Here is a 113,269-nt window from a genome sequence, read left to right as displayed (position 1 = left end):
TCGCGCTGGGCCAGGATCTGGGCCCGGCGCGCATCCACCCCGGCCCGGTCGTGCACGCCCTGGATGTCGTAGACGCTGAGCTTGGCGAACTCCTCCCGGGTGTAGCCGAGACACTCGCATGCGGCATCGTTGAACTCGGCGAAGGTCATGGTTTCGGCGTCGATCAGCACGATGCCGATGGCGGCCTGGTTGGTGATGGAGCGGAAGATCTTCTCCCGCTGCTTGAGGGTCTCCGAGGCGTCCTTGATGGCGGTGATGTCCTGCACCATGCCGATGCCGCGCAGGGGCTTGCCCGCCTCGTCGAATTCCAGTTCGGCCCGCTGCCGCACCCACTTAACCGTACCGTCCACCACCATGCGGTGCTCGATGTCGAACTCGGCCCCCTCCAGGGCTGCCAGCCAGGCGGAGCGCACCCAGGCCCGGTCGTCCCCATGCACCTGGGCGAGGAATTCATCGAAGCCGACGCCGTGGTCCCAGGGCACGCCCAGCAGGTGGTGGGCCTCTTCGGACCAGTGCAGCAGGTTGGCGGGAATGTCGATTTTCCAGCTGCCGATGCGGGCCACCGTCTGGGTCCGCTTCAGGGCCGCCTCGCTCTGCCGCAGGGTTTCCTGGGACTGGTGCAGGGGAGTGATGTCCCGGGCCACCCCGAGCACCCCCAGCACCACCCCGTCCCGGTCATAGATGGGCGTCTTGATGGTTTCCACCAGCTCCCGGTGGCCGTCGGCGGCGAACACCAGCCATTCCTCGTTGCGGCTGGCATGGCCGAGGGCCATGGCGCGGCGGTCGTTGTCGCGGAAGAAGTCCGCCAGCTCCCGGCCGACGAAGTCATAGTCGGTGCGGCCGACGATTTCCGCCTCCCGGTGCCCGAAGAGGCTCTCGAAACGGGAGTTGCAGGCCAGATAGATGCCGGCGGGGTCCTTCAGCCAGACCAGGTCGGGCATGCCCTGGATGAGGGACTTGAGATGCTGGCGCTCGGCCTCCAGGGCGGCCTGCATGTGGCCCCGGGCCACCACCGCCTCGCGGAAGGCCAGCACGGCCTTGGCCATGTCGGTCAACAGGCCGCCGCCGGGCATCCGGCTCAGGTGCTCCACCTCCCGCAGGCTGAGCCCCCCGTCCTCGCTCAGGCTCAGCTGTTGCAGGGAATCGACGATCAGGGACAACTGACGGGTGACGAAATAGGTGACGAAGAACCACAGCAGCCCCATCACCGTGATGCCGAGCACGCCGATGAGCAGGGTGCGCTGGACGTAGTCGTCCATATTGCGCTCGGCGGCGTCGATGCGGGCGTGGGTGCGCTGGGTCAGCAGGGCCGATACGTTCTGCGCATGTTCGGCAAAGGCCAGGTAGCGGGCCGTGGCCTGGGCCACGTGGCTGTCCGCCACCCGCAGGTCCACGGCGATGATGTCCGTGGCCATGATGCTGTAGTGCTGGTAGTCCTTGAAATCCACCAGGATCTGCTTCAGTTCCCCATCCACCTCCGGCCCCAGGCCGGGGACGTTGGACAGCCGCTGCAGCAGGGATTCCATGTCCTTCAGGCGGTCCACCACCTGCACGTGCACCTGGTAGGCGGCAGCCTCCTCCACGGTGCCGGCCTTGGCCTGGCGCAGAGTGGCGTTGATCAGCTGCTGCACCGCCAGCATGTCGTGCCCCAGGCGGGAGGCATCCGCCACCATCTGCAGGTCGTTGACCTGCTGCAGGTTGGACAGCTGCTGCTCGTCCCGCAGGGAGGAAAGGGACCAGTAACTGTAGGCCGCCGCCATGACCACCACCAGGATCACTGGCAGGAAGAAGATGAGGAAGAAGGTGAAACGACGTTTCATGGCTTGTGCAGCAGTTCAGGCCAGCGCCGGGGGGGGATGCTGGCAACGTAGATGAAACCCTTGTCTCCCAGGGGCCGGATGATGACTGCCGTGCCTTCCGGCTTGACGAAATAGCCCATGAGGTCCGCCAGGTTCGGCGCATGGGCCAGCACCACCCGGTTGGTGCCGGCCGGCACCGGCAGGGAGAGCAGGCGGCGGGTGTTTTCCAGGATCGGCCGCTTTTCCTCCGTCGTCAGGTTGGCGGTGTACATGAGCAGGGGATCCACCGTGTAGTGCCTGCCGAAGGCCGCCTCGGCCGACTCCTTGGCCCGGCACAGGGGGCTGACGAAAATGTCGCCCAGCGGAATGCGGGCCTCCCGCAAGGCCTGCCCCACCTCCGTCATCAGCTGGCGTCCGGCCTCGGTCAGGGGCCGCTGGGTGGCGCAGTCGTTGAGGTCCACGGCCGGCACCCGGTCGGGCCGGGTGCTGTCGGTGATGCCATGGCGCAGGTAGATGACGTAGCCGCCCTCGCGCAGTTGCTGCAACTGCTCCCGGGTGGCCAGCTTCTCGACAAAGGCCGGCAGGGGCTCGGCCAGGGCACGGCCCCAGGGCACGAGCGCAGCCGCCAGGCAGAGCAGCAGGCGCAGCCGGGCAGCCAGGGCGGAATGGGATGAACGGCGCGTCATGAGGCGCCGTCCGCGTAGCGCTGGGCGATGTCGGCAAAGCGGTCCTGGATGGCCAGGAAGGCATCGACCACATCCGGATCGAAATGGGTGCCCCGCCCTTCCACCAGCAGGGCCACGGCCTGTTCCAGGGGAAAGGCCTTCTTGTAGTGGCGCTTGCAGGTGAGGGCGTCGAAGACATCGGCCAGGGCCATGAGGCGGGCCGGGATGGGGATGGCATCGCCCCGCAGACCCTGGGGGTAACCGGAGCCGTCCCACTTCTCGTGATGGCCCAGGGCGATGTGGCGGGCCACCACGAGAAAGTCCAGGGGCGTATTGCCCTGCAGCTCGTCCAGGCGCGCCCGGTCGCCCCCCACCACCCGTTCGATGGCCGCCTCGATGGCTTCGGCGCCGATCAGGCTGTGGGTCTTCATGATCTCGAATTCCTCCGGCGTCAGCCGGGCCGGCTTGAGCAGGATCTGGTCGGGAATGCCCACCTTGCCGATATCGTGCAGGGGGGCCGCCTTGGCGATGAGCTGGCGCTGGGCGGCGGAAAGGGCGTGGCGGAAGCGGGGATGATCCTGCAGCTGCTGCATCAGGGCCTCCACATAGGCCTGGGTGCGGTAGAGGTGGTTGCCGGTCTCGTTGTCCCGCTTTTCCGCCAGCAGGGCCAGGGCATTCAGGCTGACGTCCTTGATCAGGTCGTTCTCCCGCATGCGGCGGCTGACCTCGCCCTCCAGGTAGCCGTTCTGGTCCCGCAGCCAGTCCCGGGCGTCCTTCAGTTCCAGGTGGGTGCGCACCCGGGCCAGGAGGATGGCGGGGCGGATCGGCTTGGTGATGTAATCCACGGCCCCCAGGGAAAGGCGGTATTCCTCGTCCTGGTCGCCGTCCATGGCGGTGACGAACATCACCGGAATGTCCCGGGTATAAGGGTCCTGGCGCAGTTCGGCGAGCACGGCGTAGCCGTCCATCTCCGGCATCATCACATCCAGCAGGATCAGGTCCGGACGGGGATCGCTGCGCGCCACCTTGAGGGCCCGCATGCCGGAATTGGCGACCCGCACGCGGAAAAAGGGCTGCAGCAGGCCGCCGATGACCGTCAGGTTCTCCCCGGTATCGTCCACCACCAGGATGGTCTTGTCGCTGCGCCCGGCGGCGCCGTTTTCCCCCATGTCCCTATCCTTGTTCTGGTCTTTTTCGTGACGCCTGCAGCATCTGCCCAGTATGCCGCCAAAACGGCGGGAAGAAACCCGGGGCGATGCCTAGGCCGGCAAAAAAAATGCCAGGGCCATGGCGAACATAGCAAACAAAAACGCCGGGCCACAAGGCACCGGCGTTTCCAGGCGGGGTTCGGGGGGCGGCGACGGTCGTCAGACCACATGTAAGTGACGTCGATCTCCTGGACAGGATACAGGGGCTACCGTTGTTCTACCATCACTGCAAAAGAATCCCACATTGAACATCCGGATTGAATTAGCATATGACATGGATATTTTGGACAGTCTCAAATGCCAGTCCGGAAAATCAAGAAGAACTATCGCAACGTCACCGGGGTTTCCTCAGCGACCAAGGCCATCGGCGACGCACAGTTCGAATCGACCCTAGAGCGGGACTTCATCCGGCTAGCAGAGTTCTCGCCGGATATCGCGAAGTTCGAAGTTCAGCCCGTCAAGATCAGCTGGGTGGATGCAACCGGTGCTGAGCGTACCTACACCCCTGATGTCCTGGTTACCTTCAGTAACCCAGAAATATCCAAGCCATGGCTCTGTGAAGTTAAATATAGAGCAGATTTGAAAAAGTACTGGCCTGATCTGCACCCTAAATTCATTCGGGGGATTAGGTATGCAAAGCAACGTGGTTGGCGATTCCGCCTCATCACGGAAGTTGAGATTCGTGGCCCAGAACTAGAAGCGGCCAAGTTTCTTCTCCCATTCCGTCACAAGAACATTCCCCCTCGCCAAGTCCATCAGGTCCTCAACCTAGTTGAAGAACTGAAAGTCACCACCCCCGCCGCTCTTCTGGCCAACATTTCGTCAGACCCATATACCCAGGCGGAGTGGATTCCGGCCCTTTGGCTCCTTGTCGCTCAGTTTCGAGTCGGAATCAATTTGCAGGAGCCTCTTTCCATGACATCCAGAATCTGGAGTCTCGAATGAAAGACCTCTCCCCTCGATTGATTTTGGAGTACGGATCCGACGTGGCATATCGGGGGCGTCGATATGTCATCTGCCAACAACCTTCTGACTTCAGCGCCATATCGATCAAGGACCCCGAGTCAGGAGCTATCTTTCAGGCGGCAGTAGCAGAGCTGTCTCCCTATGTCGAAAAGTCCAAAGCATCCCCTGGGGACTTAGCCACAATCCCGGAAAAGCGAGCAGCTGAGGCCAACTATAAGTACGAGGTGATAAAGCCACTACTCAATATGGCCAAGCGCACCTCTGCCGACGTTGTTGCTCAAGCCACCAAGTACGGTCTAAGCCGATCAGCGGTGTACCAGTGGCTCCAGGAATTTGACCGGATTGGGAAGGTCTCCGTCTTTGTGCGCAAAACCCGGAAGGATGCCGGCAAGAAGAAAATTCCCAAGCAGCTCGAAGAGATCATCTCCGACGCAATCAAGACCCAATACCTGACCAAACAGAAGAAGAAACCTTCTGCCGTCATTATTGAGATAGAGCGCATCTGCAAGAAGCTTGAGATTGATCCCCCTCATCCAAATACGGTCAGAAGCCGCATCCGGCAAATCAATGCCTACGAGAAGAAGAAAAGCCGCGAGGGAAACAAGGCAGCACGCGATGCCTATGCGCCGCATAAAAGTGAATTTCCGGGAGCCGACTTCCCTCTTTCGGTTGTGCAAGTCGATCACACTCCCCTCGACATCATCTTGGTCGATGATGCCCACCGACAGCCGATAGGCCGACCGTGGCTCACGCTATTGATCGATGTCTATTCCAGGATGATCCTCGGCTTCTATATCTCATTTGACCCTCCTGGAAACCTCTCCCTTGGCCTGTGCCTCACACACGCGTTCCTTCCCAAGGAAAACTGGCTGGCCAAACACAATATCGATACACCATGGCCTTGCTGGGGTACCCCTCGAACGATCCATGCCGACAATGCCAAGGAGTTCCGCGGCAACATGCTCCAACAGGCCTGCAAGGAATATGGAATCGACCTGGAATGGCGTCCGGTGGCCACTCCCCACTACGGGGCTCATATCGAACGCCTTCTAGGCACGCTGAACCGCGAGATTCACAACGCCCCTGGGACCACCTTTTCAAATCTCAAGGAGAGAGGCGAATACGATTCCGACAAAGAATCAGCAATGACTCTGACGGAGTTTGAACGGTGGTTCGCCATCCTATGTGTTGAGGTGTACCACCAACGGCCTCACTCCCAACTCGGGATGCCACCTATCGCCAAGTGGCAAGAAGGAATCCTGGGGACTAAAACCTCACCAGGAACCGGTCTTCCTCCGCGGATTACCGATGAGCTTCGGCTCAAGCTTGATCTGATGCCGTTCGACACGAGGACCGTACAACATTACGGAATAGTCTGGGACCATATTCAATATCAACACGATGTTCTCAGACGTTGGGTGAACGCAACGGACCCCAATAGTCCCAAGAACAAGCGGCAGTTTCTTTGCCGTCGGGATCCTCGAGACATCAGTGTTATCTGGTTCTACGACCCGGAACTTGAAGACTATTTTGCGATTCCATATCGCAATACCTCGCGCCCAGCAATCAGCCTATGGGAGTTAAGAGCAGCCGAAAGTCGGGCAAAGCAGGAACGTCCTGACTTTCCAATCGAAGAGGACCTGATCTTCCAGGCCTACGACAAATTGCGAGAAATCGAGGACAACGCCAAAACGATGACCAAGAAGGTCCGTAGAAGCCGGGAGCGTTCGCGTGTCGGTATTAACAACGCCCGCGCTCACATTCCGCCAATCTCTCCTAAGGCAAAACCCCATCCTTCCCAAAGCAAGGCACCGCCGGCCAGAGTCATCAAGCCCTTCGAGGACATGGACGACATGCAAGGGGATGATGATGACTGAGCCTCGCTCCCATCTTCTGAAGAAGGCGGCTGCGTATCTGGATCGCCCCGATGAAGAGCGCATTGCCTACATTCGTTCCCCACGGTGGATTGGCTACCCCAGAGCCCAGGAGGCCCTGAGCAAGCTGGAAGAGCTACTGAATTACCCGCAATCCCACCGGATGCCCAATCTGCTGATTATTGGCGACACCAATAACGGCAAGACCATGTTGGTCCAGCGCTTCTGCAAACAGCACAAGCCAGCGGACAACCCGGAGGGTGAGGCTGCCATCGTTCCTGTCCTCTATGTACAGGCTCCGCCAGTTCCCGATGAAGGCCGGTTCTATAACGCCATCCTGGAACTCCTTTTCGCGCCCTATAAGCCTGGGGATCGGGCCGACCGGAAGCAGTTTCAGGCCATCAAGGTAATGAAGGCGGTGGGCCTCAAGATGCTGCTCATTGATGAAATCCACCACATCCTGGCGGGATCAATGACCAAGCAGAAGGCTTTCCTCAACGTGATCAAGTATCTCGGCAATGAGCTGGAGATACCGATTGTGGGAATCGGCACCAAGGATGCCTTTCGGGCGATTCAGACCGACCTACAGTTATCCAACCGATTCGATCACATCAACATTCCCCGATGGCACAACGACGATGACTTTCTGCGGTTGTTGGCGTCATTTGAGCAAGCCATCCCTCTCCGGAATCCGTCCGACCTGGTAAATGGCCCCCTGGCAGACAAAATCTACTCCATGACCGAGGGCTACCTGGGAGAGCTATCCCGTCTCCTGGTTAAAGCAGCTGTTCAAGCCGTCGCAAGTGGGAGGGAGCTTATAGACAAACGGATTCTGGACGGACTGGGATGGACGCCTCCCTCAGAGCGACGCAAGGAACCGAGGGGTTGAGATGGCCTACGGCAAGGTGTGGCCAGCCCATCCCAAGCCGCTTCCGGATGAGTTGCTGTCGTCTTGGATTATCCGTGTTGCCCAGGCCAATGCGATCAAGCTGCAAACACTGTCCTGGATGCTTTTTGGGAATGAGCGCTCTCCCTGGAATCGGGACATAGACCGTTCCGCTCCACCATGGCTTCTCAAAGAACTGGCTCTCCACACCGGAACCAACTACTGGGATGTGTTCCACACCACGCTCGTCACCTACCGTCAGCGCCTTTATTCCAGACGGCGTCTCTCCGGCCAGTTGCCTTGGATCTCAACAATACATACGTATGGGATGCAACGACGGGGACATGGCCAGCTGCTATGCCCTCAATGCCTGGCGACAGACCAGATTCCCTACTTCCGGAAACAGTGGAGACTGGCCCTATTCACCTACTGTCCTAACCACCAGGTCAAGATGGTGGATTCGTGCCCGAATTGCGGAGCTTCAGTGATGCACTACCGGGGAGATTTTGGGCGGACGATTCAGGAGGCTAAGCCTATGCATCTCTGCCATAGGTGTGGCTATGACTATGCGGGAATGGCGGCTGAAAAGGCAGAGTTCTGTTCGGAAGGGATTCACCAACTCTTTGACGACATGGTGATCTCACTGTCAGGTCCGATGGGTCAGGCGGAGAAGTTCGATATAGGTTTTTTCTCAGTACTGCATCAGCTGTGCTCAATCCTGGTCAGTCTGAGTAATAGAGGGCGACTTGAGCAATTCATCTGCCGTCGCCTGGGGACACAGTTCGAGCCTAGGCCGCGAGTACGACTGCCAATTGAGGGATATGCCCTCGATGACCGTCATCACCTTATCCAGTATGGGCTCTGGTTGATGGGAAGCCTCGCTGCCCGCCTAGGTGAGGCTTGGACCAGCAAGGCGGTCCGGTACAACTACCTGCTTAAGGACTTCGAAGAGGCACCTGCTGACTATCGGCACCTAGTGACGAGGTTTTCCAACTGGCGAAACCTTGATCCCATGAACTGATGGATTAATTTGTTTCGACCCATTGCAGCCCATCGGTACTCTGTCCGAGCGCCATTAAGTTCTTGACTTTTAAAATCCATATCGCATAATGATGGGACGAGGGGTATCAGGCATCTTGTATGGGTGGCAAACACCTATCCCGGCAACCATTACGTCCAACAGCAACACGTTCCGAGCCATTCGGTCCGACAGATTCAGAGCACAGACCAGAAGGCGGTTAGCGCCTACATCAAGCTGAATCTCAACACAGGAGCCGATATGAATATAGACCGTAAGCCGAAGACCTCGCCGTGGAAAGCACTCATCAAGCTGAGTGCAGCTGCCTGATACTCTTCAAGCCCGCTAAATGCGGGCTTTTTGTTTCATAGTCATGCTTTCCACTGCCTTCTCGGCATACTTCATTTCATTGCTCATTTAAGATTTGGGATTGGCTAGTAGCACTCAGGATATTAAGTGCCACAACCATATCAATCTTTTCGACCTGATAAATATCAGGGTACGCAAAGCTACCAACAGGCTCGACAACTAGGAACTTCTCTAAAAGTTGGTCGCATCGGTAGATCCCGATAAAAAAAATTTTAAGCGTACGTTTTTGCCCATCTAGCATGTCATGAAGTTGATTTTCATCAACCACACCATCTTCATCAACCACTATCGGTAGTTGGACGATCAGGCTATTTTCCCCGGGGGGTTTCAGTAACCTATGGATTACGCTCTCATCTGCCTTGCTTGCTCTGGCATAAGCTAGATCAATCCCGGCTCTTACCCATCGGGGAAGTTGATTATGCGTATTGAAACCCTCGCTCGACTTTGACCTTGCCTCAACATTCCCGCCCCTAGCACCTACCGAATCTTGAGCCTCTCCCAAGGCCACTTGTTCGAGCTCACCGTCCTTGTGACGGACAAAAATTCCGGAGGATTTACAGGAGACAATCCGTTCTCGCCATACCTGCTTCCTTTTCAAGTCCGGAAACCGGGTAGGGGCATCAAAAACCGATGACCTGGATGATTTCGTTTTTCCGGCGTCAGAATTTGACAGGGTCGCCTGCTTACCCCGATCAACAGTTCTCCTACCGCCGTCAGCGCCGGTTGCAGCACCGCGCTGAGGCGACCTGACTTTCCTGTCATCAGCCTCATAAGTCAGGGACCGAAATGGAAATGGGTGGGAGCAGCTATCGATATGGAATGCTAGAAAGGTGGCTTTCTCCTGGCCCTTGAACGATAGCCAAATTCCTGAAGCAGTCAGAGTTGTTGATCCATGGAATGGGAATCCCATGTACGGAAAGGCAGGCAGTCGTTGAGCCAAGGCAGATGCGCAATGGTGATAGACATAGCTTGCGGCCTTGTACGCCGTATCACACAGAGCAATTCGTCCAATATCCGGCGCCGAAACACCATAGAGTCGCTCTGCAAGCTTCAGGTGAAGATGGCCCGTCTCCTGGTTGTAGTGCTTGGCCTGCCATAGGCGCTCTGGCGACATGGCTCCAGTGAATAGGCGCAAAACAAGCTGGCTAGTTGACCCATAGTAGAAGCGGATCATCTCTGCACCTGGTACGACGAGGCTCACATCACCCGCATCAATCAGAACACAGTAGGAGTGGGTATGGCGGTGATGCCATGGATGCTCACCGAACGGGAGCAGGAAATGCTCATCCACTGACACTCCGGCCTTGAGATAGGTAACGGTCTGAGGATGAATATGGAGCTCTTCAAAGGTGTAACTCTCATACAGCGGTTTTACCGAGACAGCCCCTCCTTTCCAAATATCCCCAATCCTCAATAGAGGAAGCGAACCAACTGGCATCCAAACATCTCTCTGCTGCTCCACATCAGTTTCAATCCGGGAGAACAGATTTATGGGCTGCCCAGGATCCTTCAAAGGGGATATCGCCACCTTAATACTTGGCTGGCGAAAGCGCTGAACTACGACTGGATAGGCGACCTCTCCGAACCAGTCAATCCGCCACGGCCTTTCATCTGGCGTCAGTTGGGGAATGAGTGGCGGCTGGTACATCGAGACTATCGTGTATGGGCCCTGGCGGCTAACCAATCTGCCCGAAGCTCCCGGGCATCATGAAGGGCATGGTGCGCATCAGGAGACTCCATCAGCCCTACCCTGGCCCAACTGATGGAATTGACCTCTTCAGCCACATTGGTGCCTTCTATCCAGACTGGCATCTGATCTAACAGCGCCTGGCGAAATAAGTCGAAGTCTGTGTCGAAGTCGTACAGAACAAGAACAGGTCCTTGGCTGTCGAGGCTATGCACGTTCTCAAGCCAGGCTCTCAAGGCGGTGGCCAAGTTAGCGCGATCCACGCCACTCGGTCCCTGTCCAAGCTTGGGCAGGACCCTTGATTGGACAAAATCACTGCACCGAGCCAAATCGAAGTCATTTCGCTCTGCGTAAAACTCTTGGCGACCGCACTCACTCACCAACCCAAGAGATATCAGGTCAGGTTCGTTAAAGTCAGTGAATTCGGTGTCCAGAAATAGGATCATGAGATTTCAAATCTCAACGTTATTCTCTGGCATAGCCATTACCGCATAAGACCAACCACTATCTTGCAGCCCCTGAAAGCAGAAGTCCTTCGTGTAGAGGGAATGGCAAGATTGTTTTCTCGTCGGTCGCAATATGACACTGCATCATGGCTCGCGTCAGAGTAACAAGCTCCAACATGTCGTCATGCTCACTCTTCACAACTACCGTTACCTCGCTTAGCGAAGGAAAGCGGCGGTGTTTGTATTGCCTTGCGCCTTGTTCGTGTCTCGATTGCTTATTCGCCATCCCGGCGCTAAGTTGCAGCGGTGTGGGCAAGCCGCGGCTAACCCAATAGGTTCGGGTTGCGTTTGGTTCCTTGAAGATTCCTGCTGTCGTACCCTGAACGCTCTGCTCGACCCAGTAACATGGTGCCTTCACTGGTTCATCTGTAATTCGTACGATGGACAGGCCATCAGACGGAAAAATTTCGCGCACCGGAGCTGCACCACCAACATTGCCTAGCTGCAGCCGATCGAATGCAAAATGACCGCTGTTCCTGAACCCCGGAACTGCCGTCCTGATGTTTGTGGCCTCAACGAAAAGCACCGTTCGCTTCCCATCGCGCGGCGTCGCTTGCGCAAGAAACTGCGCAATCCTGGTCGATTGCTCGTCTGCTTTCTTGAACTTCAAATTGGCCACTTCACCCGTTGCGATTAATCGAACCGCTTCCGGATATGAGCAACGGATTGGATCGTCGTTATGTCCCATCAGGCACACTGAGATCGCTCCTTGGTCGCATTCGATGTATATGGGTGTGCAGAATCCTCCCTTGGCTCCGGCCTGCTGCTCCCCAGATTTGCCGTTCAGATTGATTACCCACCATGCCGCAAGCCGCAAGTCCTGATTCTTAACAGGACTTACTCCAGCCGACCGGAATAGATCGAGGATGGCGTTTTGGTAGGCAAACGAATCTGTGTCGGAGGTTGGATGCTCGAAACTAGCAGAATCCAAATTCTGGTCACCTTCTGGATCGTAAAGTCTTACCTGAGCTACCCCCTTGCCTCTGGCAATGGTCTGGTAGGTGAGTAGATAAGGATCACGCTCAGCATCTTCAGCCAATGCCTCATTCATTTCTACCAAACCCATCCAGCCTGGGGGTAGCGATTGGAAGGTACGATCCAAATAAGCGGCCATGCCCTCTCGTGCCACCTTATCCCTTTCGCCACGGAGTGAGTCTCGTATTTTGTACTGTAGGTGTTTCGGAACACCAGTTACCTTACTCTCATCGATGGGATCGAGGATCTGTGCGAATGGTCCAGCCGGACGGTGTTGGACTTTGAGTGATAGTCCATCACCGAATGTCCATACATCATCAATTATGCTGTGAGGCTCTCCTAGGACGGCGCGTATCGCATCATCGAATACCTCAGCACCTGTAGGCCTTGACTGCAACAATGCGAGCGTTGCATCGTTGCTGCCGAAGCGACGTGACAAGGCAGTTTTCAGATCTGACGGCTTGTTGTCCAATACCGTGACAAGCTTTTCTTTCGGCCCACGTTTTGCGATTCGCTCCATTCGCACGCGCGTGAAGCCGGCAGTGCTTAGGTGTTTGTCTAGAAAAGCGAGGTATTCCTCGCGTTCAGGGTGGGGCACCCCGGTCCCGCCAGGGGCCCATTGGTCGCCGTGGACTGTACCAAACCGTGGATATAAGCCAACTGACCCGCCAAGTAACGGTGTCAGTCCCAACGTAGCTTCGTCGAATTCAAGTCCTGACATACCCAAAATCGTCTTTAAGACACGCCGGTCTGCACTTTCTTTCTCTGTTTGGCCGCGTCCGGCATTCCACCAATCGCGCCTAGTCGTGGCGAGTTCAATACAGCGAATTCGTCCAGATCTCGGGGCTAATGCAGAATCAGCTGGTAAAAAGACATCCATATACCTAGCACGATTACGACCTAACCGCGCTTCGTGGATTTCACCGAAATTCCTGATCCCAACATTTATTGCGACCCGGAGATTGCGGCTTTCTGGGGTCGAAACAGCGGCGACATTGAACACCTCCGTCCACCAGCCTGTACTCCGTTTTCTATCGACACGGGATGGCTCGTGGCGCAGCAATGCTTTCCCGAAGTACAGACTCTGCTGCGCTCCGGACAAGACCAACTTTCCTTCGTCAGGGGTATCGCGATTCAATACTCGGCCCTCAAGTGCCCTAGCTGCGATGAGGGAGATTAAATCGAACAATGCAAAATCGGCTGGAGATGCGCACGCGCCATTCCATGAAAGGGCTGAACGTATTGGCTGTACGCTGCATGGGGTGCCTCTCGCGCTTCTGCCATCATTCAGCATAGCCGTGATTTCTGCAGCCTTTTCAGGGAGCACGATACCGAGCCATATGGATATCGCGACCTCGATCTCCCGCCGCATCTCGTCAGCTGATTGTGCGGGATCGATCGCTGTCATCGTCAATGTCTTCTGGGCGCCAGGCGAAGATGCTGCTATGCCGATTAAGTCGACACTGGGTGCAGCCCAGCCGAGGACCGCCTGTAGGCCTGAGAATGCCATTGCATGATCGGCCGACATGCCTTGTGCCTCCTTGATGGCGTTGTAGATGCCGGAAGGCATTGAGTACCGAACAATGGTGCGATTTTCGAGCAGAGATGCGTCGATCTCGTAAAGGTACGGGTGGATTATTCCGCTCATATTTCTGCTCCCTGTTCGTCACCAAATAGTCGATCGAGCGCGTCAAGAAAAGGTCGATATAGCCGTTCGGCTATCACCTTATTAACATCGTCATTTATCGCCAACTGAAGAGTCTCCTGGCATTGCTTCAGGCAGCTTGAATTTGCGGTGTCTCTTTTTGGTGGATTCCCAAAGATTCCTGGCGCAAACTTCTTGTCGATGAATCCAACATATATCGGAACACCACCACGAATTCCTCGGCCTATTGTTTGCCAGAGAGAGGTCATTAGGTCCCAGGAGTACTGAGTTCTCGCTTCGTCAGACATGACGCTATACGCGACACGCATTGCAAAACCCTCGTTCAGCGCTCGATGCGCCAGGGAAACGAACCGCCTGTTGACAGAATCAAGTGACCTGCCGGACTTAGGAAATACACCGTCTTCTTGCAACACGCTCATTGCAAGGCGGTTAAGCATCCCGATAACGCTTGAATGGTCGTCCGGCCTCGGATGTGGCCGATGTAGAAAGTAGATTGTGCTGATGGCTGCATAACCGGAATCCGTAACAATATTGTGTCCTCGCGAAATCGGCTTTAGCGGCGCCACAAGGATTGAGAAGGGAGGCGACTGCCCAAAGTCTTCGACTCGTGACCTAGGCAGCGGAACAATGTTCCGATGGAATTCCTCCCCACTGCGTGTCGCATCTTGCTCTAACTCACCAGCTCTAGCTAATTGATCGCTTACTAGGCAATAAACGCTATGGGCTTGCCCAGCAACGCGTGCTAGCTCGTTCGCAACGATCTTAGCGTCCCCATAGTTGTTAGTAACCAAAAGGGCACGACGACGGTGCATCGTGCGCTCGCGCTCTTCCGGCCAAAGCGTATCGAGGTCGTGCCACTTGTTCATTAACCGTGTTCCCGTCGCGGACGAGCGTCCAAGTAAGTGCGCCACGCGCCTCAAATTTTCTCTTCGCTCATCGGGTGCGGATCCCGATACAACGATTGATTCAGGGCCCAGCGATACGAACTCGTAACGACTATGCGAGAGGGCAGCTAGCTCCCCAGGTGGCTGAGTGAGAATGGCACTTACTGGCTGTTGCACATCGAATGTCGGAGAGGCAGTCGTAGAACATCCTCCAGCCCAGCTAGTTCCGGACATCAACATTACGTGGGGGCCGGCCTGCCCTTCATGGGCCAAGAGCCTATGGAATTGGGTAAGTAAGTACCGTCCGACTCCCAGATGATTCACAAGCTTTAACGTTCCGCCCTGTGCAGATTGCCCTGCTGGGCTGAACATCAAGCCGAACACTGTCCCAAAAAGCGGACGTGGAATTAGATTGCCGTAGTGTCGCAGTAGTCGGCGTGCCTCCCGGAAGGCATCTTCATCGGAGATTCCGAAGTCGTCTTCAACAGCCGCTTGGTTTCTTACCAAGTAAGCGAAGCTTGAAAGGCAGATGTTTGTGAGCAATGCGAGCGCTATCGCGTATGCACGAGATAGCGAGTCGGTGGGCAGTATCGGGGGGGCGAAGGGACTGTCCGATCGACGTTGCTTGCTGAGTGCGGGGCCTCGATATGCGAACACACTTAGCGGACCAGAATCGATGGCCTCGGCGATTTGGTGTATGACTCCCTCCGGATCGTCTTCGATGACAGCGTCGATGATGGCCGGTAGCAGCCTATTGAGGAACGCATGAGCTGCTTGCATGTTTACCGACAGAGTGCCAGTTGTTAAGTCGTCGCCCGCCTCTTTGTCATCGCTTGCCGCCGCTTTGCCATACAACATGCCCGCGATGATTGCGATCTGCTCAAGTGTCTTGCTCCGCTCTCGCGCAGAGGATTCGCGATCTTTGCCCGTTGATTCCCCGCTTGGAACAAGATCGGCCAGGATGCTCGCAGCCGTGAAGGTTTTGCAGTTGGTAAACCAACTGAGATTCTCTCCTCGCTTTAAAAGCAGATGGTAAATGGCCGAGATGCTGTCCTGTAGCCGATTGAGTTCGCGATGCCACCGAACATTCGACGCAGCAAGGTACTGTCGTCCTGTCTTGTCGCTTAGCGATTTTGCAACGGTTCGCATGTTGGAAATCATGAAAGCTGACTCGTTGGGAGAAAGCAGGTCCTTTTCTTGCGTACATTCGCTATCAAAAGTAGCTTGAACGCTGTCTGCCTCATCGATCAGCACGACGTCAGCAATGAACTGAAATAGCTCCGGAAATGACATTTCCTCGGCGACGAATGCTTTGTCTGCCGTCATATGAAGCAATGCCTGTGGCGTCATGGCGATGACCTTCGCAGTGCCTAGCTTGCTTTGTTGTTCGTGCAGTGGGCATTCGCCTATAAGGGGGCATGACCTGTCGACTTCAGTTCGATTTTTTCCCAGTTGCTTGAGCCGATGACACGGCTTCTCAGATAACCTCAAAACGGTCCGCGATGACGTCCCATCGGAGAATTGGGGCGGAGCCTGGAACCCCTCCAATGGACAGGCTACCCCAAGGCTTCGGGTCATCGCTGCAGTAGCCTCTAGCATGGCGTCCGATGGGTAGCCTTGAGCATTCCAGTGCGCCATGCTTAGGTGTTCATCCCTATTTCGTGGGGAGCTGATCACTGTAGCCTGTTCATAGCCATGCGCGTGCAGCCGGGCTACTAGTTGGGAGGCAGAGGCAGTATCGGGAAACAACACCACCACTCTCTTGCCATAATCTGGACTAGCCAGCGCGAAAATCAATGCCTGCAGCAAGGTGCTCTTACCGCTGGAGAGCATCCCCACAACATGGCTAGTTCCATCGAGGATAATTGTGCCGTTCTGGAAAAAGTCAGATGAGAGGCTTTCGATCTGAACTTTTGAGAGACGAGAATGCAAGTTGAGTCGAGACATCCATTCGGGAAAGCCGGGGGCAGCCTCCCGGGCGTCGACCTCCCGTGCAATCGATAATAGACGCTCCCATTTGATGGAAATTGGGGGATTAACAGATCGCTTGGGTAAAGAGTTTCGGTTTGGCGGCGGAACTTGGAAATGGGGAATTTTGAATGTCCGAACCTCTTGTCCCTGACGCAATTCGACTTTGGCGTGACCAGGCTCCGCAAACCGTAGTTCCCGTTGGGAATATGGAAGGGGACTCTTAAGGCTATCTCTCAGGAGCGTAACCAAATCAGGGGCTACTGCTTCTCTTTGCTGAACCTCATCGTCAGCGAAAACGATGTAGGCGGTTCTGCTTCTTGCTTCGGCGTGCGATGAGAGCGCCTTTCGCCAAGCTAAACGACTACAAAGATTTCCGGCGTACTGCCGTAGGACAAACAATGCGCGGGACATCTCGTCCGGCAGTGTCGCGGCCAGGTGCCCCTGCAATAGTGAGGGGATCACATGGATCCTTTCGGAGGGCGCATAGCTAAAAAGAAAATGAAGGCAGAGGTCCGTAAGCGCGATGTCCCTAAGGTCGAATCTGTTCACAGCGCTGGCGCCAGGAAGCACCAGATCCCTGTAACGGTCTAGAAATCCTGAAATATCCCTCACGCTTTATCCCCCAACAGCTCAAGGAATTCAGATGCGGTCATAATCTGCTCGGGCTCCTTCAGTGCTGAGAGCGCCGCCTTGCAGAACAGTGTCTTATATTGAGGGAGGCGATCCTCCAGATAGTCGGGAATCACGATGACGCGTTTGTAGCGTCGGCGACGATTGTGCTGTCCACTGGTTCTCGATAGCGAGATGGGAGAAATATGATCTTTGACATCTACCGCAAACCGTCTTCCTGAGGGCTGCGACACCAGAAGATCCACACTGTCAAAGTCGGGCCACAAGATGGACGTGCAGCCACGGGCCTGCACCTCCCTGTGGAGCTGTAGCTCATGCCAACCCGGCAATGTCCAAAAGACCCTGACGGGCCGCTTGAGTTCTATGGTCGCCGACGTGTGTTCGATCCAACGGGGACCGTAGTCTCGAAGGTGCTGTGCAGCGACTGGATCACGCATCTCCGTGGCCCACTGGTTAGCATGTTTCTTGAGGCGCGTCCCGGTGAGCGGACACAGGGCCAGCTTTCCGTCTACAGCGTGAACCTCAGGGATGCGTTCATAGAAAAAGTCGACAAGCTTCTTCGTCAGGATCGTGTTAGATCTCAATACGTCGTATTTCGCAATAAAGATTGCATGTGATTCCGCTACGGGATTCTCGATGACAGCACGTCGCCACTCGCTGTAGAAGCGCTGGCCGAGATCTTCGTCGAGTTCGGCGCATGCTGACATCAGCATTTGATAAAAGGCTTGTTCGGCATCTGTTTCAGTGAGGCCTGCCATCGAAATGCAATCCGGAGTGATTTCCCCATCATCGATTAGGCGCGACGCAAAGAAAGCTTCACCATGTTCGCACTCACCGTATGCACTACACCATTCGAATATTGGGCGGGCTGCGGCTCGAATCAGTGAGGCAAGATCGACTGGATAAGATGTTCTGCGCTCAATATTGAAGGCGGCAGCTAGGTTGAACGCTCTAGAGAGAGGTTCAGGGTAGGGAGCTTGAATATGCCCTTGATGATCTATGTCTTCCTGCAGCCTGCGTAGGCCTGCCGCAAACAAATTGACCATGTCGAATTCGCTGCTGCCGACCTCAGACTCGGGAATGCCTGGCATCCTGGCCGTCGGACTTGACTCGTCCACCCCGACGGCCTTCAGGATCAGTCCGGGAATCTTATCCAGCTGCCCTTCAGCTGCTAATCGCAGATATCGGTCGAGCGTTGGACGGGATACCCCAAGAAACTTAGCTGCAGAGCCCTTCCATCCTCTCTCGGTGGATCCGACAAGTTTTTGCAGGTTTGCCAAGAACATACTTGCCTCTACTTCTTAGTATTTGATTTACACCCCAACTCTCAAATGTAAAGTGTAAAGTCAATTTTACAAAATTGCCATTTACATATCTCTGCTAGCAACAATGGTAAGCATTAATTTGACGCCTTGTGTTACTTGCGAAAACACGGGGAAAACCCAGTCCATGGCCGCGAATGCGGTTGAACGATTAATACCCCAGCCTTAGTCTCGAGAACCAGCGCATGTCAGCACTGGCGCTATCCATAAAAACCTGCGACCGATTCTGATAGGATATGACGAAGTCACGTTTTAAGGCGGTGAGCGAACGGCTGCTTATTGCGGAATACCGCGTATTTACTTCTTTCAGGGGAGAAAAATGAAGCGAAAAGCGATACTAATTGGCAACACGCATAACCTTCAGGGTGTAAAAACTGACCTAGTACGTACGGGTAATTTTTTGTGTAGTTCTGTTGGTGGGGGGTGGTATTCGAACGAGATTGAGGTTTTTGAAGACCCAAGCAAAGATCAGCTTCTTCGTAGGCTCGACAGTATCAGACGAGAATCCAATGACTATGTCTTCGTCCTTTTCAGCGGACATGGCGGGCAAGCGCGTCAGACCATTCTTGAACTGAATGGTCGTGGAGAAACAATTTCTGAATCACAACTTCACGATATCGGCTCTCGGCAGCTATCAATTTTTGATTGTTGCCGGGCCATAGTTGAACCAGTACGCAAATCGATTGCGCTTGATTCACTAAGTGCATCATTTTCCGAATCTGTATCGGTTCGACGCAGGTATGAAGATCGCATCATGGAGGCGATCCATCAGCAAGTACGACTTTATTCATGTGCTATCGGCGAAAAGTCCTACGACACCCCCCAAGGTGCCATGTATTTGGGGAACCTCCTTAAAGCAGCGCACTCGATTGATTCATATAGTCTTTTTAAGACGGTTGGAAGTGCTCATTCCGAAGCCCGTATCGCCACTATTCGGGACTCTAAGGAGAGGCAATCTCCCGAAGCAGACCTTCCGAAATGCTTGACCGCGCAGCAGCTCGTCATTGCGATACGCCCGTGAGCGAAGATACTAACGAGGCAGCCGTACCCAGCAAGCAGTTGCCTGAAGGGCATCACTTTCATCTAAAGAACGGTGACCACCACGCAGAGCTAAACAAGACCATTCAGGATTTGGTCCTGAGCACCGACTCGTATTTTGTCTACGTTGCTTCCGACCACTCAATCCAATGGAGCACCACTGACGAACATCAAGCCCCAGAGTATTTTGGCGAAATCCTAAGCAGGGTAGCAATTCTTGAAGCGAGATCTGGATTTATTGAGGATCCGAATACGCTGGGAAATATCCGCCGACAGATCGCCGAAGGCTTAGCGCGCTGCCTTGGCAACCATCGGAAATCAGATTGTTTTGCGCTATTAGATGAAGTAGACCGCCTACTTGCTGCTCGCAACAAGGAAACAGCCTGGAAGTGGTACTTCACTGCTGCATATAAGGTCACGGGAGCATGCGCTGTTGGCTTAGTTCTGCTATGGCTGGCGCGTGCCTATGCTGTTTCTTTTATAGGTCGGGCAGCCTTTGAGGTTTCTCTAGGCATCCTATGCGGTGCTATAGGTGCGCTACTATCTGTAACCACAAGAGCAAGCCGTATCGTAATGGATGCAAATGCGGGCCAACAGATACATCAGCTTGAAGGTCTGTCGAGAATCGGAGCGGGTCTCATCGGAGCTCTCTTCGTAGCCTTGTCTTTTCAAGGCGGACTCATTATGGGAGGTGTCCAATTTCCAGGCAGTCGGCTCGCAATGATGCTCGCCTTTTGTATTGCTGCGGGTGCAAGTGAGCGCTTGGTGCCGTCCTTAGTCGACAAAATCGAACGGTCCGCACTCAGTGCAGACCGCCACTAAAGGGATACCGAGGGCACTCGAGGAGGAAGTTGGCTTGAAAACTTTTCACAATCCTGACCGTTTTATGTCGGATCTCCGACAGGTACTGTCGCAAGGACGCAAACGTATTGGCCTGTTGGTCGGGGCAGGTGCACCAATGGCTCTTCGGGTAAATGGAGCCGGGGAGCTAGTCGCCGAAGGTGGTCATTCCCTAATGCCCGGCGTAGAAGCGTTGACAAGTCAAGCCATCAACGCTCTAACAGGTCAGCAGAAAGTTGCCGCCGAGGCAATCCGATCAGAACTCGGAGTCGAGGCAAATATTGAAACTATCCTTACTCGCATCCGACTCCTGCAGCAAGCATTAGGGCCAGCCCAGGTTCACGGCCTTGACTCCGACGGCTATCGAATGCTGGGGGCCGAGATATGCAAGAGGATCGGTGAAGTAGTTGGGGCTAAGTTGCCCAACGAGCGGAATCCGTACACAGAACTGGTCTCATGGGTCAGCGGTACTTTGCGAACCCACCCGGTTGAGATCTTCACCACAAACTACGACTTGCTATTCGAAGAGGCGTTTGAACGATCTCGTGCTTCGTACTTCGATGGTTTCACTGGCGGACATATGCCCTTCTTTGACCCCGTTAGTGTTGCCAGTGATGATCTACCGCCTAGGTGGTCGCGCTTATGGAAACTGCACGGATCATTAGGTTGGGCACTCGAGGGAGACTCCGTGGTACGCGGCAGAGGACGTGATGCGGCGCAGCTCGTTTATCCAGATCACTTGAAATATGAGCTGACACAGAAACAACCGTACTCGGCGCTGTTCGAACGTCTACGTCAGTTTCTTCTGACACCCGATAGCCTGCTACTTACTACAGGATTTTCATTTAGGGACGCACATATCTGTGCCGTTCTGGATGAGGCACTTGCGATGAACGCAAATGCCGCCGTCCTTGCATTTCAATACTCGACTCTTGCCTCCGAGGAGCCAGCCTGCAAGCTCGCGTATGATCGGCCAAATTTATCTGTATATGCGGAGGATGGCGCGGTTGTTGGCGGAGTAAAGGGAGCTTGGCGCCTAGGGGATCCACCGAAGAATTGGGAAGAGATCCGCGCGACGTTCTGGGGATCTAGGTCACCTGGGCAACAAAGTGCCTTTCTGCTTGGTGACTTTGCCTTCTTCACTCGCTTCTGCGCTCTTGCACAAGCGACAGACATGAGCGCCCAAAATGCACAGGAGTCCACCGCAACAGTCCTGAGTCCAGAAAGCTATGCGGCGGCGGCAACCGAGAATACAGGAGAGGCAAAAGCGTGAGCGCTCAGGATCCGACATTTTTGGGTCTAGTTACTTCTGTTTCCGGGCCTACCGTCACTGTTTCCCTTGCTGAGTCACTTGCGTCGGGTATCGCTCTGATTGAAGGACACATGTACCGTGTTGCGCAGGTTGGTGGTTTCGTTCGCATTCCTCAGGGCTATCAGGATCTCTTCGGCATCGTTAGCGAAGTAGGTGCATCGGCCGACGCGAAGGCGGCTAATGGCGGGCGTTGGATGAGAGTGGAGTTGGCTGGAGAGGCCCTCGGTCTGAGCTTTGAGCGCGGTCTGAGCCAACTGCCGTCAATCAACGATGCGGTGCATATCGTCACAGAGGCAGACCTAAAACGCATCTATGGCCGCGAAGGACCAGATCAAATTTCTATTGGCACGCTGTCCAGCTCCGAAAGCATCGCCGTCAAACTGTCTCTGGACGCATTGGTTACGCGGCATTCTGCAGTACTGGGTTCAACAGGCTCAGGCAAGTCGACAACTGTGGCAAGCTTGTTGCGCTCCATCGTTCACCCGAACCAAGCTGGAGGAGCGCCTGCATCTCGCATTCTCCTGCTAGATCTTCACGGCGAGTACACACACGCACTAGCGGATTTCGCGAGAGTCTATAGTGCTACCCCTCAACCAGGTGAGCGTCCTCTGTTCGTTCCTTACTGGGCTCTCCAATCAAAAGATCTTTTGGACTTTGTGGCAGGCGGTCTAACTGAGAACCAAGAGATTGCGTTCTCCGACAAGATTCAGGAAATGAAGGCGGAGGTGTTGGCCACGAAAGCCTTGCCTGGTTTGGATCCCCAATCGCTCACAGTGGATAGTCCCGTACCATTCAGCCTCAAGCAATGTTGGTATGACTTGATTGATTTCGAGACTAGAACACTAAACGGACCTCAGCGAGATCAACCTGCATTGGAGCAGGCCGGCAATGCTGAAACGCTTACCCCGCCAAAGTACACACCAGCTGCGATGGGGGCAGCTGGACCGTTCCTTAACCAACAAGCGAAAGGCATTCGACGCCAGTTAAACCTGATGCGGTCACGCCTACTGGATCATCGCTTCGATTTCATTCTGCATCCTGGTTCGTGGGAGCCCTCGCTGGATGGAACTGTTCAGCATGATCTTGATAAGTTGTTGGATGACTGGTTGGGGCACGAAAAACCCGTAACGATCCTCGACCTTTCAGGCGTTCCAAGTTCGGTTCTCACAACGCTCGTTGGCTCAATCCTCAAAATTGTCTATGAAGCGCTTTATTGGAGCCGCGAAAAGACTGAGGGAGGGATACACCGGCCCCTTCTCGTCGTAATGGAAGAAGCCCATCGTTATCTTTCTGGTGCGAGGGACGATGGCCCTGCCGCCGATGTAGTCAAAAGGATTGCTAAGGAAGGTCGCAAGTACGGCGTTGGTGCGATGGTCGTCTCCCAACGTCCAGCCGAAGTAGATGAAACGATCCTTTCCCAGTGCGGGACGATCTTCGCTTTGCGACTATCGAATCCGGAGGACCGCGCCCGTGTTAGGGGAGCGCTGCCTGACAACCTTGGCGGTCTTGTCGACCTTTTGCCTGTACTTCGTACGGGGGAAGCAATCGTGGCGGGTGAAGCAGCCAAACTGCCGGTTCGATGCCGGGTCACGCTTCCAAATCCTGAGCACCGTCCCAAGAGCTCCGATCCAAAGGTTTCCGAGGCGTGGGCAAATAAGCGTGTTGCTGAGGGTTATGACAGAGTAGTGGCATCTTGGCGAGCACAGAGAACTTTTGCGGTAGCAAAGGAAGTTGGAATCGTCCGAATTCCAGTGATTGACGAGGTAGAAACAGAGGGGGGTGAATAATGAACAGAGAACCTGTTGCGTCTTCCACAATTGTAACAATTGGCTACGACGAACCATCTCAGACGCTCGAAGTAGAGTTCAAATCTGGGGGAATCTATCAGTATTACAACGTGCCGCAAGGGCTTGTGGATGGGCTCATGCAGGCCAGTTCGAAGGGACAGTTCTTGCATTACCAGATCAAGAACGCCTACCCATACTCGCGCATTGGATAAGGAGGTCAGGGTCAGGCTTGTATTGCAGCAATCTGGCTCATCGCCCCGTGTTCTGAAAGGCCGCTTTCTAAGAGCCCGGCAGTCGGCGTTGGATGGAATGCAGCCGTTAGCGATTCACGCACCTACGGACCACTTTGGCTGAGATATTGCCCGTGAATAGCCCCACCGGACGACTACTCTGCTCTGTTACCTGCTTTTGAGCCAATTACGCATCGACCAGCTACTTGGGATAAGGCAAAACGCAAGCGTGAGTGATTAGTCAATCACTTGACCATTCAATGTGAAGCAGGAAGTTACCAAGGAATAACGATGCCACGGAAACTTGAGCACGAGGAGGCGTTCTATTTTGCCAATGGACAACGCCATTGCATCCAAGCAAAAGATTTGAGAGATAAGAATACGCTTGAACTCGCCAAAACAGTGTTTCTTACGGACCAAGAAGAGCAAGAGAGATTAAGGCCGCGTGTTCCAAAGGATATCAACAAGCGCTCACACTTTTATGCTCCTGATCCTGCCCCTAAGCGTGGAGTCTCTATTAGAGAGACCAACCCTTTGCATGATACGTGGGTCGACAATTTGCTTAAGATGCTGGCCGGGAAAAATACTTGGACTGTTGTGATTGGGAGATTTGTAGATGGCGTATTGGAAAGAGAGCCACGCTTTATATTAGAGAAGTATCTTTGGGGTAAAGAGGTTCATCGAATTTGTTCGCCTGATCTTATTGTTCGACATGACCTATTTAGCCAGTCACCAATCTTGGCAATGTCAATATTTCGGCCTTGGGTGGCAATTGAGGTAATCAATACACACTTCCCTGATGAACCTTCCTTTAACGCCATGAGGGACCTCAGTCAGCGAACTCCGTTGATAGTTTTTTTTGACGTCCTGCGCAATGGCATTAATAGCTATTTTCTAAAAGTGAACGATAAAACCGGGGAGATCATTCCCCTGTACTATATCTACGAAGGTAGCGTATGGAAGGGCGGTACCGAACGCAAAGACATTACTACCGCTATGCGCCTACAGATTGAGATTGACGCAGATGTGGAACGGCTGAGGTCGAAGAAAGCGCCGCAAGCATCTCAAGACCCCTTAGCCACGGATTCTCGCCACAGCACAGACGATCTTTAATCTGGAAATTGGCGGGGTCAGTCAGCATGGCTACTGCGACCGATAGAGGAAGGTCACTGAAAAGAGCTATGCAGTGAGCTATCCAAGTGGCCTCAACTTCACGGGCCCCGGCGCTTTCACGGAGGCGTCGCCGGCGTTCCGGATCGATTTCGCTGTCGGCAACACAATATAGCTCTTCAGACTCTACCAGTTTTTGAGCGTATATGTCTGAGAGCTTCAAAGAAGCAATTTCTGTCATTTATAACTCCTAATAATTGGCAATAAAAAAGCCACTCCTTTCGGAGTGGCTAAACTTAGAAATAACCTCTATAGCGGTAGTATTAAACTGCGTAGTCCAAAATACCGCTATAAGTTCCAAATCATCAATGTTCAGTCCAAAATATTGATGGAATTTACACCACACCGGCAGTATGGGCCTGCTGGTCCGCCCAGTAGGAGCTGCGCACCATGGCGCCGCAGGCGGCCCCGGAAAAGCCCATTTCCTTGGCTTTTTCCTCGTACATCTTGAACACGTCGGGATGGACGTAGCGCTGCACCGGCAGGTGGTGGTTGGAGGGGGCCAGATACTGGCCGATGGTCAGCAGTTCCACGTCGTGGGCCCGCAGGTCGCGCATGACTTCGAGGATTTCCTCATCGGTCTCGCCCAGGCCCACCATCAGGCCGGACTTGGTGGGCACCTGGGGATAGCGGGCCTTGAACTGCTTGAGGAACTGCAGGGAGTGTTCGTAATCGGCGCCGGGACGGGCCTGCTTGTAGAGGCGGGGCACGGTTTCCAGGTTGTGGTTGAGCACGTCGGGCAGGCCCTGACCGAGCACGTCCACCGCCACTTCCAGGCGGCCGCGGAAGTCGGGCACCAGGGTCTCGATGGTGGTCTTGGGGGAGGATTCGCGCACCGCCTTGATGACATCCACGAAGTGCTGGGCGCCGCCGTCCCGCAGGTCGTCCCGGTCCACGCTGGTGATGACCACGTACTTGAGCTTGAGCTTGGAGACGGATTCGGCCAAGTGGGCCGGCTCCAGGGGATCGGGGGGCAGGGGCTTGCCGTGGCCCACGTCGCAGAAGGGGCAGCGGCGGGTGCAGATGTCGCCCAGGATCATGAAGGTGGCGGTGCCCCGGCCGAAGCATTCGCCGATGTTGGGGCAGGCGGCCTCTTCGCACACGGTGTGCAGCTTCTGTTCCCGCAGCAGCTGCTTGATCTCGCCGAAGCGGCCGGCGTCGTTGCCGGCCTTGACGCGAATCCAGCTGGGCTTTTTCAGCGTCTCTTCGACCGGCACGATCTTGATGGGAATCCGGGCGGTCTTCAGTTCGCCTTTTTGCTTGACGCCGCGTTCGCTGCTCATTGAGTCTTCTCCAGTTGTGCCACGAGATGCCGGGTAAGGTCCGCCGTTGCTTGTGACAGGGTCCGGGCCACGCCCAGGTCCTTCAGTTGGGTCACCGGCATGCCGGCATACCCGCAAGGGTTGATGGCCTGGAAGGGCGACAGGTCCATGTCCACATTGAGGCTGACGCCGTGGTAGCTGCGGCCGTTGCGGATGCGCAGGCCCAGGGCAGCCACCTTGGCCGGGCCCACGTACACGCCGGGGGCGCCGTCGTGGCGCTCGGCATTGACGCCGTATTCGGCCAGCAGGTCGATCACCGCCTGCTCGATGCGGTTCACCAGTTCCCGCACCTTGAGGTTGCGCCGGGGCAGGTCCAGCAGCAGGTACACCACCGCCTGGCCGGGGCCGTGGTAGGTGACCTGGCCGCCCCGGTCGATCTTCACCAGGGGAATGCCGATGTCCCGCAGCACGTGTTCCGGCTTGCCCGCCTGGCCCAGGGTGTAGACCGGCGGGTGCTCCACCTGCCACAGCTCGTCCGGGGTTTCCGGGGTGCGGGCGGCGGTGAAGGCCTGCATCGCCTCCCAGGTGGGCACGTAGTCTGCCCGACCCAGTTCGCGGATGACCAGCGGGGAAATCACTTAGGTCCGTCCGCCGCCGCTTACAGCACCACCTTCACCAGGGGGTGGCCGGACAGTTCCCGATACAGGTTGTCCAGCTGCTCCTTGGAGGTGGCGGTGACGGTGCAGGTCAGGGAGATGTAGGTGCCCTTGCTGGAGGGACGCATTTCCATGGAGGCGCCGTCGAATTCCGGATCGTGCTTCTGCACCACGGTGAGGATGGTCTGGGCGAAATCCACTTCCATCTTGCCCATGATCTTGAGGGGGAAGGCGCAGGGGAATTCGAGCAGGGTTTCCTGCCGGCTTTGGGGATTGTCGGGATTGGCTGGGGTCTGGCTCATGGTGTTCTCTTGCTCGATTCGGCTCAGGCGTCGGCGCGGCGCATCACCTGATTCTTGAAGTCCTGGTACAGCGCATTCATGCGGGCGGCCAGGGGGCCGGGCCTGCCGTCGGCCACGGGGGCGTCGTCGATGCGGGTGATGGGCAGCACTTCCTTGGTGGAGGATGTGACCCAGACCTCGTCGGCGCTGCGGAGTTCCGCTTCTGCCACCGGACGTACCTGGGTTGGAATGCCGTTGGCCGCCGCCAGTTCCAGCACCACGTCATAGGTGACGCCGGGCAGGATCAGATTGCTCTTGGGCGGCGCCAGGATCACCCCGTCCTGCACCACCAGCACGTTGGAGGCGGAGCCTTCCATGACCAGGCCGTCCCGCAGCAGGATGGTCTCCGTACAGCCGGCGGCGGCGGAAAGCTGGCGCAGCAGCACGTTGGCCACCAGGGAGACGGTCTTCAGGTCGCAGCGCAGCCAGCGGAAGTCCTCGGCGGTGAGGGCGGTGCCCCCCGTGGCCAGCAGTTCGGCGGATGGCGTCGGCAGGCGGTCGGCGTAGGCGAAGACGGTGGGGGCCACGGCCGGCCTGGGGAAGGCCTGGTCCCGCACCGGGGCGGCACCCCGGGTCACCTGCAGGTAGACGCCCAGGTCCTCGCTGCCGTGGTCATCGACCAGACGCTGCACCACCTCCGCCCACTGCTCCTTGGAGAGGGGATTGGCCAGCTGCAGGGCGGCCAGGGTGCGCTCCAGGCGCTCCAGGTGCTGCTGCAGGCGGAAAGGGCGACGGGAATAGACCGGGATCACCTCGTAGGCGCCGTCGCCGAAGAGGAAGCCCCGGTCCATGGGGGAAATGCGGGCCTCGTCCAGAGGCAGGTAGTTACCGTTGAGGTAGGCCAGCATGTTCCCTCCGTCAGCTAGGGGAGCGGTTTATTTGAACCACAGCTTGATGCTGTCGATGCCGCGCCCCAGGATGCCGGCCACGGGCACGGCGTCCAGGGCCACCACCGGGTATTCGCCGTAGGGCTTGCCGTCCAGGCTGACCTTCATGGTGCCGATGACCTGGCCCTGGCTCACCGGAGCCACCAGGGGCTGCTTCGATTCCAGCTGGGCCTGGATCCGGCTCGAGTAGCCCTTGGGCACGGCCAGGATGAAGTCGTTCTGGAAGCCGGCGCGGACGGTGTTGTCCTTGCCCTTGAACACCTTCAGCTCGGACACGGTCTGGTTCTTGGTGTACAGGGAGACGGCGTCGTAATACTGGAATCCGTGGTTGAGCAGCTTGAGGGATTCCTGGGCGCGCATGCCGTCGCTCTCGGCGCCGAGCAGGACGGAGAGCAGGCGCCGGGGCCCGCGCTTGGAGGAGGAGATGAGGCAGTAGCCGGCGGATTCGGTGTGGCCGGTCTTCACCCCGTCCACTGTGGGATCGGCCCACAGCAGGCGGTTGCGGTTGGGCTGGGTGATGTTGTTGTAGCGGAATTCCTTCATGGAGTAGTACTTGGCGTACTCCGTGGGGAAGTCGCGGATGATGGCGGTGGTCAGGGTGGCCAGGTCCCGGGCGGTGGCGTAGTGCTCCGGGTCGGGCAGGCCGGTGGCGTTCATGTAGTGGGTGTTCTTCATCCCCAGGCGGGCCGCCTCCTGGTTCATCATCTGGGCGAAGCGCTCCTCGGAGCCGGCGATGGCCTCGGCCAGGGCGACGCAGGCGTCGTTGCCGGACTGCACGATCATGCCCTTGATCAGGTCTTCCACCGGCACCTGGGTGCCCACCTTGATGAACATCTTGGAGCCGCCGGTGCGCCAGGCCTTCTCGGTGACGGGCACGCCCTGGTCCAGCTTCAGCACGCCCTGCTTGAGGGCGGAGAAGGTCAGGTAGGCCGTCATCAGCTTGGTCAGGGAGGCGGGATCGACGCGCTGGTCGGCGTTTTCGGCCACCAGGGTCTGGCCGGAGCCGAATTCCACCAGCAGCCAGGCCTTGGCGGCGATGCCGGGAGCCGGGGGCATCTGCTGGGCGCCGGCGGGGCCGGCCAGCAGCAGGGAAGCGCAGCCGGCGAGGACGGATGCACGGAAAACGGAAGAGAAGCGGCGGGAAATTCGGTCAGACATGCCGGTCAGGCTCCAGCGGGAGAAAAGCGCTTGATTATAGCGCAGCCGGGCAGGCCCTTCCGGCCGGGACCGGCCGTAACCTGCCGATCTTAGGGACTTGCCGCAGTAAGTGAACTCACTGACACGATGCACCTGGGCGGTGCGTTATACTCGCCCGTGTCAGTTTTCGGTCAGGTTTCTGACCCTGGCGTGACACCCCGGCGGATTCGCCCCCCATCGCCGCATCCTGACGGCATTCCCTGAGAAGTCCTGGATCGGTTACGCTCCTACGGAGCGCGCCCGGGGCATGGTTGTGCCCTGTGGCATGGCCTTTGCTGAGACAACCCCATGAAAACCAAGATCGCTCTCCTCTCCCTGCTGGGACTGCTGCTGTGCGGCAGCGCCCTGGCCGACGTCTATTCCCTCGACCAGTTGCTGGAACTGGCCCGCTCCGGCAACCGGGGCCTGCAGGCCTCCCGCGACGCGGTGGAGGCGGCCCGCTCCGGCATCACCACCGCCGGCGCCTTCCCCAACCCGGAGATCGAATACCAGAGCGGCGACGCCAAGGCCCGGGTAGCGGGTGCCAATCCCGGCAACGTCAAGACCATGACCTTCACCCAGCGCCTGGACCTGCCCTGGGTGCGTTCGGCCCGCATCGACGCCGCCAGCGCCAACCTGGAAGCCACCAGCGCCGCCGGCCGGGGCTACGAGCATGAGGTGCTGGCCAGCGTGAAGCTGGGCTACTACGAGGTGCTGCGGCGCCAGGCCGAGCTGAAGGCGGCCCAGGAAGACCAGGCCCTCATGGAAGCCATCCGCACCCGGGTCAGCGTGCGAGTCGGCGTCGGCGAGGCGCCCCGCTACGAACTGATCAAGGCCGATGCGGAACTGCTCAATGCCCAGAAAGTGACCCAGAGCACCCTGCTGCGCCTGACCCAGGCCAAGGCCGCCCTGCGCCGCAACGTGGGCACCGGCCTGCCGGCGGACTTCGAAGTGCCGGCCACCACCCAGCTGCCCCTCAACGTGGGCAGCCTGCCCGAACTGCGCCAGACCCTGCTGCAGCGCAGCCCGGACCTGGCCCAGGCCCGGGCCCAGTTGACCCAGGCCGAACACCAGCTGGACCTGCAGCGCCGCATGCGCACCCCGGAAGTGGCGCTCAAGGCCAGCAGCGACGAAGAGCCGGACCTGAAAACCTCCCGCGTCGGCATCGCCGTCACCATTCCCCTGTGGGACCGCCGCTCCGGCCCCGTGGGCGAGGCCAGCGCCAATCTTTCCCGGGCCCGCAACCTGCTCGAGCAGATGGAATTCGGTCTCGGCCAGGCCCTGGAAAACGCCTACCAGCAGCACCAGATCGCCGCCGCCCAGGTCAATGCCCTGGAGCAGGGCATCGTGCGCCAGGCCGAAGCCGCCCTCAAGGTGGCCGAATCGGCCTACCGCTTCGGCGAGCGCGGCATTCTCGACTACCTGGACGCCCAGCGGGTGTACCGGGCCGCCCGTAACGAACTGATCGCCGCCCGCTATGAACTGCGGGCCGCCGCCGTGGACATCGAACGTCTCACCGGCGCCCTGACCGCTCCCGCCCAAGAGGAAAAGCACTGATGTCCGCCCCCGCCCCCCAATCCCCGCATAGCGCGCGCCGCCTCGCCCCCGCCTTCACCGCCCTGCTCCTGGCCGCCGGCGTCAGCCTGCTGACGGCCTGCGGCAAGGAGCCGGCCCCGGTCGCCGCCGCCCCCACCGACCCCAATCTGGTGACCGCGCCGGAAGCCCTGCAGGCCCAGCTGAAGCTGGCGCCGGTGGGCAGCGTGCCGGTCAGCGAGACTCTGCGCGTGGCCGGCCGCCTGGACTTCGACGAGCAGCGCATCGCCCGCATCGGCGCCACCGTCACCGGCCGCGTCACCCAGATCAGCGGCCAGCTCGGCCATGAGGTGAAGGCCGGCGAACCCCTGGCCATCATCAACTCCACCGTCCTCGGCGAAGCCCAGCTGACCTTCCTCAAGGCCAACGCCCGGGCCAGCCTGGAACGGAACAACGTGGAGCGGGCCCAGCACCTCTTCGCCGCCGACGTCATCGGCAAGGCCGAACTGCAGCGCCGGGAAAGCGAAGCCGCCGTGACCCAGGCCGAACGCCAGGCGGCGGAAGACCAGCTGCGGGTGCTGGGCATGGCGCCCCGGGACATCGCCTCCCTCGCCAGCCGCGGCACCATCAACTCCCTCACCCCGGTGGTGGCCAGCATTCCCGGCACCCTGGTGGAACGCAAGGTGACCCAGGGCCAGGTGGTGGAACCGGCCGACGCCCTGTTCACCGTGGCCGACCTTTCCCGCCTGTGGGCCGTGGCCGACGTGCCGGAACAGCAGGCCGCCCTGGTGCGCACCGGCCAGTCGGTGGAACTGGACATTCCCTCCCTGGCCGGCGAAAAGCTCACCGGCCGGCTGATCTACATCAGCGACACCCTCAACCCGGAAACCCGCACCGTTCTGGTGCGCACCGAAGTGGAAAACCCGGACCGCCGCCTCAAGCCGGCCATGCTGGCCACCATGCTCATCGCCGGCAAGGCCATGCCCAAGCTGGCCGTGCCCGCCGCCGCCGTGGTGCGGGAGGACAACAACGAGCACGTCTTCGTCCAGGTCGCTCCCGGCCAGTACCGCCTGACCCCGGTCATCCTCGGCGCCGAAGCCGGCGGCGTGCGGCCGGTGCAGTCCGGCCTCAAGGAAGGCGAAGTGGTGGTGGTGGAAGGCGCCTTCCACCTCAACAACGAACGCAAGCGCAAGGAGCTGGAGGGCAGCTGAGCCCCGGCTCCGGTTTTCACAGGCAGCATCGCCACAACGCAGTAAAGACGCCACTCTTCACATACATATGCTGGAGAGTGGCTTGCTGATTGCCTTTCCGGGCATCGAAGGAATGTCATGATCGAATCCCTGATTCGCGCCGCCCTCAAACAACGCCTGATCGTCGTCGTCATCGCCGTCGCCCTGCTGGTGTTCGGCCTCAACGCCGCGCGCAAGCTGTCGGTGGATGCCTTCCCCGACGTCACCAACATCCAGGTGCAGATCGCCACCGAGGCCCCCGGCCGCTCGCCGGAGGAGGTGGAGCGCTTCGCCACGGTGCCCCTGGAAATCGCCATGACCGGCCTGCCCGGCCTGACGGAGATGCGTTCCCTGAACAAGCCGGGCCTCTCCCTCATCACCCTGGTGTTCACCGACAGCACCAACGTCTACTTCGCCCGCCAGCTGGTCATGGAACGCCTGCTGGAAGTGGGTTCGCGCCTGCCCGAGGGCATCACCCCGGTACTCGGCCCCGTTTCCACCGGCCTCGGCGAGATCTACCAGTACACCTTGGAGCGGCCCGACGACGGCGAGCGGGCCCTGACCCCGGAGGAGCTGACCCAGCGCCGCGTCGCCCAGGACTGGGTGGTGCGCCCCCTGCTGCGCTCCATTTCCGGCGTCGCCGAAATCAACTCCCAGGGTGGCTTCGTCAAGCAGTACCAGGTGCTGGTGAACCCGGACAAGCTGCGCCACTTCAAGCTCACCGTGGCCGACGTGTACCAGGCCGTGGGCCGCAACAACGCCAACTCCGGCGGCGGCGTGCTGCCCCACTACGCCGAGCAGTACCTGATCCGCGGCGTGGGCCTGGTGCGGGACCTGGACGACATCCGCTCCATCGTGCTGAAGGAGCGGGACGGGGTGCCGGTGTACATCCGCGACGTGGCCACGGTGGACCTGGGCCACGCGGTGCGCGAGGGCGCCCTGGTGAAGAACGGCGTCACCGAATCCGTGGGCGGCGTGGTGATGATGCTGGCCGGCGGCAACGCCAAGCAGATCGTCGGCCGCATCCAGGAGCGGGTGAAGGAGATCAACGACAAGGACATGCTGCCCGGCGGCCTCAAGATCGTGCCCTACTACGACCGCTCCGAGCTGGTGGATGCGGCCCTGTGGACCGTGACCAAGGTGCTGATCGAAGGTGTCTTCCTGGTGGTGGTGGTGCTACTGCTGTTCCTCGGCGACCTGCGCTCCTCCATCATCGTCGTCGCCACCCTGGTGCTGACGCCCCTGCTCACCTTCATGGCCATGAACCAGATCAACCTCTCGGCCAACCTGATGTCCCTGGGGGGCCTGGCCATCGCCATCGGCCTCATGGTGGACGGCTCGGTGGTGGTGGTGGAGAACGCCTTCGCCTACCTGGGACGCAAGGCGGAGACGGGGGAATCGCGCATCCGCATCATCTTCAACGCGGTCAAGGAAGTGGCGACGCCGGTGATCTTCGGCGTCGGCATCATCATCCTGGTGTTCCTGCCCCTGATGACCCTGCAGGGCATGGAGGGCAAGATGTTCGCCCCCCTCGCCTACACCATCGCCATCGCCCTGGCTGTCTCCCTGGTGCTGTCCCTGACCCTGTCGCCGGTGCTCTGCTCTTACCTGCTGAAGGTGCCGCCGGGCCAGGGCGACCACGACACCCGGGCCATCGCCGCCATGAAGAAGCCCTACCTGAAGATGCTCAACTGGTCCCTGGCCAACGGCAGGAAGACGGTGACCCTGTGCGTCGGCGTCTTCGTCGCCACCCTGGCCATCCTGCCTTTCCTCGGCACCGCCTTCATCCCGGAGATGAAGGAAGGTTCCGTGGTGCCGGGCATCAACCGGGTGCCCAACATTTCCCTGGATGAATCCATCAAGATGGAAATGCAGGCCATGAAGCTGGTGATGGAAGTGCCGGGGGTCAAATCCGCCGTCTCCGGCGTCGGCCGCGGCGAATCCCCGGCCGACCCCCAGGGCCCCAACGAATCCACCCCCATCGTCAGCCTCAAGCCGCGCAGCGAGTGGCCCTCCGGCTGGAACCAGGACGACATCGCCGAGGCCATGCGCGACAAGCTGAAGGCCCTGCCCGGGGTGCAGATCGTCATGGCCCAGCCCATCTCCGACCGGGTGGACGAAATGGTCACCGGGGTCCGTTCCGATATCGCCGTGAAGGTTTTCGGCGACGATCTGGACACCCTGAAGAAAAAGGCCGAGGAAATCGCCAAGGTGGCCCAGTCCATCCAGGGCGCCCAGGACATGCGGGTGGAGCGCATCTCCGGCCAGCAGTACCTGATCATCGAGATCGACCGCCAGGCCATCGCCCGTCTCGGCCTCAACGCCGCCGACGTGCACGACGTGATCGAGACCGCCATCGGCGGCAAGGTGGCCACCGACGTCTATGAAGGCGAACGCCGCTTCTCCGCCACCGTGCGCCTGCCCAAGGAATTCCGCAACGACGTGGAGGCCATCCGCCACATCCTGGTCAGCGCCCCCGGCGGCGCCCAGGTGCCCCTGGAAGCCCTGGCGGAGATCCGCCTGGCCGACGGTCCGGCCCAGATCAGCCGGGAGACGGCCAAGCGCCGCATCGTGGTCGGCGTGAACGTGAAGGACCGGGACCTGGGCAGCTTCGTCGCCGAACTGCAGCAGAAGGTGGCAGAGAAGATCAAGCTGCCGGAAGGCTACTACCTGGAGTGGGGCGGCCAGTTCCAGAACATGGAGCGGGCCCTGGGGCACCTCACCATCATCATCCCCATCACCATCGGCGCCATCTTCTTCCTGCTGTTCCTGCTCTTCAATTCGCTGCGCATGGCCAGCCTCATCATCCTGGTGCTGCCCTTCGCCTCCATCGGCGGCATCATCGGCCTGGCGGTGACCGGCGAGTACCTCTCGGTGCCGGCCTCGGTGGGCTTCATCGCCCTGTGGGGCATCGCCGTGCTCAACGGGGTGGTGCTGGTATCCTATATCCGCAGCCTGCGCCAGGAAGGCGCCAGCCTTGACGAAGCGGTGACCAAGGGCGCCATCCTGCGCTTCCGCCCGGTGATGATGACGGCGACGGTGGCCATGCTCGGCCTCATTCCCTTCCTCTTCGCCACCGGCCCCGGTTCCGAAGTGCAGCGCCCCCTGGCCATCGTGGTCATCGGCGGCCTCATCACCTGCACCCTGCTGACCCTGGTGGTGTTGCCCACCCTCTACCGCTGGTTCGACGAAGAACCGGTGGAAGCCTAACTGTAAGGAGACGCACCGATGAAGGAAATCAAGGCCGTAGTGCGCCCCAACAAGCTGCCCGCCCTGCGCGAGGCCCTGCGGGACATCCCGGGCTTTCCCGGCATGACGGTGAGCAAGGCGGAGGGCTGCAGCGCGCCCTCCCGCCACGTGCCGCACAACATCAAGGAAGAGCTGACCGACTACACCCCCAAGGTGCGCATCGAGATCATCGCCGACGACGACCTGGCCACGGTGATCGTGGACCGCATCATCGCCGTCTCCCAGACCGGCCAGATCGGCGACGGCCTGGTGTGGGTGACGCCGGTGGACCGGGCCGCCTTCATCTTCAAGACCATGCCGGGCAAGGATTCCATCTGAACCCGGCGCCGGGTTGATTTGATCCAGCGCAAGGCAGATTTCACGATGCGGCAGGCATCATGGGGCGATGGAGGTAGTCGCCGATGCCGTTTCCCCCCCATCCCCCCTGGCCAGCTTTTCCCGAGACAGAGCAGTGCGCCGCCGGCCCCCGGCCCGGTGCACCGTCCCGGGCTGCCTGGCTGGAGCGCCTGAGCCGGGCCGAGTTTCTGGCCCAGGCCGGGCTGGAGGAGATTTACCCCTACCTCACCGAAACCGCCGCCCGGCTGCTCGGCGTGGACCGGGTCGGCATCTGGCTGTTCGACGACAGCCAGTGCACCATCCGCTGCGCCGATCTCTTTGAACGGGCCGGCGGCAGCCACAGCAGCGGCCAGCGCCTACAGGAAGCCGACTGCCCGGCCTACTTCGCCGCCCTGGAAAGCGGCGAGCCCATCGTCGCCGACGACGCCCTGCACCACCCGGCCACCCGGGACCTCAACGACGCCTACCTGACGCCCCATGGCATCGGCGCCCTGCTCGACTACCCGGTGCGCCAGCAAGGGCGCCTGGCCGGCGTTCTCTGCCACGAGCAGGCGGGGCCGGCCCGGCCCTGGAACGAGGAACAGCGCCTGCTGGGCGTGGCCCTGGCCAACCTGGTGAGCCTGGCCCTGGAGCACGCGGCCCTGCGCCAGAGCCAGGCCCAGTTGCACTCCCTGGAGGAGCGCTACCTGCGCCTGCTGGAGTTCTGTCCCACGGGCATCATCCATTACGACACCGAGCTGCACATCACCTACAGCAACCAGCAGTTCGCCAACATCATCGGCGTCCCCCTGGAGCGGCTGCAGGACCTGGACATGGCCAAGCTGCAGGACCAGCGCCCCCTGCCGGCCCTGGCGGCAGTGCTGGAGGGCCGCACCGGGCGCTTCGAGGGCGAATACCGCGCCAGCCTCAGCGGGCGCCAGCTGTGGGTTTCCCTGGTGGCGGCGCCGGTGCTGGACCAAGGTGGCCAGCTGCTGGGGGGCATCGCCATCGTCGAGGACGCCACCGAGCGCAAGCGCGCCGAACTGCAACTGCGCCAGCTCTCCCGGGCGGTGGAGCAGAGCCCGGCCACCATCGTCATCACCGACACCAACGGCGTCATCGAGTACGTCAATCCCAAGTTCACCCGCACCACCGGCTACAGCGCCGAGGAGGCGGTGGGCCTCAAGCCCAGCGTGCTCAAATCCGGCGAGACGCCCCTGGAGGTGTACCAGGAGCTGTGGTCCACCATCGCCAGCGGCGGCCAGTGGGAAGGGGTGTTCCACAACCGGCGGCGCAACGGCGAGCTGTACTGGGAACACGCCACCATCTCTCCCATCACCGACGACAACCAGCGCATCACCCATTTCGTCGCGGTGAAGGAGGACATCACGGAAAAGCGCCGGCAGGAGGACCGCATCCACCAGCTGGCCTATTTCGACGAACTCACCGGCCTGCCCAACCGCACCCTGCTGCACGACCGGGTCAGCCAGTGCCTGGCCGCCGCCGAGCGGGAACAGGAGACCCTGGCCCTGCTTTTCATCGACCTGGACAATTTCAAGACGGTGAACGATTCCCTCGGCCACTTCACCGGCGACCGCCTGCTGCAGTCCGTGGCCCAGCGCCTCAAGGGCTGCGTGAGGGATTCGGACACGGTATCGCGCCTGGGCGGCGACGAATTCGTGGTGGTGCTGGCCGACGCCCAGCTGGACGGGGCCTCCCAGGTGGCGCGCAAAATCATCGACCGGGTGGGCCAGCCCTTCGTCATCGACGGCCACCAGCTCACCGTCACCCCCTCCATCGGCATCAGCCTCTTTCCCCACGACGCCCGGGACTTCCAGAGCCTGCTGAAGAACGCCGACACGGCCATGTACCAGGCCAAGGAATCGGGGCGCAACGCCTACCAGTTCTTCACCGCCGAAATGAACGTGCTGGCCTTCGAGCGCCTGGTGCTGGAGAACGCCCTGCGCCAGGCGGTGGAGCGGCAGGAATTCGTGCTGCACTACCAGCCCCAGGTGGACATGGGCAGCGGCCGGGTCATCGGCGCCGAGGCCCTGGTGCGCTGGCTGCACCCGGAGCTGGGCATGGTACCGCCGGCCCGTTTCATTCCCGTGGCCGAGGATTCGGGCCTCATCGGCGCCATCGGCGACTGGGTGCTGTACGAGGCCTGCCGTCAGAACCGGGCCTGGCAGGAGGCCGGCCTGCCGGCCATCCCCGTGGCGGTGAACCTCTCGGCGGTGCAGCTGCGCCAGAGCGAGCTGCACGAGAGCGTGGCCGAGCTGCTGCGCCGCACCGGCCTGGAATCGCGCTATCTGGAGCTGGAACTGACGGAACGCACGGTGATGGAGGATGCGGAAGCCACGGTGCGCTGCCTGCGCCGCTTGGACGAAATGGGGGTGATGCTGTCCATCGACGACTTCGGCACCGGCTATTCCAGCCTCTCCTACCTGAAGCGTTTTCCCATTGACAAGCTGAAGATCGACCAGAGTTTCGTCCGCGACATCGTTGCCGATGCGGACGACCAGGCCATCGCCGTGGCCATCATCAGCATGGGCCACAGCCTGCGCCTGCGGGTCATCGCCGAGGGAGTGGAAACCGCGGAGCAGCTGGAGATCCTGCACCGCCACGGCTGCGACGAGGCCCAGGGCTTTCACTTCGGCCGCCCCATGCCGGCGGACGAGTTCGCCGCCTACCTGGCCAGGCGCAACGCCTGATCAGCGAGTGACGAAAGTGGGCTTGAAGCCCAGGGCCAGTCGGATGCGCTCGGCCACCTTGTCCGCCTCCATGCGGTCCCGGTAGGGGCCGACGTGGATGCGGTGCATGCCGCCCTTGCTCTGTATCTGGATGGCGTCGGTGAGCCAGTCCAGTTCCCGGGCCAGCTTGGCCTTCAGGCTTTCCGCATTGTCCTGGCTGGAGAAGGCGCCAAGCTGCAGGAAGACATTGCCGACGCCGGCGGCGGCAGCCGGGGCGGGTGCCGCCGCCAGCACGGCGGCCGGCTCGTCCTGGGCCTGGGCCGCCATGGCCATTTCGGCGATGGGGTCCCGCTCCTCCCGCGCCGGCGCCGGGCGGGCTTCCTGGCGTGCCGTCTGGCGCTTGATGGCGGCCACTTCCAGGGCCGGCGCAGCGGCATAGGTGGCGCCGGGTTCGAGGACGATGGATTCCACTTCCACCGCGGTGCTGCCGTTGGCCACGTAGCCGAGGCGGTAGGCGGCGGTGAAGGAGAGGTCGATCACCCGGTCGGCATGGAAGGGGCCCCGGTCGGTGATGCGCACGATGACCGACTTGCCGGTGGCCACGTTGGTGACCCGGGCATAGGAGGGAATGGCCAGGGTCGGGTGGGCCGCCGTCATGGCGAACATGTCGTAGGGCTCGCCGATGGAGGTCTTCTGGCCGTGGAATTTCTTGCCATACCAGCTGCCGATGCCGCGCACCTTGTAGGGCTGGAGCCGGGTCATGGGCACGTATTCCTTGCCCAGCACCACGTAGGGCCTGTTGGCGAAGCGGTGCAAGGGCTCCCAGCGGGGCTCGGCATCGGGAATGTCGTCGATGTTCTCGGGAATTTCCTCGGGCAGGCCGTCGTCCTTGTAGAAGCCGCCGCCCCGGCGGGCCAGGGGATTGGGCTTCATGCCGCTCTTGGCCGGCGGCCGGGCACCGGCCTCCGGCGCCCGCTCGAGGCGCGGCGCTGGGCCGCCGCAGGCCGCCAGCAGGGTCAGCAGGAAGGCGCCGCACAGGCCCGGCAGGAGAGAACGCTTCATTTCTTCACCAGCATGCGATGGGTGTGGATGCTCATCAGGATACCGAGGCCGAGGAACAGGGTCACCAGGGCCGTGCCGCCGTAGCTGACGAAGGGCAGGGGCACCCCCACCACCGGCAGGATGCCGCTCACCATGCCCATGTTGACGAAGGCGTAGGTGAAGAAATTGAGGGAGATGGCGCCGGCCAGGAGACGCGACGACAGGGTCGGGGCGTTGGCGGCGATCATCATGCAGCGGCCGATGAGCAGCAGGTAGAGGAGCAGCAGTACCAGGTTGCCGATCAGGCCCCATTCCTCGGAGAAGACCGCGAAAATGAAGTCGGTGTGCTTTTCCGGGATGAACTCCAGGTGGGTCTGGGTGCCGTTGAGCCAGCCCTTGCCGATGATGCCGCCGGAGCCGATGGCGATGGTGGACTGGATGATGTGGTAGCCCGTGCCCAAAGGATCGGAGGTGGGGTCGATGAGGGTCAGGATGCGCTTGCGCTGGTAGTCGTGCAGCATGGTCCAGGCGAAGGGCGCAGCGGCGGCGCCGGCGGCGATGAGGCCGACGATGACCTTCCACGACAGGCCGGCGAAGAAGATGACGTAGAAGCCGGCGGCCAGCACCAGGATGGCAGTGCCCAGGTCCGGCTGCTTGATGATGAAGGCCACCGGCACCAGCAGCAGCATGGAGGCCGTGGCGTAGTGGCGCCAGCGCAGGGCCGCCTCGTGCTTGTGGAAGTACCAGGCCAGCATCAGGGGCATGGCGATCTTCATGATCTCGGAGGGCTGGATGCGGGTGACGCCGACATGCAGCCAGCGTCGGGCCCCGTTCACCTTGATGCCGAACAGCCACACCGCCAGCAGCAGGATCACCCCCAGCACGTAGAGGGGCACGGCGAAGCGCAGCAGCTTCTGGGGCGGCACCTGGGCCACCATCCACATCACGGAAAAGGCGATCAGCAGGTTCACCGCCTGGGGCCCCATGCGGCTCAGGCCGATGTAGGTGGCGGAATAGACGGTGGCGGTGCCGATGCCCAGGATCACCAGGGCAATGGTCAGCAGGGGGCCGTCCAGGTGCTCGATGGCCTTGTACCAGTAGCGCCTAATGGCCTCCATCGTCGCCCTCCTCGTCCTCGTTGGCCGGGCCCTTGGGCACCTTGCCGAGGATGTAGTAGTCCAGCACCATGCGCGCGATGGGGGCGGCAGCGGCGGCGCCGAAACCGCCGTTCTCCACGATCACCGCCAGGGCGATCTTGGGCTGCTCCGCCGGGGCGTAGGCTATGAACAGGGAGTGGTCGCGCAGGTGGTGCTTGGTGGCGCCCTCCACGTACTTCTCGCCCTTCAGGCTGAACACCTGGGCGGTACCGGTCTTGCCGGCGGATTCGTAGCCGGCGCCGGCGAAGGCCCGGGCCCCGGTACCGGCCTTGTTCACGCCGACCATGGCGTTCTTGATCACCGCCAGGTGTTCCGGCTTGAGCTTGAGGTCGCGGATGGGCTGGGGCTCCACCATGGTCTTCTCGCCGCTGCGGCTGTTGGTGATGTACTTCACCAGATGGGGCCGGTACATGACCCCGTCGTTGGCGATGGTGGCCACCGCCTGGGCCAGCTGGATCGGCGTGTAGGCGTTGTAGCCCTGGCCGATGCCGATGGAGATGGTTTCGCCGGCATACCACTTCTGGTGCTCCGGCTTCTTGAAGCGGCGCTTCTTCCAGGCCTGGGAGGGCAGCACACCCTCGCTCTCGCCCTGGATGTCCACCCCGGTGCGCTGGCCCAGGCCCAGCTGGCCCATGAAGGCGGCGATGTTGTCGATGCCCATGTCGTTGGCCAGGATGTAGTAGTACGTATCGCAGGACTCGACGATGGACTTGTACATGTCCACCATGCCGTGGCCGCCCTTCTTGTCGTCCCGGAACTGGTGGCCGCCGAAGTTGAAATAGCCCGGATCGGCGATGGCCTGGGAGGGGGTGCGCTTGCCCTGGACCAGGGCCGCCAGGGCCATGAAGGGCTTGAAGGTGGAGCCGGGCGGATAGGCCGAGTAGATGGCCCGGTTGAGCAGGGGCTTGTCCGGGTCGGTGTTGAGGCCGTCCCAGTCGTCGCCGCGGATGCCGTCCACGAACAGGTTGGGGTCGTAGGTGGGCTTGGAGACCAGGGCCAGGATGCCGCCGGTGGACGGTTCGATGGCCACCAGGGCACCGCGGCGGCTGCCGAAGGCCTGCTCGGTGATCTCCTGCAGCTTGGAGTCCAGGGTCAAGGACAGGTTGTTGCCGGACACCGGCGCCGTGCGCGACAGCACCCGCACCGCCCGGCCACCCGCATCCACTTCCACTTCCTCGTAGCCCGTCTCGCCATGCAGCTGGAACTCGTAGTTCTGCTCCAGGCCGGCCTTGCCGATGTGCTCGGTGCCCTTGTAGTTGGGCGTCTGCTCGGCGTTGTCGATGGTCTCCAGATCCTTGTCGTTGATCCGGCCCATGTAGCCCAGAGCATGGGAAGCCACGTCCCCCAGGGGATACTGGCGGAACAGCCGGGCCTTCACCTCGACGCCGGGGAAACGGTAACGGTTGGCGGCAAAGCGGGCCACCTCGTCGTCGGAAAGGCGGGTGCGGATGGGGATGGACTCGAAGTTCTTCGACTCCTCCATCAGTTTCTTGAAGCGCTTCCTGTCCTTGGGCGTGATAGGGATCAGGGTGCCGATCTGCTCGATCACCGTCTCCAGGTCTTCCTGCAGGCGGGAGGGGGTGATTTCCAGGGTGAAGGCGGAATAGTTGCGGGCCATCACCACCCCGTTGCGGTCCACGATCAGGCCCCGGTTGGGGATGATGGGCACCAGGGAAATGCGGTTCTCTTCGGCCCGGGTGGAGTAGTAGTCGTGCTTCACCACCTGCAGCCAGAAGAAACGGGCGAAGAGGATGACGAAGCACAGCAGCACCATGCCGGCGGCGAAGCCGAGGCGGAAGCGGAACTGCTCCTGTTCCCGGTCCGAACTGCTGAGGTCGGTATAGCGCATGGCCTGCTGCTTAGATGGGGCGGTTCTCGTCCCGCTCCACGGGCTGGTACTGGGGCAGGAGCAGGACGTAGGTGGCGGGAACCCAGAGCAGGGCCGCCACCAGGGGGCCGATCAGGTAGCCGAAGCCGGGGAAGGCAGCGCCGGTGGCCATGCGGGCGGCAAGCTGCAGGACCTGCACCATGAACAACAGGGGAAAGACCTGCAGCGCCTGCTGCAGCAGGGGAAACCACAGGATGCGGCGGGACAGGCTGGAGGCGATGTAGCTCATCAGCACGTAGGCCAGGGCGTGCTGGCCCATGAGGCTGCCGTCCGCCACGTCCATGGCCAGGCCCAGGATGAAGGACCAGCCCATGCTCACCTTGCGGAATTCGCGCACGCTCCAGAAGCACAACACCAGGGCCACCCAGTCGGGCACCCCGGGCCAGTGGGCGGTGGGCATCAGATTGAGCAGCAGGGCGAGCACCAGGGTCAGGGTGATGAACCAGGGACGGACCGGCAGCAGGATGCGGGAGGAGGTAAAGGTCGGCTGCATGGCTTAGTTCCCGACGCTGCGCTTGATGCGGCGCACCTTGGAGGAGGCAGGCTTGTCACCTTCGGCCGGGGTGGCGGAGGCCTCGGCCGGCCGGGGCGGCAGGGCCTCCCGCGGGTTGAGGATCATCACTTCGCCGAAATGCTCGACCCCGGCCACCGGGACGCAGATGATGCGGGCGAAGGAGTAGGTGGTGTCCCGCTCCATGTGCACCACCTTGGCCACCGGGAAGCCGGCGGGGAAGATGCCGTCCAGGCCCGAGGTCACCAGCACGTCGCCGTTCTGCACGTCGGCGTTGGCCGGCATGTAGCGCAGCTCCAGCTGGCCGTTGCCGAGGCCGAAGACGACGGAGCGCAGGCCGCTGCGCACCACCTGCACGGGCACGGCCTGGTCCTTGTCGGTGATCAGGGTGATTTCGGAAAGCAGGGGATAGACCCGGGTCACCTGGCCGATGACGCCCAGGTGGTCCACCACCGGCTGGCCGGCCAGCACGTTGTCCTGCATGCCCTTGTCCACGATGACGCGGCGGGAGAAGGGGTCCCGGGCGGCATAGAGGATCTGGGCCAGCTGGCCGCCGGTGGGCAGGCGTTCCTTGACCCCCAGCAGTTCGCGCAGGTGGCGGTTTTCCGCCTCCAGGTGCTGGTGCCGCTGCAGGATGGTGGCCGCCTCCAGCTGGGTGTGCTTGAGCTGGTCGTTTTCCTTCTGCAGGGAAATCAGGCTGGCGAAGTATTCGTCCACCTGGGAGAAGCCCTTGGAGGGCGCATGGGCCAGCATCTGCAGGGGGGTGGTGAACACCGCCACGCCCTGGCGCACCCATTCCAGGTAATGGAACTTGTGGTCCAGCACCATCAGGGAGATGGAGAGGCCCAGATAGAGGGAGAGCAGGGCCAGGGGAGCCGGGCCGCGCTTGAAGAATGGCGGTGGAGAGTGGTCGATGCCGGCCACGTCAGACTTTCCGGGGAGTTACATGACCGCGCCGCGAAGGCTGCGGAAAAAACCAAGCCCCGGCACTGGCCGGGGCGGTGGTGGGAAGGGAGGAGAGCGGGGTGTCGGGGATCGGCTGGCGTTCCCGTTCCATGCTCATCCTCACCCGGTACGGCCTTACTCGGAGGCGAAGATGCTGCCGAGCTTGTCCATCTTTTCCAGCGCCATGCCGGAGCCGCGCACCACGCAGGTCAGCGGGTCCTCGGCGACGATCACGGGCAGGCCGGTCTCTTCCATCAGCAGACGGTCCAGGTCCCGCAGCAGAGCGCCGCCGCCGGTCAGGACCATGCCCTTCTCGGCGATGTCCGCGCCCAGTTCGGGCGGGGTCTGTTCCAGGGCGCTCTTCACGGCGGAGACGATCTGGTTCAGGGGATCGGTCAGGGCTTCCAGGATTTCGTTGGAGGAAATGGTGAAGCTGCGGGGAATGCCCTCGGCCAGGTTGCGGCCCTTCACTTCCATTTCCTTCACTTCGGAACCGGGGAAGGCGGAGCCGATTTCCTTCTTGATGTTCTCGGCGGTGGTCTCGCCGATCAGCATGCCGTAGTTGCGGCGGATGTAGTTGATGATGGCTTCGTCGAACTTGTCGCCGCCCACCCGCACGGAACCGGCATAGACCATGCCGCCCAGGGAGATGACGCCCACTTCGGTGGTGCCGCCGCCGATGTCCACCACCATGGAGCCGGTGGCGTCGGCCACGGGCAGGCCGGCACCGATGGCCGCGGCCATGGGCTCCTCGATCAGGTACACCTGGGAGGCGCCGGCGCCGATGGCGGATTCGCGGATGGCGCGACGTTCCACCTGGGTGGAGCCGCAGGGCACGCAGATGATGATGCGCGGCGAGGGGGAGAACATGCGGGAATCGTGGACCTTCTTGATGAACTGCTTGAGCATCTGCTCGGTCACGGTAAAGTCCGCGATCACGCCGTCCTTCATGGGGCGGATGGCGGTGATGGAGCCGGGGGTCTTGCCGAGCATCTGCTTGGCTTCCTTGCCGACTGCCTGAATGGTTTTCTTGGCGTTGGGTCCGCCTTCGAGGCGGATGGCGACCACAGAGGGTTCGTCGAGAACGATGCCCTGACCGCGCACGTAGATCAGCGTGTTGGCGGTGCCCAGGTCGATGGCCAGGTCGTTGGAGAAGTAGCTGCGGAGAAAGCCGAACATGGGGTATTGAATCCGTAAAACAGCGGGGAGAAGGGGATTTATGATACCTTATATCGCTTTGCAGCATAAGTTTTTGCCTAGAATTTAATCACCCGGCGCTTCGCCGGCTTTCACCCCCAGCCAGCCCATGTCCCTTACTCCCGATCAGGTCCGGCGCATCGCCCATCTTGCCCGCATCGAAACCTCCGAAGCGGAAGTCCAGACCACCCTCGAGCACCTCAACGGCATTTTCTCCCTGATCGAGGAAATGCAGGCCGTGAACACCCAGGGGGTCGAGCCCATGGCCCACGCCCAGGACCTGGCCCAGCGCCTGCGGGACGATGTGGTCAGCGAAAGCGACCGTCGCGCCGCCTTCCAGGCCGTGGCGCCGGAAACCGAAGCCGGGCTCTACCTGGTGCCCAAGGTCATCGAATAGGCGGGAGCGCTGCCGCGCCCTTGCTTCGCGCCCTCCCCTGCCCCCGACTCGCTCCCTACCGACCATGCTCAATTCCAGCCTTAAAGAACTCGCCCAGGCCCTGGCCGGCAAGAAGATCTCCAGCGTCGAGCTGACCCAGCTGTATCTGGACCGCATCAACCGGCTCAACCCGGCCATCAACGCCTACGTCTCCACCCAGCCGGAGCGCTCCCTGGCCCAGGCCAAGGCGGCCGACGCCCGCCTCGCCGCCGGCGACGCCGGCCCCCTGACCGGCATCCCCCTGGCCCAGAAGGACATCTTCTGCGCCGAGGGCTGGCTCACCACCTGCGGCTCCAAGATGCTGGCCAACTTCGTCAGCCCCTACGACGCCACGGTGATCCAGAAATTCGACGCCGCCGGCGCCGTGAATCTGGGCAAGACCAATATGGACGAGTTCGCCATGGGCTCCTCCAACGAAACCTCCTTCTTCGGCCCGGTGAAGAACCCCTGGGACCAGAGCCGCGTTCCCGGCGGCTCCTCCGGCGGTTCCGCCGCTGCCGTGGCGGCCCGCCTGGCCCCCGCCGCCACCGGCACCGATACCGGCGGCTCCATCCGCCAGCCCGCCGCCCTGTGCAACCTCACCGGCCTGAAACCCACCTACGGCGTGGTTTCCCGCTGGGGCATGATCGCTTTCGCCTCCTCCCTCGACCAGGCCGGCCCCATGGCCCGCTCCGCCGAGGACTGCGGCCTGCTGCTCAACGCCATGGCAGGCTTCGACCCCAAGGATTCCACCAGCCTGGAACGTCCGGTGGAGGACTACACCCGGGAGCTGAACGCCCCCGCCTCCGCCAAGCCCCTGGCCGGCCTCAAGGTCGGCCTGCCCAAGGAATTCTTCGGCGAAGGCTGCGACGCCGCCGTGATGGCCGCCATCCAGGCCGCCATCGAGCAGTACAAGGCCCTCGGCGCCGAGATGGTGGAAGTGAGCCTGCCCAACATGAAGCTGTCGGTGCCGGCCTACTACGTCATCGCCCCGGCCGAAGCCAGCTCCAACCTGTCCCGCTTCGACGGCGTGCGCTACGGCTATCGCGCCTCCGAGTACGACAGCCTGGACGACATGTACGCCAAGAGCCGGGCCCAGGGTTTCGGCGCCGAGGTGAAACGCCGCATCCTGATCGGCACCTACGTGCTCTCCCACGGCTACTACGACGCCTACTACCTGCAGGCCCAGCGCATCCGCCGGCTCATTGCCGAGGATTTCGTCGCCGCCTTCAAGCAGTGCGATGTGATCCTGGGGCCCACCAGCCCCTCCACCGCCTTCAAGCTCGGCGACAAGGCCGGCGACCCGGTGCAGATGTACCTTTCCGACATTTACACCATCGCCGTGAACCTGGCCGGCCTGCCCGGCATGTCCCTGCCCTGCGGCTTTGCCGAGGGCCTGCCGGTGGGTCTGCAGCTGATCGGCAACTACTTCGACGAAGCCCGCCTGCTCAACGTCGCCCACCGCTACCAGCAGGTCACCGACTGGCACGGGCGCGCGCCCGCCGGCCTGGAGTAAGGCGGATGGGGCTGCCTGGTCGCCGCGGCGCATGGGTACTGGTTCTTGGCGGCATCATCGCCACGATCCTTGCCGGATGCGCCACGCCGCCCCCCCCTGCCGAGCCTCTGCCGGACAACGTGGCCAGCGAACCGCCGCCGGCGGACAAGTACGATTTCAGCCGGCCCCTTAAGCACCTCAACGGCCGCAACCTGAAGCCCATTCCCACCCGGCCCCTCAACGTCGCCGGCAACTGCGCCTTCCGCGATCCCACCGGCTACCGGGGCAACATCCAGCTGCAGGTGAAGGAAGCCGAAGTGAAACGCTTCACCGCCAAGGTGGATGTGCCGAAGAAGGGCTCCTGCCAGTTCGCCCTGAAGGACTTCCGCCAGGTGGAAACCCTGCCCCAGGTGCGCCTGGCCGCCGCCGACGGCTGCTCGGTGCGCATGTGGGAGCAGGACAAGAAAGTGACGGTGGCCTTCAACGGCTGCCAGGCCCAATGCAGCGGTGAGGCCGTGGATTACCTGTGGCCCATCCAGCTGGAACGCCGCAGCTGTTTTTAACGCTTGAATTTTTGCTTTCGAGAACGACATGAGCGCACGCAACTGGGAAGTGGTCATCGGCATCGAGACCCACGCACAGCTCTCCACCCAATCCAAGATTTTCTCAGGCTCCTCCACCGCCTTCGGCGCCCAGCCCAACGTCCAGGCCAGCGCCGTGGACCTGGCCCTGCCCGGCGTGCTGCCGGTGCTGAACCGGGGCGCCGTGGAATGCGCCATCAAGTTCGGCCTCTCCATCGGCGCCGAGGTGGCGGCAAAGTCCGTCTTCGCCCGCAAGAACTACTTCTACCCGGACCTGCCCAAGGGCTACCAGATCAGCCAGTTCGAGCTGCCGGTGGTGGTGGGCGGCGGTGTGCGCATCCAGGTCGGCCAGGGTGACAAGGCTTACGAGAAGGTGGTGCGCCTGACCCGGGCCCACCTGGAAGAGGATGCCGGCAAGTCCCTGCACGAGGACTTCCACGGCAAGTCCGGCATCGACCTCAACCGGGCCGGCACCCCCCTGCTGGAGATCGTCACCGAGCCCGACATGTGCTCCTCCGCCGAGGCCGTGGCCTACGCCAAGGCCCTGCACGCCCTGGTGCGCTGGATCGGCATCTGCGACGGCAACATGCAGGAAGGCTCCTTCCGCTGCGACGCCAACGTCTCCGTGCGCCGCCCCGGCGAGCCCCTGGGCACCCGTCGCGAAATCAAGAACCTCAACTCCTTCCGCTTCCTGCAGCAGGCCATCGACTACGAAATCCAGTGGCAGATCGACACCCTGGAAGACGGCGGCAAGATCCAGCAGGCCACCGTGCTGTTCGACCCGGATTCCGGCGAGACCCGGGTCATGCGCACCAAGGAAGACGCCCACGACTACCGCTACTTCCCCGATCCCGACCTGCTGCCCCTGGTCATCTCCCGGGAGTGGGTGGAGCGCACCAAGGCCACCCTGCCGGAGCTGCCCGAGGCCAAGCGCCAGCGCTTCATGGAGCAGCTGGGCCTCTCCGCCTACGACGCCACCGCCCTCACCGCTTCCCTCGAAGTGGCCGACTACTTCGACGCCGTGGTGACCGCCGCCGGTGCGGCCAACGCCAAGAGCGCCGCCAACTGGGTCATGGGCGAACTGTCCGCCCGCCTCAACAAGGAGGACAAGGACATCGCCGCCTCCCCGGTGAGCGCCGCCCAGCTGGCCGGCCTCATCGCCCGCATCGCCGACAACACCATCTCCAACAACATCGCCAAGAAGGTGTTCGAGGCCCTGTGGAACGGCGACGGCGCCAGCGCCGACGAAGTGATCGAGAAGCAGGGCCTGAAGCAGATCACCGACACGGGCGCCATCGAGAAACTGGTGGACGAGGTGCTGGCTGCCAACGCCGCCAACGTGGCCGAGTACAAGGCCGGCAAGGAAAAGGCCTTCAACGCCCTGGTGGGCCAGGTGATGAAGGCGGCCAAGGGCAAGGCCAATCCCCAGCAGGTGAACGACCTGCTCAAGGCCAAGCTGGGCGGCTGATTGCCAAACCTTGGCCAGACTCCTGAAAAGGGCAGCAGCAGCTGCCCTTTTTCTTTGCCGGCCCCGCTTTTTCCCGGATTTGATTCACCTCTTTCCGGAACGGGGGGCGCTTCATTACCATGGCCGCCATGAGCCGCTACCAGACCCTCGCCCTGCAAACGGAAAAGCTGATCAGCGACGGCCTGCTGCGGGCTGGCGACCGGCTGCCCTCGGTGCGCCAGGCCTGCCGCATCCACGACGTCAGTCCGGTGACGGTGTTGCAGGCCTACTATCTGCTCGAAGGCCGGGGGCTGATCGAGGCCCGGCCCAAGTCCGGCTACTTCGTCCGGGCCCGGCTGGGCCAGGCCCTGCCCGAGCCGGAAATGACCCGGCCCCAGGGCCAATCCACCGCCCTCGATGTCAGCGACTTCATTTTCGAGATTCTGGAAAGCGTCAAGAATCCGGCGGTGGTGCCCTTCGGCTCCAGCTTCGCCAGCCCGGAGCTGTACCCCCTGGACAAGCTGGGCCGCTGCCTCGCCGCCGCGGCCCGCCACCTGGACCCGCGGGCCACGGTCACCGACCTGCCGCCGGGCAACGAGGAACTGCGCCGCCAGATCGCCCTGCGCTACCTCTCCCGGGGCGCCAACGTCTCGCCCCAGGAAATCGTCGTCACCTCCGGCGCCATGGAAGGCCTCAACCTCTGCCTGCAGGCAGTGACCCGGCCCGGGGACCTGGTGGCCATCGAATCCCCCACCTTCTACGCCAATCTCCAGGCCATCGAGCGCCTCGGCCTGAAGGTCATCGAAATCCCCACCCACCCCCGGGAAGGCATCAGCCTGGCAGCCCTGGAGGATGCCCTGCGGCAGCATCCGATCAAGGCCTGCCTGTGCATGCTGAACTTCTCCAACCCCATCACCGGCAGCCTCAGCGACGCCCGCAAAGCCGAGCTGGTGGCCCTGCTGGCCCGCTACCAGGTGCCCCTGATCGAGGACGACGTCTACGCCGAACTGTACTTCGGCGACCAGGCGCCGGCCCACGCCAAGGCCGAGGACCGGCACGGCCTGGTGCTGCACGTCTCCTCCTTCTCCAAGTCCCTGGCGCCGGGTTACCGCATCGGCTGGGTGGCCGGCGGACGCTTCACCCAGAAGATCCAGCGCCTCAAGCTGACCACCAGCCTGGCCACCACGGTGCCGGTACAGATCGCCCTGGCCGAATACCTCAAGCACGGCGGCTACGACAACCACCTGCGCCGCCTGCGCCGCACTTTCTCCCTGCAGGAGATCGCCATGGTCGGCGCGGTGGAGCGGCACTTCCCCGCCGGCACCCGGCTGGCCCGGCCCAGCGGCGGCTACTTCCTCTGGGTGGAGTTGCCCCCGGGCGTGGACACCCTGGCGCTGCACCGGCTGGCCCTGGACCAGGGCATCAGCATCGCCCCCGGCCCCATCTTCTCCGCCAAGCGGGAATACGGCCACTGCCTGCGCCTCAACTACGGCCACCCGTGGACGCCGGCGACGGAAAAGGCCATCGCCGTCCTTGGCCAGATCATCGACAGCCTGCTGCCTCGCTAAGGGCACAGAAGCGGGGCGCGGCCCCGCCGCACTTTTCCCCCTCCCGATTTTCCCCTCCCGCCGAATCCTCATAAAGGACGCTTGCCGGGTCCAAGACGGGGCGTTCGTCGCGACGGCACGGGCAGCTGCCGCTGCCCCACCTCAAAAAAAAGGGGAACGACCCGAAGGCCGTTCCCCGCAGTGCTGCTGCCGTGTAACTCTTTGGCGGGTGCCGCCTACTTGCCTTTGCGGGCGCCGTTCTGTTCCAGATAGGTCTTGGCGCGCAGGCCGAGGTCAGCTGCCTTCACCTGGTACTGCCAGACTTGCTCGGCCCACAGGGTGGCCTGGTTCCAGTCCTTCTTCCTGGCGGCGTCTTCATGCTTGGCCTTGGCGTCCTTGATCTTGTTCAGTTGATCGACGGCGTCGTCCATCATGTTCACCACATCCGGGAAGTCCTTGTAATTCACGGAGGTGATGTAGCCGACCACCTGATCGATGACGGCCTGGGTATCGGCCACCTTCTTCAGCTGCTTCTTGTAGTCGTCTTCGCTGTAGATCGCCTTCTCGGCACCAGCGGTCTTGGTCGCCTTCCAGCCCTTCGGCTTGACCAGGAGGTAGCCCTGCATTTCCAGGTGCAGCGCGGAGCAGAACTCGGTGCAGTAGTAGGGATAGACGCCTTCCTTGTCGGCCTTCAGTTTCACCGTGACGGTCTTGCCCGGCTCGACGGAAGCGTGGACGTTGTAGGTGGAGACGGTGAAGCCGTGGGTCTCGTCCTGGGCCCGTTCCAGGTTGGTCAGGTGGATGGTGATTTCGTCGCCCACCTCGGCCTCGATGGTTTCCGGGGTGATGTGGGAGCGGATCAGGGTGCCGAAGACCTCGATCTTGTTGCCCTTTCTCACCGTCTTCTCTTCACCGGCCCGCACGGCACCGGCACTGGGCGCATCGGTGCGGCTGTTGGTGCCCACCTTGTAGCGCACGCCGGGCTTCAGCTTGGCGGCATCGATGGCGACGACGTAGTGGGGCTCACCCAGGGGGATGGGCATGTCGTACAGGAGCTGCATCTTGTCGTTGCTGATGTCGATCAGCTGGTGATTCTGCGGATGCAGGGGGCCCACCGGGGTGAAGCGGTCGATGGAGAGCTTGTTCATGGCCACCAGATAGCGGCCCTTGGGGTCCATGGAATCGCCTTCCATGGTCATCAGGTGGCCCACGTTGTAATGCACCGCGATCTTGTCCAGCACCCGGCCCTCGCAGTAGTCCCACTTGGCGATCTGGCTGTCCACATAGAGGGAGGTATAGGCGACGCACGACTTGGAGTCGTACTGGGTATGCAACGGGCCCAGGCCCACCTGCACGGTCTTGTGCAAGGTCTCTTTCATGCCCAGCACCGGGATGCCGTAGGCATCCTTGGCCTCGAAGTTGCCGGCCTTGATGGCGGCCTGGATCTTCTCCCAGGAATAGACGATGACGTGGGTGTCCAGCTTGCCGGAGACGGTGATGAATTTGCCATCCGGCGAAACCATGACGCCGTGGGGCGACTTGGGTTCGGGAATGAGGAAGAGGATGCCTTCCTTCACCGCCGTCTCGATGGAGAGCACGTTGTGGCCGTTGATCTTCTTGGCCATGCCCTTGGCCACCAGTTCGGCGGCCTTCTTCCAGTTCACCACGTGCATGTAGTCGGTGTCCTTGGCGGAACAGCCGGCTTCATAGGGCGGGCGGCCCTTCTCGATGCCGCCGACGTAGCGCTCGGAACAGAAGGAGTTGGTGAAGGACCAGCCGTCGGACGGCCCCTTGCCGGCGTCGGAGAGATCCTGGCTGTAGGGCGGCAGTTCGACGGAGAAGGAATCCTTGGTCTGGATGCGGCCTTCCTTGCGGTCGAACTTCCAGTAGGTGACGCCGCCCCGGTACTTCTCGTTGAACTCTTCCAGGGGCACGAACTTCTTGTTGTCCAGGGGGGCCGCGTACTGGGCCGCCTCGATGATGTACTCGGTATTGGGGGTGACGAAGGCGCCGCCGTGCTCGGAACGGAAAATGGGGTTGGCGACGATCTGCTTGGTCTCGAAGTCCCGCAGGTCGATCACCGCCAGGCGCGGATTGGCCTTGTCGTTGATGAAGAGGAACTGGCCGTCGTACTTGCCCTGGGTCTCGGACATGGCCGGGTGGTGGGTGTCGCCCCAGGTGATGTCGCGACCGTCGATCCTGCCCTGGGCCAGCACCGCCTTGGATTCCTCGTCGTAGCCGTAGCCCTGCCAGGGCTCGGGGGTGAACACGCCGATGTACTTGAGGATGCGCATGGAGGGAATGCCATACACGATCACCTGGCCGGACTGGCCGCCGGAGGAGAAGGCGACGAACTCGTCGCGCTTGCCCGTCGGCACATAGGTCTTGGCCGCCGCCAGCAGGTCCTGCTGGGACAGGTTGCGGCGCTTCATCACGTCCTGCAAGGACTCGGCCCCGGCGGCAGAGCCGGCCCACAGGGCGCCGATGCCCAGGGCTGCGGCGAGAAAGGCCGCAATGGGTTTTTGAGGTTTCATTGAACGCTCCCCTTTTGAAATATGGACCCGCCTCCCTGACGGAGGCGGACGCCACGGCAGCAAACGGGCTGCCATGACTGCCGCGTCAGTAAACCACCGGGACTCTCCGGGGAACGGGGGCAGAACACCGGATTTCCGATAGCTACAGATCGGCACCGATATCAAAACCGTAGCCGACCGCGGGGCACTTCAGGCCGAGCGACGCAGGGCATGGCGCAGCTCGCCGCCTTCCGGCACGACGCTGCAGGGACAGGGCGAGAAGTTTTCCATGCGGTCGATGCGGGGCAGGTGATTGACCCGCTGCACCACGCCCTGCTGGGCCAGCTTGCGCACGGCCCGGGAAAGATAGGCCGGGCTGCAGCCGATGCGTCGCGCCAGGATGGCCATGGGCAGGGGGCCCGCCGGCTCCGGCGGTGCCGGCGACAAATGGGCGCAGGTCTCGCCGCAACGCAGGTAGCAGACCAGCCGCTCGGCCACGGAGAAGGCCACGGTCTTTTCCCGCTCCTGTTCCAGGCGGGCGATGTCGGCGGCGATGCGGGCCGCCAGCCGGTGCCGGAACTCGGGCACGGTGGCCAGCCACAGGTCCAGCAGTTCCACATCCACGTGGACCACGGAGGAATAGGTGATGGCCCGCACCTGGTAGCCCGGCACTGTGGCCCCGGCATGGAGGCATTCCAGGCCGAACAGGTCGGATTCGGCGAGGATGCGCATGCAGCGCTCGTTGCCGTCCGCCGTGGTGATCAGCAGCTCCATGCGGCCATGCTGGATGTAGAACAGGCCCGGCCGGTCGTAGCCTTCCAGCACCAGGCGGCCGGGACCGTAGCGCCGCAGGCAGACATGACGGTCGGCCAGTCCCTGCTCCGTGTTGGCAATCAGACCTGGCAGCAGGTTGCGCATCGGCTCGCCTCCAATTCGTGACTAGGAGCCGCGGGCCAGTTTGCGCTGCAGGGTGCGGCGGTGCATCTTCAGGGACTTGGCCGCCGCGCTCTTGTTGCCCTTGTATTCCGCCAGGACCCGCTCCAGGAACTCCCGCTCCAGCTCCCTCAGGCTCTTGCCCGGCCCCCCCGGAGCAGCGGCCGGCAATGGGGCCCAGCTGAGGGACAGGGCATCCGGGACTTGCCCCGGGGCAACGGACTGCAGGGGAATCAGGCCCGGCAGGCGGGCTGCCATTTCCGCCATGTCCGCCATATCCCACTCCACACCGCTGGGCTGAACCAACAGGGCAACGACTTTCATCACCGGCTCCAAGAACTGTATGGGAGCCGAGTAGACCATTCCCCTGTCGGCAATAACAGCGTCAGAACTTCGCTAATTCGCTAGGAACAGTTGCCCCGGACGACAAAAAAGCCCCGGTGCCTGGGACAGGCGGACCGGGGCTGGCGGGAGTACGCGATTACAGGGAGAAAAAGCGGGCCACCGGCCGGCCGAAAAAGGCGGTGAGCAACAGCAGCAGGGGCGTCAGCAGGATGAAGGCCCGCAACAGCCAGGCGATGAAGGGGTGGGCCCGGTGGGATTCGATGAAGTGGCGGGCCACCAGGGTGCCCTTGCCCCACAAGATGGCGGCCACCAGCAGGGGCAGCCAGGCCGCCCCGTGGAACCATTCCCCCAGGAACAGGCTGAGGAAGGTCAGGACCACCAGGGCCAGCCAGGGCAGAACCGGCGCGCCGGGGGGCAGCAGGGAAGATGGGGAGGACGGATGCATGGCGTCGGTCTCCTTCAGGCCAGGACGTAGAACAGGGGATAGAGGATCAGCCAGATGATGTCCGTGGCGTGCCAGTAACTGGCCAGGGCCTCCAGGCCGCTGTGGTCCTCCCGGGAATAGCCGCCCAGGACCAGCCGCACCAGCACCCAGAGCATGCCCAGGATGCCCCAGGAGGCGTGCACCAGATGGTTGAAGGTCAGGTAGTAATAGACCGTGTAGAAAATGCCGGCGCTGCCGTCGATGCCCTGGGCCAGGTTGCCGGTGATCTCGTAGACCTTCACCACCGGGTAGCCGAGGGCCACCACCAGGGCCGCCACCAGCCACAGCACCGCCTGCCGCCGGGGCCGGCCGGCGCGCAGGGCCGCCACGGCGCAGGCGACGAAGAAGCTGCTGGTGACCATGAGCACGGTGATGGTGGTGCCCGCCGTCTTGTTGAGCAGTTCCGAACCGTTGGCAAAGGCCTCGGGGTAATGGGCCCGGGCGATGAAATAGACGGCGAACATCAGGGCGAACTCGACGAATTCGCAGGTGATGCCGACCCAGATGCCCTTGTTGCCGGGAATCCAGCCCCTGCCCTGGGCAAGGCTATGCCCCGGCCCGGACTGCCCCAGGCCGCCGATGTCGATTTCCGGCTTGATGACCGCCTCCATCCTGCTTCTCCTCATGACCCCACGGTCCGGACTGTCCGGACATGGGCCCCATTGTTCCCCCTCCCGCCGCCCGGCGGCGGGTACAGCCGGTGAGCTTTTCCATGGGAACAGCCGGGACTCCCAGTCTGGCACTTCGGATCGGGGCAATAATTTGATGGGAATCAAGGCCATGTACAGGTCTGGGAGTGCCCTGGATGAAGGTCGGCCGGCAATCTGTTCCTATCGAAAACACGACTTACTGAATCTGTGTCCAAATCCTGGCCGGTGTTCTACTCGCAGCAACGGAAATCCCCCTATTCCCATTGCCAGCGAAAGACCGAGCATGAGCCACAAGACCGTCAACAAGGTACAGAGCGCCCGCATCGCCCTGTACCGCAACAAGCGCCAGATCCACCCCCGGGCCGTCAGCGGCCGCTTCAACAGTCTGCGCTGGCTCATGGTGTGGGCCACCCAGATCGTCTTCTACGGCGCCTGCTGGCTGGAGTGGGACGGCCGCCAGGCCCTGCTGTTCGACATCGTGCACGAGAAGCTGTACCTCTTCGGCCTGGTGCTGTGGCCCCAGGATGCCCTGCTGCTGGCCCTGGTGCTGATCCTCTCGGCCACCGGCCTGTTCCTCGTCACCGCCGTGGCCGGCCGCCTCTTCTGCGGCTTCGCCTGTCCCCAGACGGTGTACACCAGCATCTTCATGTGGGTGGAGGCCAAGGTGGAAGGGGACCACCTGGCCCGCCTGAAGCTGGCCGAGCGGCCCCTGGACGCTGACAAGCTGCTGCGCAAGGGCGCCAAGCACGGCCTGTGGCTGGCCATCGCCCTGTGGACCGGCATCACCTTCGTCGGCTACTTCACCCCCATCCGGCAGCTGCTGCCCCACCTGGCCGCCTTCACCCTGGGCCCCTGGGAAGCCTTCTGGCTGATCTTCTACACCCTGTTCACCTATGTGCAGGCCGGCTTCACCCGGGAGATGGTGTGCCAGCACATGTGCCCCTATTCCCGCTTCCAGGGTGTCATGTTCGATCCGGAAACCCGCAACGTGGCCTATGACGCGGCCCGGGGCGAGCCCCGCGGCGCCAGGCGGCAGAGCGGCCTGGGCGACTGCATCGACTGCGGCATCTGCGTCCAGGTCTGTCCCACCGGCATCGACATCCGGGACGGTCTGCAGTACCAGTGCATCAACTGCGGCCTGTGCATCGACGCCTGCGATACGGTCATGGACAAGGTGGGCAGCCCCCGGGGCCTGATCCGCTTCGCCTCGGAAACCGAACTGGCCAGCGGCCGGCAGAGTTCCCGCCACTGGAAGCGGCCCCGCCTGGCCGTCTACGCCACGGTGCTGGGCTGCTTCACCCTGCTCGGCGCCTGGACCCTGTCCGAGCGCTCCCTGCTGCTGGTGGACGTGCTGCGGGACCGGGGCTCCCTGGTGCGGGAAACGGCGGAGGGCGACTTCGAGAACGCCTACACCCTGAAGCTGATGAACCTGGCGGAGCAGGAGCGAGAATTCGAAGTGCGGGCGGAAGGCCTGCCGGGCATCCGGATTCAGGGAGCGCAGCGCTTCGCTGCCCCCGCCGGCGCCACGGCCCCGGTCCATGTCACCGTGGCCGTCCCGGGGCCGGCGGAGCGGCAAGGCATCCAGCCCATCCGCTTCCACATTGTCGCCGTGGACGATCCGCGTACCCGGCGGGAGGAACGCAGCACCTTCGTCCTGCCCTGAGGGCTCAGGAGAACAGCCACAGGGCCAGGAAGCCGCTGCCGATGGTGAGCAGGGTATTGCGCTGCCAGGCCGCCACCGCGATGGCCACCAGGCCGGCCCAGAAGCGGGGCCCCAGGCGCAATTCCCCGGCCGCCAGGAACAGTTCCGGCGCCACCAGGGCGCTAAGGGCGGCGATGGGCACGAACGGCAGGGCGGCAACGAACCAGGCGGGCGCCCGGTAACGCCCCTCGGCGGCAATGAAGGAGAGGCGGATGAGGAAGGTCAGCAGCCCCGCCGCCCCGAACAACAGCCACAGTTCGCCGTTCATGGCCGCGGCTCCCCTATGCCCCGCCGGGGCAGGAGCAGGACGCCGGCCACCAGACCGGCCAGGGCGGCGCAGAACAGGCCCAGCTTGTAGGGCAGCGCCGCGGCAACCACGGCCACGGCCGCCGCCACCAGGGCCGCCGCCAGCCGGCTGCGGCTGTTGATGAGGGGCACCACGATGGCGATGAAGGTCAGGGGCAGGGCGAAGTCCAGGGGCAGATCCGCCGGCAGCCCCCGCCCCAGCAGCACCCCGGCCAGGGTGGCCAGCTGCCAGCTGCTCCACAGGGCCAGGCCGCTGCCCAGCAGCAGCCAGTGGCGCATCGCCTTGTGGGCCGGGTCGAGCAGGTAGGGAATGGCGGCGGCGTAGGCCTCGTCGGTCAGCAGATAGGCCAGGGCCAGCTTCCAGCGCCAGGGCAGATGTCCCAGCAGGGGCGCCACCGAGGCGCTGTACAGGGCATGGCGCAGGTTGAGCACCGCGGCGGCGCCGACCATGAGCAGAAGGGGAGCGCCCACGCCGATCAGCTGGGCCAGGAGGAACTGGGCCGAACCGGCGAAGACCACGGAAGACATGAGTACCGCCGCCAGGGGCGGGATGCCCGACTGCAGCGCCACCACGCCATAGATGACGCCAAAGGGCGCCACCCCCACCAGCAGGGGCAGCAGCGCCCGTAATCCCAGGAGGAAAGCCCCCCGGGGCGTCAGCCCGGCCCCAGTCGGGCCGGAAGTCTCAGCGGGGGCGTTCAACAGCCGGTGGCGGTGCGGGGTGTACCAGGGCGGGATGCAGGCCGGCAGGATTGGCGGCCCGGGCCCGGGTCAGTTCGATGTAGCGGCGCTTGTCCTGGTCGTACTTGCTGCGGATCTGCTGCAACTCCTGATTCTTGCGCTCCAGCAGCTCCTTTTGCAGACGCAGGTCGTATTCCGCATCCCGGATGTTCTTGCCCAGTTCGGAGGGCGCCGGGCGGTGCTTGTAGAACTCCATTTCGTCCTGCAGCCGCTTCAGGTGTTTCTGGGCATCGGCCACCTTGTTTTCGGACTGCTTGATCTGGCCCTGCATTTCCTGCTCATTGCGGCTCCGGATCAGGTCGATGTCCTTCTCGCTGCTATAGGTGTTGAGCAGGGCCGTATCCTTGCGCGCCTGTTCCTTCTGGGCGGCCTCTTCCTCCTTGCGCCGCTGCTCGTCCCTGACCTTCTGCGCCTGCTGTTCCGGCGTCAGGGGAGGCCCCACTTCCCGGGCCACGCCCAGGGAATTGAGTTCCTTGTAGGCGCGCTTCTGGCACTGGGGCGGCAGGGTGTCGCCGCAGGTCTTCTGGCCGTCCACCTCGCAGCAATAAAGCTTGACCAGGCGATTCGGGTCTTCGCCGGACCTGGGGGGGGCCGCCCAAGCCGGCAGCGCCACGCCCCCGGCCAGGACCAGGGAAAGCAGCTTAGACGCGGGATACCCCATATTGGCTCCTGTAGGCGGCAACCGCCGCCTGATGCGCGGCCAGCTCACCATGGCTGGCCAGGAAGGTCATCAAATCTTCCAGCGTGGCCACGGCCACCACCGGAATGCCGTAGTCCCGCTCCACTTCCTGCACTGCGGAAAGTTCGCCGGTGCCCCGCTCCATGCGGTCCAGGGCGATGACGACGCCCGCCGGGGTGGCCCCGGCGGCACGGATCAGTTCCACCGATTCGCGCACGGAAGTGCCGGCGGAAATCACGTCGTCCACGATCAGCACCCGACCCTGCAGGGGGGCGCCGACGATGGTGCCGCCTTCGCCGTGGTCCTTGGCTTCCTTGCGGTTGAAGGAATAGGGCAGATTGCGGCCCTGGCCGGCGAGGGCCACGGCCACCGCGGCCACCAGGGGAATGCCCTTGTAGGCCGGGCCGAAGAGCAGGTCGAACTCAAGGCCGGAGGCGGCGATGGCTTTCGCGTAGAATTGGGACAGCCGCAGGAGAGAGTCCCCGTCGTTGAACAGGCCGGAGTTGAAGAAATAGGGCGAAAGCCGCCCGGCCTTGGTCTTGAACTCGCCGAAACGCAGCACCTGGCGGGCCACGGCGAACTCGATGAACTCCTGACGAAAATCCATAACGATCCTGTTTCCTAATTATTCCGATCGCCGCCTGGCGCGGCGCAACAAGGCAATGTTACGCATCATCTCCCTCAATCTCAACGGCATCCGCTCCGCCTTCAACAAGGGCCTGGCCGAATGGCTGGCCGCCCAGGACGCCGACATCGTCTGCCTGCAGGAACTGAAGGCCCAGGCCCCGGACCTGACCCCGGAAATGTCCAATCCGCCCGGCTTCACCGGCTATTTCCACTATGCCGAAAAAAAGGGTTACAGCGGCGTCGGCCTGTGGTGCCGGCAGCAGCCGGACCGGGTCAGCGAAGGCATCGGCCATGCCGGCTTCGACGCCGAAGGCCGCTACATCCGCGCCGATTTCGGCAATCTCTCGGTCATTTCCGTGTATGTGCCCTCCGGCTCCAGCTCGCCGGAGCGGCAGGAAGCGAAGTTCCAGTTCATGGACGAATTCGCGCCCGTGCTCGCCGCGCTCCAGGCCGAAGGCCGGGAAGTGGTGCTGTGCGGCGACTGGAACATCGCCCACCGGGAAATCGACCTGAAGAACTGGAAGGGCAACCTGAAGAATTCCGGCTTCCTGCCCGAAGAGCGGGCCTGGATCGGCGACCTGTTCGAGCACAAGGGCTGGGTCGACGTGTACCGCCGCCTGCATCCGGAAGCCACCGGCGAGGCCTACACCTGGTGGTCCAACCGGGGCCAGGCCCGGGCCAAGAACGTGGGCTGGCGCATCGATTACCATATTGCCACCCCCGGCATCGCCGCCACCGCCCGGGAGGCCTTTGTCTACAAGGAGCAGCGCTTCTCCGACCACGCTCCCCTGATCGTGGACTACGACTTCGCCCCCGCCTAGGCCCCTGTCATTTGCCGCCTGCATGGGCGCGTTGATTTTGGGGCGGACTCCCGTTACTCTGGTCAACTCGCACTGACGGCCCTGCTGTGAGCCCCGCTGCAAGATTTCCGCAACATACTCCGAGAAGAGGAATCGCCATGAATGCCAATACCGATCTGTCCGCCGTCTCCAAGGAAAAGCTGGTCACCGACCTGAAGGTGGTGGTTGCCGACGCCGAAGAACTGCTGCGCGCCACCGCCAGCTCCGCCGGCGAAAAGGTTTCCGAACTGCGCGAGAAAATCCAGGACCGCCTGCGGGACGCCAAGATCCGCCTGGCCGACGCCGAAGCCGCCCTGGTGGACAAGACCAAGGCCGCCGCCCGCGCCACCGACGACTTCGTCCATGAAAACCCCTGGAAGGCCGTCGGCATCGCCGCCGGCGTGGGCCTGCTGCTCGGCGTCATCATCGGCCGCCGCTAAGCCGCAGCCGTAACGCCTCCCGGAAGGACGGCGCGTGCTCCGGCACGCGTGGCGCGCCTTCCGGGTTTGTTTTTCCGTTCCATCCCGTTCCACTTCCACTCCGGTAAACCCATGGCCGATCAAAGCGCGGGCTTCTTTGCTTCCCTGAAACGTCTGCTCGCCACCCTGGTGGCGACGGGCAAGACGCGCCTGGAACTGCTCGGTGCCGAGCTGGAAGAGGAAAAGATCCGTCTCACCCAGCTGCTGGTGTTCAGCGTCGCCGCCCTGGTCTTCCTGTGCATCGGCATGGTGCTGCTGGTGGCCCTGGTGGCTGCCGCCTTCTGGGAAAGCCGCATCGTCATCTTTGCCGTTTTCTCCCTGATCTTCATCGGTGGCGGCCTGGCCCTCACCGCCACGGCCCTGCGCCTCTCCCGCCGCCGCTCCGGCCTCTTCGCCAGCAGCATCAGTGAGCTGCAGGCCGATCTGGAAGCCCTGCGCGCCGCCCAGGCCGAGGCCGACGGGGAACAGCCCCGGCCATGAACGAGCGCCTGCTCGAGCTGGCCCACAAGCGGGGCCGCCTCTCCGCCAAGATCCAGGCCCAGCGCGAAGCCCTGGCCCGGGACAGCTGGCCCCTGGCCACCACCCTGGGAGCCGCCGACACGGGGGCCCAGGGACTGCGCTGGCTCAGGGAACATCCGGGAACCGTGGGCGCCGGCCTGGCCTTCAGCTTCATCCTGCGGCCGAAGCGGGTCTTCCGCTGGCTGCGGCGCGGCTATTTCGGCTGGAAGACCTACGTTGCCCTGCGGCAGCGCCTGAACGACCTCAGCCAACGCAGCCGGGGCTGAGCCATGGCCCCGCCCGAGAACACGGCGGCCACCGCCGCCGCCGACCCTGCCCCTGTCCCTGAAGAAACGCTGCTGCGGCAGATTCTCGCCGCCCAGAAGCGGCAGTCGCGCCAGGTCATCACGGAAGTGCTGCAGATGCGGGGACTGATGCCCCTGCTGATGAAGACCCGCAATGGCGGCCACTGGACCACCGAGGAAAAGGCCGAACTGCTGCGCCACCTGCGGCGCCTCTCCCGCCTCTCGCCCTACCTGCTGTTCCTGCTGCTGCCGGGCTCAGCCCTGATCCTGCCCTTCTACGCCTGGTGGCTGGACCGCCGCCGGCTGCGCCGCAACGCCCTCAGATAATCCCCACGCCGGAAATTTCCCGGGCCAGGGTCGCCGCCGCGTTGTCGGTCATGGCGCCGACGTAATCCAGCACTTCCATGTAGGCGGCGTAAAGCCCGGCCTCGCGCCGCACCGGCACCTCCAGCAGGGAGAGGGCCGTCTTCTGCCGGTTGTCCACCTCGCCGCTGCCCGTCACCTGGGCATGCACCGCCGGCACCAGCACATCCAGGATGGAAGCCAGGCAGGGATAGGCCGCCAGTTCGGTCATGACCTTGCTCTTGTGGCGGTAGACCCGGCGCCGGGCCAGGTCCTTGGCCTCGGAGAGGACCCGGTCCACATCCTCCGGACAGGCCGCCAGCAGGTCCTTGGCGCCGGTGCTTTCGCTGAAGGTGCCGTCGGTGAGGGAGCGCAGGTTCTTGATGAAGGCTTCGCTGATGGCATTGACGCAACGCCCCACGGCGACGCCGCGCAGCATGGCGCAGCGCTGGCGGGCGCCGGGGCTCTCCCACACCCGGCCGCTCTCGGCGGCGGCCAGGGGATTGATCAGGCGCTCGAACTCCTCCACCTCCAGGATGCCCATTTCCACCGCATCCTCCAGGTCCAGGATGGCGTAGCAGACGTCGTCCGCCGCCTCCATCAGGTAGGACAGGGGATGGCGCCCCCAGCGGTCGCCGCTCCGGGGCAGTCCCAGGGCCTCGGCCACGGCCTCGAAATAGGCCAGTTCGGACTGGTAGAAATTGAACTTGCCCGGCTTGGGGCTGGCGGCCACGGTCCACGGATACTTGATCATGGCCCCCAGGGCGGCGGCGGTGAGGCGCATGCCGCCTTCGTTGGCGTACATCTCCAGGCGGGAGACCATGCGAAAGCCGTGGGCGTTGCCCTCGAAGGTCTGCACATCGAGGCGCTCGGCCTCGGACAGGCCGGTCAGGAAGGAAGCGTTGCGGGCATCGCGGAACCAGGCCCGCAGGGCATCCTCGCCGGTGTGGCCGAAGGGGGGATTGCCGATGTCGTGGGCCAGGCAGGCCACCTGCACCACCATGCCCAGGTCGAAGGGGGTGATGCCCTCCGGCAGATAGCCCTGCTCGGCCATCATGGCCCCCACCCGGTTGCCCAGGCTGCGGCCGACGCAGGCCACTTCGACGCTGTGGGTGAGGCGGTTGTGGGTGTGGTCGTGGGTGGCCAGGGGATGGACCTGGGTCTTGCGCCCCAGGCGCCGGAAGGCGGTGGAGAAGACCACCCGGTCGTGGTCGATGTGATATTCGGTGCGCAGCCCCGCCGCCCCTTCCGCCGCCGTGGATGCCCGGGCCTCGATGATCTCGCCGGCCTTGACCTTGAAGCGGCGGGTGGAAAGACGTTGCTGCCAGAGGCTGGCCAGTTGACGGTCATTCATGGAATGGGTGAGCCGGGGATGGGGAGCAGGGATTCCGATTATACGGTGGCGCCTTGGCGTTTCGGGGCCCGGCAGGCACAATGGCTGCCCATAAGACCGGCCTCGCCCCCGTTTCCGGCTGAATTCTCATCTAAGCTTAAAGAACAAAAAAGCTACGTCACCTCCGGAGGTGCGTCATGATGAAACCCGCTACCCTCACCGCCGCCCAGCCCCTGGAATTGCGCAGCGGTGCCGATGCTGCCGCCTTCCTCGGCCGCCTGCCCATGGCCGATCCGGTGCGCACCCATGAAGCCCTGACCCGCTTCTTCACCACCCTGGCCCGGCATCCCCTGCCGCCCCTGGAGCAGGCTCCCGTCCTGGCCCAGGCGGAAAAGGCCCTGGCCTTCGTCCAGGACGAAGCCACCCGCCGCTACCTGTCCCGCCCCCTGCCCTACGCGGGCCAGGAACTGGCCCTGTTCCAGCGCACCGTGCAGCTGTGGCAGGACGCCGCCGACGCCTGGCTGGCCGCCGAGCCCCCGGCCGGCAGCGACGCCGACACGGCGGCGGTCCTGGAACGGGCCCTGTTCTGCCGCGGCATGGCCCTGGCCGAACACCTGGAGGCCCGCTTCCAGATTCCCGACGGCCTCTGGCAGTCCTTCCACGCCATCTACGCCGAGAGCGAACGGCGCCAGGTGGCCGACCTGGTGTTCCAGGACCCCAAGGGGCGCAGCCTCAGTTGCGCCCGCAGCTACGCGGCGGTGCTGCTGTTCGACCTCTCCAAGCCCTATTCCCTGCGTTCCCGCGACATTCCGGTGGTGTGGCGCTGGTCCCGGGCCCTGGCCCAGCTGGTGCAGATCGCCAGCATCGACGCCGGCGAGCCGGCCCCCTTCGTCATCGACCTGGAAAGCGACCGGCCGGTGGCCAAGCCCCTGCCCTCCGCCATCCTCGGCCCCCAGGTGCGCCGACTCGTCACCGCCGACCTGGCCAGCCACATGCGCAAGCTGCGGCGGCGCCTGGCCGAGGCGGTGTCGCCGGCGGACCTGCAGCTGGGCGACGAGGTAAGCCCCGGCGACGCCCAGCGCCTGCTGGCCCACCTCAAGTACCCCTGGTCCCAGGAAGCCATCGCCCGGGCCTTCGACCTGCGCCAGCCCATCGGCACGGCGGAGGTGGTGCTCGGCTACGAGGCCATCCACTACCGCCTCACCGGCCGCGAGATGCACCGACCCAAGGCGGCGGCCGCCGCCTACCAGTATTCCCGCCAGGACGCGGAGCGGCTGGCCGTGTTCGGCACCGCCCGGGACGACGCCAGCAGCGTCAGGGAAGAAGCCAGCCAGCGCTACAGCGGCGAAACCTGGACCCTGCTGGAGCAAAGCGCCCACGCCTTCCGCCTGTACCGCCCCGAAGGCGGCGCCCGGGTCGCAGTGGGCCAGCTGGCGGCCATTGCCGGGGAGGACGGGCAGCTGGTGCTGACCCGCCTCAGCAGCCTGATGCAGACCGGCAGCGGCGGCGTCGTGGCCAAGGCCAAGCGCCTGCCGGGCCTGGCCCTGGGGGTGGCGGTGACGGCCCTGGGCGCCAACCTGCCGCTCCAGGCCAGCGTCGGCGGCTTCATCATCCAGCCCGTCGGTGCCGATCCGGGCGCCCTGCCCGACCTGGTGCTGCCCCGGGGCTGGTACCTGAAGAACCGCCCGGTGGAGCTGGAACAGGGCCAGTCCCGCCGCTACCGTCTGGACAAGGTGGTCTTCAGCGGCCACGACTTCGACCTGGTGAGCTGCGGCAGCAACGAGGCGGCGTGACTTAGTTCCTTGGGCGGCGCCCCGCCGGGGCCCAAGAATCAAGCCATTCCCGGGCAGTTGCCGGACCCGGGACCATCGCCAGGAAGAGCGCCGCCATGCCAGCCCCCACCAGTGCATCACGCACCGCCCCCGCATGTCCCCGCCGGTCCACGCTGCGACCTCCGGGTCCCGTCCCCTCCTGCCACAACGCCGCCGGCAGCGCCCGCTCCCCGGGTCTCACGAGCCCCCCAGCCGGCATCGTCGGCCGGTCCGGGCGGGAGGGCTAGGTCATGGGCAACCCAAACGCTGCCGGCGTCGCCCTGGCCTTCCCCGATCTGCCAAGCGGGGCGGCCTTCCTGGCGCGGCTGCCCCTGGCAGACCCGCCCCTCCTGCATGACGGCCTGGTCCGCTTCCAGCACAGCCTGCTGACTGCCCCGCCGGCGCCCCTGGCCGCCCTGCAGCTCCTGGAGCAGGCCCGCACGCCCCTCGCCTTCGCCCAGGAGGAGCTGGCCAGACGCTACCTCAACCGCCCCCTGCCCCTGGCGGACCAGGAAGAAACGACCTTCGTCGCGGTCACGGCCGCCTGGCGACGCATGGCCCAGGCCTACGCCCGGGTCGCCCAGGGGCTGGAGCCAGGCCAGGACACGCCGGAGCGGCTGGCCCTGATCCTGCACCGCTGCCTGCACTACACCGCCCTGGTCATGGTCGAGCACTACCGGGCCCGGCGCGAACTGGACGCAGGCCTGTGGCTCGAGCTCCATGGCTATTTCGGCAGCGCCGAGGAATGGGGCGTGGCCACCCTGCCAGTAGCCGATCCCGAGATGCCGGAACACGGCCAGGGCCATTGCGCCGCCATCTACAACGCCGCCCTGCTGCTGGAACTGGCCGGCCCCTACAGCCTTTCCCAGCGCCAGCTGGAACTGGCCTGGCGCTGGGCCCGGCTATGGGCGCCCCTGGTGGGGATCGACGCCCTGGCAGCGGGCGATGGCGCGCCCCGCTTCGTCGTTGATCTGCTTCGGGACGGCGGCCTCCAGCCCCATGACGCGACGGCGGACGCACCGACCCTGCGCCGCCTCGACACTTCGCGCCTGACCCTGCGCCTGCGCCAGGCCCACCAGGGCCTCAAGGCCCGGCTCTCACCGGTGGACGCCGGCCTGGGCGAAGGCTGCAGCGCCAGCCAGTGCGTCCACCTGCTCGCCCTGCTTTTTCGCCCATGGTCCCAGACCCCCGCCCTGCGCCGCTTCCGGCGCCACCCGGGCAAGGGCCGGCTGCGTCTTTGCGTCGGCTGGGAAGCCCTGCACTACTTTGTCGCCGGCCGGGAGTTCGTGCAGCCCGACAATGTGCGGGTCTATTCCCGCCAGGAGTTCGACAGCCTCTTCATCTTCCGCCACCAGGTGGACCCGAGCCAGCCCCTGGCGGTCGCCTCGGCCCGCCTGGCTTTCGCTGCCGATACCTGGAGCGTGGCCAACGAGTCGGCCGCCGGCTACCGCCTGCGCCGGGACGGCGCCGGCCAGCGGCTACAGCAGGGGCAGTTGGTGGGGGTGGCCGGTGAGGCGGCGGAGCAGTTCATGCTCGGCCAGGCCAATTGGGTCATGCAGGAGCGGGACGGCGCCGAGGCCGGCGGACTGGTGGCCGGCATCAGCCTGGTGGCGGGCCGGCCCCAGGCAGTGGCGGTGCGCCACCATGGCGCCGACCATTCGCCCTCGGAGCCCTATGTGCGGGCCTTTCTGCTGCCGCCGGTCCCAAGCCTGGAACAAGGGGCTTCCCTGATCCTGCCCCTGGGCTGGTACGGAGCCCGGCGCCAGGTGGAAATCCACAGTGACGGCACCTGGCTGGTGCAGCTGGAAGAGCTGCTGCAAGGCGGCGCCGATTTCGAGCGGGTCAGCTTCAGCGTCTGCGGCTAGGGCGATTGCCGGCGCCTCAGTCGGGAATGCGCAGGGCCGGGAAGCAGGCGGAGAAGCGGCTGCCCTTGCCGGCCTCGCTCTCCACTTCGAGACGGCCCTGGTGCCGTGTCAGCACGTGCTTGACGATGGCCAGACCGAGGCCGGTGCCGCCGGTCTCCCGGGAGCGGCTGCGGTCCACCCGGTAGAAGCGCTCGGTGAGCCGGGGAATGTGCTGGGGCGCGATGCCGATGCCGCTGTCGGCCACGGTGAAGGCGGCGCCGTCGGCGGTGCGCTGCCAGATCAGTTCCACCCGGCCGCCATCCGGCGTGTAGCGCACGGCGTTGGACGCCAGGTTGCCGAAGGCGCTGCGCAGTTCGTTGGCACAGCCCAGCAGCACCGGAGGGCCGTCGCACACCAGGCTGATCTGGTGCCGCCCGGCGGAGAGAGCCTGGGCTTCCTGCTGAATGGAGGCCAGCAGGGCCGGCACTTCCACCCGTTCGTCCAGGGGGGTCAGGCTGCCGGTCTCCAGGGCGGAGAGGGTCAGCAGGTCGTCGATCAGGTGCTGCATGCGTCCCGACTGCTCCTGCACCAGGCGCAGGTAGTGCAGGGCGTCTTCCCGGGGATAGGCGTCGAAATCATCCACCAGCATCTCGACGAAGCCGCTGACCACGGTCAGGGGCGTCTTCAGTTCGTGGGAGACGTTGGCGACGAAATCCCGGCGCATGTTTTCCAGGCGCTCCAGCTGGCTGATGTCCCGGCTGATGAGCAGGTTCTGGTCGTCGCCATAGGGGATCACCTGGATCTGCAAGGTCTGGCCCTTGTGCAGGTCGTTCTGCAGCAGCAGGGGCTCGTCGAACTGGCCGGCGCTGAGGTAGCTCACCATCTCCGGCTGGCGGATCAGGTTGGTGACCGGCTGGCCCCGGTCGGTGGCCGGGTTGAGATTGAAGTGGGCGGCGGCCTGGGCATTGAGGCCGTCGATCTGGCGGTGCCGGTTGAAGACCACCACCCCGTCGGGCAGGGCCTCGCCGGCCAGGCGGAAGCGCTCCAGGGCCCGGGCCAGGGAGTGCTGCTGCTCCAGGCGGATGCGCACCCGGCGGTGCAGGCCGGCGAAGGCCACTTCCCAGATGCCCCAGCCGGCGGGCACCCGGGCGTCCAGGGGCCCGCGCAGCCAGCGCATGAGCTTGGAAAGGAACCACAGGTGGTACAGCAGGTAGAGCAGCAGGCCGCCGCAGAAGGTTTCCCAGGCCTGCTGGCGGCCGACGAAGATCCAGACGGGACCGGTGACGGCACAAAGCAGGAAGAGGAAGAAGAAGGCGCGCAGCCAGACGGCTTTGACCATGAGGACAGACCGATCAGGAAGAAGTGGTCAGGGCGGCAGTTTAACCGGCCTGGGTGGAGAAACGGTATCCGCTGCCGCGCACGGTCTGGATCAGGCGTTCGTGGCCGGTGGGCTCCAGGGCGGAGCGCAGGCGGCGGATGTGCACATCCACGGTGCGCTCCTCGACGAACACATGATCGCCCCACACCTGGTCCAGCAGCTGGGCCCGGCTGTGGACCCGCTCCGGGTGGGTCATGAAGAAGTGCAGCAGGCGGAACTCCGTCGGCCCCAGGTCCACCGGGCTGCCGTTGCCCAGCACCCGGTGGGTGATGGGATCCAGGCGCAGGCCTTCGATATCCACCGGGTCCTCGGTCATCTGGGGCGCCCGCCGGCGCAGCACTGCCTTGATGCGGGCCTGCAGCTCCCGGGGGGAGAAGGGTTTGGTGACGTAGTCGTCGGCCCCGGCTTCGAGGCCGGCGATCTTGTCGTGCTCCTCGCCCCGGGCGGTGAGCATGATGATGGGCACGTCCTTGGTCCGCTCGTCGGCCCGCAGCTTGCGGGCGAACTGCACACCGGACATGCCGGGCAGCATCCAATCCAGCAGGACCACGTCGGGCAGCACCTCGCGCACCTTGCGCTCCGCCTCTTCGGCATCGTAGGCCCGCAGCACCTGGTGCCCGGCATGCTGCAGATTGGCGGCGATCAGTTCCTGGATCGAGGGTTCGTCTTCGACGACAAGGATGTTGGCTGGCATTGGGTTGGTTGTCCGTTAAGCTTTGCAGAAAAGTCTATTGCAGCCAGGTGACAAATTGATGACAGCCGGAACGGATCGTCCGGCACGGGCCCGACGTCCCGGCCAGGCCCCATCTGCGCTATGATAGCGCGTCTTTTTTGCAGGATTTGCGGCCATGGCCGGGCTCAATCGGGAAACTCCCATTCCCACCGAAATCAAGCTGCACCAGAAATCCCAACTGCTGGAAATCAGCTTCGCCGACGGACAGCGCTTTGAACTCGCCTACGAGTTCCTGCGAGTGCTCTCCCCCTCCGCCGAGGTGCGGGGCCACGGCCCCGGCCAGGAACGGCTGCAGGCCGGCAAGCAGGCGGTGGAGATCGAGCGCGTGGAGCCGGTCGGCAACTACGCCATCAAGCTGGTCTTTTCCGACGGCCACGACAGCGGCCTCTACTCCTGGGACTACCTCTACGAACTGGGCCTCAACCGGGACGCCCTGTGGCAGGAGTACCTGGCAAAGCTCGCCGCCGCCGGCCTCTCCCGGGACCCGGCCGACCTGCCCCCGCCGCCGCCCCGCCCCCAGGGCGGTTGCGGCAAGCACTGACCTTTCCCCATTTCAACGCTTAGCTAAACGGATTCCCATCATGGGCGACAAAACTCATTTCGGCTATCAACAGGTCGACGAGGCCGAAAAGGCCCAGAAGGTGGCCGACGTCTTCTCTTCCGTGGCCCAGCGCTACGACCTGATGAACGACCTCATGTCCGGCGGCCTGCACCGCCTGTGGAAGGCCTTCACCATCGCCCAGAGCGGCGTGCGCGAAGGCAGCCGGGTGCTGGACGTGGCCGGAGGCACCGGCGACCTGTCCCTGGCCTTTGCCAAGAAGGCCGGCAAGAGCGGCCAGGTGTGGCTCACCGACATCAACAACGCCATGCTGACCCGGGGCCGGGACCGCCTCTGCGACAAGGGCTTCGTCGTCCCCGTGGCCCAGTGCGATGCGGAGAAGCTGCCCTTCCCCGACGACTATTTCGACGTGGTCACGGTGGCCTTCGGCCTGCGCAACATGACCCACAAGGACAAGGCCCTGGCCGAGATGCGCCGGGTCCTGAAGCCGGGCGGCCGCCTGCTGGTGCTGGAGTTCTCCCAGGTGTGGAAGCCCCTGGCGCCCTTCTACGACTTCTACTCCTTCCAGGTCATCCCCCGCCTGGGCCAGCTGATCGTCAAGGACCCGGACAGCTATCGCTACCTGTCCGAATCCATCCGCGTGCATCCGGATCAGGAAACCCTCAAGGGCATCATGGAACAGGTGGGCCTGGAAAAGGTCGAATACTTCAACCTGACCATGGGCGTGGTCGCCCTGCACCGCGGTTACAAGTACTAAGCGTACCCATACCAACAACGAGGAGAGACATCAGTGAAGAAGCCCTTGATCGCCCTGTGCACCCTGGTTCTGGGCCTGGCCCTGGTCGCCCCCGATGCCGATGCCGCCCGCCTCGGCGGCGGCCGCAGCAGCGGCATGCAGCGCAGCGTCACGCCCCAGCACAACACCGCCCCCAGCGGCACCACGGCCCCCAAGCAGAACGCCGCTCCGGCCCAGCAGGCCCAGCCTGCCACCGCCGGTGCGCCGGCACCCCAGGCTGCGCCCAAGCGCAGCTGGCTCGGTCCCATCGCCGGCCTGGCCGCCGGCATCGGCCTGGCCGCCCTGGCTTCCCACTTCGGCTTCGGCGAAGGCATGGCCAACTTCCTCATGATCGCCCTGCTGGCCATGGCTGCCGTGTTCGTTTTCCGCCTCATTTTCCGCCGCCCGGCTGCAGCGGCGCCGCGCTCCGAACCCCTGCAGTATGCCGGGGTCGGCGGTCCCTCCATGGCTCCCCTGCCGGAAGTGACGCCCGTGGGTGGCGGCAACGCTGCCGTCCCGGCCGCTGAGGCTGCGCCGGCCGCCGCAGTCAACATTCCTGCCGATTTCGACAGCGAAGGTTTCCTGCGGGTGGCCAAGCTCAACTTCGTCCGCCTCCAGGCCGCCAACGACCAGGGCAACCTGGACGACATGCGGGAGTTCCTGGCCCCCGAGATGTTCGCCGAAGTGCAGCTGCAACTGAGCGAGCGGGGCGGCAAGGCCCAGCAGACCGATGTGGTGCAGCTCAACGCCAGCCTGCTGGAGGTGGTCAGCGAGACCGGCCGCCACATCGCCAGTGTCCGTTTCAACGGCCTGCTGCGGGAAGAGAAGGACGCGGCACCGGCGCCCTTCGACGAAGTCTGGCACCTGGTCAAGCCCACCGACGGCAGCCGGGGCTGGATGGTCGCCGGCATTCAGCAACTGTCCTGAACCCCATGCTGGACCGTCCCTTCCTCGCCGGGCTCAATCACCTGCTGGGCCGGGAGCCGTGGGCGCGCCAGCGCCTGCGGCCCTTCGCCGGCCGCGGCGCCAGGATTTCCCTGCCGCCCTGGTTCAGCCTGGACCTGACCGTGGCCGAGGACGGCACCCTGCATGGCGGCCCCCTGGCCGCTCCCGACGTCCTCATCAGCCTGCCGGAACACGCCCCACTTCGCTTCTTCGGCCACCCCCAGGAAGCCTTGGCAGCTGCCCGTCTGGAAGGCACGGCCGATTTCGCCGAAGCCCTGGGCTTTGTCTTCCGCAACCTGCGCTGGGATGCGGAAGAAGACCTGGCGCGCCTGCTGGGCGACATTCCGGCCCGGCGCCTGGCGGGCCTGGGTGCCAGCCTCTTCAATTGGCAAAAGGAGGCCTGGAGCCGCCTCAACGCCAACTTTGCCGAATATTTCAGACACGAGCAGGGCGCCGGCGGCCCCATCCGGCGCCGCGAATGGCAGGGCCATCAGCAGGCCGTTTCCGCCGCTGCAACGGAGGCCGATGCCCTGGCCGCCCGCCTGGAGCGTCTGCAGGGCTGACTCAATCCAGCCAGAACTTCCCAAACACACAAAAGAAAAGGCAGCCCGGAGGCTGCCTTTTTTGTGCTGCGACGATCAGCTGCTTAGTGCTTGCGCTTCTTCAGCTGCTCGATGGTTGCCAGCTGGGCCACGGCTTCAGCCAGTTCGGCTTCGGCCTTGGCGTAGTCCATTTCGGCAGAGCGGTTCTGCAGGGCTTCTTCCGCTGCCTTCTTGGCTTCCAGCGCCTTCGCCTCGTCCAGGTCGCCACCGCGGATAGCGGTATCGGCCAGCACGGTCACGATGGTGGGCTGAACTTCCAGCATGCCGCCGGAGACGTAGATCATCTCGAACTCGGCATCCGGCACCTTGATACGCACGGTACCGGGCTTGATACGGGTCAGCAGCGGGGTGTGCCGCGGGTAGATGCCGAGTTCGCCGGCTTCGCCCGGGAGCACCACGTATTCAGCTTCGCCGGAGAAGATGGACTCTTCGGCGCTGACCACGTCTACATGTACTCTCAATGCCATGATAGGGGTTCCCCTCAGGATGGCCGCACCCCGGACGGGATGCGGCTTACCGGTTGATTACTGGAGGGTCTTCGCCTTTTCGAAGGCCTCTTCGATGGAGCCGACCATGTAGAAGGCCTGTTCCGGCAGGTTGTCGCACTCGCCGGCCACGATCATCTTGAAGCCCTTGATCGTTTCCTTCAGCGGCACGTACTTGCCGGGAGAGCCGGTGAACACTTCGGCCACGTGGAAGGGCTGGGACAGGAAGCGCTGGATCTTACGAGCGCGGGCCACGGCCAGCTTGTCTTCGGGAGCCAGTTCGTCCATACCCAGAATGGCGATGATGTCGCGCAGTTCCTTGTAGCGCTGCAGGGTCATCTGCACGCCGCGGGCCACGTTGTAGTGCTCTTCGCCCACGATCTGGGGATCCAGCTGGCGGGAGGTGGAGTCCAGGGGATCCACGGCGGGGTAGATACCCAGCGCAGCGATGTCCCGGGACAGCACGACGGTGGAGTCCAGGTGGAGGAAGGTGGTGGCGGGGGACGGGTCGGTCAAGTCATCGGCAGGCACATACACGGCCTGGATGGAGGTGATGGAACCCACCTTGGTGGAGGTGATCCGTTCCTGCAGGCGGCCCATTTCGTCGGCCAGGGTGGGCTGGTAGCCCACGGCGGACGGCATACGGCCCAGCAGAGCGGACACTTCGGTACCGGCCAGGGTGTAGCGGTAGATGTTGTCCACGAAGAACAGGATGTCACGGCCTTCGTCACGGAAACGCTCGGCCATGGTCAGGCCGGTCAGCGCCACGCGCAGACGGTTGCCGGGGGGCTCGTTCATCTGACCGAACACCATGGCCACCTTGTCCAGCACGTTGGAGTCCTTCATCTCGTGGTAGAAGTCGTTACCTTCACGGGTACGCTCACCCACGCCAGCAAACACGGACAGACCGGAGTGCTGTTTGGCGATGTTGTTGATCAGCTCCATCATGTTCACGGTCTTGCCCACGCCGGCGCCACCGAACAGACCCACCTTGCCGCCCTTGGCGAACGGGCAGATCAGGTCGATCACCTTGATGCCGGTTTCGAGCAGTTCCACGGAGGGGGACAGCTCGTCGAAAGCGGGAGCCTTCTGGTGAATGGCGCGCGTTTCGTCGGAAGCGATGGGGCCGGCTTCGTCGATGGGGCGACCCAGCACGTCCATGATGCGACCCAGGGTACCGTGGCCCACGGGCACGGAAATGGGCTTGCCGGTGTTGTTCACTTTCATACCGCGGCGCAGGCCGTCGGAAGAACCCAGGGCGATGGTACGGACAATGCCGTCACCCAGCTGTTGCTGAACTTCGAAGGTCAGACCCTTTTCGATGTTGGCGTGCTCTTCGGCCACATCGAGCATCAGGGCGTCATAGACCTTGGGCATGGCTTCGCGGGGGAACTGGATGTCCACCACAGCGCCGATGCACTGAACGATCATACCTTGACTCATTTTGAATCCCTCAAACTATAGAAACCAGTTAGACCGCCGCTGCGCCGCTGACGATTTCGGACAATTCCTTGGTAATCGCTGCCTGACGGGTCTTGTTGTAGACCAGTTTCAGTTCGCCGATCACATTCTTGGCGTTGTCGGAAGCCGACTTCATGGCCACCATCCGGGCGCTCTGCTCGGAAGCCATGCTTTCAGCCACTGACTGATAGATCAGCGCTTCGACATAGCGGACCAGCAGGTCGTCGATCACGGACTTGGCGTCGGGCTCGTAGACGTAGTCCCAACGGGCGGACTCGGAGCCCACGACCTCACCGGACAGGGGCAGCAGCTGCTCGATAACCGGCTCCTGCTTCATGGTGTTCACGAAGCGGGTGTAGGCGATGAACAACTGGTCGATCTCACCGTTGATGTAGGCATCGAGCTGAACCTTGACGGGCCCGATCAGGCGTTCCAGGTGGGGCGTATCGCCCAGGCCGGTGACCTGGGAAACGACGCTGGCGCCGGAACGCTGCAGGAAGCCCAGACCCTTGTTGCCGATGGCGGTCGCCTGGATGGCGATGCCCTGGCTTTCCAGGTCCTTCATCTGGTTCAGGACGTTGCGCAGCACGTTGGAGTTCAACGCGCCGCACAGGCCCTTGTCGGAGGTCACGACGATGATGCCGGCCTTCTTGATCGGATCACGCTTCACCAGGAACGGATGCTTGTACTCGGTCAGCGCATGAGAGAGGTGGGCGGCCACGCGGCGGATCTTCTCGCCATAAGGACGCGCCTGACGCATACGTTCCTGCGCCTTGCGCATCTTCGACGCGGCCACCATCTCCATGGCCTTGGTGATCTTGCGCGTGTTTTCCACGCTCTTGATCTTGTTGCGGATTTCCTTGCCGCTAGCCATTACGCTCTCCTGGACGGATTAAACCCAAGCGGCCTTGAATTCCTTGATCGCTTCGACGAGTTGCTTTTCGCCGTCAGCATCCAGGTCCTTGGACGTTTCCATCTTGGTCACCAGATCGGCGTACTTTTGACGAACGTAGCCGTGCAGGCCCTTCTCGAATTCGAGAACGCGCTTCACGTCGATGTCATCAGCGTAGCCCTTGGTGATGGCGTACAGAGTCACGGCCTGGTCGGCAATGCTCAGCGGGGTGTATTGGCCCTGCTTCAGCACTTCCACGGTACGGCGGCCACGCTCCAGCTGCTTGCGGGTAGCTTCGTCCAGATCGGAAGCAAACTGGGCGAAAGCGGCCAGTTCGCGATACTGGGCCAGGTCGGTACGGATACCGCCGGACAGCTTCTTGATCAGCTTGGTCTGGGCAGCACCACCGACGCGGGACACGGAGATACCGGCGTTGATAGCGGGACGGACACCGGCGTTGAACAGGTCGGTTTCCAGGAAGATCTGACCGTCGGTAATGGAGATCACGTTGGTCGGCACGAAGGCGGACACGTCACCAGCCTGGGTTTCGATCACGGGGAGAGCGGTCAGAGAACCGGTCTTGCCCTTGACTTCGCCGTTGGTCAGCTTTTCCACCCATTCTTCGGAAACACGGGCTGCGCGTTCCAGCAGACGGGAGTGCAGGTAGAACACGTCACCGGGGTAAGCTTCACGGCCGGGAGGACGACGCAGCAGCAGGGAGATCTGGCGATAGGCCCAGGCTTGCTTGGTCAGATCGTCATAAATGATCAGGGCGTCTTCACCGCGGTCGCGGAAGTATTCGCCCATGGTGCAGCCGGCGTAGGGAGCGATGAACTGCAGCGCAGCGGAGTCAGAAGCGGAAGCGGCCACCACGATGGTGTATTCCATGGCACCGTGTTCTTCCAGCTTGCGTACCACGTTGGCGATGGTGGAAGCCTTCTGGCCCACCGCCACGTAGATACACTTCATGTTCTGACCCTTCTGGGCGATGATCGCATCAACGGCCACAGCGGTCTTACCGGTCTGACGGTCACCGATGATCAGTTCGCGCTGGCCGCGGCCGACGGGAACCATGGAATCGATAGCCTTGATACCGGACTGCACGGGCTGGGACACGGACTTCCGCCAGATCACGCCGGGGGCGACCTTCTCGATCTTGTCGGTCAGCTTGTTGCCCAGGGGGCCCTTGCCGTCGATAGGCTGGCCCAGGGCGTTAACCACGCGGCCGATCAGTTCGGGACCAACGGGCACTTCCAGAATGCGACCGGTGCACTTGACGGTGTCACCTTCGGAAATGTGCTCGTATTCACCCAGCACCACGGCGCCCACGGAGTCACGCTCCAGGTTCAGGGCCATACCGAAGGTGTTGCCGGGGAATTCCAGCATTTCGCCTTGCATTACATCCTGCAGGCCGTGAACGCGGCAGATGCCGTCGGTCACCGAGACAACGGTACCCTGCGTGCGGGTCTCGGCGCCCACCTGCAGGTTTTGAATCTTGCTCTTGATCAGTTCGCTGATCTCGGACGGATTCAACTGCATGAATTTCTCCTAGTTCTTGAGCGCCGTAGCCATCGCTTCGAGCTTGCCGCGTACGGAAGCGTCGAGGACCTGGTCACCCACCGCCACTTTGATACCACCGATCAGCGCTGCATCCACCACCACGCGGGGCTGGAGCTTGGAGCTGAAATGGGTTTCAAGTTGGCCCAACAGATTTTTCACTTGCGCGTCATCGAGGGGGAAGGCGCTGTAAACAACGGCTTCCTTGATGCCCTCTTCGGCACTCTTGAGCTGCTCGTAGATTTCCTGGACTTGCGGCAGCAGGGAGAGGCGCTCGTTTGCCGCGAGAACCCGGATAAAACCGGTCACGTCGGCATTCTTGGCAGCCTCGCCGCTGAGCGAGACGAAAAGCTGGGTCAGCTGATCGGCCGAAAGCTTCGGGTTGCCAATGCACTGGACCATTTCGGGGTCCTGTGCAATGACAGCCAGCAGCTTCAGGGTGTCCGACCACTGAGCCAGGGCCTTTCCGTCGCGCGCCAGGCGGAAAACTGCTTCCGCGTAGGGACGAGCGATGGTGACGGATTCAGCCATAAGCGTTACAGATCCTGTTTGATCGTGCTCAGGATGTCAGCGTGGGCCTTGGCGTCGATTTCGCGGCGCAGGATCTTCTCTGCACCGACAACGGCCAGCTCAGCCACGCGCTCACGCAAACCTTCCTTGGCACGCACCACTTCCTGTTCGATCTCGGCCTTGGCAGCGGCGACGATACGGTCAGCTTCAACCTTCGCCTGGGACTTGGCTTCGTCGATGATCTGGGCGGCGCGCTTGTCAGCGCCGGCGATCAGTTCGGAGGCCTTTTCCTTGCCTTCGCGCAGGGCTTCCGCCGAGCGCTTGGTCGCGAGCTCGAGGTCGTGCTTGCCACGATCGGCGGCAGCAAGACCGTCAGAGATTTTTTTCGCTCGCTCGTCGAGCGCCTTCACGATGGGCGGCCACACGAATTTCATCGTGAACCACGCCAAAATGAAGAACACAACGAGCTGGGCGACCAGAGTTGCGTTCAGATTCACGGCTCTAACCCTTTAAAAAAAGTTGTTCGAGGCGCGAATTACTTGAGAACGAACGGGTTGGCGAAGGCGAACATCATGGCGATACCAACGCCAATCAGGAAGGCGGCGTCGATCAGACCAGCCAGCAGGAACATCTTGGTTTGCAGTTCGTTCATCAGTTCGGGCTGGCGAGCGGAGGCTTCCAGGTACTTGGAGCCCATGATGCCGATACCGATACAGGCGCCAATAGCACCCAGACCGATGATCAGACCGGCGGCCAGTGCGACGAAACCGAGGATGTGTTCCATGTTTGCTCCTTGCAAAAGTAGAGGTAGTAAGTTGAAAAGGTAAAACGGGAAACCGTTACGAGATTAGTGGCTCTCGTGGGCCTGACCGATGTACACCAGGGTCAGCATCATGAAGATGAAGGCCTGCAGGGCAACGATCAGGATATGGAAGATGGCCCACACGGAACCGGCGATGACGCCGCCGACCCAGAGGAACGCACCGGTGGCGGTACCGGCCCAGGCAGCACCCATCAGGGCGATCAGCATGAACACCAGTTCGCCGGCGTACATGTTGCCGAACAACCGCATGCCGTGGGACACGGTCTTGGCCAGGAACTCGATCATCTGCATGGCGAAGTTGATCGGGTAGAGCAGGGGATGGCTGCCGAAGGGAGCAGTGAAGAGCTCGTGCACCCAGCCACCCAGACCCTTGATCTTGATGTTGTACCAGATGCAGACCAGCAGCACGCCGATGGACATGCCCAGGGTGCCGTTCAGGTCGGCGGTGGGAACCACGCGCAGGAAGGCGTGGTGGTCGCCGGAAGCGGCTTGCCAGAGGCTGGGCAGCAGATCGACGGGCAGGAAGTCCATGGAGTTCATCAGGAAGATCCAGATGAACACGGTCAGAGCCAGGGGAGCCACGAACTTGCGGGACTCTTCGCTATGCACGATGCCCTTGGCCTGGTTGTTCACCATTTCCAGGACGATTTCCACGGCGGCCTGCATGCGACCGGGAACGCCGGAGGTAACGCTCTTGGCGACACGCCACATGACGAACAGACCGAGGATCCCCATAAGGATGGAGAAAACCACGGTGTCGACGTTGATGACGGAGAAGTCAATAACGGCGGACTGGGCGTGACCGGTGGAATTGAAGTGGGTCAGGTGGTGGACGATGTACTCGCCAGCGGTGGGGGCGTTGGCGGCGTGTTCCGCGACTGCCTCGTGAGCGTTTTCCATTTCAGGATTTCTTCCAAAAAGCCAAAAAACTCGCCTGCAGCGTCACTACCAGGCCGAGCAGCATGGAGGGCCAATGCATCTCGGGATAAACCTTGGCAGCAACAGCCAGAATTCCGATGGTGGCGGCAACCTTGACGAATTCGCCGAGGAAGAAGCCCGCTACGCCGGGACCACCCGGGCGCCGCGCCGCTACAGCCAGGCGCAGGGCGAACAGGGCGTTGGGGAGCAGGCAAGCGCCACCACCCACCGCCGCAGAGGCCGCACCGTGCCCTCCGACGAACATGCCAAGCAGGCCAGCCGTGATTACTACCGCCCAGATTTGGAAAATGATTGCCCGGAACATGATTGATTTTCCGCGGTTTTTCCAAACTGGAGGGAGCGGTTCAAAACCCGAACCAACGTCGCCAGCCGCCGCACACAAAGATAAATAATATAAGAGTTATCCCTTATTTAGTCAATGGAAACGCCGGAACAAAATAAGGGGTTTGCCAGTCTCAGGGCGCCATCCGCGTCGTTGGGATGACATGGCCATGGCAGGACAAATGGTTTCAGGCCTTGTCAGCCCTGACTCCTACGGGTTTACCGCAGTCCTCGTCCGCCACAGTCGCCGTTTGCAGCCGGACTCAGCGGAAACGGGCCAGCAGTTCGTCGAGCTGGTCCAGGCTGGAGAATTCGATGGCCATCTTGCCGGCGCCCTTCCTGTTGGCCGCCACCGTCACCTTGGCTCCCAGCAGGTCCGACAGTTCTTCCTCCAGCCGCAGCAGATCCCGGTCCTTGGCCTTCTCGACCTTTTTCGGCGGATTCAGCAGGGCCTGCACCAGGCGCTCCGTTTCCCGCACGGAAAGGCCCTTGTGGGCCACCCGGTTGCCCACCTGTATCTGCTCCGCCCCTTCCAGGGAGAGCAGGGCCCGGGCGTGGCCCATGTCCAGCTTGCCTTCCAGCAGCAGTTCCTGGACCGGCGCCGCCAGCTGCAGCAGACGCAGCAGGTTGGAAGCGGCGGGACGGGAGCGGCCAACCGCATCGGCGGCCTGCTGGTGGGTCATCTCGAACTCGTCCACCAGGCGCTGCAGGCCCATGGCTTCTTCCAGGGGATTGAGGTTTTCCCGCTGGATGTTCTCGATGAGGGACATGGCGGCCGCGGCTTCATCGGGGATTTCCCGCACCAGGGTCGGCACTTCGGTCATGCCCGCCATGCGGCAGGCACGCCAGCGGCGTTCGCCGGCGATGATTTCGTAGCCGCCGTTGATCGGCCGCACCAGGATGGGCTGCATGATGCCCTGGGCCTGGATGGAGGCCGCCAGCTCCTTGAGGGAACCTTCGTCCATGCGGGTCCGCGGCTGGTACTTGCCCGGCTTCAGGGCATCGATGGGCAGCGTCCGCTGCTGGTCCTTCTTGGCGTCAGCGGCGTCGCCGGCCAGCAGGGCGTCCAGGCCCCGGCCCAGTCCCTTCATCTTCATGCCGCCACCTCTTGCTGCCGCGGAGCGCCACCGATGCGCTCCAGCATCTCCTCGGCCAGGGCCAGGTAGGACAGGGCGCCCTTGGAGGTCTTGTCGAAGGCGATCACCGGCTTGCCGTAGGACGGGGCCTCGGCCAGACGCACGTTGCGCGGGATGACGGTGCGGTACACCTTGCCGGAGAAGTGGCTCTCCAGTTCGGCGGAAACCTGTTGATTGAGGGTGGACTGGGAGTTGTACATGGTGCGCAGCAGGCCTTCGATTTCCAGGGCGGGATTGAGATTGGCCCGCACCTTGCGCAGGGTGGTGACCAGATCGGTGAGGCCTTCCAGGGCGTAGTACTCGCACTGCATGGGGATCATCACCGCCTGGGCCGCCGCCAGGGCATTCACCGTCAGCAGGTTGAGGGCGGGCGGGCAGTCGATCAGGACGAAGTCGTAGGCCTGGCCGTCCAGGGCCTCCTTGAGGCGGCGCTCCCGCTGGCCCACGTCGATCAGTTCCACTTCGGCCCCGGCCAGTTCCCGGTTGGCGGGAATGACGTCGAAGCCGAATTCGGTCTTGATGGTGGCCTGCTCCAGGGTCGCCGCCCCCAGCAGGATCTGATAGACGGAAGGCAGGGCTTCCTTCTTGAAGATGCCGCAGCCGGTAGTGGCATTGCCCTGGGGGTCCAGGTCAATGAGCAGGACGCGCTGCCCCAAGGTCGCTAGGCAGGCGGCCAGGTTGACGCTGGTGGTGGTCTTGCCGACCCCCCCCTTCTGGTTGGTAATGGCCAGGATCTTCACGCCTTCATTCCTCTCTCAGAACCACCAGATGGCGCGCCCCCTCGACTCCGGGCACGGCCAGCGGGTGTACCGCCTCGACGACAATCCCCGCCGGCAGGCGGGAGAGCTCTTCCTGGGGATAGATCCCCTTCATCGCCAGCCAGCGCCCACCGGGCGCCAGCAGGTGACGGGTGAGACTGACGAAATCGGCCACCTCGGCAAAGGCCCGGGAGGTGATGGCCGCAAACTTCTGTTCCGGTTGCCAGGCCTCCACCCGCAGGCACTGGGCGGAGAGCCCCGGCAGGGGCAGTTCCATGGCGGCCTGCTTCAAGAAGGCCACCTTCTTGGAATTGCTGTCCAGCAGGGTCACCGCCAGGCTTGGCCGGGCGATGGCCAGGGGAATGCCGGGCTGGCCGCCGCCGCTGCCCACGTCCAGCACATTGGCGGGCGCCAGGGCGTCCACAAAGGGCAGGATGGCCAGGGAATCCAGCAGGTGGTGGCTCACCGCCTTGTCCTGGTCGCGCAGGGCGGTCAGGGCATAGACCTTGTTCCACTTGGCGAGCAGGGCCAGGTAGGCGAGCAGTTTACCCTGTGCGGCGCCGTCCAGGGGTATTCCGAGGGCATCCAGGCCCTGGGCCAGTTGCTGGGCCTGACTGAAGCCGCTCATCGGGCGCTCCGCTTCAAGTGGATCAGCAGCAGGGAGATGGCCGCCGGGGTGATGCCCTGCAGCCGGGAAGCCTGGCCGATGGTCTCGGGCCGCTGCCGCGCCAGGCGCTGGCGCACCTCGTTGGAGAGGCCGTGCACCTGGGCGTAATCCAGGTCGGCGGGAATCGCCAGGTTCTCGTAGTCGGCGGCCTTGGCCACCTCTTCCCGCTGGCGGTCGATGTAGCCCTGGTACTTGGCCTGGATTTCCAGCTGCTCCACCGCCTGGGCATCGGCCAGGGACTCGCCGGCCCCTGGCAGGGTCAGCAGGTCGGCGTAGCTCACATCCGGCCGGCGCAGCAGCTCGAAGAGGTTGTATTCGTGGTCGATGGCCTTGCCCAGCACGCGCACCGCATCGGCTTCCGGCAGGGTCTGGGGGCGCACCCAGGTGGCCTTGAGGCGTTCGGCTTCGGCGGCGATGGCGTCCCGCTTGCGGCAGAAGGCATCCCAGCGCGCATCGTCCACCAGGCCCAGTTCCCGGCCCTTTTCGGTGAGGCGCAGGTCGGCGTTGTCTTCCCGCAGCTGCAGGCGGTATTCGGCCCGGCTGGTGAACATGCGGTAGGGTTCGGAGACGCCCCGGGTGATCAGGTCGTCCACCAGCACGCCCAGGTAGGCCTCGTCCCGGCGCGGGCACCAGGCTTCCTTCTCCTGCACCTGCAGGGCGGCGTTGACGCCCGCCAGCAGGCCCTGGGCTGCCGCCTCCTCGTAGCCGGTGGTGCCGTTGATCTGGCCGGCGAAGAAAAGGCCGTTGATGGCCTTGCTCTCCAGGGAGGACTTCAGCCCCCGGGGATCGTAGTAGTCGTACTCGATGGCGTAGCCGGGGCGCAGGATGTGGCAGTTCTCCATGCCGCGGATGGAACGCACGATCTGCAGCTGCACGTCGAAGGGCAGGCTGGTGGAAATGCCGTTGGGGTAGATCTCGTGGGTATCCAGACCCTCCGGCTCAAGGAAGACGTGGTGGCTGTCCTTGTCGGCAAAGCGGTGGATCTTGTCCTCGATGGAAGGACAGTAGCGGGGACCGACGCCCTCGATCACCCCGGTGTACATGGGGGAGCGGTCCAGGTTGGCGCGGATGATGTCGTGGGTGCGGCTGTTGGTGTCGGTGATCCAGCAGGGCAGCTGCTTCGGGTGCTGGGCCGCGTTGCCGAGGAAGGAGAACACCGGCAGGGGATCATCCGAGTACTGGGGCTCCATCACCGAGAAGTCGATGCTCTTGCCGTCCAGGCGCGGAGGCGTGCCGGTCTTCAGGCGCCCCTGGGGCAGGGCCAGTTCCTTCAGGCGGGCCGCCAGGGAGACGCTGGGAGGGTCGCCCATGCGGCCCCCGGTGTAGTTCTGCAGGCCGACGTGGATCAGGCCGTTCAAGAAGGTGCCGGCGGTCAGCACCACCGCCCGGGCTTCGAAGCGCACCCCCAGCTGGGTCACGGCCCCCACTACCCGGTCGCCTTCGACGATCAGGTCGTCGCAGGCCTGGGCGAAGAGGGTCAGGTTGGGCTGGTTTTCCAGGCGGGTGCGGATGGCCTGCTTGTACAGCACCCGGTCGGCCTGGGCGCGGGTGGCGCGCACCGCCGGGCCCTTGGAGGCGTTGAGGATGCGGAACTGGATGCCGCCCTCGTCGGTGGCCGCCGCCATGGCGCCGCCCAGGGCATCCACCTCCTTCACCAGGTGGCCCTTGCCGATGCCGCCGATGGAGGGATTGCAGCTCATGGCCCCCAGGGTTTCCAGGTTGTGGGTCAGGAGCAGGGTGCGCGCTCCGGCCCGGGCCGCCGCCAGGGCAGCCTCGGTGCCGGCGTGACCGCCGCCGACGACAATGACATCGAACCGGGTGGGAAACAGCATGGGGACTCGTTTACGCAAAAGGCCCGCAGGCAAATCCCACGGGCACTCGGGTAGGGCAAAGGGGCTCGAATGATACGCCAGTTCCATGAAACTTAACAGTTTTCGCCCGAACCGGCGGAGCCCGCCGGCACGTTTCCGGCATTGCTTCGGCAGCCTGCCGGCACGGCTCCCGGAGCGCCACCGGCAGACTGGCCCGGGGCCTTGTCAGGAATTCCCTTGCCGCGGAGTCGGGAATTGACGTAACTTCCGCCAAAATCAATGCCAAGCGCAACCATGGACGCCAACGAACTCGCCGCCCAACAACTCTACAAGCTCCAGGGCGAACTGAAGAACAAGAAGGTGCTGGTGGTGGACCGCCACCCGGACGCCCGCAACGCCATGCGCATGATGCTGTCCACCATCGGCATCACCAGCGTCCAGGGGGTCGGCTCGGCCACCGAGGTGCTGCGCCTGGTGAAGAGCAGCAGCTACGACATCATCCTCTCCGACTACCAGCTGGAGGACGGCCGCGACGGCCAGCAGCTGCTGGAAGAGCTGCGCTACAAGCGCCTCATTTCCCTGTCCACCCTGTTCATGGTGGTGACCGGGGAGCGGGCCTACAAGAACGTGGTGTCGGTGGCCGAACTGGCGCCGGACGACTACCTGATCAAGCCCTTCACCGGCGAGCAGCTGCAGCAGCGCCTGGCCCGGGCCCTGTACAAGAAGTTCGTCTTCCACCAGGCCTACCGCAACGTGGAACGCAGCCGCTACGAGGACGCCGTCACCGCCTGTGACGACATCATCCAGCAATACCCCCAGTACCAGCACGACGCCCGCCACCTGCAGGCCGACCTGCTCAACAGCCTGGGCCGTTATGTCGAGGCGGAGGCAGCCTACCGCCAGATGCTGGAACAGAAGGACCTGGCCTGGGCCCGCATGGGCGTGGCCGTGGCGGTGCACGGCCAGGGGCGGGTGGACGAGGCCGTGACCCAGCTCGAGGCCCTGGTGCAGGATTTCCCCGAATACCTGGCCGCCTTCGACTTCCTGGCCAGGCTGCGGGAGGAAAAGGGCGACTCCACCGGTGCCCAGCAGGCCCTGCAGGCCGCCGCCGCCATTTCCCCCAACAACACCATGCGCCAGCGGGCGGTGGGCGACATGGCGGTGCGCAACAACGACCTGGAAGCGGCCGAGCGGGCCTACAACACGGTGCTCAGCCGGGCCCGGGGCTCCTCCCTGCGCAGCATCGACGACTACGCCAACCTGTCCCGGGTCATGCTGGAGAAGGGCAATGTGGCCGGCGCCAAGCTGGTGGCCCAGGACCTGCGCCGGGACTGGCGCGGCGACAAGCAGGGAGAGCTGGCCTCCCTGGTCATCGACAGCCTGGTGCAGACCAAGGAAGGGGCGCCGGACAAGGCGGCCCGCAGCATTGCCGCCGCCATGGAGCTGCACAAGGTCCTGGTGGCCGAGGGCAAGATGGAGGAGAAGCGCCCCCTGTCGCAGAAGGTGGCGGTGGACCTGGCCCACGCCTGCATGGCCAACGGCAAGGAGGCGGACGCCCAGAGCCTGCTGCGCCAGGTGGCGGCGGAGAACAACGAGGACCGGGGCGTGCTGGCCCACATCCAGGGCGTCTTCGAGAAGACCGGCAACGCCGAGGCGGGCAAGGCCCTGCTCGAGGACGTCTCCCGGGAGATCATCCAGATCAACAACCAGGGCGTGCTGGCCGCCCGCAGCGGCGATTTCGACGGCTCGGTGCAGCTGCTGATCGAGGCGGCGGAGCGGGTGCCCAACCTGCAGTTCCTGGTCAATGCGGCCAAGTCCATCTACACCCTGATGGACCAGAAGGGCTGGCAGCCGGAACTGGCGGAGCGGGCCCACCGCTATCTGGAAAAGGCCCGCAGCCGCTCCCCGGACGACCCCCGCATCATATCCGGGCGCGACATGTACCAGCGGGTGGCCCGCAAATACGGGGTTCAGGTCGATACGGACAGCTGATCCGGCGTCGCCGGCCCGGCCCGGCGCCGTACGGGACGACTTGGGGAAAACCCGCTCAGGCCCCTGATCCCAGGGGCTTTTTGGTATCATTTGCGGCTTTTCTCAACCCCGGAAGGACCCACGATGTCCCGCAAAACCCTGATCGCCGCCCTGCTTCCCCTGGCCACCGGTTTGGCCGCCGTTCCTGCCTGGGCCGACATCAATGTGGGCGTCTCCCTGGCCGCCACCGGCCCCGCCGCCTCCCTCGGCATTCCGGAAAAGAACTCCATCGCCCTGCTGCCCACCACCGTGGCCGGCCAGAAGGTGAACTACATCGTCCTCGACGACGCCACCGACTCCACCACCGCGGTGAAGAACATCAAGAAGCTGATCAGCGAAAGCAAGGTGGACCTGGTCATCGGCTCCTCCACCACGCCCAGCTCCCTGGCCATGATGGACGTGGCCGTGGAAAATGAGACCCCCATGATCTCCATGGCCGGCTCCGCCATCGTCGTCGAGCCCATGGACGCCAAGCGCCACTGGGTCTTCAAGTCCGCCCAGAACGACGCCCACATGGCCACCGCCATCGTCGAGCACATGACCAACAACAATGTGCATAGCGTCGCCTTCATCGGCTTCGCCGACGCCTACGGCCAGGGCTGGTTCAAGGAATTCGCCAAGATCGCCGAGGCCCGCAAGATCAAGATCGTGGCCAACGAAAGCTACCAGCGCAACGACACCTCGGTCACCGGCCAGACCCTGAAGATTCTCGCCGCCAAGCCCGATGCCGTGCTGGTGGGCGCCGCCGGCACCCCGGCCGTGCTGCCGCAGAAGACCCTGAAGGAGAAGGGCTACAAGGGCGCCATCTACCAGACCCACGGCGTCGCCAATGCGGACTTCCTGCGGGTCGGCGGCAAGGACGTGGAAGGCGCCCTGCTGCCCGTGGGCCCCATGATGGTGGCCGAGCAGCTGCCCAACGACAACCCGGTGAAGAAGTCCGCCCTGGAATACGTGAAGAAGTACGAGGGCGTGCACGGCAAGGGCAGCATCAGCTCCTTCGGCGGCCATGCCTGGGATGCGGGCGTGCTGCTGAGCAACGCCATTCCCGCCGCCCTGAAGAAGGCCCAGCCCGGCACCAAGGAGTTCCGCAAGGCCCTGCGCGACGCCATCGAAGGCAGCAAGAACCTGCCCGCCGCCCACGGCATCTTCAACATGACGCCCCAGGATCACCAGGGCTTCGACCAGCGCGCCCGGGTCATGGTGAAGGTCGAGAACGGCACCTGGAAGCTGATCAAGTAAACCGCTGAACGCCTAACCGTATTACCCAGCCAAACGCCGGCCCCGGGCTTCCCCCGGGGCCGCGGCGTTGAAAGCACTCATGGATCTGCAAATTCTTCTGCTCCTGGGCCAGGACGGCCTCACCAACGGCGCCATCTACGCCCTGCTGGCCCTGGCCCTGGTACTGGTGTTCGCCGTCACCCGGGTGATCTTTCTGCCCCAGGGCGAATTCGTCGCCTACGGCGCCCTCACCCTGGCCGCCATCCAGGCCGGCAAGCTGCCGGGCACGGTATGGCTGGCCGTCATCCTCGGCATCGCCGTGGTCCTGATCGACGGCGGCCTGGCCCTCAAGAGCGGCAACCTGAAGCGCCTGCCCCGCATCGTCCTCGGCAACCTGGGCCTGCCCCTGGTGCTGCTGGGCCTGATCTCCGGCCTGGAGGCGGAGGCCCTGGCGGCCCTCGCCCTGCCCCTGCAGATCCTGCTCACCCTGGGCATCGTCGTGCCCCTGGGCCCCCTGCTCTACCGCCTGGTGTTCCAGCCCATCGCCGAGGCCTCCTCCCTGGTACTGCTGATCGTCGCCGTGGCCCTGCACATGACCCTGATCGGCCTGGGCCTGGTCTTCTTCGGTGCCGAAGGCTTCCGCACCCAGCCCTTCTCCGACGGCGCCCTGGAAATCGGCCCCCTGCTGCTGCAGCACCAGACCCTGTGGATCCTGTTCGCCTCCGCCGCCCTCATCGCCGTGCTCTACGTGCTGTTCGAGCGCACGGTGTACGGCAAGGCCCTGCGCGCCACCGCCCTCAACCGCACCGGCGCCCGCCTCATGGGCATCTCCACCACCATGGCCGGCAAGCTGTCCCTGGGCCTGGCCGCCTTCATCGGCGCCCTCTCCGGCGTGCTGGTCTCGCCCATGACCACCCTCTACTACGACTCGGGCTTCCTCATTGGCCTGAAGGGCTTTGTCGGCGCCATCATCGGCGGCCTCGCCTCCTACCCCGTGGCCGCCCTCGGCGCCGTGCTGGTGGGCCTGCTGGAGTCCTACTCCTCCTTCTACGCCAGCGCCTTCAAGGAAGTGATCGTGTTCACCCTCATCATCCCGGTGCTGGTGTGGCGCTCCCTCACCTCCCACCATGTCGAGGAGGAGGAGGAATGATGTCCGCCAAGCTCTCCCCGGCCCGGGCCATCCTGGCCGCCTTCCTGCTCTTCCTCGCCACCGGCCCCCTGTGGCTGCCGGAGTTCCACGTCACCCTGCTCAACTACATCGGCCTCTACGGCCTGGTGGCCCTGGGCCTGGTGCTGCTCACCGGCGTCGGCGGCCTCACCTCCTTCGGCCAGGCCGCCTTCGTCGGCCTCGGCGCCTACACCACGGCCTACCTGACCACGGCCTACGGCGTCTCTCCCTGGCTGACCCTGCTGGCCGGCCTGGGCCTGACCCTGGCCTTCGCCCTCTGCCTGGGTTTCATCACCCTGCGCCTGTCGGGCCACTTCCTGCCCCTGGGCACCATCGCCTGGGGCATCAGCCTCTACTTCCTCTTCGGCAACCTGGAATGGCTGGGGGGCCACACCGGCATGACTGGCATCCCGGCGGTGTCCCTGTTCGGCCTGGAACTGAAGGACAGCCGCAGCTTCTTCTACCTGATCTGGGTGGTGCTGCTGGGGGCCATGCTGGCCACCCGCAACCTGCTGGATTCCCGGGAAGGCCGGGCCATCCGTGCCCTCAAGGGCGGCACCGTCATGGCCGAGGCCATGGGCGTGAACACGGCCCGCTCCAAGATCGTCATCTTCACCGTGGCGGCGCTCTATGCCTGCGTCTCCGGCTGGCTCTACGCCCACCTGCAGCGCTTCGTGAATCCCACCCCGTTCTCCATCAACCAGGGGGTGGAATTCCTCTTCATGGCGGTGATCGGCGGTGTCGCCCACGTCTGGGGCGCCGTGGTCGGCGCCGGCCTCATCACCGTGCTCAAGCAGTGGCTGCAGGACCTGCTGCCGGAACTGCTGGGCCAGAGCGGCAACTTCGAGGTGATCGTCTTCGGCTTGATGATGATCTTCGTCCTGCACCGGGCCCGCAACGGCCTGTGGCCGGCCATCGCCCGCCTGGTGCCGGCGCCGAAGCAGGAGCGCCACGCCGTGGCCGCGGCCGAGCCCCTGCCGCGGCGCCAGATGCCCGCCGCCGGCACCGTGCTGCTGCAGGCCGAAGGCGTCACCAAGCGCTTCGGCGGCCTGGTGGCGAACAAGGACATGGCCCTGACGGTGCAGGCCGGCGAGGTGATGGCCCTGATCGGACCCAACGGCGCCGGCAAGAGCACCATGTTCAACTGTATTTCCGGCGTCAATCCGCCCAGCGAAGGCCGCATCAGCTTCCTCGGCCAGCCGGTGGCCGGCCTGGAGGCCCGGGACATCGCCCGCCTCGGCCTCTCCCGCACCTTCCAGCACGTGCGCCTGCTCTCGGGCATGACGGTGCTGGAGAATGTGGCCATCGGCGCCCACCTGCGGGGCCGCCACAACTACCTGGCCGCCGGCCTGCGCCTGGAGCGGGCCGAAGAGGCCCGCCTGCTGGCCGAGGCGGCCCGCCAGATCGAGCGCGTGGGCCTGGCCGAACACATGTTCGACGCCGCCGGCAGCCTGGCCCTGGGCAAGCAGCGCATCATCGAAATCGCCCGGGCCCTGGCCGCCGACCCCTGCCTGCTGCTGCTGGACGAGCCCGCCGCCGGCCTGCGCTACCTGGAAAAGCAGGCCCTGGCCGAGCTGCTGCGCAAGCTGCGCGGCGAAGGCATGGGCATCCTGCTGGTGGAGCACGACATGGACTTCGTCATGGGCCTGGCCGACCGGGTGGTGGTCATGGAATTCGGCGAAAAGCTGGCCGAGGGCCTGCCGGAGGAAATCCAGAAAAACCCGGCGGTGCTGGAAGCCTACCTTGGGGGAGTGGAATGATGAACGCCGCGCACGAACCCAAGCCCGTGCTGGAAGTGAGCGACCTGTGCGTCGCCTACGGCAAGGTGGAAGCCCTGCACAAGGTCAGCCTGCGCATCCGCGAGGGCGAGATCGTCACCGTCATCGGCCCCAACGGCGCCGGCAAGACCACCCTGCTCTCCGCCCTGATGGGCCTCTTGCCCTACCGGGGCGAGGTGGCCTACGTCAGCCACAATCTCGATGCCCATGTGGAAGTGGAAGAGCGGGTCGGCCAGGGCCTGACCCTGGTGCCGGAAAAGCGGGAACTGTTCGCCGAGATGAGCGTGGAGGACAACCTGCTGCTGGGCGCCTTCCACCGCTACCGCAGCGGCCTGCGGGACCACGCCCAGACCATGGAGGAGGTATTCGCCCTCTTCCCCCGCCTCAAGGAGCGGCGCACCCAGGCCGCCGGCACCCTGTCCGGCGGCGAGCGCCAGATGCTGGCCATGGGCCGGGCCCTGATGGCCAAGCCGAAACTGCTGATGCTGGACGAGCCTTCCCTGGGCCTCGCCCCCCTCATCATCAAGGAAATCTTCCGCATCGTCGCCGAGCTGAAGCAGACCGGCGTCTCCATCCTGCTGGTGGAACAGAACGCCCGGGCCGCCCTGCAGGTGGCCGACTACGGTTACGTGCTGGAAACCGGCGAGGTCTCCCTGGAAGGCCCCAGCCACGAACTGGCCGACGATCCCCGGGTGATCGAAACCTACCTGGGCCTGGGCGGGAACAAGACCGCCTGAGGCATCGGTCTGGAAGGCAATAGGGACGGCCGTTTCCGCCATCCCTACCCCGCCAGCCGCATCCCGCCTGCCTCCTGGCGAGGGTACATGAAAAAGGCCCGGTGCCGCCCCTCGGCGGCCCGGGCCTTTTCTCTTGCCGGGGGCGGACCTAGGGCTGCAGCTTCCAGGCGCCGTTGTCGATCCTGACCATGACCCGGGCCCGCTGGTCGAAGCCCAGATGGTCCGTCGGCCCCATGTTGTACACCCCATGGCAGCCCACCACGTCCCGGGTGTTTTCCAGGGCCTCGCGCAGGGCCTTGCGGAATTCCGGACTGCCCGGCTGGGCCTTCTTCAGGGCCAGGGGCACGGCGTGCTGCAGCAGCAGGCCCGCATCCCAGACGTGGGCGCCGAAAGTGGAGACGCTGCCCTTGCCGTGCACCGCCTCGTAGCGCCCCACATAGTCCAGGGCCACCTTGCGGATCGGGTTGTCCGCCGGCAACTGGGCCGCCACCAGCACCGGCCCCGCCGGCAGCAAAGTCCCTTCCACCTCCTTGCCGCCGACCCGCAGGAAGTCGCTGTTGGCGACGCCGTGGGTCTGGTAGATCAGGCCCTTGTAACCCCGCTCCCGCAGGGTCTTCTGGGGCAGGGCCGCGGGCGTGCCGGCGCCGCCGATGAGCACCGCGTCCGGCCTGGCCGCCAGCACCTTCAGCACCTGGCCGGTGACCGAGGTGTCGCTGCGGCTGAAACGCTCGTTGGCCACCAGCCGCAGCTTGCGCGCCTCGGCGATCTTGGCGAACTCGTTGAACCAGCCCTCGCCGTAGGCGTCGGCAAAGCCGATGTAGGCGACGCTGCGCACCTGCTGGCTGGTCATGCTTTCCACCAGGGCGGTGGCCATGTGGGCATCGTTCTGGGCCAGCTTGAAGACCCAGCGCCGCTTCTCGTCCATGGGCTCGACGATGCGGCTGGAGGCGGCCAGGGCCAGCATGGGCGTCTCGCCCTCCGCCACCGCGTCGATCATGGCCAGGGAATTGGGGCTGGTGGTGGAACCGACGATGACGTCCACCCGGTGCTCGGCGATCAGCTTGCGCGCATTCTTCACCGCCGCCGTGGTGTCCGAGGCATCGTCGAGGACGATGTAATTGACCTTGTGCCCGCCGATGCTGGCCGGCAGCAGGGCCACGCTGTTCTTCTCGGGAATGCCCAGGGACGCCGCCGGGCCGGTGGCCGAGACGCTGATGCCGACGTTGAGGTCGGCCCGGGCGGGTGCTGCGAACAACAGGGACAGGCCGAGCAGCGATGCGCCCAACCTGGCCCCGGGAATACTCCAGCTTCCTTGCATGGTGCGTTCTCCCTGTGATGTTGTCCTGCGACTACTTGACCAGCTTCCAGGCTCCGTCCTGAATGGTGACCATGACCCGGGCCCGCTGGTCCAGCCCCAGGTGGTCCTGGGCGCTCATGTTGTACACCCCGTGGGCGCCGGCCACGTTGCGGCTCGCCTCCAGGGCGTCGCGCAGGGCCTTGCGGAATTCCCGGCTGCCCGGCTGGGCCTTCTTCAGGGCCGCCGGCACGGCCTGGGCCAGCAGCAGGCCCGCATCCCAGGCATAGCCGCCGAAGGCGGTGACGCTGCCCTTGCCGTGCACCGCCTCGTACTTGCCCACGTACTCCACCGCCGACTTCTTCACCGGGTTGTCGTTGGGCAGCTGGGCCGCCACCAGCACCGGGCCGCTGGGCAGCAGGGTGCCCTCCACCTCCTTGCCGCCGACCCGCAGGAAGTCATTGTTGGCGACGCCGTGGGTCTGGTAGATCGGCCCCTTGTAGCCCCGCTCCCGCAGGGCCTTCTGGGGCAGGGCCGCCGGGGTGCCGGCGGCGCCGATGAGGATGGCGTCGGGCTTGGCGGCGAGCAGCTTCAGCACCTGGCCGGTGACCGAGGTGTCGGCCCGGTTGAAGCGCTCATTGCCCACCAGGGCCAGCTTGCGCACCTCCGCCACCTTGGCGAACTCGCCGTACCAGCCTTCGCCGTAGGCGTCGGCAAAGCCGATGTAGGCCACCGTCTTCACGTTGTTGCTGGTCATGTGCTCGACGATGGCGGTGGACATCTGGGCGTCGTTCTGGGGCGTCTTGAACACCCACTTGCGCTTCTCGTCCATGGGCTCGACGATGCGGGCCGAGGCGGCCATGGCGATCATGGGCGTCTCCGCTTCGGCCACGGTGTCGATCATGGCCAGGGAGTTGGGCGTGGTGGTGGAGCCGATGATGAGATCCACCTTGTGCTCACCGATCAGCTTCTTGGCGTTTTTCACCGCCGCCGTGGTGTCCGAGGCGTCGTCGAGGACGATGTAATTGACCTTCTGCCCGCCGATGCTGGCCGGCAGCAGGGCCACGGTATTTTTCTCGGGAATGCCCAGGGATGCCGCCGGACCGGTGGCGGAGAGGGTAATGCCGACATTGAGGTCGGCCAGGGCGGGACGGGATAGGGAAATACAGGCGAGCGGCAGCAATGCCGCCACCAGGGCGTTCAGTTTCATGACTCCTCCACTGCGTTTTTTATATTAGTGCCGCCGGGACGGCGGGGGCTCACACCCAGCGGAGGATCATACCCGGCCCCCTCCCCCCAGGGGAAGAGCGGGCGCCGGAGGAGGATGGTGCCGGCCCGGGGCGCCGGTGGGGGCCCGGAAAGGGCGTCCCGCGGCGGCCCCGCCCGGGATCAGCGGCCGAAGATGCCCTTCAGCAGCCCCCCGACACCGGCCGGAGCCGCCGACTCCACCGCCGCGTCACCGGCGGCCTGCTCCAGGCCCAGGGCCAGGCTGTCGTAGCCGGTCACCCGCACCACCGCGCTCCACACCAGGGGCTTCTTCTCCGCCGGCTTCTGCGGCGGATAGGCAAAGCCCTGGCTCGGCCCGTGGGCCACGGCGGAGACCATGGCCATCTCGGCCTTGGCGAAGATGCCTTCGGGCACCGTGCATTCGCGCTGGCTGCCCGGCAGCATGGGGCTCTTGTTGCGGGCCGCCAGCCACAGCACCACCTCCTTGTCGCCGTTGGCGGCCACGGCGTTGAGATCGTAGCCCCGCACCCGGGTGGAAGCGTCCCAGCTCAGGGAAACGGCGCTACGCAGGTTGGTATTGCCGGCCTTGAGGTTGATGGGCTCAAGGAAATCCATGGCCGCCCCCAGGGTGAAGCGGATGTCCGGCGTCAGGAAGCTGGCCTTGACCACGTGCTCGCCCACTGCCGAGGCGCCGTCGGGCAGGCCCTTGAAGTCCCGGTCACCGGCGGGCCAGTGCAGGGAGCGGGGCGGCAGGCCGTCCACCCCGGCGCCCGGGCCGCCCTTGCCCATGCTGCGGCCCTGGCGGGCCATGGCCATGACCTCGGGCGAGACCTTGCCCGCCATGGTGCGGAAATCCAGGATCTCGGGCTGGCCCTTGGCCACGGCCGGACCACAGCCCCAGTAGATGAGCACCCGGCCATCGGCCTCGCCATCGCTGCCGCCGCCCTGGCCGCCGCTGCGCCGCTCGCCCTTGAGGGGCAGCAGGGGGCCGATGCCCATGGTTTCGGGCACCTGGTGGCTGGCGCTGTAGTCGGGCGGCAGGTCGGCCGGGTTGGTCAGGCGCAGGTCCATGCTGCGACTGGTGCCGGGCTTGCTGCCGAACATCATGCCCATGACCCCGCCCATGCCGCCGGCCCCGAGGCCGGACAGGGTGCGCAGGTTCATTTCGTAGCTGACCGGGGCCGCGACCGCCGACAGGTGCGCCGCCCCCAGGGAAAGGACCAGGACGGCGGGGGAGAGGGAAGAAAGACGCGTGGCCACGGCAGCACCTCCGGCTGGGAATGGGAAAAACCCATTCTAGACCAGGAAAAATGCCACCGGGGTTAGCCCGGCGGGGCCTACTTGCCGATGCAGAAGCGGCCGAAGATTTCGCCGAGCAGGTCGTCGGCGGTGAACTCGCCGGTGATGTGGCAGAGGGCGTTCTGGGCCAGGCGCAGTTCCTCGGCGAAAAGCTCCAGGGCCGGCAGGCGCTGGCGCGACAGCTGCAGGTGCTCCTGGGCGGCAGCCAGGGCCCGCAGGTGGCGCTCCCGGGCGATGAAGACGTCTTCCGCCTCGTGCCAGCCGGCGATGCGCAGCAGCTCCCGACGCAGCAGGTCGAGGCCGGCGCCGCTCTTGGCGGAAAGGGAAATGGCCACGCAGCCCTCCCCTCCTTCCGGCTCCTCATGGCGCTCCGGCGCCCGGTCGGTGAGGTCGATCTTGTTGTAGACGGTGATGCGCGGCAGGTCCGGCGGCAGACGCCTGAGGATGGCCTCCTCCCCATGGGCGATGCCTTCCCGGGCATCGGCCAGCAGCACCAGCACATCGGCCTTCTCGATCTCGCGCCAGGTGCGCTCGATGCCCAGGCGCTCCACCTCGTCCTCCGTCTCCCGCAGGCCGGCGGTGTCGATGACGTGGAGCGGGATGCCCTCGATCTGCAGGTTGCCCCGCACCACGTCCCGGGTGGTGCCGGCGATGGGGGTGACGATGGCCAGCTCGTCGCCGGCCAGGCCGTTGAGCAGGCTGGACTTGCCCACGTTGGGCTGGCCGGCCAGCACCACGTGCAGGCCGTTCTGCAGCAGGCGGCCCTGGCGGGCCCGGTCGAACACCGCCTCCAGCCTGGCCGCCAGGCTGTCCAGGCGGCCGAAGGCGTTGGCCGCCTTGAGGAAGTCGATCTCCTCCTCGGGAAAGTCCAGGGTGGCCTCGGTCAGGGCCCGCAGTTCGATCAGCTCGTCGGTGAGGACGCGGATCTCCCGGGAGAACTCTCCCTGCAGGGAGCGCACGGCGCTGCGGGCGGCGGCCTGGGTGGTGGCGTCGATGAGGTCGGCCACGGCTTCGGCCTGGGCCAGGTCCAGCTTGCCGTTGAGGAAGGCGCGGCGGGTGAACTCGCCAGGCTCGGCGAGACGGGCGCCCAGGTCCAGGCAGCGGGCCAGCAGCATCTGCAGCACCACCGGGCCGCCGTGGCCCTGCAGTTCCAGGACGTCCTCGCCGGTGAAGGAGGACGGGTTGGGGAAGAAGAGCAGCAGGCCGCTGTCGATGACGCTGCCGTCGGCGGCGCGGAAATCGGCCAGGGTGGCGTGGCGCGGCCGGGGCAGCCTGCCCGTGAGCTGTTCGGCCAGGGGCAGCAGGCCGCTGCCGGAGATGCGCACGACCCCGACGCCGCCCCGGCCGGGAGCGGTGGCAATGGCGGCGATGGTGTCGGTGCGGGGCATCATGGCGGGGAGGATTCCGGAGCGTTAACGAAAAAAAGGCCGCCCTCAGGCGGCCTTTTCGCGGACATCAGGCCTTGGCGTCGTTGGCCGCCTTGCCGCCAGCCTCGATCATGCGGGTGATCTGCCACTGCTGGGCGATGGACAGCACGTTGTTCACCACCCAGTACAGCACCAGGCCGGCCGGGAAGAAGAAGAACATGAAGCCGAAGACGAAGGGCATCATCATCATGACCTTGGCCTGGATGGGGTCCGGCGGGGTCGGGTTGAGACGGGTCTGGATCACCATGGTGGCGATCATGATCACCGGCAGGATGTAGAACGGGTCCTGGGCGGAGAGGTCGTGAATCCAGCCGACCCACGGCGCGTTGCGCATTTCCACGGCGCCCAGCAGCACCCAGTAGAGGGCGATGAACACGGGAATCTGGATCAGGATGGGCAGACAGCCGCCGAGGGGATTGATCTTTTCCTTGCGGTACAGATCCATCATCTCCTGGTTCATGCGCTGGCGGTCGTCGGCGAAGTGCTCCTTGATGTGCTGCAGGCGCGGCGTCACCTGGCGCATCTTGGCCATGGACTTGTAGGAGGCGGCGGAGAGGGGGAAGAAGATCAGCTTCAGGGCGATGGTCAGGACCACGATGGCCCAGCCCCAGTTGCCCACCAGCTTGTGAATCCACTCCAGGGCCCAGAAGATGGGCGCGGCGATGACGGTCAGCCAGCCGTAGTCCACCACCAGGTCCAGGCCTTCGGCGACCTGCTTGAGCTGGGACTGGATCTGGGGACCGGCGAAGAGGGGCACGCTGACGCTGCCCTGGGCACCGGCTTCCACCTGGGCCACGGGCACGATGACGCCGGCGGAATAGACGCCGGGCTTGCCGTCGGCCGGAGCTTCCACCTTGCGCACGAAGAATTCGCGGGGCGACTTGCCCTGGGGCACGAAGGCGGAAACGAAGTAGTGCTGCACCATGGCCACCCAGCCGTTGTCGGCGTTCTGGGGCACCTTGGCCTTGCCCTTCTCGATGTCGGAGAAGGCCAGCTTGTGGAACTTGTCCTGCTCGGTATACAGGGCCGGGCCGGTATAAACGCTGACCATGGAGGACTCGCCGGCCGGCGCCTTGTCGTCCCGGGCCAGCTGGAAGTAGGCATGGGGGGCGATGGCCTTGGCGCTGCCATTGTGGATTTCATAACCCACGTCCACCAGGAAGGAGCCCTTGCGGAAGGTATAGACCTTGGTCACCTTAACGCCGTCGGTCACGGCTTCCAGGCGCACCTGCAGTTCCTTGCTGTCGCCCATCTCGCGGGGGCCGGGCAGCACCTTGAACATGGTCTTGTGGGTCGGCAGGCCGTCACCGATCAGGCCGCTCTGGGCGCTGTAGCGGTGGTCCTCGCCGAACAGCTGGAAGGGCTTGCTCTCGTCGGTGGCCGACTTGTAGCCGGGCAGTTCGAGACGCACCAGATCGCCGCCCTGGGTGGAGATGTCGGCCACCATCAGGTCGGTGGTGATGGTGACGGTCTCGGCCTTGACCGGCGCCGGCGCGGCGACGGCTGCGGCAACGGCGGCAGCGCCGGACTGCAGCGTGGCGGAGGGAGCGGGTGCGGCCCCGGCCTGGGTGGCAGCGGCGGTGGCCGGCACATCCTTGGGCTGGTTATGTTTCACCCAGGCGTCCCACAACATGATGATGGAGACGGCGAAGATCAGGAACAGGAACAGGCGACGGTTATCCATGCACAGCCTATCGATTGCAGGTTTTGGAATTCATGGCGCGGCGTGGCGCAGCCACTTAGGGCACCGGATCGTAACCGCCGGGATGGAAGGGATGGCAGCGCAGCAGCCGCCGCGAGCCCAACCACAGCCCCTTGATCACGCCGTGCTTCTTCAGAGCCTCGGCAGTATAGTCGGAACAGCTCGGTTCGAAACGACAATTACGACCCAGCATGGGGCTGATGGCGTATTTGTAGACGCGCAACAGCAGCAGGAACGGCATGATGCTGAGGGCTCTGAGTCGTTTCATTACCGAGGCTCCGGTGCTGCCGGGTTTGCGGCGGGCGGCGGGTTTCCGGCATCCCGGGGCTCCGCCAGGCGACGGCTGAGGCGCCGCAACAGGCCGGCGATCTCGGCCGCCATTTCCGCCTTGCTCGGCCGCGGCTTGGCCTTATCCAGGGAAACCCCCAGACGCAGGATCAAATCCACCGCCGGGAAATCCTGCCGCTGCAGGCGGAAGGCTTCCCGGGCCAGGCGCTTCACCCGGTTGCGGCCGACGGAGGCACGGCACAGCTTCTTGCCGACCACCAGGCCCAGGCGGGCGCCCTGTCGGGCCTCCTCCGGACTGCAAAGACGCCAGTGCAGGAGGAAGTAAGGGCCTTTTATGGCCCTCCGAAAACCAAAAACGGATGAAAACTCATCCGTTTTGGTCAAGCGGTAGCGCTTGGGGAAGGGAAAGCGCTGGGGGGCCTGGAGTCGAGACTCGTCAGACACCGGCGTCACCTCCCCGGAGCTACCGGGCAGGTCAGGTCCGATCAAACGGCCAGACGCTTGCGGCCCTTGGCGCGGCGGGCGCGGATGACGGCGCGGCCACCCTTGGTCTTCATGCGGACCAGGAAGCCGTGGGTACGCTTGCGACGGACGACGGAGGGTTGGTAAGTGCGCTTCATGTCTTAAGTCCTTGATGCTTGGGGAAAGATAAACGCGCAATTAGAATGGGTTAACCCCCGGGCTGTCAAGAACAAAACGATTGGCCGCCCCGGGAAAATTCGCCCCGGCCTGTGGATAACTTTTCCCAGACAGGCTAAAATGCGCCTTCGCTCTGGCCGGCAGCGCCATTGTAAAAATGCAACAAGCCCGCTGCCGCCTTTTCCGGAGCACGCGATTCCCGGCGGCGCGGCCCTGGCCTGTGCCCCGTTCCCAGCCTATTGAAGCGTAGGCTTTTTTATTTTCCGGGTCGGGCCCTGCGGGGCCCCATCCTGCCGGCCCGGGGGCTGCGGCCTCCGAACCGGACTTGTCCCCGGCTGACGGGGCGCCCCCGGCGTCCGGTTTCCGAGTGGTTGAGGTAATGAGCGGTTTCTGGTCAATCTGTCTGAGCCAGTTCGAACAAGAACTGCCGCCCCAGCAATTCAACACCTGGATCAAGCCCCTGCGGCTGGAAGGCGAGGACAACCTCGCCGAAGGCCTGCGCCTGCTCGCGCCCAACGGCTTCATCCTGAAGTGGGTGAAGGAGCGCTACCTGTCCCGCATCGAGGAGCTGGCCCACAGCCACTTCTCCGCCCCTGTCGCCATCAGCCTGGGCATCGGCGGCGGCCGCACCGCCGTGGCTGTGGCCCGGCCCACGGCGCCGGCAGCCGCACCCGCCGAGATTCCCGCCGCCGCCCCCCGAACCATGGCCCCGGCACCTGCCGCCGCCCCGGCACCGGCTCCCGCCGCCCGCCGCAATAACGGCCCCCAGAGCAGCTACGAGAAGACCCGCCTGATTCCCGGCTTCACTTTCGACAACCTGGTGGTGGGCAAGGCCAACGACCTGGCCCGGGCTGCCGCCATGCAGGTAGCCCAGAATCCGGGCGTCTCCTACAACCCCCTGTTCATCTACGGCGGCGTCGGCCTGGGCAAGACCCACGTCATCCACGCCATCGGCAACGCCATCCTGCAGGCCGATCCGGACAAGGTGGTGCGCTACGTGCACGCCGAGGACTATTACTCGGATGTGGTGCGGGCCTACCAGCAGAAATCCTTCGACGTCTTCAAGCGCTATTACAAGTCCCTGGACGTGCTGCTGGTGGACGACGTGCAGTTCTTCAACGGCAAGAACCGCACCCAGGAAGAGTTCTTCTTCGTCTTCAACGCCCTCACCGAAGCCAAGAAGCAGATCATCATCACCTGCGACACCTACCCGAAAGACATCAACGGCCTCGACGACCGCCTGGTGACACGCTTCGACTGGGGCCTGACGGTGCAGATCGAGCCGCCCGAGACGGAAATGCGGGTGGCCATCCTGAAGAAGAAGGCCGAAGCCGAGGGCGTGGCCCTGGACGACGAGGTAGCCTTCTTCATCGCCAAGCACCTGCGTTCCAATGTGCGGGAGCTGGAAGGCGCCCTGAAGAAGGTGCTGGCCTATTCCCTCTTCCACGGCCGCGAGATCGCCCTGGACCTGGCCAAGGACGCCCTCAAGGACGTCATCGGTGCCTTCAACCGGCAGATCACGGTGGAGAACATCCAGAAGACCGTGGCCGAGTACTACAAGATCAAGGTGGCCGACCTCTATTCCAAGAAACGCACCCGGGCCATCGCCCGGCCGCGCCAGGTGGCCATGTGGCTGGCCAAGGACCTGACGCCCCACAGCTACCCCATGATCGGGGATGCCTTCGGCGGCCGGGACCACACCACGGTATTGCATGCGGTCCGCACCATCGACACCCTGCGGGCCAAGGACAACGAACTGAACCACGACCTGCACGTGCTGCTGCAGGTCCTGAAAGGCTGAAAAGCCTGCACTTATGTCGTGCCCCGGGTTTTTTCCCGGGATGAAATGTGGATAATCGAGGTTTCGCCGTGGGCAGCCCCGATTTTCCCAGGCTTCACCCGGTGACCCGCCCTTTTGCGCGGGCAGCCGGAGGCAACAGGTTTTCGCAACACAGGCTTCTGCAATAATCGGATCAACGCGAGTTATCCACAGAGTTGGCGCCGCTACTATCTTTTAAGGATTGATCTCTATGCTTCTAATCAAGACCCAACGCGACACGCTGCTTTCGCCGCTGCAATCGGTCTCCGGCATTGTGGAGAAGCGGCACACCCTGCCCATCCTGTCGAACGTGCTGCTGGAAAAGAAGGGCGACGCCCTGACCTTCCTGGCCACCGACATCGAAATCCAGATCACCACCAGCGCCGCCGCCGAAGGCGGTGAAGGCGACGGCGCCGTCACCGTCGGCGCCCGCAAGCTGCAGGACATCCTGCGCTCCCTGCCCGAAGGCACGGAAGTCAGCCTGGTGCTGGAAGAAAAGCGCCTGCTGGTGCGCGGCGGCAAGAGCCGCTTCACCCTGCAGACCCTGCCCGCCGACGACTTCCCCCGCATGGCCATCGGCAACGACGACGCCAAGCGCTTCTCCGTCACCCAGAAGCAGTTCCGCCAGCTCCTGGCCCAGACCCAGTACGCCATGGCCGCCCAGGACGTGCGCTACTACCTGAACGGCCTGCTGCTGCTGACCGAAGGCAAGGAACTGCGCGCCGTGGCCACCGACGGCCACCGCCTGGCCTTCGCCAGCATGGAGATCGAAGCCGAGCTGCCCCGCCAGGAACTGATCCTGCCGCGCAAGACCGTGCTCGAGCTGAACCGCCTGCTGGCCGATTCCGACGACGCCCTGGAAATCACCCTCTCCGCCAACCAGGTGCGTTTCGCCTTCGGCAACGTGGTGCTGGTGTCCAAGCTGATCGACGGCAAGTTCCCCGACTACGAGCGGGTCATCCCCGCCACCCTGAAGAACAGCCTGGAGCTGGGCCGCACCGCCCTGCTGCAGTCCATGGTCCGCGCCGCCATCCTGACCAACGAAAAGTTCCGCGGCGTGCGCCTGGTACTCCAGGGCAACAGCCTCAAGGTCATGGCCGCCAACGCCGAGCAGGAAGAAGCCCAGGAAGAGCTGGAAGTGGAATACGCCGGCGACTCCCTGGATGTGGGCTTCAACGTCGGCTACGTGCTCGACGTGCTGAACAACGTCAGCAGCGACACCGTCACCCTCAATTTCAACGACGCCAATTCCAGCGCCCTCATCACCGTGCCGGGCAACGACCGCTTCAAGTACGTCGTCATGCCCATGCGCATCTGATCGCCGCCGAACGCCGTGATCTAAGGTCCGCCGCCCGGCGGACCTTTTGCAGTTTTAAGTGGAACAGGAACAATGAGCGAAGAAAACCCGCAAATGAACACCCCGCAGGAAGGGGCCCCCGCCTACGGCGAATCCAGCATCCAGATCCTTGAAGGCCTGGAGGCCGTGCGCAAGCGCCCGGGGATGTACATTGGCGACACTTCCGACGGCACCGGCCTGCACCATCTGGTCTTCGAAGTGGTGGACAACTCCATCGACGAAGCCCTGGCCGGCCATTGCGACGACATCACCGTCACCATCCACGCCGACAACTCCATCTCCGTCACCGACAACGGCCGCGGCATTCCCACCGGCGTGAAGATGGACGACAAGCACGAGCCCAAGCGCTCCGCCGCCGAAATCGCCCTCACCGAACTGCACGCCGGCGGCAAGTTCAACCAGAACTCCTACAAGGTTTCCGGCGGTCTGCACGGCGTTGGCGTCTCCTGCGTGAACGCCCTCTCCAAGTGGCTGCGCCTGACCATCCGCCGCGACGGCAAGCGCCACTTCATCGAGTTTAACCGGGGCGTCCCGGTGGAACGCGTCATCGAAGTGCGCGACGGCTTCGAAGTCTCCCCCCTCAAGGTGCTGGGCGATACCGACAAGCGCGGCACCGAAGTGCACTTCCTGGCCGACGACGAAATCTTCGGCACCGTGGAGTTCCACTACGAAATCCTGGCCAAGCGCCTGCGCGAACTGTCCTTCCTCAACAACGGCGTCAGCATCCGCCTGGTGGACCAGCGCAACGGCAAGGAAGAGCTGTTCGCCTTTGCCGGCGGCGTGCAAAGCTTCGTCGAATACATCAACCGCACCAAGTCCGTCCTGCATCCCAGCATCTTCTACTCCGCCGGCGAAGCCAAGGTCGGCGACACCGGCGTCACCATCGGCGTCGAAGTGGCCATGCAGTGGAACGACTCCTACCAGGAGCAGGTGCTGTGCTTCACCAACAACATTCCCCAGTCTGACGGCGGCACCCACCTCACCGGCCTGCGGGCGGCCATGACCCGCATCATCAACAAGTACATCGAAGAGAACGAGATCGCCAAGAAGGCCAAGGTGGAAATCACCGGCGACGACATGCGCGAAGGCCTGGCCTGCGTTCTCTCGGTGAAGATGCCCGATCCCAAGTTCGCCTCCCAGACCAAGATGAAGCTGGTCTCTTCCGAAGCCCGTCCGGCGGTGGAAGAAGTGGTGGCGGCCAAGCTCACCGAATTCCTGCTGGAACGCCCGGTGGATGCCAAGACCATCTGCGGCAAGATCGTCGAAGCCGCCCGCGCCCGGGACGCGGCCCGCAAGGCCCGCGAAATGACCCGCCGCAAGGGCATCCTGGACGGCGTCGGCCTGCCCGGCAAACTGGCCGACTGCCAGGAGAAGGACCCCACCCAGTGCGAACTGTACCTGGTGGAGGGTGACTCCGCCGGCGGCTCCGCCAAGCAGGGCCGGGACCGCAAGTTCCAGGCGATCCTGCCCCTCAAGGGCAAGATCCTCAACGTGGAAAAGGCCCGCTTCGACAAGCTCATCTCCAGCCAGGAAATCGCCACCCTCATCACCGCCCTCGGCACCGGCATCGGCAAGGACGAATACAAGCCCGAGAAGCTGCGCTACCACCGCATCATCATCATGACCGATGCCGACGTGGACGGCGCCCACATCCGCACCCTGCTGCTCACCTTCTTCTACCGGCAGATGCCCGAGCTGGTGGAGCGCGGCCACATCTACATCGCCCAGCCGCCCCTCTACAAGGTCAAGCACGGCAAGACCGAGCGTTACCTGAAGGACGACCACGAGTACCAGCAGTTCCTGCTGCAGATGGCCATGGAAGGCACCGAGCTGCTGCCCCGGGCCGGCGCCGAGCCCATCAGCGGCGCAGCCCTCGAATCCCTGGCCCGGGAATACCTTCTGGCCGAGGCCGTCATCAACCGCCTCTCCAACCACATCAACCCGGAAGTGCTGCACGCCCTGGTGCACCACAACCTGGAGCTGAAGCTGGACGACGAAGCCGCCGCCAAGGCCAGCGCCGCCCTGCTGGCCAAGGTGTCCAGCGACGGCATCGACGTCTTCGCCCACTACAACGAAGCCCAGGAAAGCTGGCAGGTGCGCATGGAAAAGATGCACCACGGCAACCGCAAGGTCAGCAGCATCGACGAAGACTTCCTGCGCTCCGGCGACTACCTGCAGCTGCGCAAGACCGCCGAACTGCTCAACGGCCTCTTCGGCCCCGGCGGCCTGATCCAGCGCGGCGAAAAGAAGATGGCCGTCGCCGACTTCGCCAGCACCATGACCTGGCTGCTCAACGAAGTGGAAAAGGGCATCAGCAAGCAGCGCTACAAAGGTCTGGGCGAAATGAACCCCGAGCAGCTGTGGGAAACCACCATGGACCCCAACGTCCGCCGCCTGCTGCGGGTCGGCATCGACGACGCCATCGGCGCCGACGAAGTCTTCACCACCCTCATGGGCGAACTGGTGGAACCCCGCCGCAACTTCATCGAAAGCAACGCCCTGCGGGCGCAGAACATCGACGTGTGATGGTGCAGGATTCGGCTGAAGTCTAAATTTTCTTGGACTTCATAAAATGAAAATGCCACTCCCAGTGAGTGGCATTTTTTTGTCTGCTCATCGGCCGAAGCAGTTTTTCCACAAAGCCAATCGCAATGGCTGCTTTACACAAAGTTCATGACACACCCACAACAGATTTCTCGGTCTACGCTCACCGTCCTAACTTTTGAATTTCAGGCACATCAAATCTCACTCAAACGTGATGGCGACCATACCAATTCAACTAGCGCCGCAACGAGCTTTCGTCGTTGTAGCTGCTCACTCTTGGTGAAATTGCCAAAAGATTCGAAGGGTAGCTGATTAGCATCCGCAAACTGAAGGAACTGAGGTTGATGCTGGTATGCACCTACGTCCAGGCTTGCCGCATAAAAGTTCTGTTTGGCGTAGTGACACCGCTTCTGTTCGTAAGGCTTATCCTGCAGACTGCGATTCACATCGGCAGGCAGGAGCAACAACGACGCCACATGATCTCTCCACTCTCGGAATTCAGTTTCGCTCGCGAATAGCGATTTCACATCGTCGTAGTTGTCGGCCCAAATATGCTCGATATCAAATGGATTCTTGACGTCACGAACCACTAATTTATCGAATGATTGAGTACGTCCGGAACCCGCTTCTGTCGCCGCAGTGATGCGCGCCAGCAAGTGATAGATGTAGCGGCGGCTGAACTGATTTAATCCCAGGCCGTCGATCCCGCTTCGGTTCTTGCTCGGGCTACCCGAAAAGGTCACATCATCATCAGCCAGTTTTTTTGCGAGGATAGTCTGTAACTCGAGGAAAGGCTTACGACGAATATCGCGGCAAAGTAGCCACATAGCGTAGGAGACACTGGAGTATCCAACACGGATGTAATTAACTACTCGGCGCATCAACCAGATATCCAGATAAGTGGCTGTCACTGCAAGTTTTCGCCTTACTGTATCGTCATCATCCGATTCACACAGCGACGCCAAGAGCACGGTGCTCTGCCATGTAAAATCGTTGTGCGCGTTGTAGTAGATCGCCTCCAGCCCCGGAGTGAAGTGCTTACTGGCATCCAAAATTCGGCGGTAAGCCTTTGCAAAAAACGGGAAGCTTTCAACAATCATCGTCAGATTGGCGGCTGCATTACCTAACCCCAACTGCTCGCTGTGATCCCGTACCCAGCGGTGAAAAACCGTACCAATCAGCTCCCAATCTTTATCGGTAGAGCCTGCTTTCCGTTCGCGAATACTTTCGGCGTATTGCGCACGCAGCCATGCCTTGATGCAATTTGCGTCGCGCTCTGGCTCGTGCTCACCTCCCCAGGAGATCAACTCCAGCACGTTTTGCTTCCAGATTTGATTAGCCTTTGATCGAGGCTGCGCCTCCTCGATGGGCGCTAACAGATAGGCTTTAAGCATATCTACAGGGCTCAATGGCTTACCCCGGTCATTCATCGTCTCGAAAATCGCGTAGGCATAGCTATCGTTATCAGTAGCGATTTCGATCAAACCAACCCGCGTTAGTAGCCAATAGACAAAATGCGGCAGCGCTTCCTTTAACTCATCGAAAAGATCGTTGTCCTCGATGTCTTGATAGCGCGCATACATTGTTTGAATGGATTCATCCTTGCCATCAGGATTAAACGAATGCCCCTCAAACAACGCCTTGATGACCGGCAGACGTTCAGGAATGTCAAGGTTAAATCTCGGCTGCCCGAGGTTGTCGCTAAAGATCAAGGGCGCGACGGTTTGAACCACCGGCAAACCATTTTCTTGTGCTGCACGATAAAGACAGATCAGCAATAAGGTCAGCGAAGTCACTCGCTGCTGGCCATCAATTAGGTAGTTCTTGCCGTTGCGCTTGCTGACAATGATCGAACCAAGAAAATACTCGCCATAAGCACTGACCGCGGGCGTCTCATCCCCGTGCTTATAGTGGCTAAAAAACTTTGCCTGCAAATCCGATAGCAGTTCGTCGATATTCTCCTTTTCCCATTTGTACTCGCGCTGGTACTCATCAATGGAAAACGACTGACTTTGCAGCAATTGCTGCACGGTTCGGTAATGCGGCGTTATAGCACTCATACGAGACTATTCCTCCCAGTTATTGGCTTTTGACGGCCATCATTTCGCATTCGTCATACTGCGAAAAATGTAGACTTTAACCGAAGAGGGCCGGCTATCGTCGCCTACTCGCCGAGCAGTTCATCCGCCTGATGGCAGAGACTGGCCTTATCTGTAAGGGCAGCATTGGCTGAGAAGCAATCTTTCAAGCTGCACCAACGTGCCAGTATTTGAATCGAAGCAACTCACACAAAAGCACCCAATACCAGCTGCCTGTGAATGACCGCCCTGCCCGTCAATCCCCGTACGCCAATCCCGGCTTTCCCCAGGCTGTTACTTTCCCTAGACTCTGTCCATCTTTAGGCCTCTCCTCTTCTTCCAGGTCGAGGGCTTGAAAGTCACAAAAGGGAACCGATATTCCCACCCCGAAAGGCTGCCGCCCTGGTGGTCTTTTCCGGCGTTTTAGCGCGTCAGCGCTGCTTCGGCTCAACCCGCCCCGCTTTTTCAATACTTCTGCCGACAATGCCGCTGCGGCGCTGCACGGCCGGCCATCATGCCCATGCAATCAGTCATCAAGGGCGGAAGCACGGCGAGCCCGGCTTCCGACAAGCGTTATTTCATTACCGGCCTGCGGGCCGTGGCGGCGGTAATCATCGCCTGGCACCACTTCGCCCTGTATCCACCGCTGAAGGAATGGGCCGCCCCCCTGCTGGGCCACTTGCTGGACTGGCTGGCGGACCACGCCCGGGCCACCCAGGTGTTCTTCGTCGTGGGGGGCTATGTGATGGCCCTCAGCATGAGCGGGCGCGACTGGCGCCTGCCGGCCCTGGGGCGCTACGTGGTGCAGCGTTATTGCCGCCTGGGGCTGCCTTACCTGGCGGCCATGATCCTGGTGTGCCTGGCCTACGCCTATGGGCGGGAATGGCTGCCGGAGGAGATCACCGGGTCCCCCGTGAGCCTGCCCCAGGTGCTGGCCCACCTCTTCTTCCTCCAGGGCTTGCTGGGCTATGAGCAACTGTCGGCGGGCTTCTGGTTCGTCTGCATCAACTTTCAGCTGGCCCTGGTGTATGCCGGCAGCCTGTGGCTGCGCGACAGTCTGGGCCGGGGCCGTATCAACATGCCCCTGCTGCTGGGCTGGCCGGCGGCGGCCTTTGCCCTCTTCCACTTCAATCTGGATGGGGCCCTGGACGGCTGGTGGCTGTATTTCTTCCCCTACTTCTTCATGGGCATCGTCATTCACCATGCCGTGCGCCAAGCCCGTTCCCCCCTGCAGTTCTGGCTCTACGCCCTGCTGCTGCTGGCAGCCATGGGTTTTGAATGGCGCTGGCGCCTGCTCAGCGCCCTGCTGGTGGGCCTGCTGCTATGGCACGCGGAATGGCGCGGCTGGGGCGCCCGCTGGCCGCAGCACAAGGCGGTACTGGAATTGGGGCGGATTTCCTACAGCCTGTTCCTGGTGCATTTCCCGGTGCTGGTGTTTGTCGGCGCCCTGTGGACCCGGCTGGAACTCTACTCGCCGGAGCAGGCGGCCCTGGGCCTGTTGCTGGCGTTTGTCTGCAGTGTGCTGCTGGCGCAGCTGTTTCACCGCTGGATCGAGCAGCCGGCGGCAGCCCTGGGGCGCCGCCTGACCCAGGGCTCCACTACTCCGGCCGGCTATGTGCCGGCGTGGAAGGGGGCCTGATCGGAGGCGCTTCAGACTTGGGCGGGTTGCTTGCCGATCCGCCAGCAAAGCCGCAATGAAAAACGCCCGGCATAGCCGGGCGTTTTATTTTTTTCAGGCAGCCTTACTTGAGTACCGCCAGGGCTGCGTCGTAATTCGGCTCGTTCTTGATCTCGCCGACCAGTTCGCTGTGCAGGACCTTGTTGTCGGCATCCAGCACCACCACGGCACGAGCGCAGAGACCCTTGAGGGGGCCGTTTTCCACCGCCACGCCGTAGTTCTGCAGGAATTCGGGATTGCGGAAGGTGGACACGGTGCGCACCGCTTCCAGACCTTCGGCGCCGCAAAAGCGGGCCTGGGCAAAAGGCAGGTCGGCGGAAATGCACAGGACCACGGTGTTGGCCAGGGAACCGGCCGCCTGGTTGAAGCGGCGCACGGAGGTGGCGCAGGTGGGCGTATCGATGCTGGGGAAAATGTTCAGCACTTTGCGCACCGGGCCCAGGCCGGCCAGGGTCACTTCGCCCAGGTCTTTGCCGGTCAGGGTGAAGGCGGGGCCGGTACTGCCGGCGGCAGGCAGTTGGCCGGCCACTCGAATGGGGTTGCCGCCCAGGGTAACGGTCTGGCTCATGGAATTTCCTCGCTGATGGATGGGGTTGAGGTTGTCAGAGTAGCAACGATGGCGGCGGTTCCCCAACACCTGTTAACAGCCTGTGCATAACTTGGGTATGGATCGGGTACCAGTTGTGCACAACTCCCTGTTTCGCTGGTTTGGCAAAAACCCTGCACAATTGCCTCACAGCGCTACACAGACGTTTTGCACAGGGATTTTTCTGGCTTAAGCAATTGTTGTATCGGGAGAAAAATTAGTTATCCACAGATTTGGGGCCAGGTTAACTGGTTTACGTCTTTGTATACATAAAAAACAGTGAACAACCCTTAGCTGGAGCTGAATAAAAAAAGCCCCCGGTGAAGGGGGCGGTAAAAGAGAAGAAAAGAGGCTTCAGTTCTGGGGAGGAGCGGATGCCGGTGCAGCCGGTGCGGGAGCGGGCCGGTCGCCGTGGCGTTTGCCCCGGCTCTCGACAAAGCGCTTCTTCATGTCGTCGCAGCGCTTGGGATCTTCCTTGCAGCGCTGTTCGAACTGTTCCCGGGCTTTGGCACGCATTTCTTCCCGCGCCTTGTCACAGGCGGCCGGGTCTTGTTTACACTTCTGCCGCATTTCCTCCCGTTTTGCCTTGAACTCTTCGCAGCGTTGGGGGTTATCCTTGCAGGAGGCGTCGTGGCGCTCCTTGAGCCGTTCGCAAGCCTTGGGGTTGGCGGCGCAGCGTTCCTGCATGGCGGGGCCCTTGGGGGCCGGCTGGGGGGCTTCCTGGGCCTGTACCGCAAAAGCGAAGCCGGCAAGGGCGAGGAAGGCGAGAACATGGCGTCCTGACATGATGTTTCTCCTGGGTTCGGGGTTCATTGAATCGACGGGCCCAGTATAGGAAGGCCAGGGCGTCCCAGGTGTTTCACCCCGGCAAGGGGTTGTAAAAGTGTGTAAGCGGTCGCCGCGGCGGCCGGATTAGGAGAGAGCGTCACCATGCAACTGGAAAAACTGCTGCACAGCCAGGGATTCGGCACCCGCAAGGAATGCCGGGCCCTGGTGCGTAACGGCTGGCTGGAAATCGGCGGGGTGGTGGTGGAAGACCCCTTCCTGGAAGTGGATCCCGAGGGTTTTGAATTCACCGTGGACGACCAGCCCTGGCGTTACCGGGAAAAGGCTTACCTGATGATCCACAAGCCGGGGGACTACGAGTGCTCCCACAAGCCCAAGCACCACCGCAGCATCTTCACCCTGCTGCCGGAGGAGCTGGTGAACCGGGACGTGCAATGCGTCGGCCGCCTTGATGAGGACACCACGGGCCTGCTGCTGATGACCGACGACGGCCAGTTCATCCACCAGATGAGTTCGCCCAAGCGCAAGGTGCCCAAGGTTTATGAGATTACGGCCAAGCATTCCATCGACCAGGCCCAGATCGATCAGCTGCTGGCCGGGGTTCTCCTTCATGGCGAGTACGAGCCGGTGGTTGCGGATAGCTGCGAGCTCGTCAGCGACACCGTACTGCGGTTGACCATCACCCAGGGTAAGTACCACCAGGTAAAGCGCATGCTGGGCGCTGTAGGCAACCGGGTGGAGGGTTTGAAGCGGGTGAGGATCGGCGCTTTGGACCTGCCCGCGGATCTGGCACCGGGCGAGTGGCGCTGGCTGGAAGCCGAGGATCTGGAAAAGCTGAAGCCGGCCTGAGTACAAAAGCCTCGCCAACGCGGGGCTTTTTCTTTGGTGCCGGGGAATCAAGGAATGACGGCAATTTTCAGGGTGCCATGCCTGTGAGCAAGAAAAATAGCGCTTCTCCAGCCATCATCTTTCCTTTGACCCGCCCTTTCTGCCTTCCGGCCTGGGTCGTTTTTTCCCCGCCCGCTTTGGCTTTTTTCAGCCGTTCCGGTTTTCACGGCTTTTCCCTAGGGGTTGTTCACTGTTTTTTATGTATACAAAGACGTAAACCAGTTAACTCAGCCTCAAGTCTGTGGATAACTTTGAAAAGCCAATCCCATTCATTGGCTTAGGTCCGAAAAATCCCTGTGAGAAACCTCTGTGCAGTGGTGTGGGAAGATTGTGCAGGGATTTTTCCCCTACCCTTGCCTGCCCAGGTTGTGCACAATTGGTTCCACCACTTTTACCTGAGTTATACACAGCATGACCCTGACGGAAATGCGCTACATCGTGTCCTTGGCCCGGGAGCGCCACTTCGGCCGCGCCGCCGAGAAATGCCACGTGAGCCAGCCCACCCTGTCGGTGGCCCTGAAAAAGGTGGAAGAGCGCCTGGGGGTGCTGCTGTTCGAACGCAGCGCCGCCGAAGTGCGGTTGACGCCCATCGGCGAAGAGGTGGCGCGGCAGTCCGAGAAGGTCTTGAACGAGGCCCAGCGGGTCGAGGAAATCGCCCAGCGGGGCAAGGATCCCTTCAGCGGGCCCCTGCGCCTGGGAGTGATCTACACCATCGGCCCCTATCTGCTGCCCCGGCTGGTGCCGGCCCTGCACCAGGCCGTGCCCCACATGCACCTTTACCTGCAGGAGAATTTCACCCACGTGCTGGCCGAATCCCTGAAGCGGGGCGAGCTGGACGTGATCGTGGTGGCCCAGCCGTTCGACGAGCCGGGCATCGTCACCCAGCCGGTGTACGACGAACCCTTCCGCATGCTGGTGCCGGCGGCCCATCCCTGGGCCGAGCGGAAGTCGGTGGATGCGGGGGAACTGAAGGGGGAGGAACTGCTGGTGCTGGGCCAGGGCAACTGTTTCCGCGACCAGGTGGTGGCCGCCTGTCCGCGCCTGACCGAGCCGGGTGGGTTGGAACGTTCCTATGAGGGCGGCTCCCTGGAGACCATCCGCCTGATGGTGGCCAGCGGCACCGGCGTCGCCGTGCTGCCCGCTTCCGCCGTCGAGGTGGCGCCGCCGGATCCGTCCCTGGCCCGGGTCATTCCCTTCAAGGCGCCGGAGCCTTCCCGCCGCATCGTGCTGGCCTGGCGCGTCACCTTCCCCCGGCCCCAGGCCATCGATGCGGTGCGGGCCGCTATTTTGCAATGTCCGCCACCCGGGGTTAAGGTACTGTAGTCCGCCTGTATTGCCCGTCCCTATTCAATCCATAGGGATAAGTCATTGGCCCGGGCGGCCGCCATCGGCCACAATGGGCGCATGGTTATTGAGAAGCTTGAAAGGAGAATCCACATGGCAACCAAGATCGATATCGGCATCACCGAGAAAGACCGCAAGAAAATCGCCGACGGCCTTTCCCACCTGCTGGCAGACAGCTACATCCTCTATCTGAAGACCCACAATTTCCACTGGAACGTCACCGGCCCCATGTTCCAGACCCTGCACACCATGTTCATGACCCAGTACACCGAACTGTGGAACTCCCTGGACCTGATCGCCGAGCGCATCCGCGCCCTCGGCTACCCGGCTCCCGGCTCCTACAAGCGCTTCGTGGAACTGGCTTCCATCACCGAGGAAGACGGCGTGCCCAAGGCCAAGGACATGATCCGCCAGCTGGTGGCCGGCCAGGAAGCTGTGGCCCGCACCGCCCGCCAGGTCTTCGCGGTGGTGGACAAGGCCAACGACCAGCCGACGGCCGATTTGCTGACCCAGCGCATGGAAGTGCATGAAAAGAACGCCTGGATGCTGCGCGTCCTGCTCGAAGAATAAGTAAATTCAACGCTTCGCCGCCTGGCGGCGGCCCGGATGCAAAAAGGGCTCGGTTCACACCGAGCCCTTTTCTTTTGCCTTGCTTAACCTCAGGCTTCCTTCGCCTTGCGCTTTGCCGGGGCTTTGGTGGGCTTTTCCACCGCTGCCTTGGGCTCGGCCTTGGCGGCGGTTTTTTTCGCCGCAGGGGCCTTGGGCTCCCGTTTCTCGAACTCGAAGCTGACCTTGCCGTCTTTGCCCTTCACCAGGAAGGCGGAGAACTTGCGCCGGGTGCGGGCGGAAATGAAGTCCTTGAGCAGATCGGTGCGGCCGGTGGACAGCAGTTTTTGCATCTGTTCCCGTTCCACCGCCTGTTGCAGGATGATCTTGCCGGAACGGAAGTCGCAACTCTTGGCCGGACCCACGGACTTTTCGCAGACGTAGGCCAGACCGTGCTCATAGACAGGGCTGCCGCACTTGGGACAGGGTCCCAGGCTTTCCTGGCCGGAGAAGTCCACCGGTTCGCCGCCGTCCTCGCCGGAGCGGTCCTGGCCGAAGTCGAATTCCGGTTCGTTCTTGTCGTTGAGCTTGATCAGGGCATTGAAGGGCCGCCCCATCTTGTTGCGGAAGCCCATCAGGGGGCCGACCTGGCGTTCGGTGAGCAGGGTCTCGATTTCCTCCGGCTCGAACTGGCGGCCGGCGACGATCTTCCACAGGCCGTAGTCGCAATCGCCGCACTGGAATTTCTTGTAGGTCTCGCGCATGAGACCGCCGCACTTGGGACAGGGCGACTTGAGCAGGCCGAAGTCGCCGGGCACCGTGTCGCTGTCGTAGCTCTTGGCCCGGTCCACGATGTGCCGGGTCATTTCCTCGATTTCCTGCATGAAGGCGCTGCGGGAAAGGTCGCCGCGCTCGATCTGGGCCAGCTTCCATTCCCATTCGCCGGTCAGTTCCGGCGAGGTCAGTTCGGAAATGCCCAGGCCGTTGAGCAGGGTCATGAGGGAGAAGGCCTTGGCGGTGGGGATCAGTTCCCGGCCTTCGCGGTGCAGATACTGTTCGGTGATCAGGCCTTCGATGATCTGGGCCCGGGTGGCCGGAGTGCCGAGGCCACGGCCGGCCATGGCGGCACGCAGTTCCTCGTCGTCCACCATCTTGCCGGCGCCTTCCATGGCGGAGAGCAGGGTGGCTTCCGAGTAGCGGGCCGGGGGCCGGGTCTCGTTCTGATTGACCGCCACTTCCTCGGTCTGCACCTTCTCGCCCTGGGAGACGGCCACCAGGTTGCCCTCGTCGCCCTCCTGGCCTTCGCGGCCGTAGATGGCCAGCCAGCCCGGATTCACCAGGACCTTGCCTTCGGTCTTGAAGGGTTCGCCGGCGACCCGGGTGATGCGGGTGGTGATCAGGTATTCGGCGGCGGGGAAGAAGACGGCGAGGAAGCGCTTGACCACCAGGTCATAGAGCTTCTGTTCCGGCTCGGAGAGATTCTTCGGCGCCTGGGTGGTGGGGATGATGGCGAAGTGGTCGGAAATCTTGGCATTGTTGAAAATGCGCTTGTTCGGCACCACCCACTTGGACTTGAGAATCTTGTTGGCGAAGATGCCGTAGCGGTCCACCACGGAGGTGTCGGAACCCTTGGTCAGGTTTTCGCCGTTGAACATCTGCAGGGTGGCCTGCACCGTGCCCAGGTAAT

The 113,269-nt window shown here is 63.3% G+C and carries 100 protein-coding genes (2 of these 100 running past the window's edge); 44 read left to right on the top strand and 56 right to left on the bottom strand.

Annotation, left to right across the window (positions count from 1 at the left end; genetic code table 11):
• The 3 genes in view from AC3QLZ_RS11545 to AC3QLZ_RS11535 are tightly spaced (each overlapping or abutting the next) and all read right to left on the bottom strand, a layout consistent with a single transcriptional unit that may run on beyond the window.
• On the bottom strand, positions 1-1,820 hold the 5' portion of the coding sequence (locus tag AC3QLZ_RS11545) for a PAS domain S-box protein (protein ID WP_014236028.1). 2,473 nt of this gene lie to the left of the window's left edge; 1,820 of the gene's 4,293 nt are visible here — the first part of the coding sequence; the start codon lies at positions 1,818-1,820; the stop codon falls past the left edge of the window.
• Positions 1,817-2,485, bottom strand: coding sequence for a histidine phosphatase family protein (locus tag AC3QLZ_RS11540; protein ID WP_014236027.1), 669 nt, complete (start codon positions 2,483-2,485; stop codon positions 1,817-1,819). The genes AC3QLZ_RS11545 and AC3QLZ_RS11540 overlap by 4 nt, the downstream gene beginning before the upstream one ends.
• On the bottom strand, positions 2,482-3,633 hold the full coding sequence (locus AC3QLZ_RS11535; protein WP_014236026.1) for a response regulator: 1,152 nt from the start codon (positions 3,631-3,633) through the stop codon (positions 2,482-2,484). The genes AC3QLZ_RS11540 and AC3QLZ_RS11535 overlap by 4 nt, the downstream gene beginning before the upstream one ends.
• Positions 3,634-3,969: 336 nt before the next feature.
• Between AC3QLZ_RS11535 and AC3QLZ_RS11530 the strand changes: the two genes are divergently transcribed.
• Genes AC3QLZ_RS11530 through AC3QLZ_RS11515 form a run of 4 tightly spaced genes read left to right on the top strand, consistent with a single transcriptional unit; the run spans position 3,970 to position 8,419 of the window.
• Complete coding sequence (locus AC3QLZ_RS11530) at positions 3,970-4,617, top strand: TnsA endonuclease N-terminal domain-containing protein (RefSeq protein ID WP_014236025.1); 648 nt, start codon at positions 3,970-3,972, stop codon at positions 4,615-4,617.
• On the top strand, positions 4,614-6,515 hold the full coding sequence (locus tag AC3QLZ_RS11525; protein WP_014236024.1) for a TnsB C-terminal domain-containing protein: 1,902 nt from the start codon (positions 4,614-4,616) through the stop codon (positions 6,513-6,515). The genes AC3QLZ_RS11530 and AC3QLZ_RS11525 overlap by 4 nt, the downstream gene beginning before the upstream one ends.
• Positions 6,508-7,401: a TniB family NTP-binding protein gene (locus AC3QLZ_RS11520; protein WP_043797754.1), complete on the top strand. Its 894-nt coding sequence runs from the start codon at positions 6,508-6,510 to the stop codon at positions 7,399-7,401. The genes AC3QLZ_RS11525 and AC3QLZ_RS11520 overlap by 8 nt, the downstream gene beginning before the upstream one ends.
• Position 7,402: 1 nt before the next feature.
• Positions 7,403-8,419, top strand: a complete 1,017-nt coding sequence (locus AC3QLZ_RS11515; RefSeq protein ID WP_014236022.1) for a TniQ family protein — start codon at positions 7,403-7,405, stop codon at positions 8,417-8,419.
• 403 nt (positions 8,420-8,822) lie between these two features.
• Here the strand turns inward: AC3QLZ_RS11515 and AC3QLZ_RS11510 are convergent, their stop codons facing one another.
• Genes AC3QLZ_RS11510 through AC3QLZ_RS11490 form a run of 5 tightly spaced genes read right to left on the bottom strand, consistent with a single transcriptional unit; the run spans position 8,823 to position 18,384 of the window.
• On the bottom strand, positions 8,823-10,433 hold the full coding sequence (locus AC3QLZ_RS11510) for a hypothetical protein (RefSeq protein ID WP_014236021.1): 1,611 nt from the start codon (positions 10,431-10,433) through the stop codon (positions 8,823-8,825).
• Positions 10,434-10,438: 5 nt separating this feature from the next.
• Complete coding sequence (locus tag AC3QLZ_RS11505) at positions 10,439-10,918, bottom strand: 3'-5' exonuclease family protein (protein ID WP_014236020.1); 480 nt, start codon at positions 10,916-10,918, stop codon at positions 10,439-10,441.
• 58 nt (positions 10,919-10,976) lie between these two features.
• Entirely contained in the window at positions 10,977-13,601 is a 2,625-nt protein-coding gene (locus AC3QLZ_RS11500; protein ID WP_083833917.1) for an RNaseH domain-containing protein, read from the bottom strand.
• Positions 13,598-17,086 (bottom strand): pPIWI_RE_Z domain-containing protein, encoded by a 3,489-nt coding sequence (locus AC3QLZ_RS11495; protein ID WP_157870580.1) that lies wholly within the window; start codon positions 17,084-17,086, stop codon positions 13,598-13,600. The genes AC3QLZ_RS11500 and AC3QLZ_RS11495 overlap by 4 nt, the downstream gene beginning before the upstream one ends.
• Positions 17,083-18,384, bottom strand: coding sequence for a restriction endonuclease-related protein (locus AC3QLZ_RS11490; RefSeq protein ID WP_162097130.1), 1,302 nt, complete (start codon positions 18,382-18,384; stop codon positions 17,083-17,085). The genes AC3QLZ_RS11495 and AC3QLZ_RS11490 overlap by 4 nt, the downstream gene beginning before the upstream one ends.
• Positions 18,385-18,745: 361 nt before the next feature.
• Between AC3QLZ_RS11490 and AC3QLZ_RS11485 the strand changes: the two genes are divergently transcribed.
• The 6 genes from AC3QLZ_RS11485 to AC3QLZ_RS11460 all read left to right on the top strand — a co-directional run bounded on the left by AC3QLZ_RS11485 (position 18,746) and on the right by AC3QLZ_RS11460 (position 24,746).
• Positions 18,746-19,447: a caspase family protein gene (locus AC3QLZ_RS11485; protein WP_014236016.1), complete on the top strand. Its 702-nt coding sequence runs from the start codon at positions 18,746-18,748 to the stop codon at positions 19,445-19,447.
• The gene (locus AC3QLZ_RS11480) at positions 19,444-20,286 is read left to right on the top strand and encodes a hypothetical protein (protein ID WP_157870579.1); all 843 of its coding nucleotides are present in this window, start codon (positions 19,444-19,446) and stop codon (positions 20,284-20,286) included. Before AC3QLZ_RS11485 ends, AC3QLZ_RS11480 begins: the two co-directional genes overlap by 4 nt.
• A 34-nt stretch (positions 20,287-20,320) precedes the next feature.
• Positions 20,321-21,577 carry an SIR2 family NAD-dependent protein deacylase gene (locus AC3QLZ_RS11475; RefSeq protein WP_014236014.1) on the top strand — a complete coding sequence of 419 codons (1,257 nt, stop codon included), beginning with the start codon at positions 20,321-20,323 and terminating at the stop codon, positions 21,575-21,577.
• Entirely contained in the window at positions 21,574-23,403 is a 1,830-nt protein-coding gene (locus tag AC3QLZ_RS11470; protein ID WP_014236013.1) for an ATP-binding protein, read from the top strand. Before AC3QLZ_RS11475 ends, AC3QLZ_RS11470 begins: the two co-directional genes overlap by 4 nt.
• Positions 23,403-23,615, top strand: coding sequence for a KTSC domain-containing protein (locus tag AC3QLZ_RS11465; RefSeq protein WP_014236012.1), 213 nt, complete (start codon positions 23,403-23,405; stop codon positions 23,613-23,615). The genes AC3QLZ_RS11470 and AC3QLZ_RS11465 overlap by 1 nt, the downstream gene beginning before the upstream one ends.
• Positions 23,616-23,924: 309 nt before the next feature.
• Positions 23,925-24,746 carry a hypothetical protein gene (locus tag AC3QLZ_RS11460; RefSeq protein ID WP_014236011.1) on the top strand — a complete coding sequence of 274 codons (822 nt, stop codon included), beginning with the start codon at positions 23,925-23,927 and terminating at the stop codon, positions 24,744-24,746.
• A gap of 392 nt (positions 24,747-25,138) precedes the next feature.
• Here the strand turns inward: AC3QLZ_RS11460 and lipA are convergent, their stop codons facing one another.
• From lipA to AC3QLZ_RS11435, 5 genes are all read right to left on the bottom strand, one after another.
• Complete coding sequence (gene lipA / locus AC3QLZ_RS11455; RefSeq protein ID WP_014236010.1) at positions 25,139-26,086, bottom strand: lipoyl synthase; 948 nt, start codon at positions 26,084-26,086, stop codon at positions 25,139-25,141.
• Positions 26,083-26,640 (bottom strand): lipoyl(octanoyl) transferase LipB, encoded by a 558-nt coding sequence (gene lipB, locus AC3QLZ_RS11450; protein ID WP_050804343.1) that lies wholly within the window; start codon positions 26,638-26,640, stop codon positions 26,083-26,085. The genes lipA and lipB overlap by 4 nt, the downstream gene beginning before the upstream one ends.
• An 83-nt stretch (positions 26,641-26,723) precedes the next feature.
• Positions 26,724-27,023, bottom strand: a complete 300-nt coding sequence (locus tag AC3QLZ_RS11445) for an HP0495 family protein (RefSeq protein ID WP_014236008.1) — start codon at positions 27,021-27,023, stop codon at positions 26,724-26,726.
• Between the two features lie 23 nt (positions 27,024-27,046).
• Complete coding sequence (locus AC3QLZ_RS11440; protein ID WP_014236007.1) at positions 27,047-27,910, bottom strand: D-amino acid aminotransferase; 864 nt, start codon at positions 27,908-27,910, stop codon at positions 27,047-27,049.
• Positions 27,911-27,937: 27 nt separating this feature from the next.
• Positions 27,938-29,107: a D-alanyl-D-alanine carboxypeptidase family protein gene (locus AC3QLZ_RS11435; protein ID WP_014236006.1), complete on the bottom strand. Its 1,170-nt coding sequence runs from the start codon at positions 29,105-29,107 to the stop codon at positions 27,938-27,940.
• 327 nt (positions 29,108-29,434) lie between these two features.
• Between AC3QLZ_RS11435 and AC3QLZ_RS11430 the strand changes: the two genes are divergently transcribed.
• The 5 genes from AC3QLZ_RS11430 to AC3QLZ_RS11410 all read left to right on the top strand — a co-directional run bounded on the left by AC3QLZ_RS11430 (position 29,435) and on the right by AC3QLZ_RS11410 (position 38,162).
• Positions 29,435-30,682: a TolC family protein gene (locus AC3QLZ_RS11430; protein ID WP_014236005.1), complete on the top strand. Its 1,248-nt coding sequence runs from the start codon at positions 29,435-29,437 to the stop codon at positions 30,680-30,682.
• Positions 30,682-31,869: an efflux RND transporter periplasmic adaptor subunit gene (locus tag AC3QLZ_RS11425; RefSeq protein WP_014236004.1), complete on the top strand. Its 1,188-nt coding sequence runs from the start codon at positions 30,682-30,684 to the stop codon at positions 31,867-31,869. The genes AC3QLZ_RS11430 and AC3QLZ_RS11425 overlap by 1 nt, the downstream gene beginning before the upstream one ends.
• Positions 31,870-31,986: 117 nt before the next feature.
• On the top strand, positions 31,987-35,097 hold the full coding sequence (locus tag AC3QLZ_RS11420; protein ID WP_014236003.1) for an efflux RND transporter permease subunit: 3,111 nt from the start codon (positions 31,987-31,989) through the stop codon (positions 35,095-35,097).
• A gap of 18 nt (positions 35,098-35,115) precedes the next feature.
• Positions 35,116-35,454, top strand: a complete 339-nt coding sequence (locus AC3QLZ_RS11415; protein WP_014236002.1) for a P-II family nitrogen regulator — start codon at positions 35,116-35,118, stop codon at positions 35,452-35,454.
• Positions 35,455-35,537: 83 nt separating this feature from the next.
• Positions 35,538-38,162, top strand: coding sequence for a sensor domain-containing phosphodiesterase (locus tag AC3QLZ_RS11410; protein ID WP_014236001.1), 2,625 nt, complete (start codon positions 35,538-35,540; stop codon positions 38,160-38,162).
• Here the strand turns inward: AC3QLZ_RS11410 and AC3QLZ_RS11405 are convergent, their stop codons facing one another.
• The 6 genes from AC3QLZ_RS11405 to AC3QLZ_RS11380 form a co-directional block, all read right to left on the bottom strand.
• A complete protein-coding gene (locus tag AC3QLZ_RS11405; protein ID WP_014236000.1) occupies positions 38,163-39,203 on the bottom strand; it encodes a septal ring lytic transglycosylase RlpA family protein in 1,041 nt (346 codons plus the stop codon). It abuts the gene before it with no gap.
• Positions 39,200-40,300, bottom strand: a complete 1,101-nt coding sequence (gene rodA / locus AC3QLZ_RS11400) for a rod shape-determining protein RodA (RefSeq protein ID WP_014235999.1) — start codon at positions 40,298-40,300, stop codon at positions 39,200-39,202. The genes AC3QLZ_RS11405 and rodA overlap by 4 nt, the downstream gene beginning before the upstream one ends.
• On the bottom strand, positions 40,287-42,188 hold the full coding sequence (mrdA, locus tag AC3QLZ_RS11395; protein ID WP_014235998.1) for a penicillin-binding protein 2: 1,902 nt from the start codon (positions 42,186-42,188) through the stop codon (positions 40,287-40,289). Before mrdA ends, rodA begins: the two co-directional genes overlap by 14 nt.
• A 10-nt stretch (positions 42,189-42,198) precedes the next feature.
• Positions 42,199-42,720 carry a rod shape-determining protein MreD gene (gene mreD, locus AC3QLZ_RS11390; protein ID WP_014235997.1) on the bottom strand — a complete coding sequence of 174 codons (522 nt, stop codon included), beginning with the start codon at positions 42,718-42,720 and terminating at the stop codon, positions 42,199-42,201.
• Positions 42,721-42,723: 3 nt separating this feature from the next.
• Complete coding sequence (mreC, locus tag AC3QLZ_RS11385; RefSeq protein ID WP_014235996.1) at positions 42,724-43,662, bottom strand: rod shape-determining protein MreC; 939 nt, start codon at positions 43,660-43,662, stop codon at positions 42,724-42,726.
• A 156-nt stretch (positions 43,663-43,818) separates the two neighbouring features.
• The gene (locus tag AC3QLZ_RS11380; protein ID WP_014235995.1) at positions 43,819-44,862 is read right to left on the bottom strand and encodes a rod shape-determining protein; all 1,044 of its coding nucleotides are present in this window, start codon (positions 44,860-44,862) and stop codon (positions 43,819-43,821) included.
• Positions 44,863-44,989: 127 nt separating this feature from the next.
• Between AC3QLZ_RS11380 and gatC the strand changes: the two genes are divergently transcribed.
• From gatC to AC3QLZ_RS11355, 5 genes are all read left to right on the top strand, one after another.
• A complete protein-coding gene (gatC, locus tag AC3QLZ_RS11375; protein ID WP_014235994.1) occupies positions 44,990-45,277 on the top strand; it encodes an Asp-tRNA(Asn)/Glu-tRNA(Gln) amidotransferase subunit GatC in 288 nt (95 codons plus the stop codon).
• 64 nt (positions 45,278-45,341) lie between these two features.
• Entirely contained in the window at positions 45,342-46,811 is a 1,470-nt protein-coding gene (gene gatA, locus AC3QLZ_RS11370; RefSeq protein ID WP_014235993.1) for an Asp-tRNA(Asn)/Glu-tRNA(Gln) amidotransferase subunit GatA, read from the top strand.
• 5 nt (positions 46,812-46,816) lie between these two features.
• Complete coding sequence (locus tag AC3QLZ_RS11365; protein ID WP_014235992.1) at positions 46,817-47,353, top strand: hypothetical protein; 537 nt, start codon at positions 46,817-46,819, stop codon at positions 47,351-47,353.
• Positions 47,354-47,381: 28 nt separating this feature from the next.
• Positions 47,382-48,839, top strand: coding sequence for an Asp-tRNA(Asn)/Glu-tRNA(Gln) amidotransferase subunit GatB (gene gatB / locus AC3QLZ_RS11360; protein WP_014235991.1), 1,458 nt, complete (start codon positions 47,382-47,384; stop codon positions 48,837-48,839).
• A gap of 128 nt (positions 48,840-48,967) precedes the next feature.
• A complete protein-coding gene (locus AC3QLZ_RS11355) occupies positions 48,968-50,386 on the top strand; it encodes an aminotransferase-like domain-containing protein (protein WP_043798743.1) in 1,419 nt (472 codons plus the stop codon).
• Positions 50,387-50,601: 215 nt separating this feature from the next.
• Here the strand turns inward: AC3QLZ_RS11355 and nosZ are convergent, their stop codons facing one another.
• The 5 genes from nosZ to AC3QLZ_RS11330 form a co-directional block, all read right to left on the bottom strand.
• Entirely contained in the window at positions 50,602-52,899 is a 2,298-nt protein-coding gene (gene nosZ / locus AC3QLZ_RS11350) for a Sec-dependent nitrous-oxide reductase (RefSeq protein WP_014235989.1), read from the bottom strand.
• A 189-nt stretch (positions 52,900-53,088) separates the two neighbouring features.
• A complete protein-coding gene (locus AC3QLZ_RS11345) occupies positions 53,089-53,796 on the bottom strand; it encodes a Crp/Fnr family transcriptional regulator (RefSeq protein WP_014235988.1) in 708 nt (235 codons plus the stop codon).
• Between the two features lie 21 nt (positions 53,797-53,817).
• Positions 53,818-54,135 carry a helix-turn-helix domain-containing protein gene (locus AC3QLZ_RS11340; RefSeq protein WP_014235987.1) on the bottom strand — a complete coding sequence of 106 codons (318 nt, stop codon included), beginning with the start codon at positions 54,133-54,135 and terminating at the stop codon, positions 53,818-53,820.
• 157 nt (positions 54,136-54,292) lie between these two features.
• On the bottom strand, positions 54,293-54,601 hold the full coding sequence (locus AC3QLZ_RS11335) for a hypothetical protein (RefSeq protein ID WP_014235986.1): 309 nt from the start codon (positions 54,599-54,601) through the stop codon (positions 54,293-54,295).
• A gap of 14 nt (positions 54,602-54,615) precedes the next feature.
• Positions 54,616-55,251: a cytochrome c oxidase subunit 3 family protein gene (locus tag AC3QLZ_RS11330; RefSeq protein WP_014235985.1), complete on the bottom strand. Its 636-nt coding sequence runs from the start codon at positions 55,249-55,251 to the stop codon at positions 54,616-54,618.
• A gap of 322 nt (positions 55,252-55,573) precedes the next feature.
• Here AC3QLZ_RS11330 and ccoG point away from each other — a divergent pair, with 322 nt between their 5' ends.
• Positions 55,574-56,953 (top strand): cytochrome c oxidase accessory protein CcoG, encoded by a 1,380-nt coding sequence (gene ccoG, locus AC3QLZ_RS11325; protein WP_014235984.1) that lies wholly within the window; start codon positions 55,574-55,576, stop codon positions 56,951-56,953.
• Positions 56,954-56,957: 4 nt separating this feature from the next.
• Here the strand turns inward: ccoG and AC3QLZ_RS11320 are convergent, their stop codons facing one another.
• Genes AC3QLZ_RS11320 through pyrE form a run of 4 tightly spaced genes read right to left on the bottom strand, consistent with a single transcriptional unit; the run spans position 56,958 to position 59,325 of the window.
• Positions 56,958-57,260 (bottom strand): AzlD domain-containing protein, encoded by a 303-nt coding sequence (locus AC3QLZ_RS11320; protein WP_014235983.1) that lies wholly within the window; start codon positions 57,258-57,260, stop codon positions 56,958-56,960.
• Positions 57,257-58,000, bottom strand: coding sequence for an AzlC family ABC transporter permease (locus AC3QLZ_RS11315; RefSeq protein WP_014235982.1), 744 nt, complete (start codon positions 57,998-58,000; stop codon positions 57,257-57,259). Before AC3QLZ_RS11315 ends, AC3QLZ_RS11320 begins: the two co-directional genes overlap by 4 nt.
• The gene (locus AC3QLZ_RS11310) at positions 57,984-58,700 is read right to left on the bottom strand and encodes a hypothetical protein (RefSeq protein WP_014235981.1); all 717 of its coding nucleotides are present in this window, start codon (positions 58,698-58,700) and stop codon (positions 57,984-57,986) included. The genes AC3QLZ_RS11315 and AC3QLZ_RS11310 overlap by 17 nt, the downstream gene beginning before the upstream one ends.
• Positions 58,681-59,325 (bottom strand): orotate phosphoribosyltransferase, encoded by a 645-nt coding sequence (pyrE, locus tag AC3QLZ_RS11305; protein ID WP_014235980.1) that lies wholly within the window; start codon positions 59,323-59,325, stop codon positions 58,681-58,683. The genes AC3QLZ_RS11310 and pyrE overlap by 20 nt, the downstream gene beginning before the upstream one ends.
• A gap of 55 nt (positions 59,326-59,380) precedes the next feature.
• Between pyrE and AC3QLZ_RS11300 the strand changes: the two genes are divergently transcribed.
• The 5 genes from AC3QLZ_RS11300 to AC3QLZ_RS11280 all read left to right on the top strand — a co-directional run bounded on the left by AC3QLZ_RS11300 (position 59,381) and on the right by AC3QLZ_RS11280 (position 61,793).
• Entirely contained in the window at positions 59,381-60,166 is a 786-nt protein-coding gene (locus AC3QLZ_RS11300; protein WP_014235979.1) for an exodeoxyribonuclease III, read from the top strand.
• A gap of 137 nt (positions 60,167-60,303) precedes the next feature.
• Positions 60,304-60,624, top strand: coding sequence for an ElaB/YgaM/YqjD family protein (locus tag AC3QLZ_RS11295; protein WP_014235978.1), 321 nt, complete (start codon positions 60,304-60,306; stop codon positions 60,622-60,624).
• A gap of 111 nt (positions 60,625-60,735) precedes the next feature.
• Positions 60,736-61,143 (top strand): phage holin family protein, encoded by a 408-nt coding sequence (locus AC3QLZ_RS11290; RefSeq protein WP_014235977.1) that lies wholly within the window; start codon positions 60,736-60,738, stop codon positions 61,141-61,143.
• Positions 61,140-61,448 (top strand): YqjK-like family protein, encoded by a 309-nt coding sequence (locus AC3QLZ_RS11285; protein WP_014235976.1) that lies wholly within the window; start codon positions 61,140-61,142, stop codon positions 61,446-61,448. The genes AC3QLZ_RS11290 and AC3QLZ_RS11285 overlap by 4 nt, the downstream gene beginning before the upstream one ends.
• Before the next feature lie 3 nt (positions 61,449-61,451).
• The gene (locus tag AC3QLZ_RS11280) at positions 61,452-61,793 is read left to right on the top strand and encodes a hypothetical protein (RefSeq protein ID WP_014235975.1); all 342 of its coding nucleotides are present in this window, start codon (positions 61,452-61,454) and stop codon (positions 61,791-61,793) included.
• Here AC3QLZ_RS11280 and AC3QLZ_RS11275 read toward each other — a convergent pair.
• Positions 61,786-63,162, bottom strand: a complete 1,377-nt coding sequence (locus AC3QLZ_RS11275) for a deoxyguanosinetriphosphate triphosphohydrolase (protein ID WP_014235974.1) — start codon at positions 63,160-63,162, stop codon at positions 61,786-61,788. The genes AC3QLZ_RS11280 and AC3QLZ_RS11275 overlap by 8 nt on opposite strands.
• A gap of 176 nt (positions 63,163-63,338) precedes the next feature.
• On the opposite strand from AC3QLZ_RS11275, the gene AC3QLZ_RS11270 reads away from it, so the two are divergent.
• Together AC3QLZ_RS11270 and AC3QLZ_RS11265 are read left to right on the top strand one after the other, a co-directional pair.
• Positions 63,339-64,934, top strand: coding sequence for a cyclic-di-GMP receptor FimW-related protein (locus tag AC3QLZ_RS11270; RefSeq protein ID WP_014235973.1), 1,596 nt, complete (start codon positions 63,339-63,341; stop codon positions 64,932-64,934).
• A 269-nt stretch (positions 64,935-65,203) separates the two neighbouring features.
• Positions 65,204-66,817, top strand: a complete 1,614-nt coding sequence (locus AC3QLZ_RS11265; RefSeq protein ID WP_014235972.1) for a cyclic-di-GMP receptor FimW-related protein — start codon at positions 65,204-65,206, stop codon at positions 66,815-66,817.
• Positions 66,818-66,833: 16 nt separating this feature from the next.
• On the opposite strand, the gene phoR is transcribed toward AC3QLZ_RS11265, so the two are convergent.
• Both phoR and phoB read right to left on the bottom strand, forming a co-directional pair.
• Positions 66,834-68,135: a phosphate regulon sensor histidine kinase PhoR gene (gene phoR, locus AC3QLZ_RS11260; RefSeq protein ID WP_014235971.1), complete on the bottom strand. Its 1,302-nt coding sequence runs from the start codon at positions 68,133-68,135 to the stop codon at positions 66,834-66,836.
• Positions 68,136-68,175: 40 nt separating this feature from the next.
• On the bottom strand, positions 68,176-68,868 hold the full coding sequence (gene phoB / locus AC3QLZ_RS11255; RefSeq protein ID WP_014235970.1) for a phosphate regulon transcriptional regulator PhoB: 693 nt from the start codon (positions 68,866-68,868) through the stop codon (positions 68,176-68,178).
• 154 nt (positions 68,869-69,022) lie between these two features.
• On the opposite strand from phoB, the gene AC3QLZ_RS11250 reads away from it, so the two are divergent.
• The 4 genes from AC3QLZ_RS11250 to AC3QLZ_RS11235 are packed head-to-tail and all read left to right on the top strand — an operon-like array spanning position 69,023 to position 71,749.
• The gene (locus AC3QLZ_RS11250; RefSeq protein WP_014235969.1) at positions 69,023-69,448 is read left to right on the top strand and encodes a gamma-butyrobetaine hydroxylase family protein; all 426 of its coding nucleotides are present in this window, start codon (positions 69,023-69,025) and stop codon (positions 69,446-69,448) included.
• A gap of 40 nt (positions 69,449-69,488) precedes the next feature.
• Positions 69,489-70,223, top strand: coding sequence for a bifunctional demethylmenaquinone methyltransferase/2-methoxy-6-polyprenyl-1,4-benzoquinol methylase UbiE (gene ubiE, locus AC3QLZ_RS11245; RefSeq protein WP_014235968.1), 735 nt, complete (start codon positions 69,489-69,491; stop codon positions 70,221-70,223).
• A 33-nt stretch (positions 70,224-70,256) separates the two neighbouring features.
• Positions 70,257-71,168, top strand: a complete 912-nt coding sequence (locus AC3QLZ_RS11240; protein WP_014235967.1) for a Tim44 domain-containing protein — start codon at positions 70,257-70,259, stop codon at positions 71,166-71,168.
• 5 nt (positions 71,169-71,173) lie between these two features.
• Entirely contained in the window at positions 71,174-71,749 is a 576-nt protein-coding gene (locus AC3QLZ_RS11235) for a ubiquinone biosynthesis accessory factor UbiJ (RefSeq protein ID WP_014235966.1), read from the top strand.
• Positions 71,750-71,832: 83 nt separating this feature from the next.
• On the opposite strand, the gene AC3QLZ_RS11230 is transcribed toward AC3QLZ_RS11235, so the two are convergent.
• The 13 genes from AC3QLZ_RS11230 to mnmG all read right to left on the bottom strand — a co-directional run bounded on the left by AC3QLZ_RS11230 (position 71,833) and on the right by mnmG (position 83,169).
• Positions 71,833-72,255, bottom strand: coding sequence for a F0F1 ATP synthase subunit epsilon (locus AC3QLZ_RS11230; RefSeq protein ID WP_014235965.1), 423 nt, complete (start codon positions 72,253-72,255; stop codon positions 71,833-71,835).
• Positions 72,256-72,312: 57 nt separating this feature from the next.
• Positions 72,313-73,716 (bottom strand): F0F1 ATP synthase subunit beta, encoded by a 1,404-nt coding sequence (gene atpD, locus AC3QLZ_RS11225; protein ID WP_014235964.1) that lies wholly within the window; start codon positions 73,714-73,716, stop codon positions 72,313-72,315.
• 28 nt (positions 73,717-73,744) lie between these two features.
• Positions 73,745-74,608 (bottom strand): F0F1 ATP synthase subunit gamma, encoded by an 864-nt coding sequence (gene atpG, locus AC3QLZ_RS11220; RefSeq protein ID WP_014235963.1) that lies wholly within the window; start codon positions 74,606-74,608, stop codon positions 73,745-73,747.
• A gap of 18 nt (positions 74,609-74,626) precedes the next feature.
• The gene (atpA, locus tag AC3QLZ_RS11215) at positions 74,627-76,165 is read right to left on the bottom strand and encodes a F0F1 ATP synthase subunit alpha (protein ID WP_014235962.1); all 1,539 of its coding nucleotides are present in this window, start codon (positions 76,163-76,165) and stop codon (positions 74,627-74,629) included.
• A gap of 9 nt (positions 76,166-76,174) precedes the next feature.
• On the bottom strand, positions 76,175-76,714 hold the full coding sequence (locus AC3QLZ_RS11210) for a F0F1 ATP synthase subunit delta (protein WP_014235961.1): 540 nt from the start codon (positions 76,712-76,714) through the stop codon (positions 76,175-76,177).
• A gap of 5 nt (positions 76,715-76,719) precedes the next feature.
• Positions 76,720-77,190, bottom strand: a complete 471-nt coding sequence (locus AC3QLZ_RS11205; protein ID WP_014235960.1) for a F0F1 ATP synthase subunit B — start codon at positions 77,188-77,190, stop codon at positions 76,720-76,722.
• A gap of 38 nt (positions 77,191-77,228) precedes the next feature.
• Positions 77,229-77,477 carry a F0F1 ATP synthase subunit C gene (gene atpE / locus AC3QLZ_RS11200; protein ID WP_014235959.1) on the bottom strand — a complete coding sequence of 83 codons (249 nt, stop codon included), beginning with the start codon at positions 77,475-77,477 and terminating at the stop codon, positions 77,229-77,231.
• A 63-nt stretch (positions 77,478-77,540) separates the two neighbouring features.
• Positions 77,541-78,416, bottom strand: coding sequence for a F0F1 ATP synthase subunit A (gene atpB / locus AC3QLZ_RS11195; RefSeq protein ID WP_014235958.1), 876 nt, complete (start codon positions 78,414-78,416; stop codon positions 77,541-77,543).
• 1 nt (position 78,417) lies between these two features.
• Positions 78,418-78,759, bottom strand: a complete 342-nt coding sequence (locus AC3QLZ_RS11190; RefSeq protein WP_043797713.1) for an ATP synthase subunit I — start codon at positions 78,757-78,759, stop codon at positions 78,418-78,420.
• Between the two features lie 280 nt (positions 78,760-79,039).
• On the bottom strand, positions 79,040-79,873 hold the full coding sequence (locus AC3QLZ_RS11185; protein WP_014235956.1) for a ParB/RepB/Spo0J family partition protein: 834 nt from the start codon (positions 79,871-79,873) through the stop codon (positions 79,040-79,042).
• Positions 79,870-80,652: a ParA family protein gene (locus tag AC3QLZ_RS11180; RefSeq protein ID WP_014235955.1), complete on the bottom strand. Its 783-nt coding sequence runs from the start codon at positions 80,650-80,652 to the stop codon at positions 79,870-79,872. The genes AC3QLZ_RS11185 and AC3QLZ_RS11180 overlap by 4 nt, the downstream gene beginning before the upstream one ends.
• Before the next feature lie 4 nt (positions 80,653-80,656).
• Positions 80,657-81,298 carry a 16S rRNA (guanine(527)-N(7))-methyltransferase RsmG gene (gene rsmG, locus AC3QLZ_RS11175; protein ID WP_014235954.1) on the bottom strand — a complete coding sequence of 214 codons (642 nt, stop codon included), beginning with the start codon at positions 81,296-81,298 and terminating at the stop codon, positions 80,657-80,659.
• Positions 81,295-83,169, bottom strand: coding sequence for a tRNA uridine-5-carboxymethylaminomethyl(34) synthesis enzyme MnmG (gene mnmG / locus AC3QLZ_RS11170; RefSeq protein ID WP_014235953.1), 1,875 nt, complete (start codon positions 83,167-83,169; stop codon positions 81,295-81,297). The genes rsmG and mnmG overlap by 4 nt, the downstream gene beginning before the upstream one ends.
• Before the next feature lie 273 nt (positions 83,170-83,442).
• Between mnmG and AC3QLZ_RS11165 the strand changes: the two genes are divergently transcribed.
• The 5 genes from AC3QLZ_RS11165 to AC3QLZ_RS11145 all read left to right on the top strand — a co-directional run bounded on the left by AC3QLZ_RS11165 (position 83,443) and on the right by AC3QLZ_RS11145 (position 90,080).
• Complete coding sequence (locus AC3QLZ_RS11165) at positions 83,443-85,140, top strand: tetratricopeptide repeat-containing response regulator (RefSeq protein WP_014235952.1); 1,698 nt, start codon at positions 83,443-83,445, stop codon at positions 85,138-85,140.
• A 123-nt stretch (positions 85,141-85,263) separates the two neighbouring features.
• Positions 85,264-86,418 carry an ABC transporter substrate-binding protein gene (locus tag AC3QLZ_RS11160; RefSeq protein WP_014235951.1) on the top strand — a complete coding sequence of 385 codons (1,155 nt, stop codon included), beginning with the start codon at positions 85,264-85,266 and terminating at the stop codon, positions 86,416-86,418.
• 79 nt (positions 86,419-86,497) lie between these two features.
• Entirely contained in the window at positions 86,498-87,547 is a 1,050-nt protein-coding gene (locus AC3QLZ_RS11155) for a branched-chain amino acid ABC transporter permease (RefSeq protein ID WP_014235950.1), read from the top strand.
• On the top strand, positions 87,547-89,325 hold the full coding sequence (locus AC3QLZ_RS11150; RefSeq protein WP_043797709.1) for a branched-chain amino acid ABC transporter ATP-binding protein/permease: 1,779 nt from the start codon (positions 87,547-87,549) through the stop codon (positions 89,323-89,325). The genes AC3QLZ_RS11155 and AC3QLZ_RS11150 overlap by 1 nt, the downstream gene beginning before the upstream one ends.
• Positions 89,325-90,080, top strand: a complete 756-nt coding sequence (locus tag AC3QLZ_RS11145; RefSeq protein ID WP_014235948.1) for an ABC transporter ATP-binding protein — start codon at positions 89,325-89,327, stop codon at positions 90,078-90,080. The genes AC3QLZ_RS11150 and AC3QLZ_RS11145 overlap by 1 nt, the downstream gene beginning before the upstream one ends.
• 148 nt (positions 90,081-90,228) lie before the next feature.
• Here the strand turns inward: AC3QLZ_RS11145 and AC3QLZ_RS11140 are convergent, their stop codons facing one another.
• The 8 genes from AC3QLZ_RS11140 to rpmH all read right to left on the bottom strand — a co-directional run bounded on the left by AC3QLZ_RS11140 (position 90,229) and on the right by rpmH (position 97,937).
• Positions 90,229-91,398, bottom strand: coding sequence for an ABC transporter substrate-binding protein (locus tag AC3QLZ_RS11140; protein WP_014235947.1), 1,170 nt, complete (start codon positions 91,396-91,398; stop codon positions 90,229-90,231).
• Between the two features lie 31 nt (positions 91,399-91,429).
• Positions 91,430-92,584 (bottom strand): ABC transporter substrate-binding protein, encoded by a 1,155-nt coding sequence (locus AC3QLZ_RS11135; protein WP_014235946.1) that lies wholly within the window; start codon positions 92,582-92,584, stop codon positions 91,430-91,432.
• A 179-nt stretch (positions 92,585-92,763) separates the two neighbouring features.
• Positions 92,764-93,861, bottom strand: coding sequence for a hypothetical protein (locus AC3QLZ_RS11130; protein ID WP_014235945.1), 1,098 nt, complete (start codon positions 93,859-93,861; stop codon positions 92,764-92,766).
• A 77-nt stretch (positions 93,862-93,938) separates the two neighbouring features.
• Positions 93,939-95,291: a tRNA uridine-5-carboxymethylaminomethyl(34) synthesis GTPase MnmE gene (gene mnmE, locus AC3QLZ_RS11125; protein ID WP_287874605.1), complete on the bottom strand. Its 1,353-nt coding sequence runs from the start codon at positions 95,289-95,291 to the stop codon at positions 93,939-93,941.
• 64 nt (positions 95,292-95,355) lie between these two features.
• Positions 95,356-97,011: a membrane protein insertase YidC gene (gene yidC / locus AC3QLZ_RS11120; protein ID WP_014235943.1), complete on the bottom strand. Its 1,656-nt coding sequence runs from the start codon at positions 97,009-97,011 to the stop codon at positions 95,356-95,358.
• A gap of 55 nt (positions 97,012-97,066) precedes the next feature.
• Positions 97,067-97,297 (bottom strand): membrane protein insertion efficiency factor YidD, encoded by a 231-nt coding sequence (gene yidD / locus AC3QLZ_RS11115; protein ID WP_014235942.1) that lies wholly within the window; start codon positions 97,295-97,297, stop codon positions 97,067-97,069.
• On the bottom strand, positions 97,297-97,761 hold the full coding sequence (rnpA, locus tag AC3QLZ_RS11110) for a ribonuclease P protein component (RefSeq protein WP_014235941.1): 465 nt from the start codon (positions 97,759-97,761) through the stop codon (positions 97,297-97,299). The genes yidD and rnpA overlap by 1 nt, the downstream gene beginning before the upstream one ends.
• 41 nt (positions 97,762-97,802) lie before the next feature.
• The gene (rpmH, locus tag AC3QLZ_RS11105) at positions 97,803-97,937 is read right to left on the bottom strand and encodes a 50S ribosomal protein L34 (RefSeq protein WP_014235940.1); all 135 of its coding nucleotides are present in this window, start codon (positions 97,935-97,937) and stop codon (positions 97,803-97,805) included.
• A gap of 398 nt (positions 97,938-98,335) precedes the next feature.
• Here rpmH and dnaA point away from each other — a divergent pair, with 398 nt between their 5' ends.
• The 3 genes from dnaA to gyrB all read left to right on the top strand — a co-directional run bounded on the left by dnaA (position 98,336) and on the right by gyrB (position 103,658).
• Positions 98,336-99,757: a chromosomal replication initiator protein DnaA gene (dnaA, locus tag AC3QLZ_RS11100; RefSeq protein ID WP_014235939.1), complete on the top strand. Its 1,422-nt coding sequence runs from the start codon at positions 98,336-98,338 to the stop codon at positions 99,755-99,757.
• A gap of 229 nt (positions 99,758-99,986) precedes the next feature.
• Positions 99,987-101,093, top strand: a complete 1,107-nt coding sequence (gene dnaN, locus AC3QLZ_RS11095) for a DNA polymerase III subunit beta (RefSeq protein WP_014235938.1) — start codon at positions 99,987-99,989, stop codon at positions 101,091-101,093.
• A 72-nt stretch (positions 101,094-101,165) separates the two neighbouring features.
• A complete protein-coding gene (gene gyrB / locus AC3QLZ_RS11090) occupies positions 101,166-103,658 on the top strand; it encodes a DNA topoisomerase (ATP-hydrolyzing) subunit B (protein ID WP_014235937.1) in 2,493 nt (830 codons plus the stop codon).
• Positions 103,659-103,870: 212 nt separating this feature from the next.
• On the opposite strand, the gene AC3QLZ_RS11085 is transcribed toward gyrB, so the two are convergent.
• A complete protein-coding gene (locus AC3QLZ_RS11085) occupies positions 103,871-105,736 on the bottom strand; it encodes a DUF262 domain-containing protein (protein ID WP_014235936.1) in 1,866 nt (621 codons plus the stop codon).
• Between the two features lie 532 nt (positions 105,737-106,268).
• Between AC3QLZ_RS11085 and AC3QLZ_RS11080 the strand changes: the two genes are divergently transcribed.
• A complete protein-coding gene (locus AC3QLZ_RS11080) occupies positions 106,269-107,393 on the top strand; it encodes an acyltransferase family protein (protein ID WP_014235935.1) in 1,125 nt (374 codons plus the stop codon).
• Positions 107,394-107,496: 103 nt separating this feature from the next.
• Here the strand turns inward: AC3QLZ_RS11080 and tpx are convergent, their stop codons facing one another.
• Positions 107,497-108,000, bottom strand: coding sequence for a thiol peroxidase (gene tpx / locus AC3QLZ_RS11075; protein ID WP_014235934.1), 504 nt, complete (start codon positions 107,998-108,000; stop codon positions 107,497-107,499).
• A 372-nt stretch (positions 108,001-108,372) separates the two neighbouring features.
• Positions 108,373-108,804, bottom strand: coding sequence for a hypothetical protein (locus AC3QLZ_RS11070; protein ID WP_014235933.1), 432 nt, complete (start codon positions 108,802-108,804; stop codon positions 108,373-108,375).
• 144 nt (positions 108,805-108,948) lie between these two features.
• Here AC3QLZ_RS11070 and AC3QLZ_RS11065 point away from each other — a divergent pair, with 144 nt between their 5' ends.
• The 3 genes from AC3QLZ_RS11065 (at position 108,949) to AC3QLZ_RS11055 (ending at position 111,606) form a co-directional block, all read left to right on the top strand.
• Positions 108,949-109,653: a pseudouridine synthase gene (locus AC3QLZ_RS11065; RefSeq protein WP_014235932.1), complete on the top strand. Its 705-nt coding sequence runs from the start codon at positions 108,949-108,951 to the stop codon at positions 109,651-109,653.
• A 450-nt stretch (positions 109,654-110,103) separates the two neighbouring features.
• Positions 110,104-111,015: a hydrogen peroxide-inducible genes activator gene (locus AC3QLZ_RS11060; protein ID WP_014235931.1), complete on the top strand. Its 912-nt coding sequence runs from the start codon at positions 110,104-110,106 to the stop codon at positions 111,013-111,015.
• Between the two features lie 114 nt (positions 111,016-111,129).
• Positions 111,130-111,606: a Dps family protein gene (locus AC3QLZ_RS11055; protein ID WP_014235930.1), complete on the top strand. Its 477-nt coding sequence runs from the start codon at positions 111,130-111,132 to the stop codon at positions 111,604-111,606.
• A gap of 89 nt (positions 111,607-111,695) precedes the next feature.
• Here AC3QLZ_RS11055 and AC3QLZ_RS11050 read toward each other — a convergent pair whose 3' ends face one another.
• Positions 111,696-113,269, bottom strand: partial view of a DNA topoisomerase III gene (locus AC3QLZ_RS11050; protein WP_014235929.1) — the 3' portion only. 1,012 nt of this gene lie beyond the right edge of the window; 1,574 of the gene's 2,586 nt are visible here — the last part of the coding sequence; the start codon falls outside the window, past its right edge — the gene reads right to left on this strand; it ends in the stop codon at positions 111,696-111,698.

This window comes from Azospira sp. MPR-LB4 (genome assembly GCF_058809525.1).
Note: the sequence above shows the minus strand (reverse complement) of the source record. Positions and strands in the feature narration are given on the sequence as shown.

Excerpts from the sequence above, each read along its gene's own strand:
- AC3QLZ_RS11540 (WP_014236027.1), bottom strand. The coding sequence starts at position 2,485 with ATGACGCGCCGTTCATCCCATTCCGCCCTGGCTGCCCGGCTGCGCCTG.
- AC3QLZ_RS11535 (WP_014236026.1), bottom strand. The coding sequence starts at position 3,633 with ATGGGGGAAAACGGCGCCGCCGGGCGCAGCGACAAGACCATCCTGGTG.
- AC3QLZ_RS11530 (WP_014236025.1), top strand. The coding sequence starts at position 3,970 with ATGCCAGTCCGGAAAATCAAGAAGAACTATCGCAACGTCACCGGGGTT.
- AC3QLZ_RS11525 (WP_014236024.1), top strand. The coding sequence starts at position 4,614 with ATGAAAGACCTCTCCCCTCGATTGATTTTGGAGTACGGATCCGACGTG.
- AC3QLZ_RS11520 (WP_043797754.1), top strand. The coding sequence starts at position 6,508 with ATGACTGAGCCTCGCTCCCATCTTCTGAAGAAGGCGGCTGCGTATCTG.
- AC3QLZ_RS11515 (WP_014236022.1), top strand. The coding sequence starts at position 7,403 with ATGGCCTACGGCAAGGTGTGGCCAGCCCATCCCAAGCCGCTTCCGGAT.
- AC3QLZ_RS11510 (WP_014236021.1), bottom strand. The coding sequence starts at position 10,433 with ATGTACCAGCCGCCACTCATTCCCCAACTGACGCCAGATGAAAGGCCG.
- AC3QLZ_RS11505 (WP_014236020.1), bottom strand. The coding sequence starts at position 10,918 with ATGATCCTATTTCTGGACACCGAATTCACTGACTTTAACGAACCTGAC.
- AC3QLZ_RS11500 (WP_083833917.1), bottom strand. The coding sequence starts at position 13,601 with ATGAGCGGAATAATCCACCCGTACCTTTACGAGATCGACGCATCTCTG.
- AC3QLZ_RS11485 (WP_014236016.1), top strand. The coding sequence starts at position 18,746 with ATGAAGCGAAAAGCGATACTAATTGGCAACACGCATAACCTTCAGGGT.
- AC3QLZ_RS11465 (WP_014236012.1), top strand. The coding sequence starts at position 23,403 with ATGAACAGAGAACCTGTTGCGTCTTCCACAATTGTAACAATTGGCTAC.
- AC3QLZ_RS11460 (WP_014236011.1), top strand. The coding sequence starts at position 23,925 with ATGCCACGGAAACTTGAGCACGAGGAGGCGTTCTATTTTGCCAATGGA.
- lipA (WP_014236010.1), bottom strand. The coding sequence starts at position 26,086 with ATGAGCAGCGAACGCGGCGTCAAGCAAAAAGGCGAACTGAAGACCGCC.
- lipB (WP_050804343.1), bottom strand. The coding sequence starts at position 26,640 with ATGCAGGCCTTCACCGCCGCCCGCACCCCGGAAACCCCGGACGAGCTG.
- AC3QLZ_RS11445 (WP_014236008.1), bottom strand. The coding sequence starts at position 27,023 with ATGAGCCAGACCCCAGCCAATCCCGACAATCCCCAAAGCCGGCAGGAA.
- AC3QLZ_RS11440 (WP_014236007.1), bottom strand. The coding sequence starts at position 27,910 with ATGCTGGCCTACCTCAACGGTAACTACCTGCCTCTGGACGAGGCCCGC.
- AC3QLZ_RS11435 (WP_014236006.1), bottom strand. The coding sequence starts at position 29,107 with ATGTCTGACCGAATTTCCCGCCGCTTCTCTTCCGTTTTCCGTGCATCC.
- AC3QLZ_RS11430 (WP_014236005.1), top strand. The coding sequence starts at position 29,435 with ATGAAAACCAAGATCGCTCTCCTCTCCCTGCTGGGACTGCTGCTGTGC.
- AC3QLZ_RS11425 (WP_014236004.1), top strand. The coding sequence starts at position 30,682 with ATGTCCGCCCCCGCCCCCCAATCCCCGCATAGCGCGCGCCGCCTCGCC.
- AC3QLZ_RS11420 (WP_014236003.1), top strand. The coding sequence starts at position 31,987 with ATGATCGAATCCCTGATTCGCGCCGCCCTCAAACAACGCCTGATCGTC.
- AC3QLZ_RS11415 (WP_014236002.1), top strand. The coding sequence starts at position 35,116 with ATGAAGGAAATCAAGGCCGTAGTGCGCCCCAACAAGCTGCCCGCCCTG.
- AC3QLZ_RS11410 (WP_014236001.1), top strand. The coding sequence starts at position 35,538 with ATGCCGTTTCCCCCCCATCCCCCCTGGCCAGCTTTTCCCGAGACAGAG.
- AC3QLZ_RS11405 (WP_014236000.1), bottom strand. The coding sequence starts at position 39,203 with ATGAAGCGTTCTCTCCTGCCGGGCCTGTGCGGCGCCTTCCTGCTGACC.
- rodA (WP_014235999.1), bottom strand. The coding sequence starts at position 40,300 with ATGGAGGCCATTAGGCGCTACTGGTACAAGGCCATCGAGCACCTGGAC.
- mrdA (WP_014235998.1), bottom strand. The coding sequence starts at position 42,188 with ATGCGCTATACCGACCTCAGCAGTTCGGACCGGGAACAGGAGCAGTTC.
- mreD (WP_014235997.1), bottom strand. The coding sequence starts at position 42,720 with ATGCAGCCGACCTTTACCTCCTCCCGCATCCTGCTGCCGGTCCGTCCC.
- AC3QLZ_RS11380 (WP_014235995.1), bottom strand. The coding sequence starts at position 44,862 with ATGTTCGGCTTTCTCCGCAGCTACTTCTCCAACGACCTGGCCATCGAC.
- gatC (WP_014235994.1), top strand. The coding sequence starts at position 44,990 with ATGTCCCTTACTCCCGATCAGGTCCGGCGCATCGCCCATCTTGCCCGC.
- gatA (WP_014235993.1), top strand. The coding sequence starts at position 45,342 with ATGCTCAATTCCAGCCTTAAAGAACTCGCCCAGGCCCTGGCCGGCAAG.
- AC3QLZ_RS11365 (WP_014235992.1), top strand. The coding sequence starts at position 46,817 with ATGGGGCTGCCTGGTCGCCGCGGCGCATGGGTACTGGTTCTTGGCGGC.
- gatB (WP_014235991.1), top strand. The coding sequence starts at position 47,382 with ATGAGCGCACGCAACTGGGAAGTGGTCATCGGCATCGAGACCCACGCA.
- AC3QLZ_RS11355 (WP_043798743.1), top strand. The coding sequence starts at position 48,968 with ATGAGCCGCTACCAGACCCTCGCCCTGCAAACGGAAAAGCTGATCAGC.
- nosZ (WP_014235989.1), bottom strand. The coding sequence starts at position 52,899 with ATGAAACCTCAAAAACCCATTGCGGCCTTTCTCGCCGCAGCCCTGGGC.
- AC3QLZ_RS11345 (WP_014235988.1), bottom strand. The coding sequence starts at position 53,796 with ATGCGCAACCTGCTGCCAGGTCTGATTGCCAACACGGAGCAGGGACTG.
- AC3QLZ_RS11340 (WP_014235987.1), bottom strand. The coding sequence starts at position 54,135 with ATGAAAGTCGTTGCCCTGTTGGTTCAGCCCAGCGGTGTGGAGTGGGAT.
- AC3QLZ_RS11335 (WP_014235986.1), bottom strand. The coding sequence starts at position 54,601 with ATGCATCCGTCCTCCCCATCTTCCCTGCTGCCCCCCGGCGCGCCGGTT.
- AC3QLZ_RS11330 (WP_014235985.1), bottom strand. The coding sequence starts at position 55,251 with ATGGAGGCGGTCATCAAGCCGGAAATCGACATCGGCGGCCTGGGGCAG.
- ccoG (WP_014235984.1), top strand. The coding sequence starts at position 55,574 with ATGAGCCACAAGACCGTCAACAAGGTACAGAGCGCCCGCATCGCCCTG.
- AC3QLZ_RS11320 (WP_014235983.1), bottom strand. The coding sequence starts at position 57,260 with ATGAACGGCGAACTGTGGCTGTTGTTCGGGGCGGCGGGGCTGCTGACC.
- AC3QLZ_RS11310 (WP_014235981.1), bottom strand. The coding sequence starts at position 58,700 with ATGGGGTATCCCGCGTCTAAGCTGCTTTCCCTGGTCCTGGCCGGGGGC.
- pyrE (WP_014235980.1), bottom strand. The coding sequence starts at position 59,325 with ATGGATTTTCGTCAGGAGTTCATCGAGTTCGCCGTGGCCCGCCAGGTG.
- AC3QLZ_RS11300 (WP_014235979.1), top strand. The coding sequence starts at position 59,381 with ATGTTACGCATCATCTCCCTCAATCTCAACGGCATCCGCTCCGCCTTC.
- AC3QLZ_RS11295 (WP_014235978.1), top strand. The coding sequence starts at position 60,304 with ATGAATGCCAATACCGATCTGTCCGCCGTCTCCAAGGAAAAGCTGGTC.
- AC3QLZ_RS11290 (WP_014235977.1), top strand. The coding sequence starts at position 60,736 with ATGGCCGATCAAAGCGCGGGCTTCTTTGCTTCCCTGAAACGTCTGCTC.
- AC3QLZ_RS11285 (WP_014235976.1), top strand. The coding sequence starts at position 61,140 with ATGAACGAGCGCCTGCTCGAGCTGGCCCACAAGCGGGGCCGCCTCTCC.
- AC3QLZ_RS11280 (WP_014235975.1), top strand. The coding sequence starts at position 61,452 with ATGGCCCCGCCCGAGAACACGGCGGCCACCGCCGCCGCCGACCCTGCC.
- AC3QLZ_RS11275 (WP_014235974.1), bottom strand. The coding sequence starts at position 63,162 with ATGAATGACCGTCAACTGGCCAGCCTCTGGCAGCAACGTCTTTCCACC.
- AC3QLZ_RS11270 (WP_014235973.1), top strand. The coding sequence starts at position 63,339 with ATGATGAAACCCGCTACCCTCACCGCCGCCCAGCCCCTGGAATTGCGC.
- AC3QLZ_RS11265 (WP_014235972.1), top strand. The coding sequence starts at position 65,204 with ATGGGCAACCCAAACGCTGCCGGCGTCGCCCTGGCCTTCCCCGATCTG.
- phoR (WP_014235971.1), bottom strand. The coding sequence starts at position 68,135 with ATGGTCAAAGCCGTCTGGCTGCGCGCCTTCTTCTTCCTCTTCCTGCTT.
- phoB (WP_014235970.1), bottom strand. The coding sequence starts at position 68,868 with ATGCCAGCCAACATCCTTGTCGTCGAAGACGAACCCTCGATCCAGGAA.
- AC3QLZ_RS11250 (WP_014235969.1), top strand. The coding sequence starts at position 69,023 with ATGGCCGGGCTCAATCGGGAAACTCCCATTCCCACCGAAATCAAGCTG.
- ubiE (WP_014235968.1), top strand. The coding sequence starts at position 69,489 with ATGGGCGACAAAACTCATTTCGGCTATCAACAGGTCGACGAGGCCGAA.
- AC3QLZ_RS11235 (WP_014235966.1), top strand. The coding sequence starts at position 71,174 with ATGCTGGACCGTCCCTTCCTCGCCGGGCTCAATCACCTGCTGGGCCGG.
- AC3QLZ_RS11230 (WP_014235965.1), bottom strand. The coding sequence starts at position 72,255 with ATGGCATTGAGAGTACATGTAGACGTGGTCAGCGCCGAAGAGTCCATC.
- atpD (WP_014235964.1), bottom strand. The coding sequence starts at position 73,716 with ATGAGTCAAGGTATGATCGTTCAGTGCATCGGCGCTGTGGTGGACATC.
- atpG (WP_014235963.1), bottom strand. The coding sequence starts at position 74,608 with ATGGCTAGCGGCAAGGAAATCCGCAACAAGATCAAGAGCGTGGAAAAC.
- atpA (WP_014235962.1), bottom strand. The coding sequence starts at position 76,165 with ATGCAGTTGAATCCGTCCGAGATCAGCGAACTGATCAAGAGCAAGATT.
- AC3QLZ_RS11210 (WP_014235961.1), bottom strand. The coding sequence starts at position 76,714 with ATGGCTGAATCCGTCACCATCGCTCGTCCCTACGCGGAAGCAGTTTTC.
- atpE (WP_014235959.1), bottom strand. The coding sequence starts at position 77,477 with ATGGAACACATCCTCGGTTTCGTCGCACTGGCCGCCGGTCTGATCATC.
- atpB (WP_014235958.1), bottom strand. The coding sequence starts at position 78,416 with ATGGAAAACGCTCACGAGGCAGTCGCGGAACACGCCGCCAACGCCCCC.
- AC3QLZ_RS11190 (WP_043797713.1), bottom strand. The coding sequence starts at position 78,759 with ATGTTCCGGGCAATCATTTTCCAAATCTGGGCGGTAGTAATCACGGCT.
- AC3QLZ_RS11185 (WP_014235956.1), bottom strand. The coding sequence starts at position 79,873 with ATGAAGATGAAGGGACTGGGCCGGGGCCTGGACGCCCTGCTGGCCGGC.
- rsmG (WP_014235954.1), bottom strand. The coding sequence starts at position 81,298 with ATGAGCGGCTTCAGTCAGGCCCAGCAACTGGCCCAGGGCCTGGATGCC.
- mnmG (WP_014235953.1), bottom strand. The coding sequence starts at position 83,169 with ATGCTGTTTCCCACCCGGTTCGATGTCATTGTCGTCGGCGGCGGTCAC.
- AC3QLZ_RS11165 (WP_014235952.1), top strand. The coding sequence starts at position 83,443 with ATGGACGCCAACGAACTCGCCGCCCAACAACTCTACAAGCTCCAGGGC.
- AC3QLZ_RS11160 (WP_014235951.1), top strand. The coding sequence starts at position 85,264 with ATGTCCCGCAAAACCCTGATCGCCGCCCTGCTTCCCCTGGCCACCGGT.
- AC3QLZ_RS11155 (WP_014235950.1), top strand. The coding sequence starts at position 86,498 with ATGGATCTGCAAATTCTTCTGCTCCTGGGCCAGGACGGCCTCACCAAC.
- AC3QLZ_RS11150 (WP_043797709.1), top strand. The coding sequence starts at position 87,547 with ATGTCCGCCAAGCTCTCCCCGGCCCGGGCCATCCTGGCCGCCTTCCTG.
- AC3QLZ_RS11145 (WP_014235948.1), top strand. The coding sequence starts at position 89,325 with ATGAACGCCGCGCACGAACCCAAGCCCGTGCTGGAAGTGAGCGACCTG.
- AC3QLZ_RS11140 (WP_014235947.1), bottom strand. The coding sequence starts at position 91,398 with ATGCAAGGAAGCTGGAGTATTCCCGGGGCCAGGTTGGGCGCATCGCTG.
- AC3QLZ_RS11135 (WP_014235946.1), bottom strand. The coding sequence starts at position 92,584 with ATGAAACTGAACGCCCTGGTGGCGGCATTGCTGCCGCTCGCCTGTATT.
- mnmE (WP_287874605.1), bottom strand. The coding sequence starts at position 95,291 with ATGATGCCCCGCACCGACACCATCGCCGCCATTGCCACCGCTCCCGGC.
- yidC (WP_014235943.1), bottom strand. The coding sequence starts at position 97,011 with ATGGATAACCGTCGCCTGTTCCTGTTCCTGATCTTCGCCGTCTCCATC.
- yidD (WP_014235942.1), bottom strand. The coding sequence starts at position 97,297 with ATGAAACGACTCAGAGCCCTCAGCATCATGCCGTTCCTGCTGCTGTTG.
- rpmH (WP_014235940.1), bottom strand. The coding sequence starts at position 97,937 with ATGAAGCGCACTTACCAACCCTCCGTCGTCCGTCGCAAGCGTACCCAC.
- dnaA (WP_014235939.1), top strand. The coding sequence starts at position 98,336 with ATGAGCGGTTTCTGGTCAATCTGTCTGAGCCAGTTCGAACAAGAACTG.
- dnaN (WP_014235938.1), top strand. The coding sequence starts at position 99,987 with ATGCTTCTAATCAAGACCCAACGCGACACGCTGCTTTCGCCGCTGCAA.
- gyrB (WP_014235937.1), top strand. The coding sequence starts at position 101,166 with ATGAGCGAAGAAAACCCGCAAATGAACACCCCGCAGGAAGGGGCCCCC.
- AC3QLZ_RS11085 (WP_014235936.1), bottom strand. The coding sequence starts at position 105,736 with ATGAGTGCTATAACGCCGCATTACCGAACCGTGCAGCAATTGCTGCAA.
- AC3QLZ_RS11080 (WP_014235935.1), top strand. The coding sequence starts at position 106,269 with ATGCCCATGCAATCAGTCATCAAGGGCGGAAGCACGGCGAGCCCGGCT.
- tpx (WP_014235934.1), bottom strand. The coding sequence starts at position 108,000 with ATGAGCCAGACCGTTACCCTGGGCGGCAACCCCATTCGAGTGGCCGGC.
- AC3QLZ_RS11070 (WP_014235933.1), bottom strand. The coding sequence starts at position 108,804 with ATGTCAGGACGCCATGTTCTCGCCTTCCTCGCCCTTGCCGGCTTCGCT.
- AC3QLZ_RS11065 (WP_014235932.1), top strand. The coding sequence starts at position 108,949 with ATGCAACTGGAAAAACTGCTGCACAGCCAGGGATTCGGCACCCGCAAG.
- AC3QLZ_RS11060 (WP_014235931.1), top strand. The coding sequence starts at position 110,104 with ATGACCCTGACGGAAATGCGCTACATCGTGTCCTTGGCCCGGGAGCGC.
- AC3QLZ_RS11055 (WP_014235930.1), top strand. The coding sequence starts at position 111,130 with ATGGCAACCAAGATCGATATCGGCATCACCGAGAAAGACCGCAAGAAA.